This window comes from Mycobacterium sp. (genome assembly GCF_044223235.1).
Lineage (GTDB): Bacteria > Actinomycetota > Actinomycetes > Mycobacteriales > Mycobacteriaceae > Mycobacterium.
The window spans coordinates 1-112,093 of record NZ_JBGAME010000007.1 but is presented as its reverse complement, the minus strand read 5'-3'; the positions used below and the strand labels follow the sequence as shown (position 1 = coordinate 112,093).

General features: G+C 68.6%; 116 protein-coding genes, 1 tRNA gene and 1 pseudogene (1 of these 118 cut by a window edge). 75 read left to right on the top strand and 43 right to left on the bottom strand.

Annotation, left to right across the window (positions count from 1 at the left end):
* A protein-coding gene (locus tag ADBZ6K_RS12620) for an SDR family oxidoreductase (RefSeq protein WP_526347240.1) crosses the window boundary here: on the top strand, window positions 1-275 show its final stretch. Its footprint begins 823 nt before the window's first position; 275 of the gene's 1,098 nt are visible here — the last part of the coding sequence; its start codon lies beyond the left edge, outside the window; its stop codon occupies window positions 273-275.
* A gap of 38 nt (window positions 276-313) precedes the next feature.
* Window positions 314-1,375: a lysophospholipid acyltransferase family protein gene (locus tag ADBZ6K_RS12615; protein WP_526347061.1), complete on the top strand. Its 1,062-nt coding sequence runs from the start codon at window positions 314-316 to the stop codon at window positions 1,373-1,375.
* Window positions 1,376-1,492: 117 nt separating this feature from the next.
* Here the strand turns inward: ADBZ6K_RS12615 and ADBZ6K_RS12610 are convergent, their stop codons facing one another.
* Window positions 1,493-2,023, bottom strand: coding sequence for an FAS1-like dehydratase domain-containing protein (locus ADBZ6K_RS12610; RefSeq protein WP_526347059.1), 531 nt, complete (start codon window positions 2,021-2,023; stop codon window positions 1,493-1,495).
* A 42-nt stretch (window positions 2,024-2,065) separates the two neighbouring features.
* Entirely contained in the window at window positions 2,066-2,974 is a 909-nt protein-coding gene (locus ADBZ6K_RS12605; protein WP_526347057.1) for an HAD family hydrolase, read from the bottom strand.
* Window positions 2,975-3,012: 38 nt separating this feature from the next.
* On the opposite strand from ADBZ6K_RS12605, the gene ADBZ6K_RS12600 reads away from it, so the two are divergent.
* The 12 genes from ADBZ6K_RS12600 to ADBZ6K_RS12545 all read left to right on the top strand — a co-directional run bounded on the left by ADBZ6K_RS12600 (window position 3,013) and on the right by ADBZ6K_RS12545 (window position 13,100).
* Window positions 3,013-3,309: a glutaredoxin family protein gene (locus ADBZ6K_RS12600; RefSeq protein WP_526347055.1), complete on the top strand. Its 297-nt coding sequence runs from the start codon at window positions 3,013-3,015 to the stop codon at window positions 3,307-3,309.
* Between the two features lie 73 nt (window positions 3,310-3,382).
* Complete coding sequence (locus ADBZ6K_RS12595) at window positions 3,383-4,726, top strand: glutamyl-tRNA reductase (RefSeq protein WP_526347053.1); 1,344 nt, start codon at window positions 3,383-3,385, stop codon at window positions 4,724-4,726.
* A 107-nt stretch (window positions 4,727-4,833) separates the two neighbouring features.
* On the top strand, window positions 4,834-5,763 hold the full coding sequence (gene hemC, locus ADBZ6K_RS12590; protein ID WP_526347051.1) for a hydroxymethylbilane synthase: 930 nt from the start codon (window positions 4,834-4,836) through the stop codon (window positions 5,761-5,763).
* A gap of 61 nt (window positions 5,764-5,824) precedes the next feature.
* Window positions 5,825-7,474, top strand: coding sequence for a bifunctional uroporphyrinogen-III C-methyltransferase/uroporphyrinogen-III synthase (locus ADBZ6K_RS12585; protein ID WP_526347049.1), 1,650 nt, complete (start codon window positions 5,825-5,827; stop codon window positions 7,472-7,474).
* Window positions 7,475-7,487: 13 nt separating this feature from the next.
* The gene (hemB, locus tag ADBZ6K_RS12580; protein WP_526347047.1) at window positions 7,488-8,468 is read left to right on the top strand and encodes a porphobilinogen synthase; all 981 of its coding nucleotides are present in this window, start codon (window positions 7,488-7,490) and stop codon (window positions 8,466-8,468) included.
* 41 nt (window positions 8,469-8,509) lie between these two features.
* Entirely contained in the window at window positions 8,510-8,905 is a 396-nt protein-coding gene (locus tag ADBZ6K_RS12575; RefSeq protein WP_526347045.1) for a hypothetical protein, read from the top strand.
* Window positions 8,906-8,925: 20 nt separating this feature from the next.
* Window positions 8,926-9,384 carry a hypothetical protein gene (locus ADBZ6K_RS12570; RefSeq protein WP_526347043.1) on the top strand — a complete coding sequence of 153 codons (459 nt, stop codon included), beginning with the start codon at window positions 8,926-8,928 and terminating at the stop codon, window positions 9,382-9,384.
* Between the two features lie 58 nt (window positions 9,385-9,442).
* Window positions 9,443-9,916, top strand: coding sequence for a transport-regulating membrane protein Mce1N (gene mce1N, locus ADBZ6K_RS12565; RefSeq protein WP_526347041.1), 474 nt, complete (start codon window positions 9,443-9,445; stop codon window positions 9,914-9,916).
* Window positions 9,913-10,155, top strand: coding sequence for a hypothetical protein (locus ADBZ6K_RS12560; protein WP_526347039.1), 243 nt, complete (start codon window positions 9,913-9,915; stop codon window positions 10,153-10,155). Before mce1N ends, ADBZ6K_RS12560 begins: the two co-directional genes overlap by 4 nt.
* A gap of 102 nt (window positions 10,156-10,257) precedes the next feature.
* On the top strand, window positions 10,258-11,685 hold the full coding sequence (locus ADBZ6K_RS12555) for an ethanolamine ammonia-lyase subunit EutB (protein WP_526347238.1): 1,428 nt from the start codon (window positions 10,258-10,260) through the stop codon (window positions 11,683-11,685).
* Window positions 11,682-12,446, top strand: coding sequence for an ethanolamine ammonia-lyase subunit EutC (gene eutC, locus ADBZ6K_RS12550; RefSeq protein WP_526347037.1), 765 nt, complete (start codon window positions 11,682-11,684; stop codon window positions 12,444-12,446). Before ADBZ6K_RS12555 ends, eutC begins: the two co-directional genes overlap by 4 nt.
* A 171-nt stretch (window positions 12,447-12,617) precedes the next feature.
* Window positions 12,618-13,100, top strand: a complete 483-nt coding sequence (locus tag ADBZ6K_RS12545; RefSeq protein ID WP_526347035.1) for a pyridoxamine 5'-phosphate oxidase family protein — start codon at window positions 12,618-12,620, stop codon at window positions 13,098-13,100.
* On the opposite strand, the gene ADBZ6K_RS12540 is transcribed toward ADBZ6K_RS12545, so the two are convergent.
* The 9 genes from ADBZ6K_RS12540 to ADBZ6K_RS12500 all read right to left on the bottom strand — a co-directional run bounded on the left by ADBZ6K_RS12540 (window position 13,084) and on the right by ADBZ6K_RS12500 (window position 22,189).
* Window positions 13,084-14,841 carry a fatty-acid--AMP ligase gene (locus ADBZ6K_RS12540; RefSeq protein ID WP_526347033.1) on the bottom strand — a complete coding sequence of 586 codons (1,758 nt, stop codon included), beginning with the start codon at window positions 14,839-14,841 and terminating at the stop codon, window positions 13,084-13,086. The genes ADBZ6K_RS12545 and ADBZ6K_RS12540 overlap by 17 nt on opposite strands.
* Before the next feature lie 21 nt (window positions 14,842-14,862).
* On the bottom strand, window positions 14,863-15,705 hold the full coding sequence (locus ADBZ6K_RS12535) for an alpha/beta fold hydrolase (RefSeq protein ID WP_526347031.1): 843 nt from the start codon (window positions 15,703-15,705) through the stop codon (window positions 14,863-14,865).
* Entirely contained in the window at window positions 15,702-16,787 is a 1,086-nt protein-coding gene (locus ADBZ6K_RS12530) for a fatty acid desaturase (protein WP_526347029.1), read from the bottom strand. The genes ADBZ6K_RS12535 and ADBZ6K_RS12530 overlap by 4 nt, the downstream gene beginning before the upstream one ends.
* 10 nt (window positions 16,788-16,797) lie before the next feature.
* Complete coding sequence (locus ADBZ6K_RS12525) at window positions 16,798-17,085, bottom strand: acyl carrier protein (protein WP_526347027.1); 288 nt, start codon at window positions 17,083-17,085, stop codon at window positions 16,798-16,800.
* 2 nt (window positions 17,086-17,087) lie between these two features.
* Window positions 17,088-18,104 carry an acyl-CoA desaturase gene (locus ADBZ6K_RS12520; RefSeq protein ID WP_526347025.1) on the bottom strand — a complete coding sequence of 339 codons (1,017 nt, stop codon included), beginning with the start codon at window positions 18,102-18,104 and terminating at the stop codon, window positions 17,088-17,090.
* Complete coding sequence (locus tag ADBZ6K_RS12515; RefSeq protein ID WP_526347023.1) at window positions 18,101-19,036, bottom strand: acyl-CoA desaturase; 936 nt, start codon at window positions 19,034-19,036, stop codon at window positions 18,101-18,103. Before ADBZ6K_RS12515 ends, ADBZ6K_RS12520 begins: the two co-directional genes overlap by 4 nt.
* Entirely contained in the window at window positions 19,033-20,706 is a 1,674-nt protein-coding gene (locus tag ADBZ6K_RS12510) for a fatty acyl-AMP ligase (RefSeq protein WP_526347021.1), read from the bottom strand. The genes ADBZ6K_RS12515 and ADBZ6K_RS12510 overlap by 4 nt, the downstream gene beginning before the upstream one ends.
* 13 nt (window positions 20,707-20,719) lie before the next feature.
* Window positions 20,720-21,499 carry an acyl-CoA thioesterase gene (locus ADBZ6K_RS12505; RefSeq protein ID WP_526347020.1) on the bottom strand — a complete coding sequence of 260 codons (780 nt, stop codon included), beginning with the start codon at window positions 21,497-21,499 and terminating at the stop codon, window positions 20,720-20,722.
* Between the two features lie 306 nt (window positions 21,500-21,805).
* Window positions 21,806-22,189: a nitroreductase family deazaflavin-dependent oxidoreductase gene (locus ADBZ6K_RS12500; protein ID WP_526347018.1), complete on the bottom strand. Its 384-nt coding sequence runs from the start codon at window positions 22,187-22,189 to the stop codon at window positions 21,806-21,808.
* Between the two features lie 128 nt (window positions 22,190-22,317).
* On the opposite strand from ADBZ6K_RS12500, the gene hemL reads away from it, so the two are divergent.
* From hemL to ADBZ6K_RS12460, 8 genes are all read left to right on the top strand, one after another.
* A complete protein-coding gene (gene hemL / locus ADBZ6K_RS12495) occupies window positions 22,318-23,649 on the top strand; it encodes a glutamate-1-semialdehyde 2,1-aminomutase (protein WP_526347016.1) in 1,332 nt (443 codons plus the stop codon).
* Complete coding sequence (locus tag ADBZ6K_RS12490) at window positions 23,646-24,266, top strand: histidine phosphatase family protein (RefSeq protein WP_526347014.1); 621 nt, start codon at window positions 23,646-23,648, stop codon at window positions 24,264-24,266. Before hemL ends, ADBZ6K_RS12490 begins: the two co-directional genes overlap by 4 nt.
* Entirely contained in the window at window positions 24,263-24,871 is a 609-nt protein-coding gene (locus tag ADBZ6K_RS12485) for a TlpA disulfide reductase family protein (protein ID WP_526347012.1), read from the top strand. The genes ADBZ6K_RS12490 and ADBZ6K_RS12485 overlap by 4 nt, the downstream gene beginning before the upstream one ends.
* Window positions 24,868-24,999, top strand: a complete 132-nt coding sequence (locus ADBZ6K_RS12480; RefSeq protein WP_526347010.1) for a hypothetical protein — start codon at window positions 24,868-24,870, stop codon at window positions 24,997-24,999. The genes ADBZ6K_RS12485 and ADBZ6K_RS12480 overlap by 4 nt, the downstream gene beginning before the upstream one ends.
* Window positions 24,996-25,811 carry a cytochrome c biogenesis CcdA family protein gene (locus ADBZ6K_RS12475; RefSeq protein WP_526347008.1) on the top strand — a complete coding sequence of 272 codons (816 nt, stop codon included), beginning with the start codon at window positions 24,996-24,998 and terminating at the stop codon, window positions 25,809-25,811. The genes ADBZ6K_RS12480 and ADBZ6K_RS12475 overlap by 4 nt, the downstream gene beginning before the upstream one ends.
* A gap of 143 nt (window positions 25,812-25,954) precedes the next feature.
* Window positions 25,955-27,487 carry a cytochrome c biogenesis protein ResB gene (gene resB / locus ADBZ6K_RS12470; RefSeq protein WP_526347236.1) on the top strand — a complete coding sequence of 511 codons (1,533 nt, stop codon included), beginning with the start codon at window positions 25,955-25,957 and terminating at the stop codon, window positions 27,485-27,487.
* Between the two features lie 112 nt (window positions 27,488-27,599).
* Window positions 27,600-28,652, top strand: coding sequence for a c-type cytochrome biogenesis protein CcsB (ccsB, locus tag ADBZ6K_RS12465; RefSeq protein WP_526347006.1), 1,053 nt, complete (start codon window positions 27,600-27,602; stop codon window positions 28,650-28,652).
* Window positions 28,653-28,768: 116 nt separating this feature from the next.
* Window positions 28,769-29,944 carry a MinD/ParA family ATP-binding protein gene (locus tag ADBZ6K_RS12460; protein ID WP_526347004.1) on the top strand — a complete coding sequence of 392 codons (1,176 nt, stop codon included), beginning with the start codon at window positions 28,769-28,771 and terminating at the stop codon, window positions 29,942-29,944.
* 12 nt (window positions 29,945-29,956) lie between these two features.
* On the opposite strand, the gene ADBZ6K_RS12455 is transcribed toward ADBZ6K_RS12460, so the two are convergent.
* Entirely contained in the window at window positions 29,957-30,121 is a 165-nt protein-coding gene (locus tag ADBZ6K_RS12455; RefSeq protein WP_526347002.1) for a hypothetical protein, read from the bottom strand.
* A gap of 48 nt (window positions 30,122-30,169) precedes the next feature.
* Here ADBZ6K_RS12455 and ADBZ6K_RS12450 point away from each other — a divergent pair, with 48 nt between their 5' ends.
* From ADBZ6K_RS12450 to ADBZ6K_RS12440, 3 genes are all read left to right on the top strand, one after another.
* On the top strand, window positions 30,170-30,526 hold the full coding sequence (locus tag ADBZ6K_RS12450; RefSeq protein ID WP_526347000.1) for a DUF4229 domain-containing protein: 357 nt from the start codon (window positions 30,170-30,172) through the stop codon (window positions 30,524-30,526).
* Window positions 30,523-31,569 carry an aminotransferase class V-fold PLP-dependent enzyme gene (locus ADBZ6K_RS12445; RefSeq protein WP_526346998.1) on the top strand — a complete coding sequence of 349 codons (1,047 nt, stop codon included), beginning with the start codon at window positions 30,523-30,525 and terminating at the stop codon, window positions 31,567-31,569. The genes ADBZ6K_RS12450 and ADBZ6K_RS12445 overlap by 4 nt, the downstream gene beginning before the upstream one ends.
* Window positions 31,570-31,713: 144 nt before the next feature.
* Window positions 31,714-31,965, top strand: a complete 252-nt coding sequence (locus ADBZ6K_RS12440; protein ID WP_526346996.1) for a hypothetical protein — start codon at window positions 31,714-31,716, stop codon at window positions 31,963-31,965.
* A 54-nt stretch (window positions 31,966-32,019) separates the two neighbouring features.
* Here the strand turns inward: ADBZ6K_RS12440 and ADBZ6K_RS12435 are convergent, their stop codons facing one another.
* A complete protein-coding gene (locus ADBZ6K_RS12435) occupies window positions 32,020-34,230 on the bottom strand; it encodes a GAF domain-containing sensor histidine kinase (RefSeq protein ID WP_526346994.1) in 2,211 nt (736 codons plus the stop codon).
* Between the two features lie 255 nt (window positions 34,231-34,485).
* Between ADBZ6K_RS12435 and ADBZ6K_RS12430 the strand changes: the two genes are divergently transcribed.
* Window positions 34,486-34,887 carry a LytR/AlgR family response regulator transcription factor gene (locus tag ADBZ6K_RS12430; RefSeq protein ID WP_526346992.1) on the top strand — a complete coding sequence of 134 codons (402 nt, stop codon included), beginning with the start codon at window positions 34,486-34,488 and terminating at the stop codon, window positions 34,885-34,887.
* On the opposite strand, the gene ADBZ6K_RS12425 is transcribed toward ADBZ6K_RS12430, so the two are convergent.
* Complete coding sequence (locus ADBZ6K_RS12425) at window positions 34,865-35,518, bottom strand: response regulator transcription factor (RefSeq protein ID WP_526346990.1); 654 nt, start codon at window positions 35,516-35,518, stop codon at window positions 34,865-34,867. The genes ADBZ6K_RS12430 and ADBZ6K_RS12425 overlap by 23 nt on opposite strands.
* A gap of 170 nt (window positions 35,519-35,688) precedes the next feature.
* Window positions 35,689-36,558: a 1,4-dihydroxy-2-naphthoate polyprenyltransferase gene (locus ADBZ6K_RS12420; RefSeq protein WP_526346988.1), complete on the bottom strand. Its 870-nt coding sequence runs from the start codon at window positions 36,556-36,558 to the stop codon at window positions 35,689-35,691.
* Between the two features lie 167 nt (window positions 36,559-36,725).
* Between ADBZ6K_RS12420 and ADBZ6K_RS12415 the strand changes: the two genes are divergently transcribed.
* Both ADBZ6K_RS12415 and ADBZ6K_RS12410 read left to right on the top strand, forming a co-directional pair.
* Window positions 36,726-37,502: an S-methyl-5'-thioadenosine phosphorylase gene (locus ADBZ6K_RS12415; protein WP_526346986.1), complete on the top strand. Its 777-nt coding sequence runs from the start codon at window positions 36,726-36,728 to the stop codon at window positions 37,500-37,502.
* Window positions 37,499-38,530 (top strand): NAD-dependent epimerase/dehydratase family protein, encoded by a 1,032-nt coding sequence (locus ADBZ6K_RS12410; protein ID WP_526346984.1) that lies wholly within the window; start codon window positions 37,499-37,501, stop codon window positions 38,528-38,530. Before ADBZ6K_RS12415 ends, ADBZ6K_RS12410 begins: the two co-directional genes overlap by 4 nt.
* A 6-nt stretch (window positions 38,531-38,536) precedes the next feature.
* On the opposite strand, the gene ADBZ6K_RS12405 is transcribed toward ADBZ6K_RS12410, so the two are convergent.
* Together ADBZ6K_RS12405 and ADBZ6K_RS12400 are read right to left on the bottom strand one after the other, a co-directional pair.
* Entirely contained in the window at window positions 38,537-39,559 is a 1,023-nt protein-coding gene (locus ADBZ6K_RS12405) for a sensor histidine kinase (RefSeq protein ID WP_526346982.1), read from the bottom strand.
* Window positions 39,546-40,244, bottom strand: coding sequence for a response regulator transcription factor (locus ADBZ6K_RS12400; protein ID WP_526346980.1), 699 nt, complete (start codon window positions 40,242-40,244; stop codon window positions 39,546-39,548). Before ADBZ6K_RS12400 ends, ADBZ6K_RS12405 begins: the two co-directional genes overlap by 14 nt.
* Window positions 40,245-40,348: 104 nt before the next feature.
* On the opposite strand from ADBZ6K_RS12400, the gene ADBZ6K_RS12395 reads away from it, so the two are divergent.
* From ADBZ6K_RS12395 to ADBZ6K_RS12375, 5 genes are read left to right on the top strand one after another with little or no spacing between them, the layout of a single operon-like run.
* Window positions 40,349-41,005, top strand: a complete 657-nt coding sequence (locus ADBZ6K_RS12395; RefSeq protein WP_526346978.1) for a glycosyltransferase family 2 protein — start codon at window positions 40,349-40,351, stop codon at window positions 41,003-41,005.
* Window positions 41,002-41,673 carry a TIGR04282 family arsenosugar biosynthesis glycosyltransferase gene (locus ADBZ6K_RS12390; RefSeq protein WP_526346976.1) on the top strand — a complete coding sequence of 224 codons (672 nt, stop codon included), beginning with the start codon at window positions 41,002-41,004 and terminating at the stop codon, window positions 41,671-41,673. The genes ADBZ6K_RS12395 and ADBZ6K_RS12390 overlap by 4 nt, the downstream gene beginning before the upstream one ends.
* Window position 41,674: 1 nt before the next feature.
* Complete coding sequence (locus tag ADBZ6K_RS12385; RefSeq protein ID WP_526346974.1) at window positions 41,675-42,304, top strand: class I SAM-dependent methyltransferase; 630 nt, start codon at window positions 41,675-41,677, stop codon at window positions 42,302-42,304.
* Entirely contained in the window at window positions 42,301-43,407 is a 1,107-nt protein-coding gene (locus ADBZ6K_RS12380; RefSeq protein ID WP_526346972.1) for a molybdopterin-dependent oxidoreductase, read from the top strand. The genes ADBZ6K_RS12385 and ADBZ6K_RS12380 overlap by 4 nt, the downstream gene beginning before the upstream one ends.
* Window positions 43,404-43,871: a hypothetical protein gene (locus tag ADBZ6K_RS12375; RefSeq protein ID WP_526346970.1), complete on the top strand. Its 468-nt coding sequence runs from the start codon at window positions 43,404-43,406 to the stop codon at window positions 43,869-43,871. The genes ADBZ6K_RS12380 and ADBZ6K_RS12375 overlap by 4 nt, the downstream gene beginning before the upstream one ends.
* On the opposite strand, the gene ADBZ6K_RS12370 is transcribed toward ADBZ6K_RS12375, so the two are convergent.
* The 4 genes from ADBZ6K_RS12370 to ADBZ6K_RS12355 form a co-directional block, all read right to left on the bottom strand.
* Window positions 43,797-45,152 carry a hypothetical protein gene (locus ADBZ6K_RS12370; RefSeq protein ID WP_526346968.1) on the bottom strand — a complete coding sequence of 452 codons (1,356 nt, stop codon included), beginning with the start codon at window positions 45,150-45,152 and terminating at the stop codon, window positions 43,797-43,799. The two genes, ADBZ6K_RS12375 and ADBZ6K_RS12370, sit on opposite strands and share 75 nt — an antisense overlap.
* Before the next feature lie 173 nt (window positions 45,153-45,325).
* Window positions 45,326-45,940 (bottom strand): pyridoxamine 5'-phosphate oxidase family protein, encoded by a 615-nt coding sequence (locus ADBZ6K_RS12365; RefSeq protein WP_526346966.1) that lies wholly within the window; start codon window positions 45,938-45,940, stop codon window positions 45,326-45,328.
* Window positions 45,941-45,947: 7 nt separating this feature from the next.
* On the bottom strand, window positions 45,948-47,078 hold the full coding sequence (menE, locus tag ADBZ6K_RS12360) for an o-succinylbenzoate--CoA ligase (RefSeq protein WP_526346964.1): 1,131 nt from the start codon (window positions 47,076-47,078) through the stop codon (window positions 45,948-45,950).
* A gap of 20 nt (window positions 47,079-47,098) precedes the next feature.
* Entirely contained in the window at window positions 47,099-47,431 is a 333-nt protein-coding gene (locus ADBZ6K_RS12355; RefSeq protein ID WP_526346962.1) for a DUF3349 domain-containing protein, read from the bottom strand.
* A gap of 237 nt (window positions 47,432-47,668) precedes the next feature.
* On the opposite strand from ADBZ6K_RS12355, the gene ADBZ6K_RS12350 reads away from it, so the two are divergent.
* Window positions 47,669-48,919: an inorganic phosphate transporter gene (locus ADBZ6K_RS12350; protein WP_526346960.1), complete on the top strand. Its 1,251-nt coding sequence runs from the start codon at window positions 47,669-47,671 to the stop codon at window positions 48,917-48,919.
* Between the two features lie 42 nt (window positions 48,920-48,961).
* Window positions 48,962-49,246, top strand: a complete 285-nt coding sequence (locus ADBZ6K_RS12345; protein ID WP_526346958.1) for a hypothetical protein — start codon at window positions 48,962-48,964, stop codon at window positions 49,244-49,246.
* Window positions 49,247-49,250: 4 nt separating this feature from the next.
* Here ADBZ6K_RS12345 and ADBZ6K_RS12340 read toward each other — a convergent pair whose 3' ends face one another.
* On the bottom strand, window positions 49,251-49,637 hold the full coding sequence (locus ADBZ6K_RS12340; protein WP_526346956.1) for a VOC family protein: 387 nt from the start codon (window positions 49,635-49,637) through the stop codon (window positions 49,251-49,253).
* A gap of 100 nt (window positions 49,638-49,737) precedes the next feature.
* On the opposite strand from ADBZ6K_RS12340, the gene ADBZ6K_RS12335 reads away from it, so the two are divergent.
* Complete coding sequence (locus ADBZ6K_RS12335) at window positions 49,738-50,235, top strand: pyridoxamine 5'-phosphate oxidase family protein (RefSeq protein WP_526346954.1); 498 nt, start codon at window positions 49,738-49,740, stop codon at window positions 50,233-50,235.
* A 31-nt stretch (window positions 50,236-50,266) separates the two neighbouring features.
* On the opposite strand, the gene ADBZ6K_RS12330 is transcribed toward ADBZ6K_RS12335, so the two are convergent.
* From ADBZ6K_RS12330 to ADBZ6K_RS12315, 4 genes are all read right to left on the bottom strand, one after another.
* A complete protein-coding gene (locus tag ADBZ6K_RS12330) occupies window positions 50,267-50,473 on the bottom strand; it encodes a hypothetical protein (RefSeq protein ID WP_526346952.1) in 207 nt (68 codons plus the stop codon).
* 211 nt (window positions 50,474-50,684) lie between these two features.
* Entirely contained in the window at window positions 50,685-51,590 is a 906-nt protein-coding gene (locus tag ADBZ6K_RS12325) for a 1,4-dihydroxy-2-naphthoyl-CoA synthase (protein ID WP_526346950.1), read from the bottom strand.
* Window positions 51,591-51,594: 4 nt separating this feature from the next.
* The gene (locus ADBZ6K_RS12320) at window positions 51,595-52,038 is read right to left on the bottom strand and encodes a nitroreductase family deazaflavin-dependent oxidoreductase (protein ID WP_526346948.1); all 444 of its coding nucleotides are present in this window, start codon (window positions 52,036-52,038) and stop codon (window positions 51,595-51,597) included.
* 25 nt (window positions 52,039-52,063) lie between these two features.
* Window positions 52,064-52,747, bottom strand: a complete 684-nt coding sequence (locus ADBZ6K_RS12315; protein WP_526346946.1) for an HAD family hydrolase — start codon at window positions 52,745-52,747, stop codon at window positions 52,064-52,066.
* A 52-nt stretch (window positions 52,748-52,799) separates the two neighbouring features.
* Between ADBZ6K_RS12315 and ADBZ6K_RS12310 the strand changes: the two genes are divergently transcribed.
* From ADBZ6K_RS12310 to ADBZ6K_RS12295, 4 genes are read left to right on the top strand one after another with little or no spacing between them, the layout of a single operon-like run.
* Complete coding sequence (locus ADBZ6K_RS12310) at window positions 52,800-53,537, top strand: glycosyltransferase family 2 protein (protein WP_526346944.1); 738 nt, start codon at window positions 52,800-52,802, stop codon at window positions 53,535-53,537.
* Window positions 53,534-54,481, top strand: coding sequence for an acyl-CoA dehydrogenase family protein (locus ADBZ6K_RS12305; RefSeq protein ID WP_526346942.1), 948 nt, complete (start codon window positions 53,534-53,536; stop codon window positions 54,479-54,481). The genes ADBZ6K_RS12310 and ADBZ6K_RS12305 overlap by 4 nt, the downstream gene beginning before the upstream one ends.
* Window positions 54,478-55,218 (top strand): PIG-L deacetylase family protein, encoded by a 741-nt coding sequence (locus ADBZ6K_RS12300; protein ID WP_526346940.1) that lies wholly within the window; start codon window positions 54,478-54,480, stop codon window positions 55,216-55,218. Before ADBZ6K_RS12305 ends, ADBZ6K_RS12300 begins: the two co-directional genes overlap by 4 nt.
* Entirely contained in the window at window positions 55,215-55,838 is a 624-nt protein-coding gene (locus ADBZ6K_RS12295; RefSeq protein WP_526346938.1) for an SAM-dependent methyltransferase, read from the top strand. Before ADBZ6K_RS12300 ends, ADBZ6K_RS12295 begins: the two co-directional genes overlap by 4 nt.
* Before the next feature lie 4 nt (window positions 55,839-55,842).
* Here ADBZ6K_RS12295 and ADBZ6K_RS12290 read toward each other — a convergent pair whose 3' ends face one another.
* Both ADBZ6K_RS12290 and ADBZ6K_RS12285 read right to left on the bottom strand, forming a co-directional pair.
* Complete coding sequence (locus ADBZ6K_RS12290; RefSeq protein ID WP_526346936.1) at window positions 55,843-57,108, bottom strand: RNA polymerase sigma factor; 1,266 nt, start codon at window positions 57,106-57,108, stop codon at window positions 55,843-55,845.
* Window positions 57,109-57,164: 56 nt separating this feature from the next.
* The gene (locus tag ADBZ6K_RS12285) at window positions 57,165-57,596 is read right to left on the bottom strand and encodes a YciI family protein (RefSeq protein WP_526346934.1); all 432 of its coding nucleotides are present in this window, start codon (window positions 57,594-57,596) and stop codon (window positions 57,165-57,167) included.
* 233 nt (window positions 57,597-57,829) lie between these two features.
* On the opposite strand from ADBZ6K_RS12285, the gene ADBZ6K_RS12280 reads away from it, so the two are divergent.
* On the top strand, window positions 57,830-59,398 hold the full coding sequence (locus ADBZ6K_RS12280) for a long-chain-fatty-acid--CoA ligase (RefSeq protein WP_526346932.1): 1,569 nt from the start codon (window positions 57,830-57,832) through the stop codon (window positions 59,396-59,398).
* On the opposite strand, the gene ADBZ6K_RS12275 is transcribed toward ADBZ6K_RS12280, so the two are convergent.
* The 3 genes from ADBZ6K_RS12275 to ADBZ6K_RS12265 all read right to left on the bottom strand — a co-directional run bounded on the left by ADBZ6K_RS12275 (window position 59,343) and on the right by ADBZ6K_RS12265 (window position 61,780).
* A complete protein-coding gene (locus ADBZ6K_RS12275) occupies window positions 59,343-59,918 on the bottom strand; it encodes a UCP032817 domain-containing protein (RefSeq protein WP_526347234.1) in 576 nt (191 codons plus the stop codon). The two genes, ADBZ6K_RS12280 and ADBZ6K_RS12275, sit on opposite strands and share 56 nt — an antisense overlap.
* The gene (locus ADBZ6K_RS12270) at window positions 59,908-60,627 is read right to left on the bottom strand and encodes a GPP34 family phosphoprotein (protein WP_526346930.1); all 720 of its coding nucleotides are present in this window, start codon (window positions 60,625-60,627) and stop codon (window positions 59,908-59,910) included. The genes ADBZ6K_RS12275 and ADBZ6K_RS12270 overlap by 11 nt, the downstream gene beginning before the upstream one ends.
* A 97-nt stretch (window positions 60,628-60,724) precedes the next feature.
* On the bottom strand, window positions 60,725-61,780 hold the full coding sequence (locus ADBZ6K_RS12265) for an acyl-CoA thioesterase (protein WP_526346928.1): 1,056 nt from the start codon (window positions 61,778-61,780) through the stop codon (window positions 60,725-60,727).
* A 246-nt stretch (window positions 61,781-62,026) separates the two neighbouring features.
* Between ADBZ6K_RS12265 and ADBZ6K_RS12260 the strand changes: the two genes are divergently transcribed.
* From ADBZ6K_RS12260 to ADBZ6K_RS12235, 6 genes and pseudogenes are all read left to right on the top strand, one after another.
* A complete protein-coding gene (locus tag ADBZ6K_RS12260; protein WP_526346926.1) occupies window positions 62,027-63,001 on the top strand; it encodes an o-succinylbenzoate synthase in 975 nt (324 codons plus the stop codon).
* Window positions 63,002-63,100: 99 nt separating this feature from the next.
* Window positions 63,101-64,069, top strand: a complete 969-nt coding sequence (locus tag ADBZ6K_RS12255; protein WP_526346924.1) for a GlxA family transcriptional regulator — start codon at window positions 63,101-63,103, stop codon at window positions 64,067-64,069.
* Between the two features lie 23 nt (window positions 64,070-64,092).
* A pseudogene (locus ADBZ6K_RS12250) lies at window positions 64,093-64,746 on the top strand (DJ-1/PfpI family protein); the annotation flags it as partial.
* 77 nt (window positions 64,747-64,823) lie between these two features.
* A complete protein-coding gene (locus ADBZ6K_RS12245) occupies window positions 64,824-65,612 on the top strand; it encodes an alpha/beta fold hydrolase (protein ID WP_526346922.1) in 789 nt (262 codons plus the stop codon).
* Window positions 65,609-67,261 (top strand): 2-succinyl-5-enolpyruvyl-6-hydroxy-3-cyclohexene-1-carboxylic-acid synthase, encoded by a 1,653-nt coding sequence (gene menD / locus ADBZ6K_RS12240; protein WP_526346920.1) that lies wholly within the window; start codon window positions 65,609-65,611, stop codon window positions 67,259-67,261. Before ADBZ6K_RS12245 ends, menD begins: the two co-directional genes overlap by 4 nt.
* Before the next feature lie 47 nt (window positions 67,262-67,308).
* On the top strand, window positions 67,309-67,872 hold the full coding sequence (locus ADBZ6K_RS12235) for a DUF3592 domain-containing protein (RefSeq protein ID WP_526347232.1): 564 nt from the start codon (window positions 67,309-67,311) through the stop codon (window positions 67,870-67,872).
* A 4-nt stretch (window positions 67,873-67,876) separates the two neighbouring features.
* Here ADBZ6K_RS12235 and ADBZ6K_RS12230 read toward each other — a convergent pair whose 3' ends face one another.
* Window positions 67,877-68,551, bottom strand: a complete 675-nt coding sequence (locus tag ADBZ6K_RS12230; protein WP_526346918.1) for a DsbA family protein — start codon at window positions 68,549-68,551, stop codon at window positions 67,877-67,879.
* A 154-nt stretch (window positions 68,552-68,705) separates the two neighbouring features.
* Between ADBZ6K_RS12230 and ADBZ6K_RS12225 the strand changes: the two genes are divergently transcribed.
* The 3 genes from ADBZ6K_RS12225 to ADBZ6K_RS12215 are packed head-to-tail and all read left to right on the top strand — an operon-like array spanning window position 68,706 to window position 72,311.
* Entirely contained in the window at window positions 68,706-70,094 is a 1,389-nt protein-coding gene (locus ADBZ6K_RS12225) for a M14 family metallopeptidase (protein ID WP_526346916.1), read from the top strand.
* Window positions 70,094-71,437, top strand: a complete 1,344-nt coding sequence (locus ADBZ6K_RS12220; RefSeq protein WP_526346914.1) for a clostripain-related cysteine peptidase — start codon at window positions 70,094-70,096, stop codon at window positions 71,435-71,437. The genes ADBZ6K_RS12225 and ADBZ6K_RS12220 overlap by 1 nt, the downstream gene beginning before the upstream one ends.
* Before the next feature lie 16 nt (window positions 71,438-71,453).
* On the top strand, window positions 71,454-72,311 hold the full coding sequence (locus ADBZ6K_RS12215) for a DNA/RNA non-specific endonuclease (protein ID WP_526346912.1): 858 nt from the start codon (window positions 71,454-71,456) through the stop codon (window positions 72,309-72,311).
* A gap of 7 nt (window positions 72,312-72,318) precedes the next feature.
* On the opposite strand, the gene mymT is transcribed toward ADBZ6K_RS12215, so the two are convergent.
* On the bottom strand, window positions 72,319-72,468 hold the full coding sequence (mymT, locus tag ADBZ6K_RS12210; protein WP_526346910.1) for a copper-binding metallothionein MymT: 150 nt from the start codon (window positions 72,466-72,468) through the stop codon (window positions 72,319-72,321).
* Window positions 72,469-72,693: 225 nt separating this feature from the next.
* On the opposite strand from mymT, the gene ADBZ6K_RS12205 reads away from it, so the two are divergent.
* A complete protein-coding gene (locus tag ADBZ6K_RS12205) occupies window positions 72,694-73,821 on the top strand; it encodes a glycosyltransferase family 4 protein (protein ID WP_526346907.1) in 1,128 nt (375 codons plus the stop codon).
* 18 nt (window positions 73,822-73,839) lie between these two features.
* Here the strand turns inward: ADBZ6K_RS12205 and ADBZ6K_RS12200 are convergent, their stop codons facing one another.
* Window positions 73,840-74,664: an SDR family oxidoreductase gene (locus ADBZ6K_RS12200; protein ID WP_526346905.1), complete on the bottom strand. Its 825-nt coding sequence runs from the start codon at window positions 74,662-74,664 to the stop codon at window positions 73,840-73,842.
* A gap of 69 nt (window positions 74,665-74,733) precedes the next feature.
* Here ADBZ6K_RS12200 and ADBZ6K_RS12195 point away from each other — a divergent pair, with 69 nt between their 5' ends.
* Window positions 74,734-75,420 carry a demethylmenaquinone methyltransferase gene (locus ADBZ6K_RS12195; RefSeq protein ID WP_526346903.1) on the top strand — a complete coding sequence of 229 codons (687 nt, stop codon included), beginning with the start codon at window positions 74,734-74,736 and terminating at the stop codon, window positions 75,418-75,420.
* Window positions 75,421-75,452: 32 nt separating this feature from the next.
* Here ADBZ6K_RS12195 and menJ read toward each other — a convergent pair whose 3' ends face one another.
* A complete protein-coding gene (menJ, locus tag ADBZ6K_RS12190) occupies window positions 75,453-76,709 on the bottom strand; it encodes a menaquinone reductase MenJ (RefSeq protein WP_526346901.1) in 1,257 nt (418 codons plus the stop codon).
* Between the two features lie 75 nt (window positions 76,710-76,784).
* Here menJ and grcC1 point away from each other — a divergent pair, with 75 nt between their 5' ends.
* Entirely contained in the window at window positions 76,785-77,792 is a 1,008-nt protein-coding gene (gene grcC1 / locus ADBZ6K_RS12185; RefSeq protein WP_526346899.1) for a nonaprenyl/(2E,6E)-farnesyl/geranylgeranyl diphosphat synthase, read from the top strand.
* A gap of 72 nt (window positions 77,793-77,864) precedes the next feature.
* Complete coding sequence (gene htpX, locus ADBZ6K_RS12180) at window positions 77,865-78,743, top strand: zinc metalloprotease HtpX (RefSeq protein ID WP_526346897.1); 879 nt, start codon at window positions 77,865-77,867, stop codon at window positions 78,741-78,743.
* Here the strand turns inward: htpX and ADBZ6K_RS12175 are convergent.
* Window positions 78,740-80,002 carry a hypothetical protein gene (locus ADBZ6K_RS12175; protein WP_526346895.1) on the bottom strand — a complete coding sequence of 421 codons (1,263 nt, stop codon included), beginning with the start codon at window positions 80,000-80,002 and terminating at the stop codon, window positions 78,740-78,742. The two genes, htpX and ADBZ6K_RS12175, sit on opposite strands and share 4 nt — an antisense overlap.
* A 176-nt stretch (window positions 80,003-80,178) precedes the next feature.
* Between ADBZ6K_RS12175 and ADBZ6K_RS12170 the strand changes: the two genes are divergently transcribed.
* Complete coding sequence (locus ADBZ6K_RS12170; protein ID WP_526346893.1) at window positions 80,179-80,724, top strand: hypothetical protein; 546 nt, start codon at window positions 80,179-80,181, stop codon at window positions 80,722-80,724.
* Between the two features lie 7 nt (window positions 80,725-80,731).
* On the opposite strand, the gene ADBZ6K_RS12165 is transcribed toward ADBZ6K_RS12170, so the two are convergent.
* Window positions 80,732-81,757: an NAD(P)H-dependent glycerol-3-phosphate dehydrogenase gene (locus ADBZ6K_RS12165; protein ID WP_526346891.1), complete on the bottom strand. Its 1,026-nt coding sequence runs from the start codon at window positions 81,755-81,757 to the stop codon at window positions 80,732-80,734.
* 109 nt (window positions 81,758-81,866) lie between these two features.
* Window positions 81,867-82,358 (bottom strand): YajQ family cyclic di-GMP-binding protein, encoded by a 492-nt coding sequence (locus ADBZ6K_RS12160; RefSeq protein ID WP_526346889.1) that lies wholly within the window; start codon window positions 82,356-82,358, stop codon window positions 81,867-81,869.
* 113 nt (window positions 82,359-82,471) lie between these two features.
* Here ADBZ6K_RS12160 and ADBZ6K_RS12155 point away from each other — a divergent pair.
* From ADBZ6K_RS12155 to ADBZ6K_RS12140, 4 genes are all read left to right on the top strand, one after another.
* Window positions 82,472-82,554: transfer RNA gene (locus tag ADBZ6K_RS12155), tRNA-Tyr, on the top strand.
* A 416-nt stretch (window positions 82,555-82,970) separates the two neighbouring features.
* Window positions 82,971-84,542: a S8 family serine peptidase gene (locus ADBZ6K_RS12150; RefSeq protein WP_526346887.1), complete on the top strand. Its 1,572-nt coding sequence runs from the start codon at window positions 82,971-82,973 to the stop codon at window positions 84,540-84,542.
* Window positions 84,543-84,569: 27 nt separating this feature from the next.
* Window positions 84,570-84,884, top strand: a complete 315-nt coding sequence (locus ADBZ6K_RS12145; RefSeq protein WP_526346885.1) for a hypothetical protein — start codon at window positions 84,570-84,572, stop codon at window positions 84,882-84,884.
* Between the two features lie 4 nt (window positions 84,885-84,888).
* Window positions 84,889-85,992 (top strand): M14 family metallopeptidase, encoded by a 1,104-nt coding sequence (locus ADBZ6K_RS12140; protein ID WP_526346883.1) that lies wholly within the window; start codon window positions 84,889-84,891, stop codon window positions 85,990-85,992.
* A gap of 107 nt (window positions 85,993-86,099) precedes the next feature.
* Here the strand turns inward: ADBZ6K_RS12140 and ADBZ6K_RS12135 are convergent, their stop codons facing one another.
* Window positions 86,100-86,258, bottom strand: coding sequence for a hypothetical protein (locus ADBZ6K_RS12135; protein ID WP_526346881.1), 159 nt, complete (start codon window positions 86,256-86,258; stop codon window positions 86,100-86,102).
* Window positions 86,259-86,412: 154 nt separating this feature from the next.
* On the opposite strand from ADBZ6K_RS12135, the gene ADBZ6K_RS12130 reads away from it, so the two are divergent.
* From ADBZ6K_RS12130 to ADBZ6K_RS12100, 7 genes are all read left to right on the top strand, one after another.
* Complete coding sequence (locus ADBZ6K_RS12130; protein WP_526346879.1) at window positions 86,413-87,552, top strand: BTAD domain-containing putative transcriptional regulator; 1,140 nt, start codon at window positions 86,413-86,415, stop codon at window positions 87,550-87,552.
* 162 nt (window positions 87,553-87,714) lie between these two features.
* Window positions 87,715-89,526 (top strand): serine/threonine-protein kinase, encoded by a 1,812-nt coding sequence (locus ADBZ6K_RS12125; RefSeq protein ID WP_526346877.1) that lies wholly within the window; start codon window positions 87,715-87,717, stop codon window positions 89,524-89,526.
* Between the two features lie 127 nt (window positions 89,527-89,653).
* Window positions 89,654-89,992: a DUF732 domain-containing protein gene (locus tag ADBZ6K_RS12120; protein WP_526346874.1), complete on the top strand. Its 339-nt coding sequence runs from the start codon at window positions 89,654-89,656 to the stop codon at window positions 89,990-89,992.
* 178 nt (window positions 89,993-90,170) lie between these two features.
* Window positions 90,171-90,977, top strand: a complete 807-nt coding sequence (locus ADBZ6K_RS12115) for a hypothetical protein (RefSeq protein WP_526346872.1) — start codon at window positions 90,171-90,173, stop codon at window positions 90,975-90,977.
* Between the two features lie 411 nt (window positions 90,978-91,388).
* On the top strand, window positions 91,389-93,230 hold the full coding sequence (locus ADBZ6K_RS12110) for a DUF4407 domain-containing protein (RefSeq protein WP_526346870.1): 1,842 nt from the start codon (window positions 91,389-91,391) through the stop codon (window positions 93,228-93,230).
* A 440-nt stretch (window positions 93,231-93,670) separates the two neighbouring features.
* Window positions 93,671-96,400, top strand: a complete 2,730-nt coding sequence (locus ADBZ6K_RS12105) for a S15 peptidase family protein (RefSeq protein WP_526346868.1) — start codon at window positions 93,671-93,673, stop codon at window positions 96,398-96,400.
* 54 nt (window positions 96,401-96,454) lie between these two features.
* The gene (locus ADBZ6K_RS12100; protein ID WP_526346866.1) at window positions 96,455-98,002 is read left to right on the top strand and encodes a GAF domain-containing sensor histidine kinase; all 1,548 of its coding nucleotides are present in this window, start codon (window positions 96,455-96,457) and stop codon (window positions 98,000-98,002) included.
* 11 nt (window positions 98,003-98,013) lie between these two features.
* Here the strand turns inward: ADBZ6K_RS12100 and ADBZ6K_RS12095 are convergent, their stop codons facing one another.
* Window positions 98,014-98,523, bottom strand: a complete 510-nt coding sequence (locus ADBZ6K_RS12095; RefSeq protein WP_526347229.1) for a MarR family winged helix-turn-helix transcriptional regulator — start codon at window positions 98,521-98,523, stop codon at window positions 98,014-98,016.
* A 281-nt stretch (window positions 98,524-98,804) separates the two neighbouring features.
* On the opposite strand from ADBZ6K_RS12095, the gene ADBZ6K_RS12090 reads away from it, so the two are divergent.
* Both ADBZ6K_RS12090 and ADBZ6K_RS12085 read left to right on the top strand, forming a co-directional pair.
* On the top strand, window positions 98,805-100,436 hold the full coding sequence (locus tag ADBZ6K_RS12090) for a gamma-glutamyltransferase family protein (protein ID WP_526346864.1): 1,632 nt from the start codon (window positions 98,805-98,807) through the stop codon (window positions 100,434-100,436).
* Window positions 100,437-100,512: 76 nt separating this feature from the next.
* Window positions 100,513-101,757, top strand: a complete 1,245-nt coding sequence (locus ADBZ6K_RS12085; RefSeq protein ID WP_526346862.1) for a DUF7159 family protein — start codon at window positions 100,513-100,515, stop codon at window positions 101,755-101,757.
* Between the two features lie 10 nt (window positions 101,758-101,767).
* On the opposite strand, the gene ADBZ6K_RS12080 is transcribed toward ADBZ6K_RS12085, so the two are convergent.
* The gene (locus ADBZ6K_RS12080) at window positions 101,768-103,702 is read right to left on the bottom strand and encodes a potassium transporter Kup (protein ID WP_526346860.1); all 1,935 of its coding nucleotides are present in this window, start codon (window positions 103,700-103,702) and stop codon (window positions 101,768-101,770) included.
* 192 nt (window positions 103,703-103,894) lie between these two features.
* On the opposite strand from ADBZ6K_RS12080, the gene ADBZ6K_RS12075 reads away from it, so the two are divergent.
* The 6 genes from ADBZ6K_RS12075 to usfY all read left to right on the top strand — a co-directional run bounded on the left by ADBZ6K_RS12075 (window position 103,895) and on the right by usfY (window position 109,904).
* Window positions 103,895-104,971 (top strand): ATP-NAD kinase family protein, encoded by a 1,077-nt coding sequence (locus ADBZ6K_RS12075; RefSeq protein ID WP_526346858.1) that lies wholly within the window; start codon window positions 103,895-103,897, stop codon window positions 104,969-104,971.
* Window positions 104,968-105,984, top strand: a complete 1,017-nt coding sequence (locus tag ADBZ6K_RS12070) for a thiamine pyrophosphate-dependent dehydrogenase E1 component subunit alpha (protein ID WP_526346856.1) — start codon at window positions 104,968-104,970, stop codon at window positions 105,982-105,984. The genes ADBZ6K_RS12075 and ADBZ6K_RS12070 overlap by 4 nt, the downstream gene beginning before the upstream one ends.
* 22 nt (window positions 105,985-106,006) lie before the next feature.
* Window positions 106,007-107,023: an alpha-ketoacid dehydrogenase subunit beta gene (locus ADBZ6K_RS12065; protein ID WP_526346854.1), complete on the top strand. Its 1,017-nt coding sequence runs from the start codon at window positions 106,007-106,009 to the stop codon at window positions 107,021-107,023.
* 20 nt (window positions 107,024-107,043) lie between these two features.
* A complete protein-coding gene (locus tag ADBZ6K_RS12060) occupies window positions 107,044-108,174 on the top strand; it encodes an acetoin dehydrogenase dihydrolipoyllysine-residue acetyltransferase subunit (protein WP_526346852.1) in 1,131 nt (376 codons plus the stop codon).
* On the top strand, window positions 108,171-109,529 hold the full coding sequence (gene lpdA / locus ADBZ6K_RS12055) for a dihydrolipoyl dehydrogenase (RefSeq protein WP_526346850.1): 1,359 nt from the start codon (window positions 108,171-108,173) through the stop codon (window positions 109,527-109,529). Before ADBZ6K_RS12060 ends, lpdA begins: the two co-directional genes overlap by 4 nt.
* Before the next feature lie 66 nt (window positions 109,530-109,595).
* Window positions 109,596-109,904 (top strand): protein UsfY, encoded by a 309-nt coding sequence (gene usfY / locus ADBZ6K_RS12050; protein ID WP_526346848.1) that lies wholly within the window; start codon window positions 109,596-109,598, stop codon window positions 109,902-109,904.
* A gap of 42 nt (window positions 109,905-109,946) precedes the next feature.
* Here usfY and ADBZ6K_RS12045 read toward each other — a convergent pair whose 3' ends face one another.
* Together ADBZ6K_RS12045 and ADBZ6K_RS12040 are read right to left on the bottom strand one after the other, a co-directional pair.
* Window positions 109,947-110,300, bottom strand: a complete 354-nt coding sequence (locus ADBZ6K_RS12045) for a GNAT family N-acetyltransferase (protein ID WP_526346846.1) — start codon at window positions 110,298-110,300, stop codon at window positions 109,947-109,949.
* Window positions 110,297-111,283, bottom strand: a complete 987-nt coding sequence (locus ADBZ6K_RS12040; RefSeq protein ID WP_526347227.1) for a pirin family protein — start codon at window positions 111,281-111,283, stop codon at window positions 110,297-110,299. The genes ADBZ6K_RS12045 and ADBZ6K_RS12040 overlap by 4 nt, the downstream gene beginning before the upstream one ends.
* An 81-nt stretch (window positions 111,284-111,364) precedes the next feature.
* Between ADBZ6K_RS12040 and ADBZ6K_RS12035 the strand changes: the two genes are divergently transcribed.
* Complete coding sequence (locus tag ADBZ6K_RS12035; RefSeq protein WP_526346844.1) at window positions 111,365-111,820, top strand: carboxymuconolactone decarboxylase family protein; 456 nt, start codon at window positions 111,365-111,367, stop codon at window positions 111,818-111,820.
* Window positions 111,821-112,093: the final 273 nt, after the last annotated feature.

Below are 112,093 nucleotides of genomic sequence, written 5' to 3'. Positions count from 1 at the left end.
TGCCGATGCCGCGATCAGCACTGTGGGCGGTGAATTCGGTGGTGCGGGCCGGTTACACCGAGGTCGATCGCGAACAGTTGAACTACATCAGTTATGGCCGCGTCATGGATACGACACGAATGCGAAACGACCTCGGCTATACGCCGAAGTGGACGACTGTCGAGGCTTTCGACGATTACGTTCGGGGTCGAGGTTTGACTCCGATTATCGACCCGCGGTGGGTACGCTCAATGGAGAGTCGCGCCGTGGCGGCGGCGCAACGTTGGGGCCGGTAGCGGCCGATCTCATACTCGGGCGGGGAGTAGGTGTCGATTTGTCGGGTGAACCGAAGGCGAAAGTTATTCCACTGCACGCGAATTCGGGCCGGACGTCGTCTACCCGGCGTGTGGGTCAGCGTGCCGAAAGCGCGCGGCGACATCCGTCGCTTCTGATCGATCAGGGCGCCCGCGCGTCGGCCGACCAGATTGCCGCGGTGGTCCGCGAGATCGATCACCGGCGCTCCGTGGCCGACACGCCCGTCGACGACACGCCGACCGAACTCGCCAAAAACATCGCGGCTGTCGGCGAATTCCTGGGTAAACGAATGGCGGGCGACTATGCCGTCGACGAGTTCGGATTCGATCCGCATCTGAACAATGCGGTCTTTTTGCCTTTGCTGAGAGTGCTTTTCAACTCATGGTTCAGGGTTGAGGTCAGCGGGATCGAGAACCTGCCCGAAACCGGTGCGGCATTGGTGGTGGCCAACCACGCCGGCGTCCTGCCCTTCGACGGGCTGATGACGGCGGTGGCGGTGCACGACAAGCATCCCGTACACCGCGACCTTCGGCTGTTGGCCGCGGACATGGTCTTCGACACGCCTGTGTTGGGGCAGGCGGCCCGCAAGGCCGGCCACACGATGGCATGCACGGCCGACGCCCACCGGCTGCTGGCCGCGGGCGAGTTGACCGCGGTGTTCCCTGAGGGCTACAAGGGCCTCGGCAAGCACTTCAGAGATCGGTACAAGTTGCAGCGGTTCGGCCGCGGCGGGTTCGTGTCGGCGGCGCTGCGGACCAAGGCGCCGATCGTGCCGTGCTCGATTGTCGGGTCCGAGGAGATTTACCCGATGATCGCCGACATGAAGCTGCTGGCGCGGCTGTTCGGTCTGCCGTACTTCCCGGTCACGCCGTTCTTCCCGTTCGCGGGTCCTGCCGGGTTGGTGCCGCTGCCGTCGAAGTGGCACATCAAGTTCGGTGAGCCGATACCGACCGCCGATTACGACGACGGCGCCGCCGACGACCCGATGGTGACCTTCGAGCTCACCGACCACGTGCGCGAAACCATCCAGCAGACGCTGTATCAACTGCTGGCGGGTCGCCGCAATATGTTCTTCGGCTAGACCGTTCTCGCGTCATCACCGCGCGAGCGTGCACATTTGTACGCGCGCGCGGCGTGTCGCGTACAGACACGCATGCTCGTGTGGGGGCAAGGGCGCAAGGGTGTGCGCCGAGCGCCGTTACTTGTTCTGGCCGGCGACGAACTTCGCCAGCGCGGCGTCGCGCGCGGCGGCGATCTGTGAGCTCACCTCGTCGGCCTCGTCGGGATGGGCCGCCTCGCCGAGCATCGTCACGATGCTGGTCATCACCGGCTCGCCTGCGGCGTCGGTGACCTCGGCGCGGATCTCGCTGATCACGGTGCCATGCGATTCGATGACCGAATCCAGGTAGGAGTCGAAGAAGAGCTTGTCCCCGGCCACGATCGGGCGGTGGTAGATCAGCTTCTGGTCGCGGTGCAGCACCCGCGCCAGGTTGATCGGGACGTCGAACTGGTTGAACAGCTCCAGCTGCACCTTCCGGCCCGCGACGGCCAGGAACGTCAGCGAGGCCACCAGCGCGTCATGGCCGTATTCGCCCGCGGCGTCTTCGCTGTAGTGCGCCGGATGCTCGTCCTTGACGGCGCGGGCGAACTCGCGGATCTTCTCCCGGTCGACCTCGAAGTAATCGGGATACCGGTAGTGCGTACCGATGATGTCTGCGGCGATGCTCATGGGTGGTGCTTCCGCTCGCTTGATGGATAGAGCGCGAGCCTATCAGCGCGATTCCCGCCGCGACGCCAGCGCGGCCAGGGCGCCGCCGAGCGCCCCGAGCGCCAGGGCCGACGGTACGCCGATCCGTGCCGCCTTGCGGGCGGTGCGGAAATCCCGGATCTCCCAGCCGCGCTTCCTGGCCAGGTCACGCAGGGCGGCATCCGGGTTGATCGCCACCGCGGTACCGACCAGCGACAGCATGGGCACGTCGTTGAAGCTGTCGGAGTACGCGGTGCACCGTCGCAGGTTCAGGCCTTCCCTGATGGCCAGCGACCGCACGGCGTGCGCCTTGCCCGTGCCGTGCAGAATGTCGCCGACGAGCCTGCCGGTGAATACACCGTCGACGGACTCCGCGACGGTGCCGAGTGCACCCGTGAGTCCCAGCCGCTTGGCGATCGTCGCGGCCAGCTCGTAGGGGGTGGCGGTGACCAGCCACACCTGCTGGCCCGCGTCGAGGTGCATCTGTGCCAGCGCGCGGGTGCCCGGCCAGATCTTGTCGGCGATGATCTCGTCGTAGATCTGCTCGCCGAGGCCGGCCAGCTCGGCGGTGGGCCGGCCCTCGATGAACGCCAGCGCCTTGCGGCGGCCCGCGGCGACGTCGTCGCTGTTCTCCCGTCCTGTGAGCTGGAACTTGGCCTGCGCGTAGGCGAAGCGGCCCAGGTCTCCGTACGTGAAGTACTTTCGGGCGGCCAGACCCCTGGCGAAGTGCACCAGCGAGGATCCGTGGACCAGCGTGTTGTCGACGTCGAAGAACGCCGCGGCGGTCAGGTCGGGCGGGGGGAGCGGCGGCGTGACGGGGCCTTCGGACGCATCCAAGGCCAGGTGCGTCACCGCGGCCTCGGCGCTCGCTTCGCCGGCGAGGGCCTGCGCCGGGCTGTCCAGGCCTGCCTCGATCCCCGGGTAGTCGGACACGAATCAACAGTAGGGCACCGGGTGCGGATACTGGCGGTGTGGATCAGCAGCGGCATGAACCAGGCGATCGGTCCAGGGTGGTGTTGCTGACGCGCGCAGGATGCGGCCTGTGCGAGGCGGCGGCGCGGCAGCTGTCGGCGCTGGCGGCGGAATTCGGATTCGACTATTCCGTCGCCGACGTGGACGCCGCCGCGGCCACGGGCGACACCGCGTTGCGCGCCGAGTACGGCGATCGGCTCCCCGTGGTGTTGCTCGACGGCGCCGAGCACAGCTACTGGGAGGTCGACGAACCCCGGCTGCGCGCGGACCTCGCGCGAGATCAGTCACGCGACTAGTCACGGGGCATTCACCACAAATTTGGTGGGTTTGCAGCCGAGCGATTACCTTGTTTGACGTGGTGGTGCAGCCGTGAGTGTCTTGCTGTTCGGGGTTTCGCACCGCAGCGCGCCGGTGTCGGTCCTTGAGCAGTTGAGCACCGACGAATCCGATCAGGCCAAGATCATCGACCAGGTGCTGCAATCTTCCCTGGTGACCGAGGCGATGGTGCTGTCCACCTGCAACCGCGTCGAGGTCTACGCCGTCGTCGAGGCCTTCCACGGCGGGCTCTCCGTCATCGGTCAGGTGCTTTCCGAGCATTCCGGCATGTCGCTTCACGACCTCACCAAGTACGCGTACGTGCGCTACGCGGAGGCCGCCGTCGAGCATCTGTTCGCCGTCGCATCCGGGCTGGACTCGGCGGTCATCGGCGAGCAGCAGGTGCTGGGCCAGGTGCGCCGGGCCTACGCGTCGGCCGAGTCCAACCACACCGTCGGGCGGACCTTGCACGAGTTGGCGCAGCGGGCGCTGTCGGTGGGCAAGCGTGTGCACTCCGAGACCGGTATCGACGCCGCGGGCGCGTCCGTCGTGTCGGTGGCGCTGAAGATGGCCGAAACGAAACTCGGATCGCTGTCGGGCCGCAGGGCCGTGGTGGTGGGCGCCGGTTCGATGGGTGCGCTGTCGGCCAAACACCTGCTTCGCGCCGGGGTGCAGAAGGTGGTCGTGGTCAACAGGTCCCTGCCGCGGGCGCGCCGGCTGGCGCACAGCCTGCGTGAGCAGGGGGTGGAGGCCGACGCCCGGTCCCTGGACCGGATGTCCGCCGAGCTGGTCGACGCCGACGTGGTCGTGTGCTGTACCGGTGCCGTGCGACCGGTGGTTTCCCTGGCCGATGCGCATCGTGGCCTGACCGGCCGCCCTGAGCAGCGTGAGCTGGTGATCTGCGACCTGGGCATGCCCCGCGACGTCGACCCGGCCATCGCCGGACTGCCCGGGGTCTACGTCGTCGACATGGACCGCATCCAGCGTGAGCCGTCGGCCCGCGCCGCCGCATCCGATGCGGAAGCGGCCCGCGCGATCGTCGCCGCAGAAGTCGCCAATTACCTCGCCGGCCAGCGCGTGGCCGAGGTGACCCCGACCGTGACGGCGCTGCGGCAGCGAGCGGCCGACGTGGTCGAGGCGGAGATGCTTCGGCTCGACCACCGGCTGCCCGGGCTCGACGCCGCGTACCGCGACGAGGTCGCCAAGACGGTGCGCCGCGTCGTCGACAAGCTGCTGCACGCTCCGACCGTTCGGGTCAAGCAGCTGGCGAGCGCGCCGGGGGGCAGCAGCTACGCCGAGGCGCTGCGCGAGTTGTTCGAGCTGGATCCGCAGGCGGTGGACGCGGTGGCCGCCAGCGAGCTTCCTTTGCTTGCAACCGATCTCGACAAGACCGAGTAGAGCTTGGCGGTTGTCATTTCTCCCCGGTCGCTTCGCTCCTGCCCGCCGGTCATTTCTCCCGTCCGTCCCGTGGCGTCACATAGCCGTCGTCGTGCGGAGCGGCTTTCGTGATCCGGATCGGCACCCGGGGCAGCCTGCTGGCGACCACGCAGGCCGCGACGATCAGGGACGCGCTCGTGGCCCGCGGACACAGCGCCGAACTGGTCATCATCTCGACCGAGGGCGACCGTTCGAGCGAACCGATCGCCAACATCGGCGTCGGGGTGTTCACCGCCGCGTTGCGTGAGGCGATCCACGACGGCCAGGTCGATGTCGCCGTGCATTCTTACAAGGACCTGCCCACCGCGGTGGATCCGCGATTCGTCATCGCCGCCGTTCCCGCGAGGATGGATGCGCGCGACGCCCTGGTGGCCAGGGACGGGCTTGTGCTCGGGGAGTTGCCGGCCGGCTCGGTCATCGGCACGTCCAGCCCGCGGCGGGCCGCACAGCTTAGAGCATTGGGTCTCGGTTTGGAAATCCGCCCCCTAAGGGGGAACCTAGACACCAGGTTGAACAGGGTAAGCAGCGGAAATCTCGACGCCGTCGTGGTCGCCCGGGCGGGACTGGCCCGAATCGGACGCCTCGATGCCGTCACCGAGACGCTGGAGCCGGTGCAGATGTTGCCGGCGCCGGCTCAGGGGGCGCTGGCAGTCGAGTGCCGCAGCGGGGACAGAGCGCTGGGGGAACTGTTGGCGGAGTTGGACGATGCCGACACCCGCGCCGCGGTCACCGCGGAGCGAGTCCTGCTCGCCGAACTGGAGGCGGGATGCTCCGCACCGGTCGGTGCGATCGCCGAGGTGGTCGAGTCGATCGATGAGGAAGGTCGTGTCTTCGAAGAGCTGTCGTTGCGCGGTTGCGTGGCGGCACTGGACGGATCCGACGTGATCCGCGCGTCCGGGATCGGGACTCCGGGGCGGGCCAGGGAGCTGGGGCTCTCGGTGGCTGCGGAGTTGTTCGAGCTCGGTGCGCGCGAACTCATAGCGGAGCAAGCGGGATGAGTGCGGTCAGCCGTGCGAAGAACGCGACTAGGCACTGAGCGGGTGGAGCGGAGTGACTGAGATGACGACCCGAGGGCGTAAGGCAAAGCCCGGCCGCATCACGTTCGTGGGGTCGGGTCCGGGGGATCCCGGCCTGTTGACGACGCGGGCGCAGGCGGTGCTCGCCAACGCGGCGCTGGTCTTCACCGACCCCGACGTCCCCGACGCGGTGGTGGCACTGGTCGGGTCGGCGCTGCCGCCGCCGTCCGGACCGCTGCCCGAGGTTCCCACCCCGCCTGCCGCCGCAGACGGTGACACGCCGGCGGAGGCGACCGGGCCGGCGCCGACCATTCCCGGCGGGCCGGATGTGCGGCCCGCGCTGGGTGATCCCGCCGAGGTCGCCAAGATCCTGGCCGCCGAGGCGCGCACAGGTGCCGACGTGGTGCGCCTGGTCGCGGGGGATCCGCTGTCGGTGGACTCCGTGATCACCGAGGTGACCGCGCTGGCCAAGACGCACCTGGACTTCGAGATCGTGCCGGGCCTGCCCGACACCACCGCGGTGCCCAGCTACGCCGGGCTGCCGCTGGGGTCGTCGCACACGGTCGCCGACGTCCGCGGGGACGTCGACTGGGCGGCGCTGGCCGCGGCGCCCGGCCCGCTGATCCTGCACGCCACCGCGTCACATCTGGCCGAGGCGGCCCGCACGCTGATCGAATACGGCTTGGCCGACACCACGGCCTGTGTGGTCACCGCACACGGCACGACCTGCCAGCAGAAGTCGGTGGAGTCGACGCTGGCCGGGCTCGCGGACAAGAACGGGGCAGGCGCCGAGTTGGCGGGCCCGCTGGTGGTGACGATCGGCAAGACGGTCGCCAACCGCGCCAAGCTCAACTGGTGGGAGAGCCGCGCCCTGTACGGCTGGACCGTGCTGGTGCCGCGCACGAAGGACCAGGCAGGCGAGATGAGCGAGAAGCTGGTGAGTCACGGCGCCCTGCCCATCGAGGTGCCGACCATCGCCGTCGAGCCGCCGCGCAGCCCCGCGCAGATGGAACGCGCCGTGAAGGGGCTGGTCGACGGCCGGTTCCAATGGGTGGTGTTCACCTCGACCAATGCAGTGCGCGCGGTGTGGGACAAGTTCAACGAGTTTGGCCTGGATGCGCGCGCGTTCTCCGGCGTCAAGATCGCCTGTGTGGGACAGGCCACCGCCGACCGGGTGCGCGCGTTCGGCATCAACCCCGAACTGGTGCCGTCGGGTGAGCAGTCGTCGCTGGGCCTGCTGGACGAGTTCCCGCCCTACGACGACATCTTCGATCCGGTCAACCGGGTGCTGCTGCCGCGCGCCGACATCGCCACCGAGACGCTGGCCGAAGGCCTGCGCGAGCGGGGCTGGGAGATCGAGGACGTCACCGCCTACCGCACGGTGCGCGCCGCCCCGCCGCCCGCTCACACCCGCGAGATGATCAAGACCGGCGGGTTCGACGCCGTGTGCTTCACGTCGAGTTCGACGGTGCGCAACCTGGTCGGTATCGCGGGCAAGCCGCACGCCCGCACGATCGTCGCCTGCATCGGGCCCAAGACCGCCGAGACCGCGGCCGAGTTCGGGTTGCGCGTCGACGTGCAGCCGGAGGTCGCCGCCGTCGGCCCGCTCGTCGAGGCGCTGGCCGAGCACGCGGCGCGGCTGCGGGCCGAGGGCGCGTTGCCGCCCCCGCGCAAGAAGAGCCGGCGGCGCTGACCCGGCTTCGTCCATGGCCTACCCACGACAGCGTCCGCGCCGGCTGCGTTCGACGCCTGCCATGCGCCGGCTCGTCGCGCAGACCTCCCTGGAGCCGCGGCACCTGGTGTTGCCGATGTTCGTCGCCGACGGTTTAACGGAGTCGCGACCCATTCCTTCGATGCCCGGCGTCGTCCAGCACACCAGGGACTCGCTGCGTGCCGCCGCCGCCGACGCGGTAGCCGCCGGAGTGGGCGGGCTGATGCTGTTCGGAGTTCCCCGCGACGAGGACAAGGATCCCACCGGATCGGCCGGGGTGGCCGAGGACGGCATCCTCAACGTGGCGCTGCGCGACCTGGCCAAGGACCTCGGCGACGACACGGTGCTGATGGCCGACACCTGTCTGGATGAGTTCACCGACCACGGTCACTGCGGTGTGCTGGACCGCTTCGGCGGGGTCGACAATGACGCCACCAACACGCGTTACGTGGAACTGGCTGTGGCGCAGGCGGACTCGGGTGCGCACGTGGTGGGCCCCAGCGGCATGATGGACGGTCAGGTGGCGGCCATCCGCGACGGCCTCGACGCGGCCGGCCATGCCGATGTGGTGATCCTGGCGTATGCCGCCAAGTTCGCCTCGGGCTTCTACGGCCCGTTCCGTGAGGCGGTGGCCTCGAGCCTGCGCGGGGATCGCCGCACCTACCAACAGGATCCGGGCAACTCTCGGGAGGCGTTGCACGAGGTGACCCTCGATATCGACGAGGGCGCCGACATGGTGATGGTCAAGCCGGCGATGGCTTATCTGGACGTGGTCAGGGCAGCGGCGGAGATCTCCCCGGTTCCGGTGGCCGCGTATCAGGTGTCCGGCGAGTACTCGATGATCAGTGCCGCCGCCGCCAACGGCTGGATCGACGGTCCGACGGTGGCGCTGGAGACGTTGACCGCCATCCGCCGGGCGGGCGCCGACATCGTGCTGACCTACTGGGCCGCCGACGTGGCCGGTTGGCTGGCGTGACACCGGATTCGGGGCGCCGGCAGCAGTCGGCAGCGGAGCCAGTGACCCGGCCGCCCGACGTCGACACCGGTTTCTGGCTGTGGGTGGTCGCGCTACCGCTGATGGTCGTCGCGTATTGCGTCGATCTGGTGGCCGCGCCGGGCGAGCACCGGCCCGCGGTCGTCTACGCGGTCTCGGCCGTGTTCGTGGTGGTGCTGGCGGCGGTGGTGGTGACGTTCATGATCCTGATGCGCCACGGCTACCGATGGGCCCGCACCCTGCTGACGGGAGGGGGTTTCGCGTCGGTGGTGTACACCGTCACGAGCCTGCTCACGGTCGCCCGGCCGACCGTCGCGGCGATCGTGTACGCGGCCGCCACGATCGTCGGGTCGGTACTGATCCTGGGCGGCATGTTCCTGCTGCATCGCCGGGACGCCCACGTCTTCTTCACGCGTTGAGCGGCTAGGCTGGCCCGACCATGACAGCACCGCCGCCGGGCACCCCGGCCCGTCCCCGCCTGGTGACCGTGGCGTTCTGGTTGTTGCTTGCCGGCGCGGTGCTGCTCATCGTCGGTGGCTTGATCGCCGCAACCGTGAGCTTCGACGTGGTGCGCCGCGCCTTAGATCCGTCGATGACCGACGAGCAGGTTCACAGCTTCCTGCTCATCTACCGCGCCACGGGGGTCGGGGCGATCCTGACCGGTGGCGGGCTGGCGTTCCTGGCGGGCCGGGCCCGCCGCGGTGACGTGCGCTACCGCCGGGCGGTCATCGCACTGGCCCTTGTCGCCCTGGTGATCCTCGGGGTGATCGCGGTCGTGGCCGGGGTCGGCCAGCCCATCGTGCTGGTCGGGCTGCTGCCGATCCTGGTGGCGGTGGTGCTGCTGACCCGTCCCGCGGCCGGCGCCTGGTACCGGGACGGCGAAGCCGATGGTCGGTGACCGGGTTGACGAGCGGGTCGGTGACCGGGCGGCTGATGAGCGGGAAGCGCGGGCGGCAATGAGCGGGAGCCCCCGTTCTCACGTGCTGTTCTCCGAACCGGGGGCGAGTTGGTGCTGGCTGTTGGCCGGGCCTGCGTCGGCGGTGGCCATGATGGCGATCCAGCTGTCGGTGGGGTATGGACTGCAGCCGCTGGTGCCGTCGATCTTCCTGGTACTGGTGTCAGGATTCCTTGCGCTTCAGGTCAAAGCGGCGCGGCTGCACACATCGGTCGAGTTGACCGCGGAATCTCTGCGTCAGGGCACCGAAACCATCAGGGTCAGCGACATCGTGCGGATCTATCCGCCTGCGACCGGTTCCGAAGCGCCCAGTTGGCAGTCGGCGCGAGCGCTGGGTGAACTCACCGGGGTTCCGCGCGGCCGAACCGGGGTGGGGCTGCGGCTGACCGGTGACCGCACCGCGCAGGCGTGGGCGCGCCGCCACCGCGATCTGCGCGCGGCGCTGACGGAGTTGGTCGACGGGAGAGCCCTGTGACGCACGGAAGGCGGCGCGCCGTCATCGAACTGCTGATCGCGGCCGCTGCGGCCGCGGCATGTGTCGCGAGCTGGATCACGGCGCGTGCGACGGTGATCGTCGCCCCGGTGTTGCCGGGCCAGCCGGAGACCACGTCGGTGGCCTATTCGCCGGCCATGCTTGCGGTGGCATTCGTCTTCGCCTCGGTGGCAGGCGTGCTGGCGGTGCTCGGCGCGGCGCGGTTGCGGCGCAGCGGCTGAACCCACGGGCCCGCCGCCACTGCGGCGTAACACCGCCGACACCGCCGCCGCCAGGCCGCGTTACATCCACTGCCTACTCTCGGCGGCGTGCCGGGTCCCCGAATGAAGCAGTACACCAGCCACGTCCGGGGAATCACCCACAGCTTCAACGGACTGGTCGACCTGATGGCCAAGGCGACACCGCGCCGGTCCGGCGACGAACTCGCCGGCTGCGCGGCCACCTCCGACGCCGAACGCGCCGCCGCCCAGTGGGCGCTGGCCGACGTCGGACTGGAGGTCTTCCTCGAGGAGATGGTGGTCGGCTACGAGGAGGACGAGGTCAGCCGCCTCATCGTCGACAACCATGACCGGATGGCGTTCCGGCGCATCTCGCATCTGACCGTCGGCGGTCTGCGCGACTGGCTGCTCGACGTCGCCGCGGGACCCGACGCGGATGCCGCCGCCGCCACGATCGCCGCGGTGTCATCCGCAATCACCCCGGAGATGGCCGCTGCCGTCAGCAAGATCATGCGCAACCAGGACCTCATCGCGGTCGCGCATGCGATGCGGGTGCACGCCGCGTTCCGCACCACTCTCGGCGCACCGGGCACGCTGGCCACCCGGCTGCAGCCCAACCACCCGACCGACGATCCGCGCGGCATCGCCGCCGCCACCCTCGACGGCCTGCTGCTGGGCTGCGGTGACGCCGTCATCGGCATCAACCCGGCCACCGATTCCCCGGAAGCCACCGCGGATCTGCTGCATCTGCTCGACGACATCCGCACCCGCTACGCGATCCCCACCCAGTCGTGCGTGCTGTCGCACGTCACCACCACGATCGGGCTGATCGAGCGCGGCGCACCCGTCGACCTGGTGTTCCAGTCGGTCGCGGGCACCCAGGGCGCCAACGCCGCGTTCGGCGTCGACATCGCGCTGCTGCGGGAAGGCTTGGCCGCCGGGCGCTCGCTGGGACGGGGGACGGTCGGCGACAACGTCATGTACCTGGAGACCGGTCAGGGTTCGGCGCTGAGTTCCGGCGCCCACCTCGGTGTCGGAGGCCTGCCGGTGGACCAGCAGACCCTGGAGACCCGCGCCTACGCGGTGGCCCGGGACCTGCAGCCGCTCCTGGTCAACACCGTCGTCGGGTTCATCGGCCCGGAGTACCTCTACGACGGCAAGCAGATCATCCGCGCCGGGCTGGAGGACCACTTCTGCGGCAAGCTGCTCGGCCTGCCGATGGGAGTGGACGTCTGCTACACCAACCACGCCGAGGCCGACCAGGACGATATGGACACGCTGGTGACCTTGCTCGGCGCGGCCGGCGTCGCCTTCGTCATCGCGGTGCCCGGCGCCGACGACGTGATGCTGGGCTATCAGAGTCTGTCGTTCCACGATGCGCTGTATGCACGCCAGGTGCTCGGGCTGCGGCCCGCTCCCGAGTTCGAGGCGTGGCTGCGCGGGCTGGGCATGAGCGACGCCCGCGGCCGGGTGCTGCCCGTCGACGTGGATCAGTCCCCGCTGCGGGCGCTGACGGGCAAGGTGGGCGCGTGACCAGCCCTGCCGCACAGGAGTTCTGGGATCGGCTCCGGGCGACCACGCAGTCCAGGATCGGGTTGGGCCGCGCGGGTAACGCGCTGCCGACGTCGCGGGTGCTGGAGTTCAGCGTCGCCCACGCCGCCGCCCGTGACGCCGTTCACATCCCGCTCGACGTCCCGGCCTTTGCGCGGGAAGTGGCCGCCGTCGGCATCGGCGAGCCCGCGGTGGTGGCCAGCAGGGCCGGCGGCCGCGGCGAGTATCTGCGCCGCCCGGACCTGGGCCGCCTCCCCCTGGATCTGGACCGGGCACCCACCGGGTCGTTCGACGTCGGCGTGGTGCTGGCCGACGGGCTCTCCCCGCGTGCCCTGGTCGACCACGGTGTCGGCCTGTTGACGGCGCTGGTCGCCACGCTGGGGGAGCGCTACACGATCGCGCCGCCCGTCATCGCCACCCAGGCCCGGGTCGCCCTCGGCGATCACATCGGCGAACGGATGGGTGTGCGGACGCTGCTGGTGGTGATCGGCGAGCGCCCTGGACTGTCGGTCGCCGACAGCCTGGGCATCTATCTCACCCACCTTCCACGGGTTGGGAGAAGCGATGCCGACCGGAACTGCATCTCCAACATCCACCCACCCGAAGGGCTCGGCTACGCCGATGCCGCCCGGGTGGTCGCCGGCCTGGTGGCGGGGGCGCGCACACTGGGGCGCTCCGGGGTGGATCTGAAGGACACCTCACGGGCGGAGCTGCCGGAAGCGACCACGCTGACACTGGAGTGACGGTCGGCCGGGCGCTGATACTCGACTGACGCCCCGAGATCAACGTTTCGCAGGCGTCCACTCGCACTTTGCCTGCGAAACGTCGATCTCGGGGCGGCGCGGCCGCCGATCACCGCGGGATTCGCCGCAGGTTCACACTCGGCGAAGGTGTGGCGCGGCAGGATGGGCGTTATGGCCTCCCTGGAGCAGATCGCACCCGCATTCATCGGCATGGCGCACAGCATCGTGTGGGCGTCGGCCGCCACGGTTGATCGCGATGGCAGGCCCCGCAGCCGGATCCTGCACCCCCTCTGGCAATGGGACGGGGTCGATCTGCTCGGTTGGGTGGCCACCGCGCCCACCCCGCTCAAGCGGGCCCACCTCGCCGCCCACCCGTACCTGTCGGTGAGCTACTGGACCACCAACCACGACACGTGCAGTGCCGAATGCCTCGTCGAGTGGTACCTCGACGACGAGACCCGCACCGAGGTGTGGAACAACTTCGTCTCCGCGCCGGCGCCGGTCGGCTACGACCCGGCCATCATCCCGATATGGCGCGACGGCCCGACCTCGCCGCAGTTCGCAGTATTGCGGCTCACCCCCTACCGGCTGCGGGTGATGCCGGGGACGGTGATGACCGCACAGCAGGGCGAGGTGCTCACCTGGCGGGCGTGATCTCGCCACCGTCCAGGCGGGTGAATCCGCCCGCGAGATACCGCTGGGAGCACGCCGAGCGCCGGATCTTCCCGCCCGCCGTGATCGGGATCGAGAACGGGGCCACCAGAACCAGATCGGCGACGCGTAGCCCGTGTGCCTTGGCGATCGCCGTCATCACATCGCGTTTGAGGACACGCAGGGTGGTTGCGGCGTCGTGGCCGGCGGGGGGCTCGAGCTCGATGACGGCGACCAGCCGTTCGGTGTCGTCGGCGGGTACCGAGATCGCCGCGGAGCGGCAACCGGTGGCCGCCCTGATGGTGGCCTCGATGTCGTCGGGATGGTGGTTGCGGCCGTCCACGATGACCAGATCTTTGATCCGGCCCATGATGAACAACTCGCCGTCGACGATCACGCCGAGGTCGCCGGTACACAGCCACGGCATCGCGGGTGTGCCGGCGCTGGGATCGGCCAGGTTGGCGCCGAACGTCTGCGAGGTCTGGTCGGGTCTGTGCCAGTAGCCTGCGGAGACGTTGTCGCCGTGCACCCAGATCTCACCGACGGTCCCCGGTGCGCATTCGCTGGCGGTGTCGGGGTCGACGATCCGCACCATCGGCATCCGGGGCGAGCCGTAGCTGACCGATGCGATCCCCTGCCCGTCGCCGCGCAGGACCGCCCGGCCCTCGGCGAGCCGATCGGTGTCGAAATGGACGATCCGCGGGGGAGCGCCCGGTCCCCGGGTCGCCACGTACACGGTGGCCTCGGCCAGCCCGTAGGACGGCAGGATCGCCGATTCCGGCAGGTTGAACCGGGCGAACCGGTCGGTGAACGCCCGGATGGTGTTGGCGTGTATCCGTTCACCGCCGCATACGATGCCGAGCAGGTTGCCGAGATCCAGGCCGGCCATGTCGTCATCGGTCGTCATCCGCCGCGTCAGCTCGAATGCGAAGTTCGGTGCGGGCGAGAAGGATCGGGAGTTGGTCGCCAGTAACTGCAGCCAGCGGGCCGGTCGCTGCAGAAACGCCACCGGGCTGGTCAGCACTGTCCCGATGCCGGACAGGATCGGCGCGCACAGTCCCAGGAACAACCCCATGTTGTGGTACAGCGGAACCCACGACACCACCGTGGTGTCGGATGGGACCTGCCTGCCGAACGGCGCGAAGTAGTCGTTGAGCACGTGGCCGAAATTCGTCACCAGGTTCTGATGGGACACCACCACACCGGCCGGCTGGCGGGTCGAACCGGAGGTGTATTGCAGATACGCTGCGCCCGTATGTCTTTCGGGGCCTTCGAAGCTCCTCGGCGTGTCGGGGTCGAGCATATCGACCTCGACCACGGTGGGCGCCGGCACCCGCGGTCCGGCGGGTAGATAGTCGGCGACGGCGCTGGCGAACGCCGTCGTGGTGAGGATCGCCGTCGGCGCCGTGTCCCGCAGCACGGCGGTGACACCCTCGTCTCCGCCGCCGGCGTGCGGCACCCACAGGGGGACGGCCAGCATGCCTGCCTGCAGTGCGCCGAGGAACGCGGCGACGTAGTCGAGCCCCTGGGGGGCCAGGATCAGCACGCGGTCGCCTGGCGCCGCGCACAGGCTGAGCTCATAGGCGACGTTCGTCGCCCGCCGGTACAGCTGAGACCAGGTCAGGGTATCGGTGAAGCCGGCCCAATCGGCCTCGTAGTCGATGAACGTGAACGCCGTGGCTGAGGGGTTTCGGTCGGCTTGCGCCCGCAGGGCGGCGGGCACCGAGGACTCGAGCACCTGCATTCGGGTCAACCTTCCTGTCGATTATCCGGATCTGGCGGTCAGGCATGCGCTGAGCGCCGAACGCATCGCGTCGCTGGCGACGATGCCGTGGTGGCCGGTGTCCGTTTCCTCGACACCGGTGTTCACCGCGGCGGCGATGAGGTACGAATCGTCGATCGGGACTATGTCGTCGGCTGGGTCGTGCAGGACCTGCAGCCGCACCGATGCAGGCATGTTCAGCGTTCGGATATCCCAGTGCGACACCGGAATTCCGTCACGGTTCGCGAGTTCGCGGTATATCCCATCCACCACCCCGCGCGATAGGCGGCGGTGTGCTGCCCACCGTTCGAGTACGCCCGTCAGCGAGCATGCCGGCGCCAGCAGGACCATGTTGCCCACGTGCGCCTGGGGTGTCTCCGCGACGGCCGACACCGCCGCCAGCGCGCTGAGCGAATGCGCGACGACGGTGTGGATGGACGGAAATCGTTGCAGGACTTCGCCTGTCGCGCGGGCGTAGTCGGTGATGGTGGCCTGCGAGCCCGGCGAGATCCCGTGGCCGGGAGCGTCGAAGCACACCGTGGTTTCACCGTGGGCAAGGGCGTGCTGCACGACGGCGGACATGGCTGTGCTGTCGGCCCCCCAGCCGTGCAACGCGAGCACCGACGCCTCGCCGTCACCCCACACATAGGCCGCCGCGACGCGCGGCACGCCCCTCAGCGGCACGCGGCTGGCGCCCAGGGGGCACAGGTCGTCGGGGAAGCTGCCGAGTTCGCGGGTGTTGACGAACATCGCCGTGTGCACATATCCGCATGCGCGGGGCAGGATCCGGTGCACCCTGGCCAGTCCGGCGGCCAGCCGGCCGGTCCGGGCACCATCGAGGGTCACGACATCTGCGTTTCAGACGAGTCGGCGCGGCGCATCGGCCGTGTCGAGTACAGACCCGAGATCGGGTCGTAGAAACGGCATTTGCGCAGAATTGTCCACAGTGTGCCGATGTTGGCCCGCTCCACCCGAACCATGTCCGGGTATTGTCTGCGCAGCGCCATCTGGGCCTTCCGCAGGTTGTAGTAGGGGATGGTCGGTGCCACATGGTGTGCGGTGTGCAGCGAGATGTTATGCGTGAGGAATAACAACCATCGGGGGTACTCGTAGTCGGTGGTCACCAGCAGCCTGCTCGCGTTGCGGGTCCAGTGTTGTTGCGGCAGATACGGAATGTCCTCGGAGCTGTGATGCATGAGCGTGGTGATGCTGAACCACGCGTGGGTGGCCAGCCACGGGGCCGCGAAGCAGAGCAGCAGCCCGTGCCAGCCCGTGAAGTAGGCCAGTGCCGCGAGATAGGCACCACCGGCCAGCACGACGAACCCGATCGATCGGCGGACCTCGCGACGCGTTTCGCGCTTCGGGAAGTACGACGGCCGGAAGGCGGACTGTGCCCAATAGTTGACGGAACCGGCCCACACCGCCCACGTCCGCATGCTCACGTAGAGGAATCGGTGTCGAAGGCGCATCCGGCGATAGACCGCTTCGGGGATGGGCCGCCAGTCGGTATCCAGTTCGAGGCTGTTGGTGTGCGCATGGTGCCAGTTGTGCACGTGGCGCCACGCGTGGAACGGGTACACGAGTGGCAGCAGCGACAGGTGCCCGATCGCGATGTTGAGCCGGCGGTTGCGCGAGAACGACCCATGGCCGCAGTCGTGGCCGACGCAGTGCAGGCCCCATCCGCCCAGACCCGCCGCGAGCACCAGCGGTCCGATCAGATACCAGTGGTCGGCGACGGCGATCCCGGCGACCGCCGCGCCGTACAGCGCCGCGCTCATCGCGAACCCCGCCAGCCCGCGTGCGACGGAGGGCTGCATGTACTCCCTCGGTATCGCGGCCGCCAGTTTCTCACCCTCGATGGCGTGGCTCTTCTCGAGGAAGTCGAGGAAACGCGGATCGGGTTCGACCGGGATGGTCTTGGAGGTCATATCCGCCGCGTCAACTGCTCAGGCGGAGTTCACGGCTGAGGTAGGTGGCGAGGTCGTCGATGGTCTCGTGTTCGAACAGGATCGCCGGTGACAGCCGCCGCTCGACCACCTTCTCCAGCGCGCCGGACACCTGCACCGCAGTCCGTGAATCCAGGCCGTAGGCGTCGAACGGTTTGGAGGTGTCGACCGCCGACTCGGCGCAGTTGACCCGGCGGGCCAACTCGGTGACCAGCCAGCCGCGCAGTGATTCACTGGTCAGCGGTCCTTCGATGGCGGGGGTTTTGGAGCGTCGGAACATGATCACCCTTCGGGGTCGGGGTTCGGATGGGGCCGTGCCGTGCTGGTTGTCTGGTAGCGCCGCATCCGGCCGGCGATGGTGTCGTGATCGGGCATCCGCAGATCCCACACGATTCCCGCCCTGGCCAGCAGCGCCAGCACCCAGCCGCTGACATCGGGTTCCCACCAACGCATTCCGTGCCGGTAGGCCCCAGGGAAGGCGTGGTGATTGTTCTGCAGGCCCTCGCCGAAGGTGAAGAATGCGACGGGCCAGTTGTTGGCGCTGTTGTCCCTGGTGGCAAACGGCCGCGAACCGAACATGTGGCTGATCGAGCCGACGCACCAGGCGGCCTGGTTGGCCACGAACACCCGGGCCAATCCGCCGAAGATGAATCCGGAGAACGCATCTGCGGCCGTGCCGCCGAACACGAAGCCCGCAGCCGAGGGAAGCAGCAGGCTCAGCAGTGCCCAGAGCGGGTAGCTGCGGCTGTAGGTGTAGAGGCAGCGGTCGCGCAGCACGTCCCGGGCGAAGACGTTCGCCCGGGACTCCTGATCGCTGAACATCCACGGAATGTGGGCGTACCAGAGGCCTTTCGCCCGCCCCGCAAATCCCGCCCCGCTCAGGTTGGGTGAGTGGGGGTCGCCCAGTTCGTCGGCGAACCGATGGTGGCGGCGGTGGGTGCTCACCCAGAAGGTCAGCGGACCCTCCAGCGCCATCGAACCGGTGATCATCAACACGCCCTCGAAGACCCGGGACGTCTTGAACGACTTGTGCGCGGCGTAGCGGTGGAAGCCGATCGTGGTGCCGAACATCTGGATGACGTAGAACACGGCGAACAGGGTGTAGTCCAGGGCGGTGGCGCTGCCGGTGAACATCAGATAGAGCGCGATCGCGAACCCGACGCCGGGCACCCCGATCGTGACGAGGGCGACGATCCGTTTGGCGCGGGCGTTCTTGGGGTTGAGCTGCACGATCATCCGCGCCAGCGACTCTTCCTTGATCCTGGAAGTGGTTGGCGAGTAGCCGGTTTCGGTGTTCATGCGTCGGTCCTGGGGGCCTGGCGGGCGGACGGCGAATGGGGGTAGTGCACGTTGGTGGCCAGCCCGACCCAGTCGAGCACGCGGATGAACTCGCCTGCGACGTCGAGTTGCCACCAGTGCCTGCGGGTCTGGGCGAGTGCGGGCCTGGCGTGGTGGTTGTTGTGCCAGGACCCACCCATCGTCGGCGGCGCCAACACGCCGATATTGCGGCTGTCATCGCGAACCGGGAACTCGCGGTTGCCGATGGTGTGCCCGAGCGAGTTCACCGCCCAGGTGACGTGATCGAGCACGAATATCCGGGCGAAGCCACCCCACAGGATGCCGCCGATCAGCCCGTGCACGGATTGCGTTGCGGCAGCGCCGATCACACCGGGCGACAGGATGCCCAGCGCCACCAGCCAGAAGTAATGGGTGTTGATCTTCATCACCCGGCGGTCGGCCAACCAGTCGCGGGTGTGTCGGCTCCAGTCGATCTTCCTGACGTTGAACAGCCAGCCGACGTGGCCGTGCCACAGCCCCTTCAGCCGGCCCCGCAGGCCGGGTCCCTGTGGTTGGGGCGAGTGCGGATCACGGTCGGTGTCGGCGAAGGCGTGGTGGATCCGGTGGTTGGCCACCCAGAACACCACCGGACCCTGGGCCGCCATCGATCCGGCGACGCCGAGAAACACCTTGACGGGTTCGGACGCATCGAACGACCGGTGCGTGAAGTAACGATGCAGGCCTGCCTCCACCCCCAACGCGGTGATCAGGTACATGGCGGCGAACAGCGCGACGTCGGCGACGGTCAGGCCGTCGTAGACGGCGTACGCGACGGCACCGGCGGTGCCGATCGTCGGCAGCCCGATGGTGACGTAGGCCAGCCGGGATGCCAGGACGTCCCGCTCGGGCGGCGGGGGGTCAGGCCGGTGGGAGACAGAGAAATCCGTGCTCAAGCCGGGCACCTCCGCACCGCCGCGGCGTCGGGGGCAAACGACGGCAACCTGTTCGCCAGGTACATCCGCCTGGCCTCCTGCCTGCGGACCTTTCCGCTGGTCGTGGTCGGGATGCTGCGCCGCGGGCAGATCCGGATGCGCGGCGCCACACCGAATTCCGCGGTGATGGCGGTGCGCAGTGCATTCTCCGCGTCGGCGCGGCGCTCCGCGGGCAGCGCGGTGGCCGCCGCCTCGGCGAGCACGCACAGCTCCTCGGTCCCGTCGCCGGGCACGGAGAATGCGGCGGCGATGCGCATTTCCGGTTCGGCCCGCAACGCGGCCGCCTCGACATCCTGTGGGTATATGTTCCTACCGCTGACGATGATCAGGTCCTTGATCCTGCCGGTGACGAACAGCTCACCGTCGCAGAGGAATCCGAGGTCACCCGTGCGCAGATACCGGCCGTGCTCCCCGGCGAGTTCTGTGCCGAAGACCTCGTCGCTCAGGCGCGGGTCGCCGTAGTAGCCGTCGGCCACATTCGATCCCGACACCCAGATCTCGCCGACCGCACCGTCGCCCACGGCGGCGCGGGTGACCGGATCGACTATGCGCACCGTGTGTTCGCTGTCGACGTGCCCGCAGCTCACGACGGACCGATTCGGTGCGTATGGCCGCACCCGGTAGCCGGCGCCCGCGCGCTTGCCCGCGATGAACAGGGTCGCCTCGGCAAGGCCGTAACAGGGGATCAGCGCGGATATGTCGAACCCGAACGGTGCGGTTGCCGCCGCGAACCGTTGCAGCGTGTCGGCGTGGATCGGCTCCGCCCCGCAGTAGAGCTGGCGCAGCGTCGACAGGTCCAGTGCAATGTCGTTCGCTGTGTCCTCGCCGAGTGCGGCCGCGCACAAGTCCAGGGAGAAGTTCGGGCCCACCGTGATCGTCACCCGGTAGTCGGTGATCGCCTCGAGCCAGCGGCGGGGACGCTGCACGAAATGCAGCGGGGACATCAGCACCAGCGGCCAACCGTGGTACATCGACAGGACGATCGTTCCCAGCAACCCCATGTCGTGATACGGCGGCAGCCAGGACAGGCCGATGCGGTTGCGCTGCTCGCCCATGTTGCGCCCGAGCGCTTCGCAGTTGCTGACCAGATTGCGGTGCGTCAGGCAGACGCCCTTCGGCGACCCGGTCGATCCCGACGTGTACTGAATCAGCGCGTGATCGGCGGGCGAGATCGGCGCGCTCGGGGCGTCGCAGGCGGTGGCCGCAATCCGGTCGGTGCGGATCACCGCGGCGTCCGCACCGCGGGCCAGATCGGCCACCCGGTCGGCGTACATCGCGTCGGTGACGATCGTCGCAGGCGCGCAGTCGCCCGCGATGGCCGCGAACCGGTCGAGTTCCTTGACGCGCAGGGGCGGGAAACACGGCACGGGGACGGCGCCCAGTCGCAGTGTGCCAAACAGGGCCGCGATGTAGTCGAGGCCGGGGTTGATGGCCAGCAGCACCCGGTCGCCCGTGGCGACCCCGCGAGTGTGCAGGTCCGCCGCGTACGCGCAGGCGTGTGCCGCGGTGTCGGCGAACGTCCAGCGTGTCTCGCTACCCGCCGTGCCGTCGGCCAGGAACACGTATGCCAGATCCGTGGAGCAGGATCTGGCAGACAGGATGTCAACGATGTTCTCGACGTGATCAGGCACGACGTCCTTCCCGCTACCGCACGACTCTGAGCTGGGTACAGCTCGCCAGGTGCTCTCCTCCTTCCGCCCACAGGTCGATCGACTCCCGCACGTATCCGTACGCGTCGGCAGATGTCGTGGTCGCCCGCACCAGCGCCCAGTCGAACGCGGTCTGTGCGGCGGCGACCGATATCTGCACCGACATCTCAACGGTCGGAACGGCTTTGAGCTCGGTGAGTAATGCCGTGTAGGACGGGGCGAGGGAGTCGACAAGGATGGTGATCCGCTCGTCGGGCTCGGCGACGTCGTCCTTGAGCCGGATCCAGCCGCACAGCACCGGATCGGCCGATCCGCTGTACGGCAATTCCCTGGTGGCCGCCCGGATCTCCATGCGCTGTGAGATCGGGATGAACTCGGCGGGGATGTGCACGACCTCGGCGTCGGCCAGACCCGCAATGCCGGTGGGCATGGCTGGTGCGAGCACCGGGGTGTCGCGTGGCGCCAGAACCCCGAAGATCGCGGTGGCGGCGACGCCGGTGCCTGCTTGCGAGGATGCGCTCGCGGACGTGATCGTCAGCGTGCTGCCGTTCCTGACGATGTCCGCGTCGACGATTATGGGCCCGGCCAGCGGACGTACGAACCGGGCGGTGACGGCGGCGAGGCGCCGGTCGGCGGGTACCAGCTGCCGCATCCGGCGCACCAGCGCGGCGACGGCGAGGCCGCCGTGCAATCCGTTGAAACCGTTGAACATCTTGAGATCGGCAGCCTGTATTCGTTCGCTGGAATGCAGGAATTCCGCGATCGAAGCCGTCACGAATGCCACCCCTATTGGCTCGGGGACAAGTGAATCCATACGTCACGTATTCACGTGACGTATAACAATCAGCCTGCGTTTAGCGGGCAATGATAGTCAGCCTCACAGGAACCGTCAATACACCTTCAAATACTTCCAAAGAGGTTCTTACGCAAGAGATTTAGTCGCCAGGACGGCCGTGCGCCGATGCTTGCCGCAGCGGGCGGTGATACGCGACGGACAGTAGCGGATAATTAATTCTTCGCGCACGACAATTTATTGTCGGGGCTCATCCGATCCCCGGCAAACAAAAGCATTCTGCGACAATTAGTCGATTCGCGTAAGCAAAACGGCCTCGTCGAACGGAAGCCGGGCGAATAGCGGTCGCCAGCGCGGGGTGACGAACTCGGCGGCCTGCGCCCGCGACATCACCCGCGGATCGGTCACGCCGAATGTCCTTCCGTTCCGCTGTATCCGGGCGCGGTCGGCCGCCACGATGTTCTTCAGCCAATCTCGGTTGCGGCCGTAGGTCAGCAGGATGGCCACGCCGTCGGCGGTGGGGAACACGGTCAGCGGCGTTCGGTACCGCTTGCCGGACTTGCGGCCGACGTGTTCGAGAATGCCGAAGGACGGGGCCCAGCCCGCCCAGAGCCGCTGAATCGGGTTGGTGACGTGGCGGTTGAATCGCGCCAATCGTTGCGGGAGTTGCATACCATCCATGATCCTCACATCCGGGATTCGGCACTCCGGGGCCGTCGATCCGTCCGGGCCGGCCGGGATGCCCGTGCGCACTACACCCTGTAGTTGACGGCTTGCCCACTGCTGGGACACTGGTGGCCATGCGTGCCGATCACGTCTCCGCTCCAACCGCCGGCACGGCGGCGTCGGCGCGGCTCTACGACGATGCCTGCGCCGTCATCCCCGGCGGGGTGAACTCGCCGGTGCGAGCCTTCACGTCGGTCGGCGGAACCCCCAGGTTCATCACCTCGGCGCAGGGTTACTGGCTCACCGACGCCGACGGCAATCGCTTCATCGACCTCGTGTGCTCGTGGGGCCCGATGATCCTCGGCCACGCACATCCGGCGGTCGTCGAGGCCGTGCGGCGGGCGGCGGGCAACGGGCTGTCGTTCGGGGCGCCGACACCGTCGGAGACCGAACTGGCCTCCGAGATCATCGGCCGCGTCGCCCCCGTCGAGCGGCTGCGCCTGGTCAACTCCGGCACCGAGTCCACGATGAGTGCCATCCGCCTGGCCCGCGGCTTCACCGGGCGCGCCAAGATCGTCAAGTTCTCCGGCTGCTATCACGGCCACAGCGACGCCCTCCTGGCCGACGCCGGCTCGGGTGTCGCGACGCTCGGCCTGCCGTCCTCACCAGGGGTCACGGGTGCGGCGACGGCCGACACCGTGGTGCTGCCGTACAACAATGTCGAAGCCGTCGAGGAGGTCTTCGGCCGATTCGGCGACGGGATCGCCGCCGTCATCTCCGAGTCCAGCCCCGGCAACATGGGGACGGTGCCACCGCTGCCCGGGTTCAACGCCGCCCTGCGCCGGATCACCGCGCAGCACGGGGCGCTGCTGATCCTCGACGAGGTGATGACGGGATTCCGGGTGAGCCGGTCGGGGTGGTACGGCGTCGACGGGGTTGATGCCGACCTGTTCACGTTCGGCAAGGTGATGAGCGGTGGCCTGCCCGCCGCGGCCTTCGGCGGGCGCGCGGAGGTGATGGAGCGGCTGGCCCCCCTCGGCCCGGTGTATCAGGCGGGCACGCTGTCGGGCAATCCGGTCGCGATGGCCGCCGGCCTGGCCACCCTGCGCGCCGCCGACGACGCGGTCTATGCGCGACTGGACGCCAACGCCGACCGGCTGTCCGCGCTGCTGACCGGGGCCCTCGCCGAAGCCGGTGTGGCACACCGCGTTCAGCGCGCGGGCAACATGCTGAGCGTGTTCTTCTGCGCCGGCCCGGTGACCGACTTCGCCGCGGCACGGGCCAGTGAGACCTGGCGGTTCGCGCCGTTCTTCCACGCCCTGCTGGACGCCGGCGTGTATCCGCCGTGCAGCGCCTTCGAAACCTGGTTCGTCTCGGCCGCGCTGGACGACGAGGCGTTCGACCGCATCGAAGCCGCACTGCCCGCCGCAGCGCGTGCCGCCGCCGAAGCGACCCGACCGGGATGACCGGCCCATCGCGCCCCGTGACCACGGTGCACGTCATGCGTCACGGCGAGGTCTACAACCCGGGCGGCATCCTCTACGGGAGGCTGCCCGGCTACCGGCTGTCGGATCGGGGCCAGGCTCAGGCACGTGCCGTCGCGGACGCACTGGCGGAGAAGGACATCGTGCTGGTGGTCGCGTCCCCGCTGCAGCGGGCTCAGGAGACGGCCGCGCCGATCGCCGCGCGGCACGGTCTTGAGATCGATACCGACCCCGATCTGGTCGAATCCGCCAACTTCTTCGAGGGTCGCCGGATCTCACCCGGCGACGGGGCCTGGCGCGACCCGCGGGTGTGGTGGCAACTGCGCAACCCGTTCACACCGTCGTGGGGCGAGCCCTACAAGGACATCGCCGCGCGGATGATCACCGCGGTCGACAAGGCCCGCGCACGGGCGGCCGGCCACGAGGCGCTGTGCGTCAGTCATCAGCTGCCGGTGTGGACGTTGCGGCTGGCCTTGACCGGCCGCAGGCTCTGGCACGACCCCCGCGCGCGGGAGTGCTCGGTGGCGTCGGTGACCTCGTTCGTCTACGACGGCGACACCCTCGTCGACGTCTCGTACAGCGAACCGGCGGGCCGGTGAAGCGGCTCACCCTCCCCCTGGTCGCGGCGGTCCTGCTGGCGAGTGGCTGCGCCACCGGTGACGACGCGGTCGCCCAGGGCGGGACATTCGAGTTCGTCGCGCCGGGTGGCAAGACCGATATCACCTACGACCCACCCGAGAGCCGGGGTCGCCCCGGCCCCATCTCCGGGCCCGATCTGCTCGACCCGGCGAAGACCATCTCGCTGGACGACTTCGCGGGTGACGTCGTGGTGATCAACGTGTGGGGCCAGTGGTGCGGACCGTGCCGCTCGGAGATCGGTCAGCTTCAAGAGGTGTACGACGCGACCCGCGATCAAGGTGTGGCGTTCCTCGGGATCGACGTCCGCGACAACAACCGCGACGCCGCCGTGGACTTCGTCACCGACCGCAATGTCACGTTCCCGTCGATCTACGACCCGCCGATGCGCACCATGATCGCCTTTGGCGGCAAATACCCGACGACGGTGATCCCGTCGACGGTTGTGCTCGACCGTCAGCATCGGGTGGCGGCCGTGTTCCTGCGCGAACTGCTCGCGGAGGATCTGCAGCCGGTGGTCGAGCGCCTGGCCGCCGAGCCGGACACCGGGCAGGCGGGCAGCGCATGACCGACGAGCGCTTGCGCGAGGAGCAGACCGGCACCGACGAGCGCTTGCGCGAGGAGCAGACCGGCACCGACGAGCGCTTGCGCGTCGGCGCACACCCCGCCCGAACGGCTGGGGGCGCGCGGGCGTGACCGGATTCGCCGAGATTGCCGCCGCCGGCCCGGTGCTGGTGGCGCTCGGTGTGTGCGTGCTGGCCGGGTTGGTGTCGTTCGCGTCACCGTGTGTGGTGCCGTTGGTGCCCGGCTACCTGTCGTATCTGGCCGCGGTCGTCGGGGTGGATTCCGCCGAGGCGCCTGTGCAGGGGCGGCCGGGCGTGCGTACGGCCGCCGTCGGCTCGTCGCGTAGACATGCTTCGCCGCGGCTACGGGTGGCGGGCGCGGCGGCGCTGTTCGTGGCCGGATTCACCACGGTGTTCGTCCTGGGCACCGTCGCGGTGCTCGGCATGACGACCGCCTTGATCACCAATCAGCTTCTGTTGCAGCGCATCGGCGGTGTGCTGACCATCGTGATGGGTCTGGTCTTCGTCGGTTTCATCCCGGCGCTGCAGCGCCAGGCCAGGTTCACCCCTCGGCAGGTCTCGACGCTTGCGGGCGCACCGCTGCTGGGGGCGGTCTTCGCGCTCGGGTGGACGCCGTGTCTGGGCCCGACGCTGACCGGCGTGATCACCGTGGCGTCGGCCACCGACGGGGCAAACGTCGCCAGGGGCGTGCTGCTGGTGATCGCTTACTGCCTCGGCCTGGGCATCCCCTTCGTGCTGTTGGCCTTCGGATCCGCCCGCGCGGTGCAGGGGATGGGCTGGCTTCGCAGGCATACCCGGGCCATTCAGATCTTCGGCGGGGTGTTGTTGATCCTCGTCGGCGCCGCGCTGGTCACGGGGGTGTGGAACGACTTCGTGTCCTGGGTGCGCGATGCCTTCGTCAGCGACGTGAGGCTGCCCATCTGATGGTCACCTCCCCTACTTCCCCCACCTCCTCCCCGCGAGCAGACGCAAAAGTCCCCGAAAACCGGCGATGTGGGGACGTTTTGCGTTTGCTCGGCGGGACGGGTGGGGCCTACATCCGCAACACCTGGCGCACGCTGACGTCGATGGGCACCGCGCTGGTGCTGCTGTTCCTGCTGGCGCTGGCCGCCATCCCGGGGGCGTTGCTGCCGCAGCGCAGCCTCAACGAGGGGAAGGTCGCCGAGTACATCGCCGAACATCCGACCATCGGCCCCTGGCTGGATCGGGCGGAGGCCTTCGACGTGTTCTCCAGCTTCTGGTTCACCGCAATATATGTGCTGCTGTTCATCTCGCTGGTGGGCTGCCTGACGCCGCGGATGATCGAGCATGTCCGCAGCATGCGGGCGGTGCCGGTGCCCGCGCCGCGCAATCTGGGGCGGCTGCCCAAACATCTCAGCGCCGACGTTGGCGGCGAACCTGCGGCGGTGGCGGAGGTCGCCAAAGGACAGTTCCGCGGCTGGCGGAAGGTGACCCGCACCGACGAGTCCGGCGACGTCGTCGAGATCTCCGCCGAGAAGGGCTACCTGCGCGAATTCGGCAACATCGTCTTCCACTTCTCCCTGCTCGGCCTGCTGGTCGCGGTGGCCGCGGGCAAGATGTTCGGCTACGAGGGCAACGTCATCGTCATCGCCGACGGCGGGCCGGGGTTCTGTTCGGCGTCCCCGGCGGCGTTCGACTCCTTCCGCGCGGGTAACACCGTCGACGGCACGTCGCTGACCCCCATCTGTCTGCGGGCCAACGATTTCGAGGCCACCTATCTGGCTTCCGGGCAGGCGACGTCGTTCGCCGCCGACATCGAGTACCAGTCCGGCGCCGACCTGAGCACCGGCACCTGGCAGCCGTACCGGCTTGAGGTCAACCACCCGCTGCGAGTCGGCGGGGACCGCATCTACCTGCAGGGTCACGGGTATGCGCCGACGTTCACCGTCACCTTCCCGGACGGCCAGACGCGAACCACCACCGTGCAGTGGCGTCCCGACGATCCGATGACGCTGTTGTCGTCGGGCGTGATCCGCGTCGACCCCCCGGCAGGGACGTACCCCGACGCCGACGAGCGCCGCAAACACCAGATCGCGGTGCAGGGCCTCTTCGCACCCACCGAGCTGTTGGACGGCACGCTGCTGTCGTCGAGTTTCCCCGCGATGAACGACCCCGCCGTGGCGGTGGACATCTACCGCGGCGACACCGGACTGGACACCGGGCGGCCGCAGTCGCTGTTCTCGCTGGACCCCCGGCTGATCGAGCAGGGCCGGCTGACCAGGCAGGCGCGCGTCAACCTGCGGGCCGGGGAGGAGACTCGCCTCGACGACGGCACCGTGGTCAGGTTCGACGGCGCGGTCCCGTTCGTCAACGTGCAGGTGTCCCACGACCCGGCCCAGGTGTGGGTGCTGGTGTTCGCGATGTCGATGATGGGCGGCCTGCTCGTCTCGCTGGTGGTGCGCCGCCGGCGGGTCTGGGTTCGGATCGCGCAGGCCGGGCCGGGTACCGTAAGCGTCGAGCTCGGTGGCCTGGCCCGCACCGACAACTCCGGATGGGGTGACGAGTTCGAACGGATGGCCCAACGCCTGCTGGACGGATTCGACGCGGCGCCCGAGCAGTCGCGGGAGAAGGTCACGTGAAGGATCGCGGATGAGTGGCAAGCGAGGAGCGAAGCGGATCGCGTATGAGTGGCAAGCGAGGAGCGAAGCGGATCGCGTATGAGTGGCAAGCGAGGAGCGAAGCGGATCGCGCATGAGTACTGACATCGACCTGGGGTTGGCCCGGTATTCCGACTGGGCTTTCACGTCGTCGGTCGTCGTGCTGGTCGCCGCGCTGCTGCTGTTGGCGATCGAGCTGGCCTACAGCCGGGGCCGCCGGGTCGAGGACCGCGAGCTGGTCGCCGAAACTGCGGGAGGCGCACGAACTGCCGGAGCCGCACGGTCCACCGGGCGGTTCAGCGGTGTGTCCTCCGACAGCGCGACCCCCGGCGTGGTGACCGAGACACCGACGCGCCCACTGGATGAGCGCATCGGCCAGGCCGGGCTGTCACTCGTCTACCTCGGCACGGCGTTGTTGCTGGCGTGCATCGTGCTGCGCGGGCTGGCTACCTCGCGGGTGCCGTGGGGCAACATGTACGAGTTCATCAACCTGACCTGCTTCTCGGGTCTGGTGGCCGCGATCGTGGTGCTGCGACGGCCGCAGTTCCGCACGCTGTGGGTGTTCGTACTCGTCCCCGTGCTCATCCTGCTCACGGTGTCGGGCCGGTGGCTCTACAGCCACGCCGCCCCGGTGATGCCCGCGCTGCAGTCCTACTGGCTGCCGATCCACGTCTCGGTGGTCAGCCTCGGTTCGGGGGTGTTCCTCGTCGCCGGCGTGGCCAGCATCCTGTTCCTGCTGAAGATGTCTCCGCTGGGCGCGCCCCGCACGCGAGGAGGACTCGAAACCTCCGGACGCGACGGTGCCGTCGCGCGCATCGTGCGGCGGTTGCCGGACGCGCAGACGCTGGACCGGATCGCGTACCGCACCACGATCTTCGCATTCCCGGTGTTCGGATTCGGCGTGATATTCGGGGCCATCTGGGCCGAGGAGGCGTGGGGCAGGTACTGGGGCTGGGATCCCAAGGAGACGGTGTCGTTCATTGCGTGGGTGATCTACGCGGCGTACCTGCACGCGCGATCGACCGCGGGCTGGCGCGACAAGAAGGCGGCCTGGATCAACGTCGCCGGGTTCATCGCGATGGTGTTCAACCTGTTCTTCATCAACCTGGTCACCGTCGGACTGCATTCGTACGCCGGCGTCGGGTAATCCGGGCAACCTCGGTCAGACCACGCGCCGCTCACACAGCGGGTCCGCGCCGCGCGCTAAGGTCGGCCGGAGGGCAGTTACGGAGAACAACGTCGGGGTCTACGGAGAATCAGGTCGTGTCCGAGTTTCGCGAACATCACCCGCGCCATCAGCGGAACGAACCCGGGCCGGCGAGTCCGTCCGGCTTCCGTGCGCAGCATCGGTTCAGTGACCCCGCCGCGGCCGAACCCCCGGCAGTCGACCGCCCGCAACCGGAATGGACCGCGCCGACGCCCCCGAACGGCGTGCCGGTCAGCAATCATGAGCCGCAGCACGCCGCCCCGGTGACGGAGCCCGTCGCCCTTCCGCCGCCCTACCTGGACCTGTCGACCGTGGCCCTGCTCGGTGAGCCGCAGCACGCGCCGTCCCGTGGCTGGCGCAAATGGCTGTACCTGGCGTCGTTCAAGCTGATCAACGTCGGCGAGAGTGCGGAGGTCAGCCGCCACAACGACCTACTGACACAGGTCAGGCGACCGCTGCACGGCTGCTATCGCATCGCGCTGCTGTCGTTGAAGGGTGGCGTGGGCAAGACGACGATCACGGCCACGCTCGGGGCGACTTTCGCCTCCACCCGGGGTGACCGGGTCGTCGCCGTCGACGCCAACCCCGATCGCGGGACGTTGAGCCAGAAGGTGCCATTGGAGACGCCGGCGACGGTTCGTCATCTGCTCCGCGACGCGGAGGGCATCGAGCGCTACAGCGATGTGCGGGCCTACACCTCACAAGGGCCGAGCAGGCTGGAGGTGCTCGCCTCCGAAAGTGACCCCGCGGTGTCGGAGGCCTTCAGCGCCGCCGATTACACGCGCACCCTCGAGGTGCTGGAGCGGTTCTACAGCCTGGTGCTCACCGACTGCGGCACAGGTCTGATGCACTCCGCGATGGCGGCGGTGCTGGCCAAGGCCGACGTCCTGATCGTCGTCAGTTCGGGGTCGGTCGACGGCGCGCGCAGCGCCTCGGCGACGCTGGACTGGCTGGACGCCCACGGACATCAGGAGATGGTGCGGAACTCTATCGCGGTCATCAACGCGGTGCGGCCCAGGTCAGGCAAAGTCGATCTGCAGAAGGTGGTGGACCACTTCTCCCGCCGCTGCCGGGCGGTGCGGTCGGTGCCCTTCGATCCGCATCTGGAGGAGGGCGCCGAGATCAGCCTGGACCGTCTCAAGCCGGAGACCAGGGATGCCCTTATCGACCTCGCTGCGGTCGTGGCTGACGGTTTTGCGAGCGCGCAGCAGCCCCGCGGCCCGCATCACTAGGGCCGACCGTCATCAGGTCCGCGGGTTGTTGTCGCCGTGGCCGAGCCGACGCAGGAAGTCCGGGTCGTCGTCCGGACCTTTCACGCGCGGCTGCGGGCGGGCGGTATCTGTTCGCACCAACCGCCAGCCGACGTACACCAACCCGACCATGACGAGCGTCAGGAGCAAATACGCCACTGCAAACCTCCTTGATCCGAATATACGCGTCGTCGGTAGGCTCGGGTCGTGACAAATAGCAGGCCCGCCCCCCGCCTGGTGGCCGACGTCCTGGCATATGTGGGGGCGCGGCTGCTGCTGGTTGCCGTCCTGACCGCGGCAATTTATGGCATAGGCAACCTGCTGGGCGTGAGCGTTCCCCTCGCGGTGGTAATGCTCTTCGCGATCGTGATCGCCCTGCCGTTGGGGATCTGGCTGTTCGCGCCGCTGCGGCGGCGCGCCACCTCGAGCATCGCGGCATTCGACGAGCGCCGCCGCGCCGACCGCGAGCAACTGCGGGCCCGGCTCCGGGGCGAGCCGGAGCCATCCTCCGGACAGAGGGGCGAGCCGGCCGACGAGGGCGATACCGGAGCGGCCCAGCGATGACTCCGTTCCGGACGAGAGAGGCGTTCGGGGCCGAATTCGCCGGAGCTGACGGGTTTCTCAACACTCCGACCTACGGCCTTCCGCCGGAGTTCGTGATCCGGGCACTGCACGACTGCATCTCCGAGTGGCAGGCGGGCACGATGGATCCGGTCACGTTCGACGAACCGGTGCGCGTCGCCAGGGAGGGCTACGCCGCGTTGGCAGGCGTGCCTGCCGACTCGGTCGCCATGGGTAGCAGCGTCTCGGCTGTCCTCGCGCTGGTCGCCGCCGCCATTCCCGACGGCAGCCGCGTCGCGACGCTCGCGGGCGAATTCACCAGCACCACTTTCCCGTTCGCCGCGCAGGCCGCCCGCGGGGTCACGGTGACGGAGTTCACGGCCGACGAGTTGATCGCCGCCGCCCCGGAGTTCGATGTCGTGACAGTGAGCCTGGTGCAGTCGGCCAACGGGGCGGTGCTCGACATCGACACCATGCGCGCGAACCTGAGCGGGACCGACACTCTCAGCGTCATCGACGTCACCCAGGCGATCGGTGTCCGGCGCCTCGACCTCGGGTGGGCGGACGTCACGGCTGCCGCTGGCTACAAATGGCTGCTGGCGCCGCGTGGTACCGCATGGATGTCGTTGAGCGACAGGGTGAGCCGCATCATGACACCGCACGCGGCGAACTGGTATGCCGGTGAGCGGCCGTGGCAGTCGATCTATGGGCTGCCGCTGCGGCTGGCCGGGGCCGCCCGGCGGTTCGACACCTCGCCCACCTGGTTCAGCGTGCTGGGTGCCGGTCTGACGCTGCCGTGGCTCGCTACGCTGGACTTGGGCGTCGTCGAGGCGCACACGCGCGGGCTGGCCAATCGGGTGTGCTCTGAACTGGGGCTGGCGCAGCAGGATTCGGCCATCGTGTCGATCCCGATCGACGGTGCGGCCGACCGGCTGGCCCGGGCCGGTGTCCGCGCGTCCGTGAGGGCCGGAGCGGTTCGTGTCGGCTTCCACCTCTACAGCACCGACGGCGACGTCGACCGCCTCCTGGGCGCGCTCCTGTCGTGACACAGGCGGTGGGGGACAGCGGGTAATCTCCGATGGCTGTTAGCGGGGGCCGCCAGATGGGTGTCAGCGCTGAGGACACCGCCACTCCCCGGAGCGATGCTGGAGTTGTCCCGAATATGAAGGGCGACAAGGGAGTAACGCAACATGACGAGCAAGGTCTTTGCGTCGGCAATGCTGGTAGCGGCAGCTGGAACGCTGGCGATCGCCGCCGCACCCGCGGCGGGTGCGGCACCCACCGGGACGGTGTGTGCCGCGACCGCAGCGACGTCGACGGTGTGCCAGTCCGACGGTAATGCGCAGGTCAGTGCCATACCGCCGACCGTCGACTACGGCATGCAGGATCCGTTCATCGGACCATATGTCCTGCTGTTCCACCACACCGGCGGCCATCGCTAGGTCCCGATGCGGTCGACCTCGCCGGCCACTCCCGACAGCGAATGGCCGGCGGGATCAACTGCATTGGGGCTCTGCGCAGTCGAGTGGAATCGTGACCAGAAGGGTCGTCCCGCCCCCGAGGGGGCTGGAAATGTCGAGCTGACCGTAGATGGCCGCCACCCGGTCCTTGAGTCCGATGAGTCCGGACCCGCCCGCGGCGGTCGCCCCGCCGACCCCGTCGTCGCTGATCGACATGCGCAGACCACCACCGTCGACGGTCGCAGTCACGTGCACCGTCGATGCGCGGGAGTGTTTGGCCGCGTTGGTGAGCGCCTCGGCGACGACGTAGTAGGCCGCGACCTCCACCGACTCCGCCAGTCGGGCGTCGACGTCGACTTCGAGTTCCACGGGCAAGGGTGAACGGCGCGCCAGTGTCCTGATCGCGGGACCCAGACCGCCCCTGGAAAGGATCGCGGGGTGGATGCCACGTGAGATCTCTTGCAGATCGGTGGACACGGCGACCAGACCGGTGACCACATTGCCGATGCGGTCGCGCAGGTCCTGTTCGGATGCTGGAATCGAGGCCTCGATCGAGCGCAGCGCCAGCCCGAGCGAAACCAGCCGTTGCTGAGCACCATCGTGCAGATCGCGTTCGAACCGCCTCCGCGCCTGATCGGCGGCGGCCACGATGCGTGCCCGCGACGCGGTGAGTTCGGCGCGGGTTTCGGCGTTGGCGATCGCCGTGGCAACGAGGTCGGCAAAGTCGGCGATGTGTGCCTCGGTGTCGGGCGGCAGCGGCTCGGTGGCCGTTGATCCGATGACCAGTGCCCCGCGAACCCGATCGTCGACCACGATCGGCGCCCCGATGCCCGAGCGCACCCCGAGCCTGCGGACGCGGCCGGTTGGTGCGTCGGCGCCCTCGAAGCTGTCGATGCGCACGGGGCGGGCGGTGTCGCGCACACGAGGCAGGATGTTCGATTCGGCCAGCGCCAACCGCTCACCGACCACGAACCGGGACCCGCCCGCCTGGTCGCGGGCGGCAAGGATCACGATCGCGTCGTCCCGGTCGAACCGGATCAGCGAGACGTGGTCGACGCCGAGACCGCGCGAGAGTTCGACGATCGCGGCCGGGTACACCTCGGTCGGATCGGCACCCCGCGCCACCAGTGTGGCGACGCGGCGCAGCGCCGTCTGCTGTGCGGCCAGGGCGCTGACCTCGGCGTGGCTCGCCTCGACCATCATCTGCGCTTCGCGGAGCCGGTCCTGTTCGCGGCGCCGCTCGGTCACGTCGCGCGCGGCACCGTAGAAGATGCCGTCGTCGGCCACCACGCTCCACTCCAGCCAACGGTCCGCGCCGTCGCTGCGGATGCAGCGGTTCTCGAACTGGGCCGAGCCGCCCGCCGCCAACAGCGTTTCGAGCAGCTGCCCGGTGCGGCTGCGGTCCTCGGGATGGATCAGGCCGAGGAACGGCCGCGACAGCAGCTCGCCGCTGGTGTAGCCCACGGTCCGTTCGAATGCGGGATTCACCCGGCGCAAATACTCGGGCCCACCGATGTAGAGCAGGTCGGAGGTGAGGTCGAAGAACCGTTCCAATTCCTTGCGGCTTGCCTCCAGCGCGGCGTTGATCGCGCCGCGTTCACGGGCGGCGGCGAGCAGCGCCTCCAGCGAGGGCAGGAACCGGTTGACCCGCTGGCGGGCGGGAGGGTCCAGATCCGCGGGCACCAGCAGGGTGCCCAACACAGCGGGACCTTCGCGGAGAGTGATCGCCGACTGCCGATCGGCGGGGGCGACGCTGCCGGTCTCCAGCATCGCGAACTTCAACCCGAGCACCTCGGCGGTCCGCCTCCCCGCCGCCTCCAACGCCGGCTGCAGGTTTCCTGCCCGCAGCATGAGCCGGGCGAGTTCGGCCGCCAGATCGGCCTCCTGTCTGCGCTGACGGGACTCCGTGGCGCGCAATCGCGCCTGGCCCCCGAGGACATTCGCCAGCAGGGCGACAGGCAGGAATACTGCGATGGCGGTGGCGTCTTCGACGCGCATGTCCCACGGCGATCCGCCGGTGGCCATGTGGAAGTAGACGTAGGCGACCGCGCTGGCGAACGAGGTCGCCACGGCGAGGCCGAAGTTCCATCCCGCGGAGACCACCAGCACCCCGAGCAGGAACAGCGCCCCAAAGGCGTTCTCGGGAGCGAATTCGCGCAGCTTATAGACCACAATCGTCTCGGCGACGATGAACGTCACGGCGACCGCGATGCCTTCGGCCAGCGGCGGCGCCTTCGGCCGCAACACGACGCGCAGCAATCGGGCCGGGAGTGAAGGACGGCTAGACCGTGCTTCCCGTGCCTGCGTTTCGCTTGTGCGCTCGGTCATCGGTCATATAAAACGCTGACAGGAGTCGGGTTTATTGCCAGCCAGGGGGCCTCAGTGATACCGGTGACGATCGGCGACCACCCCGGTTGCCCGCGGCACACGATTCCGGTTAACGGTAATGCGTAGGCGATTCCGGGTCTGTCACCCTGAGGATGTGTTGCTGGAGGGTGTGCCGTGCGCTGTCTGATCGTCGACGACAGCGCCGACTTCCGTGCCGTGCTGAGCAATATGCTCGAACGCGGGGGCATTTCGGTTGTCGCTGCCGCGTCGAACACGGCCGACGCGATGACGTGCTGCCGCGACCTTCATCCCGACGTCGCACTGGTAGATGTCGAACTCGGCGAGGAGAACGGCTTCGACCTCGCCGAGGCACTCTGCGGACCCGGCATGGCCGAGCCGCCCGTCGTCATCCTCGTCTCGACTTACTCGGAGCAGGATTTCGCCGAGTTGATCGCGGTCAGCCCGGCGGCCGGCTTCGTGCCGAAGTTCGCCCTGTCGGCCGACGCCGTCCTGGACCTGGTTGTCAGGGCCACGTCGCCGGCGGCCCGACCGATCAGCGAGCCTCGAGGTAGGTGATCACCGCGCGTACGCGCCGATGATCGTCCCCGGTCTCCTGCAGATTGAGCTTGGTCAGGATGCTGCGGACATGCTTCTCGACGGTGCCTTCCGTGACCCAGAGCCTGCGGGCGATGCCCGCGTTGGAACGGCCCTCTGCCATCAGCATCAACACCTCCTGCTCACGGCCGCTCAGCACCGCCAGCGGGTCATCGCGCCGCCGCGCGGACACCAGTTCCTGCACGAGGGCGGGGTCGATGACCGACGCCCCCCTGGCGATCCGCTCCAGCGTGTCGACGAAGTCGGCCACGTCGGTCACCCGGGCCTTGAGCAGGTAGCCGATCGCGTGGCCGCTGGCCAACAGCTCGGTGGCGTGTTCGACGTCCACGTGCGCCGAGAGCACCATGATGCCGGTGCCGGGTGACTCGGCGCGGATGACTCGCGCCGCGTCGAGGCCCTCGGTGGTGTTGGTCGGCGGCATGCGGATGTCGACGACGGCGAGGTCCGGCTTGTGATCGCGCACCAGCGCCAGCAATTGGGTGGCGTCGCCGGCCTGTCCGACGACGTCATACCCCGATCGGTCGAGCAGGCTCGCGAGTCCCTCCCGCAGCAGCACGTCGTCGTCGGCGACGACCACTCGCAGCGAAACCATCACCATCCCTTCCCTCGCACATGAATAGCCGGTGGGACCGACACAGGTCAATTGAAGCTATCCGGTAGGTGCAGATTCCGCCGGGGGAGGCTGACTGCGTCGGGCATGCGCTCCGGGCGGCGACACGCCGGCGATTCACGCCCCGAGCAGACAATCGATGGTGCGGATGGTCAACCCGCGGCGAGCGCCACAGCAACTGCCACCGCCCACACCAGCATGGTCAGTCCGGTATCGCGCAGCACCGGGATCAGGTCCCGGCCACCGCGGCCCGCGCGCACCGGCGCGGCCGCTCGTGCGGCCAGCGGGGCCGCCGCCAGACCAGCCAGGCACCACGGTGTCGCCAACGCCAGGACGATGGTCGTCGTCAATCCGACACCCAGTAGCCCCAGATACAGGATCCGGGTGCGCGCGTCGCCGAGTCGGACCGCCAAGGTGATCTTGCCCGACTGGGCGTCGGTGGGGATATCCCGCAGATTGTTGGCGACCAGCACCGCCGATGAGAGCGATCCCATCGCGACCGCCGCGGCCAGGCCCACCCAGTCGACCCGCAGCGCCTGGGTGTACTGGGTGCCGAGCACCGCGACGAGGCCGAAGAAGACGAAGACCGCGACTTCGCCCAGGCCCAAATACCCGTACGGCTTAGAGCCCCCGGTGTACAGCCACGCCGCCGCGACGCAGACGGCGCCTAGTGGGATCAGCCACAGCGCCGTCGTCAGCGCCAACGCCAGTCCCGCCGTCGCAGCGACCGCCAGACTGGCGATGGCCGCGGTCAGCACCGCACGGGGCGAGGCGAGGCGGGAGCCCACCAGCCGCAGCGGTCCCGAGCGGACGTCGTCGGTGCCGCGGATGCCGTCGGAGTAGTCGTTGGCGAAGTTGACCCCGATGATCATGGCCACCGCGACCAGCAACGCCAGCAGCCCCTTCCACCACACCACGCCGTCGAGCCAGGCCGCGGCACCGGTGCCGGCGATCACCGGCGAAACTGCGTTGGGCAGGGTGCGTGGGCGGGCGCCCTCCACCCATTGGGCGACTGTTGCCATCAGCGTCATCGTCGCATGGCAGACAATGGGACGTGCCAGCGGACGTGAGGAGCAGATAAGTGCCAGCGGACGTGAGGAGCAGATAAGTGCCAGCGGACGTGAGGAGCAGATAAGTGCCAGCGGACGTGAGGAGCAGATAAGTGTCAGCGGACGTGAGGAGCAGATAGGTGCTGGGAGTCATCGGCGGCAGCGGCTTCTACTCGTTCTTCGGATCCGATGCCCGCAGCGTCACCCTGGACACGCCGTACGGGGCGCCCAGCGCAGCGATCACCGTCGGCACGGTGGGACCGCACGAGGTCGCCTTCCTGCCCCGCCACGGGGTCAGCCACCAGTATCCGCCGCACACCGTCCCGTATCGGGCGAACATGTGGGCGCTGCGTGCCATCGGCGTGCGGCGGGTGTTCGGTCCGTGCGCGGTCGGCAGTCTCAGCCCCGATTTGGGACCGGGGGCGATGGTGGTGCCCGATCAGCTCGTCGACCGCACCAGCGGGCGCCCGGACACCTACTTCAGCACCGGCGCCATCCACGTCGGGTTCGCCGACCCATACTGCCCGTCGCTGCGCGCGGCGGCCACGGATCTGCCCGGGGTCGTCGACGGTGGCACGATGGTGGTCATCCAAGGTCCGCGATTCTCCACCCGCGCCGAAAGTCGATGGTTCGCCGGGCAGGGATTCACGCTGGTCAACATGACCGGTTACCCCGAGGCCGTGCTGGCGCGAGAGCTTGAAATATGTTATGCAGCAATCGCTTTGGTCACCGACCTGGACGCGGGCGTGGAGGCCGGCGCAGGTGTGAGGGCGGTTGACGTCTTCGCCGAGTTCGAGCGCAACCTGGTCCCGTTCAAGAAGCTGGTCCGCGAGGCGCTCGAGGTCGTCCCCGCCGAGCGGACGTGCGAACACTGCCTACCGCACCAGGGCGTCAAGCTACCGTTCGATCTGCCGTGAAGGTGCTGCTGACCGGTGCGGCCGGCTTCATCGGGGCACGGGTGGGCGCCGCGCTGCGCGCCGACGGTCACGAGGTCGTCGCGGTGGACGCGATGTTGCCGGCCGCGCACGGCAGGGATGCCCAACCGCCGCCGGAGTGTCAGCTGGTCGACATCCGCGACTCGGAGGCGCTCGCTCCGCTGCTGCGCGGCGTCGACGTCGTGTGTCACCAGGCGGCGGTCGTCGGGGCCGGTGTCAACGCCGCCGACGCTCCCTCCTACGGCAGCCATAACGACTACGCCACCACGGTGTTGCTCGCCGAGATGTTCGCCGCGGGCTGTCAGCGGCTGGTGCTGGCCTCGTCGATGGTGGTCTACGGGCAGGGCGGTTACGCGTGCGGAACGCACGGTTCGGTGGACCCGCTCCCGCGTACCCGGGCCGATCTGGACGCCGGAGTGTTCGAGCACCGCTGCCCCATCGGGGGTGAGGAACTGGCCTGGCGCACCGTCGGTGAGGACGCACCGCTGCGGCCACGCAGCCTCTATGCGGCGAGCAAGACCGCGCAGGAGCACTACGCACAGGCGTGGGCCGAAGCGGTCGGCGGCGGGGTGGCGGCGCTGCGTTACCACAACGTCTACGGACCGCAGATGCCGCGCGACACCCCGTACTCGGGGGTGGCGGCCATCTTCCGGTCTCAGTTGGAATCCGGCAATGTCCCAAGGGTTTTCGAGGACGGTCGGCAGATGCGTGACTTTGTCCACGTCGACGACATCGCTGCCGCCAACGCGTTGGCCGTCACGGCCTGCGACAACGGATTCGCGGCGTTCAACGTCTGCTCCGGCGCCCCCATCTCGATCCTGGAGGTGGCGACCCAGCTCTGCGACGCGCGCGGTGATGCGCGGCCGGTGGTCACCGGCCAGTACCGCAGCGGCGACGTCCGCCACATCGTCGCCGACCCGGGAAGAGCCGCTGAGGTGCTGGGCTTCCGGGCTGCCGTCGATCCGCGGGAGGGGTTGCGCGCGTTCGCGTTCGAGCCGCTGCGCGGCTGACTCGTGTCACTCCGCCAGCGGCAGCCGCACCTCGAACCTCGCACCTGCATCGAGGTTGCGTGCCGAAAGCGTGCCGTGGTGGGCCTGTACCAGGCCGGCGGCGATGGCGAGGCCCAGGCCGGAACCGCTGGGCAGCGAGGAATCCACGCGCGCGACACGGTCTTTGGATCCGCGGTAGGCGATGTCGAACACCCGGGGCAGGTCTGCTTCGTCGATGCCGACGCCGGTGTCGTCGACCCGGGCCCAGGCGCCATGTTCGTCGCACCCGAGTGCCAGCTCGACCTTGCCGCCTTCTGGGGTGTGGGCGATGGCGTTGGCCACCAGGTTCGACAACACCCGCACCAGAGCACGGTCGCTGCCGACTACCCGGACCGGTTCCTCCGGCAGCGCGGCCGTCAGCTCAACGCCTGCGCGTTCCGCGGCGATCCGGTGGGCCGCCAGCACATCGTCGACGACCTCGTCCAGCGCCACCCGGTCGAACGCGGGCTGGATCGCTCCGGCGTTGATCTTGGACATCTCGAAAAGGTCGTCGACCATCTCGGCCAGCCGAACGGACTCCTGCTCAATGTATTTGGCGTGCATCCGCACCTCGCCATCGGCGAGCACACCGTCGGCGATCGCCTCCGACACCGCCCGGATGCCGGCCAGCGGCGTGCGCAGGTCGTGGCTGACAAAGGCGATCAGCCGGCGCCGGGATTGCTCGGCGGCTTGCTCGGATGCGCGGATCTCCTGTTCCCACACCGTGCGGCGGGCCTGATAGCGCGCCAGCATCACCGCGGCGGGCACCGTCACCACCGACACGATGACCAGGACCACCGCCGTCCGCTCGAAGGTCTCGGTGACCATGAACCCGCTGGCGCCCAGCACCCCGGTGAACGTCGCCAGAGTGGGAATCAGCACCAGCACCACCATGCTGAGTGCCAGCGACCATGACCGGGCCACCCGGATGATGATCCCGCCCGCCAGCACCACGGGTATGGAGCAGGCCAGTGCCCAGCCGACGATCTCCCAGAAGTCACTTGCGGGCATCGGATCTCCGGTCCGGATCACTCCACATGTACCCCCGGCCCCACACCGTCTGAAGCCGGTGCTGGTCACCCAGTTTGGACCGCAGGCGTTTCACATGCACCGTCACCGTGGACAGGTCGCCGAAATCCCAGTTCCACACCGCACTGAGGAGTTCCTCGCGGGTGAACACGGTGTCGGGGTGGGTGATGAGGAACAGCAGCAGATCCCACTCCCGGTTGGTCAGGCCGATCGAATGTCCGTGCACCGACACCGATCTCGCGGCCGTGGACACAGTCAGTTCGCCGAACGCGAAGTCGATGGGCTGGATGCCGGTGGGCGCCGGAGTGCGGCGCAGCACCGACCGGACCCGCAGCGTCAGTTCGCGCGGGCTGAACGGCTTCGTCACGTAGTCGTCGGCACCGGCCTCCAGCCCGGCGATGCGGTCGTCTTCCTCACCGAGGGCGGTCAGCAGGATCACGGGCACGGTGAGTTCGCCACGCTGTCGCAGCGTGCGGCACAGTGTCAGGCCGTCCGGCCCGGGCATCATCACGTCGAGTACCGCGACGTCGATGTGGGTGCTGCCCAGCAGGCGAAGCGCGTCGGTGCCGTTGTCGGCCACCACCACCTCCAGGCCGGCGCGCTCCAGATAGCGGCGCACCACCTCGCGGACGACGGTGTCGTCGTCAGCGATCAGGACCCGAGCCACACCGTCAGAGATTAGCCGGATGCCGGCGCCACCTGCAGGGACGTCATCGTTTCGTCACTCTTGAGTGTGGTCGCGGCCGGCGCGCTGGCCTACCGTCTGAGGGTATGCCCGACTGTGCGGTCACCGTGGTGCTGCCGTGTCTCAACGAGGCCGAGTCGCTGCCGGGCGTGCTGGCCGCGATGCCGACCGGATTCCGGCCACTGGTGGTCGACAACAACAGCACCGACGCCACCGCCGAGGTCGCCCGCCGCCATGGTGCCGACGTGGTGCGCGAGAAGCGGCCGGGTTACGGCGCCGCGGTCCACGCGGGAGTGCTCGCCGCGACGACGCCGGTGGTTGCCGTCATCGACGCCGACGGTTCGCTGAACCCTGCCGACCTGCCCGCATTGGTCGCCGAGCTCGACCGCGGAGCCGACATGGCGATCGGGCGGCGCCGCCCCGCGAGCGGACTACGGTGGCCCTGGCACGCCCGGCTGGGCACGGCGGTGGTGTGTTGGCGGCTGCGGACCCGTCACGGTTTGCCCGTTCATGACATCGCCCCCATGCGGGTGGCTCGTCGCGACGCCCTGCTGGCGCTCGGGGTGGCTGATCGCCGGTCGGGTTATCCGCTGGAGTTGCTCGTGCGGGCCGCGGCTGCGCGTTGGCGCGTGGTCGAACATGACGTCGCCTACGGACCGCGCACCGGCGGGACCTCGAAGGTGAGCGGATCGCTGCACGGCAGTCTGATCGCCGCCATCGATTTCTGGCGCGTGATCTCGTGACCGACGGGTGTCTCGGGGTCACCGTGCTGGTGGTAGCCAAGGCCCCGGTGCCGGGCTTGGCCAAGACCAGGTTGGCCGCCGCCGTCGGTGAGCGGGCTGCCGCGGAGATCGCCGCTGCCGCACTGTTGGACACTCTCGACGCGGTGGCCGCGGCGCCGGTCGCTGACCGCGTCGTGGCGCTGACCGGGGATCTGCGGAAGGCCGTCCGCGGTCCGGAGATCGACCGTCGGCTGGCGGATTTCACCGTCGTCATGCAACGGGGCGCCGACTTCGCCGAGCGGTTGGTCAACGCGCACTCCGACGCCGCCGCGGTGGGGTTGCCCGTCGTGCAGATCGGGATGGATACCCCGCAGGTCGGCGCCGACCTGATCGCCGAGTGCGCCCGCGGGCTGCTGGCCGCCGACGCCGTCCTCGGCATGGCCCGCGACGGCGGCTGGTGGGTGTTGGGCGTTACCGACCCCGCCATGGCCCGGTGCCTGCGGACGGTCGCGATGTCGAGGGCCGACACCGGGGCTGTAACGCTGGCCGCACTTCGCGACACGGGGATTGACGTGAAGCTCCTGACCGAACTCACCGACGTCGACACCGTCATAGACATCGAGCCCGTCCGCCGCGACTGTCGGCCCGGTGGCTGGTTCGTGCAGGCCACCCGTGCCGCGGGGGTGTGACGTGCTGGGCAACCTCTACGACCGGGCGCTGGACGGGGAACGGTGCTGGGTTCGCCACGACGACGGGCGCCTGCACCGGCTGCCCGTGGGCTGCTGGCTCGGAGGGCGGCACGCCGACGTGACCTTCGATCGGGCCGTGGTACGGCTGTGCAGCGGCCCGACCATCGACTTGGGTTGCGGTCCCGGACGGTTGGTGGCCCGCTTGATCGAAGGCGGGACTCCGGCTCTGGGGATCGACCTGTCGGCGACCGCCATCGACATCGCACGGCGCAACGGCGCGCCCGCATTGCGCCGCGATGTCTTCGATCCTCTGCCGGGCACCGGGCGGTGGCAGACGGTGCTGCTGGCCGATGGCAACGTCGGACTGGGCGGTGACCCGTGGCGGATCCTGCGCCGGGCCGCCGAGCTGCTTTCCGCCTGCGGCCGCTGCCTGGTCGAATTCGACGGCGCGGCAACCGGAGTCACCATGGCGTGGGTGCGATTGGAGTCCGCTCGGACGATCGGCCCGTGGTTTCGGTGGGCGACGGTGGGGGCGAACTGTGCGGATCGACTCGCCGACGACGTCGGCTTGAGGGTCGCGGCGGTCCACCCGATCGGCTCCCGCGTGGTGGCCAGCCTGGTGCCTCGATGACCAGGACGGTGTTGCGCGGAACGGCGGTAACCGCCCGCGTCGGGCTGGCGCTGGGCATCGCCGTGGCGGTGTGCTTCATCACGGGCCTGATCAGCCATTTCATCCAGCATCCGCAGCCGTGGTTCTGGTGGCCCACCCGCCCGGTGTGGCTATACCGGCTGACGCAGGGCCTGCACGTGATCTCGGGCATCGCGGCGATCCCGCTGATCGTGGTCAAGTTGTGGTCGGTGTGGCCGAAGCTGTTCGAACGCCCGCTCATCGGCGGCCCGGTCCGCCAGCTGGAACGACTGTCCATTCTGGTGCTCGTCTCCTCGATGCTCTTCCAGCTGTCCACCGGGCTGCTGAACATCGCGCAGTGGTACGTGTTCAAGTTCTTCTTCACCACCAGCCACTACGCCATGGCCTACGTCGCGGCGGGTGCGTTGGTGGTACATATCGGGGTCAAGCTGCCCGTCATCCGGCGTGCGCTGGGCGAACCGCTCGACGACATTCCGTCCGGCGAACTGACCGGCCCGACCCGGCGCACGGTGCTGTTGGGCACCGGACTCGCGGTGGCGCTGGCGACGGTCGTCACGGCAGGCCAGACGGTCCCTTGGCTGCGCAGAGTTTCGGTGTTGGCGCCGCGCTCCGGCCAAGGGCCGCAGGGGGTTCCGGTCAACCGCTCGGCGGTGGCGGCCGGCGTGATACGTGCCGCACAGTCGCCCGGCTACCGGCTGACGGTGGTGAACGGTGATGTGACGCGGCAGTTCACGCTCGCCGAACTGGTTGCGATGCCGCAGGCCACCCACCGCCTGCCGATCGCATGCGTCGAGGGCTGGAGTGTGCAGGCCGAATGGACCGGTGTCGTGCTGGCCGATCTGATCGCTACCGTCGGCGGGGCGCCCGACGCCGATACGCGGATGGTTTCACTGGAGCCGCCCGGACCCTACTCGCGCACCGTGCTGCCCGCCCGGCATGCGCGCGACTCGCAAACCCTGATCGCATTGCGACTCAACGGCGAACCGCTGCACATCGACCACGGCTATCCGTGTCGGCTCATCGCGCCGACGAGACCCGGTGTGCTGCAGACGAAGTGGCTGTCCCGCATCGAGGTCCTGCCGTGACGGCGGCGCGGACGGCACTGCTGTTGGCCGGGATGGCCGTCGCCGGATACGGTGCGGTGCTGCTCTGGGAGCACCCGCCGGTGGTGATTCTGCGGATCGCGGTGTGGGCGCTGGCCGGAGTGGTGCTGCACGATCTGGTGTTCGCGCCGCTGTGCGTGGCGTTGGGTTTCGCGGGCAGACGGCTGCTGCCGCGGCGGTGGTGGGCGCCGGTCGCGCTGGCGGCGTTCGGCAGCGTCGTCCTGGTCCTGCTGGCCGTCCCGGTGTACGGCAGGCCGGGCGCGCGGCCCGACAATCCGACCGTGCTGGACCGCAACTATCCTCTGGGGCTGTGGATCTCGGTTGCCGCGCTGTGGGTGTGCGCGCTTGCCTACGTCGCGCTGGCGCGGTGGTCACCAGTTCGTCAGGATCGCATGGTTCAGCACCAGCGCACCGGCGACGTTGACGGCCAACCACCAACGGGCTGATTTCGGCGTCAGCAGCGCGGTGGCGGCCACCAGCCACATGGTGAACGGCAGCCAGATGCGTTCGGTTTCGGCCTTGCTGAGCATGCTCACGTCGGCGAACGTTATCGCCAGCAGCGCGGCGAGCACGACCAGGTGCAGGCCCGAGCGGCGTCGGATGGCGCCGAGGTCGAACACCCGTGCCAGGCCCGCGACGCTGCCCAACCCGACTGCGCACACCACCGAGGCCAGGTTCGCCCACGCCCAGTACTGGAACGGGCGGTCATTGGCGATGCCCTGCCAATAGCGTTCCTGTACAAGGAGATAGCCGTCGAACCACCAGAATCCGGTGGCAAGGAACACCGCGACGACGGCCAGGACGGCGGGCAGGGCGGCCGCCAGCGCCCGTAGCGCCGCGCGCGGGTCGGCCGCCGACAGCAGAACGGCCAGCGCGGGCAGTGCCATCAGTGCCAGCCCGTAGTTGAGGAACAAGCCCCAGCCCAGCAGCAGACCGGCGGCAGCGGCGGCCAGGGCGGGCCGTCGCACGGTACGGCGGGTGGCCAGCGCCAGCAGGGCGATGCCCCAGGCGGCCACACCAGCGAAGTAGCCGTCCGCGGATACCGCGACCCAGATGGCGGTGGGGGCGACCGCTAGGAACGGGGCGCCCGCCCTGGCCGTCGGCTCGTCGGCCAGCGCCCGGATCGCGATGGTGATGGCGGCCGCTGCGCTGGAACCGGCCAGCAGGCACAGCAGTCCTGCCCATGCGCCGCCGCCCAGCCCGATGCGGTCCAGCCATACGAAGGTCAGCAGCGCCCCCGGTGGATGTCCGGATACGTGGGTGATCCACGAATCGGGTTGGTAGTCGAGGATTCTGGCCGCGAAGGTGCGCAGCGCCCCGGGGATGTCGGTCACGGTGGGCACTTGACGCAGGTATTCGTGGCGCGCGGTCAGGCGGCCGGCGAACCCGCGTTGCCAGCCGTCGACCATCGCAAGGGAGAACGCCCAGGCACACGAGGTCGCCCAGGTGGCCAGCGTCAGTGCCCGCCAGCCGAGCCGCTGCGCCACCGACCGACCCCACAGCACCGCTGCGATACCGATCGTGATGGCGGGGACGGTGCCCCAGCCGACATGGGCGTCCCACCATCCGAAGATCGGTGCGGTGTCGGCGAAGCTGTGGATCCGGTCGGCGCTGCTGTTGATCAAGGGTGTGACGACGCCGAGATGCAGGTGCGGCACGACGAACGCCGCGACGACCAGCACGACGGCCACGCCTACGGCCACCGCTTCCCTGCGATCGGATTTCACGCGTCCACCCTATGGCCGTCCCATGGCCGTTCCCGCCCTCTACCCCCGTGCCCCACTTTTGCTACCCCCGTGAGCGTGCGGGTTTGTACGCGACACGCCGAGCCAAACCGTACAAATGCGCACGCTCGCGGGGGTGGGGGCACCGTGCAGACCAACCGGATCTGACTCTCAGGTCAGTAGAGGATCTCGCGCATGTTCTCTTCGCCGTAGTACTCCTCGAGCTGGGCCTGCGTCCATTCGGTCCGCATGGCTGCGGCGAGCTGTGCCACACTCGGCACCGCGGTGGGGGTCCAGGTCTCGGGCTGCCACGTGTCGGAACGCAGAAAAGCCTTGGCGCAGTGGAAGAATACCTCCTCGACATCGATCTCCAGCGCCAGGATGGGACGCTTGCCCTTGATCGTCATCGCGTCGAAGTAGTCGGCGTCGGCCAGTAATCGCGCCGTGCCGTTGATGCGTAGGGTGTCGCCCCGGCCGGGGATGACGAACAGCGTGCCGACGTACGGTCGCTGCAGCACGTTGAGGTAGCCGTCCACGCGCTTGTTTCCAGGCCGCTCGGGGATGGCGATCGTGGTGTCGTCGATGACGTGCACGAAACCGGGTGGGTCACCCTTGGGCGAGACATCCACCCGGCCCCGGGCGTCGGTCGTCGCGACGAATCCCAGCGGTGAGTGGGCGAGCCAATCCTGCTGCACCGGGCTGAGCCGGTCGCGGACCTTGTTGGCGACGTCGGGGTGCGGTTCTCCGACGATCTCGCGGAGTTCGTCGACCGAATTCACTTCGCGGCGCATCAGCCCATCATCCCTGAGCGGAGAAGCGTGCGGCCAGTTCCTTTCGATCCAGCTTGCCGATTCCGCGACGGGGGAGCTCGGCCACGATGTGGACCTCGCGCGGGGCGGCGGTGGGGTCGAGCGTATGGGCGACGTGGTCGCGCAGGTCGGCCGGTGACGGCGGCGGACGGCCCGGGGCGACCACCACCGCGGCGGCGACCCGTTGCCCCAGTCGTTCGTCGGCCACCCCGAACACCGCGCAGTCGTCGACCGCCGCATGTGTGGCCAGCGCCGCTTCCACGAGCGCGGGGAACACCGTCAACCCACCCGTGCTGATCGCGTCGTCGACGCGGCCCAGCACCCGCAGCGCGCCCGAACCGTCGAGCACGCCGAGATCATCGGTGACATACCAACCGGGTTCGGCGAACGGGTCGGGATCGACCGGATTGCGGTAACCGTTCGCCACCGTGACGCCGCCCAGCGCTATCCGCCCGCCGGGATCCACCCGCACCCGCACGCCATCCAGGGCGATGCCGTCGTACACGCAGCCACCTGCCGTCTCACTCATGCCGTACGTGCGTACCACCGAAATGCCTGCGGCACGGGCATTTTCGGCCATCTCCCGCGGCATCGGACCGCCGCCGATGAGCACCGCGTCCAATTCGGCCAATGCCGCCGCGGCGGCCGGGTCGGCCATCGCCTTGCCCAGCTGCACCGCGACCAGCGACGCGTAGCGCCGGCCGGTGCCCAGCGCCGCCACCGCCGCGGGCAGTGCGGCGAGGTCCAGGCTGGGTGACACGGCAACCGGATCCGACCCGGCGACCACGCTGCGAACCAGCACTTGCAGTCCCGCGATGTGGTGGGCGGGCAGCGCCAGCAGCCAGCGGCCGGGTCCGCCCAGCCGTTGATGGGTGGCATCGGCGCTGGCCCGCAGTGCGGCCGTGCTGAGCAGAGCGCCTTTCGGCCTACCGGTGGTCCCGGACGTCGAGACGACGACCGCCACGTCGTCGTCGATGTCGTCGTCGGCGCGCAAAGCCTTCGTCAGCAGGTCGGTCAGGCGCGCGTCGTCGGCGGGCACCGGCAGAAGCGCCGGGCCGCGGCCGGCGAGCGCCCGCTCCAGCACCGGCAGTAGTGACAGTGCCGGTGGACCGTCCGGCATGGCGACGGCATGCAGGACGGCTATTCCGTGTCCTCCGGGGTCACCGTGCTGTCGCCCGCATCCTCGCTGTCGCGCGGATCGTCCAGCGGCCAGCCCTTCGCGGCGAGCCGCACCCGCACCCGCTCGATGTCGTCTGGGGAGGGCAGCTCGTCGGTGATCTGGGTGATGAGCACTCCGATGTCGACGTGGTCGAACTCACCACGACTTATCAGCTCGGTGGCCACCAGCTTCACTTCCTCGTTGGTCAGACGAGGGGTGAGCAACGCCAGCAGCGGTACTCGGTCGGGTCCGGGTACCCCGTCGGGATAGCCCGCGGTGATCCAGGCCACGATCCTGGCGACGAACTTGGTCACTTTGGGTCATCCTCCGGGTGGTATCACTGCTTGCGCTTCCGGTTTGCGGGATGCGTCCGATCGTAGTACCGCGCGGCAAATGTCGTCGGCCCGCGGCATACCCGCCCAACGGGGTGCAGACGCATGATGAACTCCGCATGAACTCCGCGCCCCGTCTCCTGGATTGCCTGGTCGGCGGCCGCATCTGGGACTTCTATCACTAGTCAAAAAGCGCGGAGTGGTCCCACAATTAGCGCCATGAGCGCGGAGATGATCATCCTGGTGCTGCTGATCGTGACGGCACTGGCCTTCGACTTCACCAATGGGTTCCACGACACCGGCAACGCCATGGCGACATCGATCGCCACCGGCGCACTGAAACCCAAGACCGCGGTACTGCTGGCCGGCATCCTCAACCTCGTCGGCGCGTTCCTATCGGTCGAGGTGGCGGTCACCGTCACCACGTCAGTGCTCAAGATCCAGGACTCCAAGACCGGCGCGCTGATGCCCTCCATCGACGCGTCGACCGGCCTGACGATCATCTTCGCCGGCCTCATCGGCGGCATTCTGTGGAACCTGCTCACCTGGTTGTTCGGCATCCCGTCCAGTTCGTCGCACGCGCTGTTCGGTGGGCTCATCGGCGCCGGGCTCGCCGCCGTCGGGCTGGCGGGCGTCAACTGGACCGGCGTCACCCAGAAGGTGCTGATCCCCGCGGTCGCCGCGCCGGTGATCGCCTGCATCGTCGCGGCCTGTGGGACCTGGCTGGTCTACCGGATCACCCGAAACGTGCTGAAAAAGCGTCGCGAGCAGGGCTTCCGCTGGGGCCAGATCGCGACCGCCTCGCTGGTTGCCCTGTCCCACGGAACCAACGACGCCCAGAAGACGATGGGCGTCATCGCGCTCGCGCTCATCACCACCGGCCACCTGACCGGCGATGTGAAGGAGCAGGGTCTGCCGTTCTGGATCATCTTCAGCTGCGCGGTGGCGATCGGCCTCGGCACCTATCTCGGTGGCTGGCGGGTCATCCGCACCCTCGGCAAGGGCCTCGTCGAGATCGAGTCCCCCCAGGGTCTGGCCGCCGAGGCGTCGTCGGCCGCGATCATCCTCAGCTCCAGCGCCGCGGGAATGGCCTTGTCCACCACGCACGTTGCGACGGGCTCGATCCTCGGCAGTGGCGTGGGCAAGCCCGGTGCGGAGGTCCGATGGGCGGTGGCCGGCCGCATGGTGGTGGCCTGGCTGATCACGTTGCCGTCCGCCGGTCTGGTCGGGGCGCTGGCGTTCTGGCTCGCGCACGGGGTGGAGCGCCTCACCGGTTCGGCGCTGGCAGGCGACGGCCTGATCTTCCTGATCCTGGTGGCCCTGTCCTTCTACATGTGGTGGCGCGCCCAGCAGCAGAAGGTCGACTCCAGCAACGTCAACGCCGACTGGGACTCCTCGACGAACTCCGTTGTGCCTGCCGAGATCCGCGATGCCGGCACCAGGGACACCAGTTCCACGACCGCGGTCTGAAACCCGATCCACTGTCGACAGCGTCAGACGAAGGACATCTAGATGACATACCTGGACAGCATCCTGAAGGTGCTCGTGGTGGGGCTGCTCCTCGGCGCCGGCCTACCGGCGGTCTTCGCCGGCGGGATGGTGGCCTACTCCAAGGGCGTCGGCGGCCAGGACGTCGACGGCACGGTCCACGCAGGCAATCCGGCGCTGAAGTACCTCGGAATCCTGCTGTTCGTCTTCGTCGGCTGGGTGATCCTGACGGCGGTCTTGTGGATCACCCGGACGACGATCGTGCACCACACGGGAATCGATCTGTTCCCGATGCTGCCCAAGAAGTGAGCCGTCAGCCGCGGGTGTCGCGGCGTAGCGGGTGATCGGGGGGCACCTGCACGAAGATGAGGGTGACCCCGTCGGGATCGCTGACATGCATCTCGTGCAGACCCCACGGTTCCTGGCGGGCTGAGCGGGTGATCGTCACTCCCCGGCCCGCGAATTCGGCCTCGGCGGTGTAGACGTCCCGCACCTGAAGCCACAGTGCGCCGGGAAATGGTGGTGCCCCCGCGGGCGGGCCGCCGTGACCGGCAATCTCGATCAATGACTGGCCAGCGTGAAAGACGGTGCCGCCCGGGTACTCACGTGCGATGGCCAGGCCGAGCGCATCCCGGTAGAACGTCACCGACCGCCGGTAGTCCACCGGCCGGAAGAGCACCCGGCTGGCCAGGATCTCCATGAGGCCTGTCTATCACCGTCCGTGGCCGTCTGGACCCGTATTCGTCGGCGACGCGATCGGCCTGCGATGAGATGTCGCCGGGCCGGCGGTCATCACCGGTATGACGACGATCAACGGCACTCTCGACAGACGCTTCAGCGAGGCGGACGAACCGACGAGCTGGTCGCAGGTCCGCGCGGCGCTGACCGCCGCGGAACTGTACTGGCTGACCACCGTTCGCGTGGACGGGCGTCCGCACGTCACCCCACTGGTCGGCCTCTGGGATGTCGACGGGTTCGTGTTCTGCACCGGCGCCGAGGAGCAGAAGGCCCGCAACATCGGGCACGGTGCGGCGGTGGCCGTCACGACCGGGGTCAACACGTGGAAGAGCGGTCTGGACGTGGTGCTCGAAGGGATGGCCGTGCGCATCCGCGGCCGTACGGCGTTGCGGTGCTATGCCGACGCGTACCGCGAAAAGTACAGCAACGAATGGGATTTCGCCGTCGATGACGCGGTGTTCGACCCCGACGGTGTCAGGGCGTTGGTGTTCAGGGTGACACCGGTGAAGGTGATCGGGTTCGCGAAGTCACCGCACGGGCAGACGACGTTCCGCTTCTGATCGCTCGCGATCTACCGGCGCAGCGGTCCGGTCAGGTCCGCTCCACATCGCCGGGCCGCACGTCCATCTGGAAGCGTTTGACGCCCCAGCCGTCGGCAATCGCGAAGTGCACGCGCTTGGGTCTTCCGAACAACGTGGTTGCGACTACGGTTCCCCGGCTTCCCGCGGGCACCAGAGGGGTGTTCATCCCTTCGATCTGCCTGCGGGCCGTGACGGTGTCGCCCTTGGAGTAGCCCATGGTCCCATTCCCCTCGGTTCTCTCCGGTCGGGTCGGGCGACGGAGCCGTCACGTCATCCGACCGGCTCCGTCAATGGTGGCTGGTGATGGCGTGCACCCGCAATCGATTTTCTCGGCCAACCCGTGCCGTCAGACGGCCGGATTCGCCAGGGTGCCGATCCCATCGATCTCGATCTCCGTCAGGTCGCGGGTTTGAGGCGCGTGTGAAGCCTTAGAAATAGCGGGGGAACGGGTCCCAGTCGGGGTCGCGCTTCTCCAGGAACGCATCGCGCCCCTCGACGGCCTCGTCGGTCATGTACGCCAAACGTGTTGCCTCACCGGCGAATACCTGCTGGCCGACCAGACCGTCGTCGATCAGGTTGAACGCGAACTTCAGCATCCGGATCGCCTGGGGTGACTTGCCGTTGATCTCGGCCGCCCATTGCAGGCCCTCGGCCTCCAGATCGGCGTGGTCGACGACGGCGTTGACCGCTCCCATCGCGAACATCTCCTCTGCGGTGTAGGCGCGGCCGAGGAAGAAGATCTCGCGGGCGAACTTCTGCCCGACCTGCCGGGCCAGATACGCGCTGCCGAAGCCGGCGTCGAAGCTGCCGACGTCGGCGTCGGTCTGCTTGAAACGGGCGTGCTCCCGCGATGCCAGTGTCAGGTCGCACGTCACGTGCAGGCTGTGCCCGCCGCCCGCGGCCCAGCCGTTGACCAGGCAGATCACCGCCTTCGGCATGAACCGGATCAACCGCTGCACCTCGAGGATGTGCAGCCGTCCGGCCCGGGCGGCGTCGACGGTGTCCGCGGTGTCCCCGCTCGCGTACTGATAGCCGGTCCGGCCGCGGATGCGCTGGTCGCCACCCGAGCAGAACGCCCAGCCGCCGTCCTTGGGTGATGGTCCGTTTCCGGTGAGCAGCACCACCCCGACGTCGGGTGACATGCGGGCGTGGTCCAGGACGCGGTACAGCTCGTCGACGGTGTGCGGACGGAACGCGTTGCGCACCTCCGGCCGGTCGAATGCGACCCGCACCGTCGGCTTCGGCGCGCCGTCGACGACATGGCGGTGATAGGTGATGTCGGTGAGGTCGGCGAAGCCGGGGACCGGCCGCCACACGCTGGGATCAAACGTCACGGGCTCACACGGTAATCGGGTCGAACCGGAACACTGCACAGCGCCCGGCCAGCGCCTCGAACTCCTCGGGTGTGCCCTGGGCGACCAGACCCGCGTTCTTCATGAACTCCACCCCGGTGGGTACCAGCGTCGGGAACTGGCGTAGCAGCGGGCGGGCGTCCTCCGGGGACATCTCGACCATGTGCACCTGCTCCGTGCGCCGTCCGTTCCGCAACGAGGCGTCGGGGTTGGCCTGTGCGTTGCGCACCCAGTCCGCGCCGGGGAATCCCCCGACGACGTAGCGGCGGCCGTCGACGATCATCGGCGTGATCGGAGTGGACCGCGGTTTGCCGGACTTGCGGCCGGTCACGGTCAGCACCATCGGCCCGTTGACGCCGAGTCTCGTGACGGCCATCAACACCTTGTTCATCGGTTTGAGCCACCACGGGGGACGGATGCGTTCGGTCATCACTCCGAGAGTAGCCATCCTGGGCTTACCCGAGGTCGAGCGCCGTCAGCAGGGCGTCGGGGCGCTGCGCCGTCGGCAGCGGGTCGACGAGCAGGAATCCGCAGCCCACCGCGACCGCCCCGCCGTCGGCCTCCTCGCTGTCCCCGACCATGACGGCCCGGGCGGGCTCCACACCGAGCCGCTTCAGCGCGGTCTCGAAGATCGCCGGGTCGGGCTTGACGGCGCCCACCTCGAAGGACAGCACGAACTCGTCGACAACGTCGATGGCCCCGATCGCGTCGAACGCCGGCCGCAGATCGAAGGCGATGTTGGACACGATCGCGGTCTTGACGCCCCGCTCGTGCAGGGTTCGCAGCACCGTCGCGGTGTCGGGATAGGGGGTCCAGGACGCCGGGTCGATCACCCGGCCGTACAGCGATTCGGCGTGGTGGCGGGCCAGGCCAGACTTCCGCAGGACGTGCAGATAGGCCTCGCGGTGCAGGTGCGGGGCCAGGTCGCGGTTGACCCACGCCTGGTAGGCCTCCGGCGTCATCTCGACTGAACGGCCGGTCGGCGCGGTCAGCCGCCGCATCAACTCGGCTTGCACGTGGCCGTCGACTTCCGTGTTGTCCTCGTCGTCCAGCTCCATGCCGTGGAACCAGCTCTCGTCCTCCTCGAGCCGGAACAAAGTGCCCGAGTAGTCGAATAGCACCGCGTCGACGTCATTCATGGCTGCCATGGTGCCAGGTGTGAAGCGGCCGCGGACGGGCTACTACTCCCCAGTGACAGACGCCGACAAGGCAATCGTGAAGACCATCGTGGTGGTTCCAGCCCACAACGAGGTCGATCACCTGCCGCGCTGTCTGCGGGCGCTGGCCACGGCCGCGGCCTGCATGCCGGTGCCCGTGCTGGTCGTGGTGGTCCTCGACGCATGCGACGACGCCAGCGAGCGGTTGGCGGGGCAGTTCGGCCCCAACGTGCAGTTCGTCGCCGTGCAGGAGGGCAACGTCGGGGCGGCACGGGCGGCCGGGTTCCGTCATGCCCGCTCGCTGTGCCCGGACATCGATCAGGCCATCGACCAGGGCAGGGTCTGGTATGCCACCACAGACGCCGACAGCGTGGTGCCCGCCGATTGGCTGGTCACGATGACAGCCACCGACCAGGACATGGTGCTGGGGGTGGTGCGGCTGCCGGTGTGGCGCCGCGTCACCGCCGAAGCGGTGCGACGCTACCGGCGCGGATTCCATTCCAACGGCCGCGGTCACGACCATGTGCACGGCGCGAACATGGGGTTCCGGGCCGACGCGTACTGGCACGTCGGCGGATTCCGCGCGCTGGCCACCGGTGAGGACAGGGAACTCGTCGAGCGGTTCGAGGCGGCGGGGATGCGCATCCGGCGCGACACCCGGCTGTCGGTGACGACGTCGGATCGTCGCGACGGACGCGCGCCCGGGGGTTTCGCGGCAGATCTGCGCGGGATAGTGGGCGGCGCGCGGCGAGAGTCCGGTGAGCGGATATGACCGCGCGGCTGGTCAGGCACTGGATCGCGACGGGTGCGTTGGATCTGCCGCTGCCCGGCGCCGGGCGGACGGCCGAACGCTGGCGGCGGCTGGCCGAACTCACCGCCGTCGACGTGGTGGCGGGCCGACTGGCAGAGGCGCACACCGACGCGGTCGCGATCCTGGCCGAGCTGAACGGGCCCGACGCCAAACCCGACGAGCTGTGGGGGGTTTGGGCGGCCGAGGGCAAGGATGCCGTGCTGGGTGCCCGCCGCAACGGCGACGGCATCGCGCTCGCAGGGACGAAGGTGTGGTGCTCGGGCGCCGGGTTGTGCACGCACGCCCTGGTGACGGCCCGGCTGGAGTTCGGCCCGCATGCCGGAGAGCGGGGGCTGTTCGCGGTGTCGCTCGACGACCCCGGCGTGTGCGCGTTGCCGAGCGGCTGGCGCAATGCCGGTATGGCCGGTTCAGACACCCGCTCGGTGCAGTTCAGCGGCGCGCCCGCGGTCGCGGTCGGCCAACCTGGCGCGTATCTGACCCGGCCGGGATTCTGGCACGGCGCCATCGGTGTCGCCGCATGCTGGCTGGGCGGGGCGCGGGCGGTGGCGGCTCCGCTGTATGCGCGCGCAGCCGACGCGCACGCCCTCGCGCACCTCGGCGCCGTCGACGCGGCGATCACGGCCGCCGACGCGGTCCTGCAGTGGGCGGCCGAGCAGGTCGACGCCGACCCGCACGACCGGGCCGGCGGTGCGCAACGCACCGCGATGCGGGTGCGGGCGGTCGCGGAGACCGCCGTCGACGAGGCCATCACCCGCACCGGCCGGGCGCTCGGGCCCGCGCCGTTGTGCGAGGTCGCCGATCACGCCCGGCATGTCGCGGATCTGGCGATCTACGTCCGTCAAAGCCATGCCGAACGTGACCTCGAGCAGCTGGGACGGCTGGTGTTCGCGGGGACGCCCCGGTGAGCAACGCGGCACAATTCGCCGCGGCGCCGCTGACCGAGCGCGGCACGCCGACGGCAGTCTGGACCCGCGCCGTGGCGGCGCTGCCTGCCGTGGATCTGGGCCCATGCCGCGAAACCGTCATCGTGGCAGCGCATCCCGACGACGAGACACTCGGGCTCGGGGCGACCGCGGCCACGCTCGGCGCGCTCGGGGTGCCGATCCAGGTGGTCGCCGCCACCGACGGCGGGGCCGCACTCCCCGGTCGGTGGGCGTCCTGCCGTGAACGTCTCGAGGATCTGCGCCGCCGCGAACTTCTTTGCGCGCTGGAAACTCTGGGGCTGTCCGCGCCGATCCGCCTCGGCTTGCCCGACGGTGCGCTCGGGGAATGCGAAGCGACGCTGGCCGATGCGCTCTCCGAGATCCTGGCGGACAAGCCGGCAGGCACCTGGTGTGCGGCGACCTGGCGCGGCGACGGGCATCCCGACCATGAGGCCGTCGGCCGGGCTGCGGCCACTGCAAGCGCCCGTGAGGGTGCCGTCCTGGTCGAGTACCCGGTTTGGATGTGGCACTGGGGCCGCCCCGATGACGCCGCGGTGCCCTGGCACACGGCCGCCGCGGTCCCCGTGTCGCTGGACGCCGCCGATCGCAAACGAAAAGCGGTGCAGTGCTTTCGAAGTCAGATCGAGATGCCGGATCCGGTGCTGCCGCCCGCAGTGCTGGAACGGCTGCTCGCAGTGGGGGAGGTGTTGTTCCGGTGACCGCGCGACTGCCCGACAGCTATTTCGACCGGATGTACGCCGAGTCGGCGGACCCGTGGCAGCTGCAGACCCGGTGGTACGAGCGCCGCAAGTTCGCGATCTGCATGGCGATGCTGCCCTATCCGCGCTACCGCCACGCGTTCGAACCCGGCTGTTCGGTCGGCGTGCTGACCGAAGCGCTCATGGGCCGTTGTGATCACGTGACATCGGCGGACGTCGCCGCCGCAGCGCTGGAGGCGACGCACCGCCGGCTCATGGCGACTGGCTGCCGCGACCGCGTGGCCCTACTCCACCAGTCGCTCGACGATCCTTGGCCGGCACTGCATTTCGATCTGGTGGTGCTCTCCGAGGTCGGCTACTATCTGCCGCCGGATGTGTTGCGCGCCGTGCTGGACCGAGAACTGCCGCGGGTTGCGCCCGGTGCGACGGTGCTCGCGGCGCATTGGCGGCACCCGGTCGCCGACTATCCGATGACCGGGGACCACGCCAACGACATCATCGGCGCCACCGCCGGTCTGCATCAGATCGGCAGCTACCGCGACCAGGACGTGGCGATCGAAGTGTTCGACACCGCGTCTCCCGCGTCCGTGGCGGCCCGCACCGGTGTGCCGGGGATCTGACGGTTCACGCCCGGCGGCGAGCTCGAGAGGCCTTGTTCGCCAGCACTTCCCGCTCCCGCTCGTTGTCGGTCATGGCGGCGGCCAGGTCGAATTGCGCAGCGGCTTCATCGCGGCGATCCAGCCGCGCCAGCAGTTCGCCACGCACACTGGGCAACAGGTGGGACGCGTCGAGACCGCCGATGCCGTCGACCAGCAGAAGGGCCTCGGCGGGGCCGGCCTGCGGATCGGCCATCGCGACCGCGACGGCCCGGTTGAGTTCCACCACCGGCGAGCGGGCCACCTGCAGAAGCCCGTCGTAGAGCGTCACGATCCTGGCCCAGTCGGTGTCGGCGGCGGTCGGCGCGGTGGCGTGACATTCGGCCAGGGCGGCCTGCAGGGCGTACGGTCCCCAGCCACTGCCGCGCCGCGCGATCGCGGCGGCCGCACGCTCCAACGCCTGTACACCGCGCCGGATCTGGGCGCGATCCCACTTGGCGCGGTTCTGGTCCTCCAGCAGGATCGGCGTGCCGTCGGCATCGGTGCGTGCCGCGAACCGTGACGACTGGAACTCCATCAACGAGACCAGCCCGTGCACCTCCGGTTCGTCAGGCGTCAGCGCCGCCAGCACGCGGCCCAGCCGAAGCGCCTCGCGGCACAGTTCGTCACGGATCCAGCGCCGGCCGAACGACGCCGAGTAACCCTCGTTGTAGATCAGGTAGATGACGGACAGCACCGCGGAGAGCCGCTGCGGGAACTCCTCGCGCGGCGGCACCTCGAACGGTGGGTTGACCGAGGCCAGCGTCTTCTTGGCGCGCACGATGCGTTGCGCGATAGTCGCTTTCGGGGCGAGAAACGCCCGCGCGACTTCCTCTGTCGTCAGGCCGCCGACCACCCGAAGCGTCAGGGCGATCTGCGCCTCTCGGGGCAGCGCCGGGTGGGCCGCGATGAAGATCAGCCGCAGCACGTCGTCGTCGATGTGGTCGGGATCCCACGCCGGCTCCGCGGGCAGGGTCTGGAGGTCGCGCGCCATGGCGGCGACCCTGGCGTCGAGAGCGTCCCGTCTGCGCCAGTGGTCGATCGCCTTGCGCTTGGCGACGGTCGTGAGCCACGCTCCCGGATTTCGGGGCACGCCAGTGTCCTGCCACTGGGTGATGGCGTCGACGAGTGCGTCGGCGGCCAGATCCTCGGCCAGGCCGACGTCGCCGACCGCGCGGGTCAGGGTTGCGACGATCCTGGCGGCCTCCATCCGCCACACGGCGTCGACGGTCTGCCGAAGATCCGTGCCATCCATCGCCCCCAATTCTGCCTGCACTCGCGGGGGTCACCGGAGGCACACGAAGGACGCTTCTACTTCTTGGCGTAGCGGGGATCGTTCTCCTGACGCCAGGCCAGCTCCTTCTGGATCCACTCGTTGTCCTGATCGAACTCCTCGACCTCGGAAACGCGGCGCACCTCGAGCTTGACCCCAGGGCCCAGCGGACATCTCCGCGCCCACTGCTTGGCCTCGTCTTTCGATGACACGTCGAGGATCCAGAACCCGTTGAAGAGCTCCTTGGCCTCCGTGTACGGGCCGTCGGTGACGACGGGCGGATCGGCGCTGAAATCGACGACGAAGCCCTCCTCCGGGCCGGTGAGTCCCTCGCCGGCCAGCATCACGCCGGCCTTGATGAGTTCCTCGTTGTAGCGGCCCATCGCCGCGAGGATCTCGTTGAAGTCGAGGTTCTCCATCGCCTTCTCGGCCTCAGGGGTGGACCGCATGATCAGCATGTACCGGGTCATCGTGGAATCTCCTTCGCGTCGTGGCCTGTGATCGGTGATACCGGTGATACCGGTGATGAGGACGGGCCGTTCATCGTGCCCTCATCGATACGTCGAACGGGTACCCACGAAATCGACACCGGCGGACGACGAATCTCATCGAGTTTTCATCGAACTTCTCAGGCCTGAGAAGTTCGGTGTCCGGGTTCGCCAAACCCGACTGACGGACTCCGACGGCGTGGCACGCTCGTGACATGTCTGAGCTGCCCGAACCCCGATTCCTCGATGACCGGCTGTCGCACTGGGCGCAGGCGAAACCCGACGAAACGGCGTTCACCTATCTCGATCGGACGTGGACGTGGGCCCAGTGGAACGATCGCGTCCGCAGGCTGGCGGGCGCCCTGTCCACACTCGGCGTGCGGCGCGGCGACGTCGTCGCGTACCTCGACAAGAACCATCCCGCCGGGGTGGAGTTGACGATGGCCGCCGCCTCGCTGGGCGCCGCCAATGCGATGGTCAACTTCCGCCTCTCCGGCGACGAACTCGACTTCGTCCTCAACGACAGCGGGGCGAAGGTCGTCGTGGTCGGAGCCGAGCTGGCGCCGACGATCGACAGGATCCGCGACCGGCTCACCGGTGTGCAGCGGGTGTTCGCGCTGACGCCGACCGGTGGTGACGGTGACGAGTACGAGGCGTTGATCGCAGGCGCGACGGCGGTGGGCCGCGCCTCCGACGTCGAGCCCGACGACGTGTGCATGGTGATGTACTCATCGGGGACGACGGGCAGGCCGAAGGGCGTTGCTCTCACGCAGGCGAACGTCATCGCACACACGGTGAACGCATTCGCCGACTGGGCGGTCGAGCCCGACGACGTGAACATGGTGTCGATGCCGCTGTTTCACGTCGGCGGGTCGGCGTATGTGCAGTTCGGCGTCCACAGCGGGGTGCCGAGCGTGATGACCCGCGATCCCGACGCCATGTCGCTGGCCGGCGCGATCCTCAAGGGCGCCAACCGGACCTTCCTTGTGCCCGCGGTGCTGGCGAAGGTGCTGGAGGCCGGCCCGGACGCGGTCAAGCTCTTCGGGGCGCTCAAGACATATGGCTACGGTGCCTCGCCGATGCCGCTGCCGTTGCTGCACCAGGCGCTGGAGGCGTGGCCGGACACCGATTTCATCCAGGTGTACGGACTGACCGAGGTGTGCGGTGCGGTGACGGCCCTCTCAGCCGCAGATCACCGCGACGGCGGCCGCGCCGATCGGCTGGTGAGCGCGGGCAAGCCGCTGGGCGGTGTCGAGGTGCGGGTGGTCGACCCGGACACGCTCAACGATGTCCCGGCCGGCGATCAGGGTGAATTATGGTTCCGAACACCGCAATTGATGAAGGGCTACCTGAATCGCCCGGAGGCGACCGCCGACGCCGTGACGGCCGACGGGTGGTTCCGCACCGGTGACATCGGGCGCGTGGACGCGGACGGATACGTTTTCGTCGAGGACCGCCTGAAGGACATGATCATCTCCGGCGGCGAAAACATCTACTCGATCGAGGTCGAACGGGTGCTCGCCGACCACCCTGCAGTGGTGGAGGCGGCCGTCATCGGCGTCCCCGACGAGAAGTGGGGAGAGGCCGTGAAAGCGGTTGTCGTGCTGGATGATTTCGCGACGGCCGAGCAGCTCATCGGGTGGTGCCGCGAGCGCCTGGCGCACTACAAGTGCCCCCGCACAGTCGACATCGTCGACGAGATGCCGCGCAACCCGACCGGCAAGATCCTCAAGAAGGACCTGAGGAAGCCCTACTGGGAAGGCCGGGCCCGGGCAACGGTGTGATCGTCGGCCGCACGGCGAGGTGCGGTCGCGGGGCTGCCGTCTGGACAGTCGCGGCCCAGGCGAGGTCGACTCCCCACGGCTCGTCCACACCGACACGTTCGTCGAGATCCCACAGGACGCACTCTTCACCGGGCTTTGCCACCCTCGACCATGCGAGCACCGTGCGGCGCAGCTGATCGTCCATCGAATCCGTTGCCCCCGGAATGCCAATGGCCTCGCCACCCCTGGGGTGGTGATGCAGATACGTGCCGTAAGCCTCCGTGCAGAACGCCGAATACCGCACGGTGCACAGGATCAGGCCATGCCAGGCCTCGTCCACAGCGCGCGAGGGCATCCCGATGACGCGCCCGTCGCCCATCCCAGGCGCGCAGCAGCGGAACCACTGTCGCAGACCTTCGTCGATGAGATGGCGCGGCCGCCACGGACATGTCCTGAACACGGCGGGAGGAAGTTCGAGCGCGGCCAGCGCAGCCTCCACCCGATCGATGCGCCGACGGCCGCGCCGCAGTCTAGCCACCACAACCCCCGCAGCCACCGCCGCAGCCACCGCCGCACCCGCTGCTGCCGGCTGTGACGTACGTGCCGCTGCTGCGGCCTCGCGCCTCGTCGTACGCGGACATCACCGCCTTGCTCAGCCCTACGATGGGCGCCGCGGCGAACTCGGTCAGGTCCCGCACTTCCCTGGCGCGCGTGACGCTTTGGTGAGGGCTCGGCAGCGTTGGCATCTCGGCGAGTACGCCGAGCAGTCCCAGGGCAAGGTGCCGTGGGTCGACAGGCCGGCCCGCGGTGGCGCCGCCGAGTGCGACGATCGCGCGGTCCGCCAGACTGATGACGACGTCCTCGTCATCAGGTCGGATCCGGGCGCTGGGGATGACGCCCAATGTCCAGGATCGCCGTGACCGAAGCCAGCCGCCTTCGATGAGTTGATCGCGTACGAGTGCAGGGGCCCGTTCTTTGTGTGCGGCGACCAGCCACGCCCAGGTCTTCGGTCGTTTCACGTCGACAGTGTTGAATACGCTGCACAGCAACGGATCACCGGGCGGCGATGCCATCGCCCGGTATGCGATACCCTCGTCGTCCCGCAGGTGACCGGTGAGGAAGAGGTCGGTCAGCATGGCGGCGCGCAGCCCGAATCCGAGGAGCCAGCGCCTGTCCAGATCGAATCGATGCCGGGTGCGGTCGTAGGCCAGCAGGTAGAGCTGGCCGTGCAGTGTCTGTGGTGTCTCCATCGGTCCACCTTTCAACGTCGTTGGTGTCGTTGGTGTCGTTGGTGTCGTTGGTGTCGTTGGTGTCGTTGGTGTTGTTGGTGTCGTTGGCGAACAATCGTTAGGCCGTTGCAGCAGAGGAAATGTCGCGATTGCTCCGAGATTGCCGACGGCGACTGTCGCGGTGGCCGAGTGTCGGCGCAGCCGCGGTGAGGGGTTCGGTGAACGGCCGCAGTGCGTCCAGCTGGCGAGCCCGCTCCTTGAGGTGGCGGTCCGCCTCGGAGGAGGGCTGCCATATCGGCACGGCTTCGGCGGCGCCGCCGGCGTCGAGTGACACCATGACGGCGACCCCGTGGGCCACCAGGCGCCGGCCGCCGCCCGCGTCGATGGTGACGCGGATGCCGGTGTGGACGCTGCGAGGCTCGGTATGGATGACCCGCGCCGTGATCTCGACCGCATCGCCGACGGCGATGGACCGATGAAAGCGAATTCCGGCGAGGTAGGACGTGATTGCCTGCGCGCGGGTCCAATCGGCCGCGCACACCCGCGCCGCCTCGTCCATCCACCGCATCACTCGGCCCGCGTGAACCCGACTGTTTACGTCGGCGTCGGCGGGGCCGACGAGGACGTGACGCGTGGCGCACGGCACGGAAGTCCCGGGGACGGTCGCTGTGTAGCAGTCATCGAAATCCATGGCGGCCTCGACCAGGGTGCGCATCCGGGTCCGGACCCGCGCTTGCCAATGGCGCTGCAGTTCGAGCATGGTGAGCGGAGTCCACGAGGGAGCCTCGACGGGATTGCCGCTTTCGTCGACGACGACGAAAACCATTGGGCACTGAGTGGTTTGCAGCGCCGCGCCGCCGGTTCGCAGGACGACCAGAACGTGGATGCTGGATCGGCCGGTGTGGACGACGGCGGCGTCCAGTTCGACGAAGTCGCCGACGCCGATGGGTCGGGTGAGGTGAAAGCCGCCGACCGAGGCGGCGACGCAGCGGTGTCCGCTCCATCGCGTTGCGGTGTCACAAGCGGCTGTGTCGATCCACTCCAGCAGCGTGCCGCCCTTTACGAACCCAAGCGGGCCGACATCCGTGGCGCCGACATGGAAGTGGCGGATTGTCCTGTTACTGTGAGCCTTTGGTGGATGGATCAGCTCGCTGTGCAGGACCGCGGTGGTCACGCTGTCCATGCTGCGTGATCCGATACCGGTCCCCAGTGGCGTTGACGGCATTTCTGCGACCCCCTTCGCATCCGACGTCAACCCATGATGTGACCGAAGCCACAGCGCGGGAAAGGGAGAACGGCACCGGCGCGGTGTTTCCTTTCATGATTCACAGATAAGGGTCATGATTCACAGATAAGGGTCGTGATTCACAGATGCGGGCACGTGCAGCCGGGTGCGGCGTTGCCACGGCACGGGTGCAGTATGGGACGAGTGAGGCCCGCACTCGATGACCTGCTCGACCGGCTGCACGTCGTCGCCCTGCCGATGCGGGTTCGCTTCCGCGGCATCGATGTTCGCGAGGTCGCATTGATCGAAGGGCCCGCCGGTTGGGGTGAGTTTGGTCCGTTCCTGGAGTACGGGCCTGCCGAGGCCGCGGTCTGGTTGGCGTCGGCGATCGAGGCGGCATACGCCGAGCCGCCGACACCGCACCGAGACCGGATCCCGATCAACGCCACCGTGCCCGCCGTGTCCGCCGCGCAGGTGCCCGAGGTGCTGGCCCGCTTTCCCGGTGCCCGCACCGCCAAGGTCAAGGTCGCCGAACCGGGGCAGACGCTGGACGACGACGTGGCGCGGGTCAACGCGGCGCGAGCGGTGGTGCCGACGGTGCGGGTCGACGCCAACGGAGGATGGACCGTGGCGCAGGCTGTCGCCGCGGCCCGGGCGCTGACCGCCGACGGGGCGCTGGAGTACCTCGAGCAGCCGTGCTCCACGGTGGCCGAACTCGCGGAGTTGAGGCGCCTGATCGATGTGCCCGTGGCCGCCGACGAGAGCATCCGTAAGGCCGACGATCCGCTGCGGGTGGTTGGCGCGAACGCCGCCGACGTCGCGGTGCTCAAGGTCGCCCCCCTCGGCGGGGTGGCGCGGACGCTGGAGATCGCCGCGCGGATCGGCCTTCCGGTGGTCGTGTCCAGCGCGCTGGATTCGGCGGTCGGGATCGCGCGCGGACTGCTGGCCGCGGGGTGCCTGCCCGACCTGCGTCACGCCTGCGGTTTGGGCACCGGCAGCCTGTTCGTCGAGGACGTCGCCGAACCGATCGCACCGGTGCACGGATGTCTGCCCGTCAGGTCGGTGACGCCCGATCCGGAACGGCTGGCGGCGCTGGAGGTATCCCGCCAACGCCGGCAGTGGTGGATCCATCGCACCACCGAGTGTGCGGCGGTGCTCTCCGCACAATGAAGACCGGCCGGAGCCCTGCCGGCTGGAGCCCTGCCGACGTCCTGATCTGTGGGCTCCATGGCGTAGACGCCATCACGACGGCCGCCGACACTGGAGTTCATGACGCGATCGGTGGTCATCCTCGGCTTCTCCGGGGTTCAGGCCCTCGACGTGGTCGGCCCCTTCGAGGTGTTCAGTGCCGCCACGCTGAGGTTGGCGGCGCAGGACCGCTACGACGACGGCTACACCGTCGGCATCGTCTCCGCCGGCGGCGCGCCGGTCACGACCGGCACCGGCCTGTCGTTCGTCGCTCGGCCGCTGACCGACACCGGCGAGCCCATCGACACGCTGGTGCTGCCCGGCGGCTGGGGAGTCGATGCGCTGCGTGCCGATGCCGACGTCATCGCGTGGATCCGCGCCGCGGCGGCCCGCGCCGACCGCGTCGTCAGCGTGTGCACCGGGGCGTTCCTGGCCGCGCAGGCCGGGCTGCTCGACGGTTGCACCGCCACCACGCACTGGGCGTTCGCGAAGACGCTGGCCGAGGAGTTCCCCTCGGTCCGGGTCGACGCCGATCCGATCTTCGTGCGCAGCTCCGAGCGGGTGTGGACGGCCGCCGGGGTCACCTCGGGCATCGACCTCGCGCTCTCGCTCGTCGAGGATGACCACGGAACCGGGCTGGCCCAGAGCGTGGCCCGATGGTTGGTGCTCTATCTGCGCAGGCCCGGTGGCCAGACCCAGTTCGCCGCGCCGGTGTGGGTGCCGCGCGCCAAGCGGGCGACCATCCGCGACGTGCAGGAGATCATCGAATCCCGCCCGGGAGCCGCCCACAGCGTCGCCGAACTCGCGCGGCGCGCCGCGTTGAGCCCACGCCACTTCACCCGGGTGTTCACCGACGAGGTCGGGGAGGCGCCCGGCGCCTACGTGGAACGGGTCCGCACCGAAGCCGCGCGCAGGCAGCTCGAGCAGACCGACGACACCGTCACCGCCATCGCCGCGCGGTGCGGCTTCGGCACGGCGGAAACGATGCGGCGCAACTTCGTTCGACGGCTGGGTGTTTCACCCGACCACTACCGCCGAACCTTCGCCTGACAACACGACAAGAGGAGACAGCCATGCCCCAGATCGCCATCGTCACCTACCCCGGCTACACCGCCCTTGACTTCATCGGCCCCTACGAGGTGCTGCGCAACCTGGCCGGCGCCGAGGTGCGGTTCGTCTGGCGTGAGGCGGGCCCCGTCACCGCCGATTCGGGCGTGCTGTCGATCGAAGCCACCCATTCATTGGAGGACACCCCTGCACCCGACATCATCGTGGTGCCCGGCGGGGGAGGCACGTTCGCGCACCTTGGCGACGAGGTCCTGCTGGACTGGCTGAGACGGGCGCACCGGACGGCCGAGTGGACCACCTCGGTGTGCTCCGGATCGCTGATCCTGGCGGCGGCGGGGCTGCTCACCGGTCGCCGCGCCACCTCGCACTGGGCCGCGTTGCCGTTCCTGGCGCAGTTCGGGGCGGTTCCGGTGGACGACGAGCGTGTCGTCGACTCGGGGGCGGAACCGAACCGGGTGGTCACCTGCGCCGGTGTCTCCGCGGGCATCGACCTGGCGATGTGGCTGGCCGGCCAGATCGCCGGCGACGACCGGGCCAGGGCGATTCAGCTGTTCCTCGAGTACGACCCGCAGCCGCCCTATGACTCCGGTCACATTTCCAAGGCATCCGAGGCCACCAAGGCAGGCGCGATCGAACTGTTGTCGGCGGATCCGGTGCGCTGACGAGGGCCAACCGCGGGGTGTGGGCGGGTCGGCGTGCCCGGGCACGCCGAAATGGCTCGATGTAGCGTCGTCGTGTGCATCTGGCCTACGACGAGCGCGGCACCGGGGAGCCGGTGCTGTTCATCGCCGGTCGCGGCGGGGCGGGCCGGACCTGGCATCTGAACCAGGTGCCGGAGTTCGTGCGCGCCGGCTACCGCGCGATCACCTTCGACAACCGAGGAATCGGCGCCACCGAGAACGCCGACGGCTTCGGGACGAAGCAGATGGTCGCCGACACCGCCGCCCTGATCGACAAACTCGGGATCGCGCCCGTGCGCATCGTCGCGGTGTCGATGGGGTCCTTCATCGCCCAGGAACTGATGCTGGCCCACCCCGAATTGGTCAGTCGCACCGTACTGATGGCGACCAGGGGCAGGCACGACGAGGCCCGGGCGTTCTTTCGCACCGCCGAACGCCAACTCTACGACTCGGGGATTCGGCTGCCCGCCAGCTACGACGCGAAAGTGCGGCTTATCGAGAGCTTCTCGCCACGGACGCTGAACGACGAACGCGCCGTGCGGGACTGGATCGCGATGTTCTCCATGTGGCCGACGAAGCCGACGCCGGGGCTGCGCTGCCAGCTGGACGTCGAGCCCGAGGGCAACCGGCTGCCCGCATACCGTGCCATCACCACCCCCACCCTGGTCATCGGATTCGCCGACGACATCGTGTTGCCCGCGCACCTGGGCCGCGAGGTCGCCGCCGCCCTGCCGAACGGTCGTTACCTGGAGATTCCCGACGCAGGCCACCTGGGCTTCATCGAGCAGCCGCAGGCCGTCAACGCCGCGGTGCTGGATTTCTTCGCCGATAGGCTGCAGGGGTGAACCCTTCGACGGCGCAGGCCCGCGTCGTCGTCGACGAACTGATTCGCGGCGGCGTTCGCGACGTGGTGCTGTGCCCGGGTTCGCGCAACGCGCCGCTGGCGTTCGCCCTCGACGACGCCGACCGCGCGGGCCGCATCAGGCTGCACGTGCGCATCGACGAGCGCACCGCCGGATACCTCGCGATCGGGCTGGCGGTCGCCGGGGGAGCCCCGGTGCCGATCGCGATGACGTCGGGCACCGCAGTGGCCAACCTGGGGCCGGCGGTGGTGGAGGCGAACTACGCGCGGGTCCCGTTGATCGTGCTGTCGGCCAACCGCCCCTACGAGCTGCTGGGCACCGGCGCCAACCAGACGTTCGAGCAGCTGGGTTATTTCGGCACCCAGGTGCGGGCGGTCATCAGCCTCGGCCTCGCCCCCGAGCTTCGCTCTGCCGCGCCCGGTGAGCTGGCCACCCTCAACGCCCAATGGCGTTCGGCGACATGCCGAGTATTGGTGGCCGCCAAGGGATCCCGCACCGCCAACGCAGGCCCCGTGCAGTTCGACATACCGCTGCGCGAACCCCTGGTGCCCGACCCGCAGCACGACCCCGCGGCATCGTATGCCCCGGAGGGGCGCCCGGGGGGCAGACCGTGGACCTACACGCCGGCGGTGACGTTCGACCAGCCCGTGGACATCGACCTGACCCCCGACACCGTCGTCATCGCCGGCCACGGCGCGGGTGTCCACCCGAACCTGGCCGCGCTGCCGACCGTCGCCGAGCCGACCGCTCCGCCCGCCGACAACCCGCTGCACCCGTTGGGGTTGCGGCTGCTGCGCCCCCAGCAGGTGATCATGTTGGGCCGGCCGACGCTGCACCGCCCGGTGTCGGCGCTGCTGGCCGATCCGTCGGTCCCGGTGTATGCGCTGACCACCGGCCCGCGCTGGCCCGACGTGTCGGGCAACTCGCTGGCCACCGGCACCCGCGCCGTCCTGACCGGGGCGCCGAGCCCGGCGTGGTTGCGCCGGTGTGCCGAGGCCAACAGCCACGCGATCGACGCCGTGCGCGGCCAACTCGATGCGCATCCGCTGACGACCGGGTTGCACGTAGCTGCCGCCGTGGCCGGCGCGCTGCGCCCCGGTGATCAGCTGGTGCTCGGTGCCTCCAACCCGGTTCGTGACGCCGCGCTGGTCGGCCTCGACAGCCACGGTGTCACGGTGCGCTCCAATCGCGGGGTGGCAGGCATCGACGGAACGGTGTCGACGGCCATCGGTGCGGCGCTAGCGCACGATCCGACGGGCGGGCGCACCGTCGCCCTGATCGGTGATCTGACGTTTGTGCACGACAGCTCCGGACTGCTGATCGGCCCCACGGAGCCCGCGCCGCGCAGCCTGACGATCGTCGTGTCCAACGACAACGGCGGCGGCATCTTCGAACTGCTCGAGCAGGGCGACCCGCGGTTCTCCGACGTGTCGTCGCGGATCTTCGGAACCCCGCACGACGTCGACGTCGGCGGGCTGTGCCGCGCGTATCACGTCGACAGCCGCCAGGTCGAGGTCGACCAGCTCCCCGCGGCGCTGGCCGAACCGTTCGACGGGATGCGGGTCCTGGAGGTGAAGGCCGACCGGTCGTCGTTGCGTGCGCTGCACGCGTCGATCAAGGCCGCGCTGTGAGCGTTGGGGTGCACTCGCGCACCGGGACCGTCCGGTCGCGGGCGCACATCCTCGTCGATGCGGCGCGGTCCTGGTTGAAAGCCTTGTGGAACAACCTGATCCCGCATCTGTACGGCGAGCCGGACGAGACCCGCACGGAGCGGATCCTGCGGCGGATCCGCATCGGCGTGGTCATTGCCGCGTGCATGGTGACGCTGCAGTCGGTGCTGCTGGTGGTCGGGGCGTGGCGCGACGACAGACAGATCGAACGCAACATGGGCGTGGCCGCCGCCGAGGTGCTCAGTGCGGGCCCGCGCCGGTCGACGATCGAGTTCGTCACGCCCGACCGGGTGACGTATCGGCCCGAACTGGGGGTGCTCTACCCGTCTGAACTGGATACCGGAATGCGGATCTACGTCGAGTACGACAAGAACGACCCCGACCTGGTGCGGGTGCAGGACCGCAATGCGGCGCTGGCGATCATTCCCGCCGGCTCGATCGCGGTGGTGGGTTGGCTGATCGCGGGCGGCGCGCTGATCCTGCTGGGGACGGTGCAGAAGCGCCTCGCCTCCAGGCAAATCGAGACTGCCGCCAGGCCGATCGAGACCACCTCCAGGCCTGTTGAGGAGTGACCCGCTACGCCGCGGACATCAACTTGGACAGCCAGTTGTCGTTGTAGATGTCGATCTTGTCGTTGTTATCGAGGTCGTAGACCGTCGGCGTGCCCGGATTCACCGGGTCGACATCGAGTAGATAACCGAAGTTCGTATCCGACATCTCCTGGACGTCCAGCGCCTTGTCGCCGGATTCGATCCTGTCGACCGTCGCATCGGCGATGCCGCTTTTGGTTGCCATGTCGGCGATTTCGGCGTCGGTCGGCCCGTCGTCGACCCCGTGGTGTGCCCACAGGTCTTCGACGAACGTCTGGAAGACCGCGGCTGACGTATCCGGTCCGGCCGCCAGGAAGAGGGCGTTGCTCACCCGTGCCGAATGGTCATTGGTGGCCGTGTCCAGGAAGACCACCGGGCGATAGGTCAGGGCCAGCAGGCCCAGGCTGAGGTAGCTGCCGATCGCTTTACCGAAATCGGCCTGCAGATCGGCACAGTGGCTGCACTGCGGTTCGGTGAACAGCTCGATGTGCACCGGTGCCGCCGGATCGCCGACGATGATGCCGAACCCGTCGTCGGTGACCGCGGTACCGGGTGTGCGCGGATCGGGCAGCGCGGAGCCCCGGACCTGACGCGTGCACCCGGCGGTGAGTGTCAGGAGCGCGACCATCAGCGCCGCCACCAGCACCCGAGCCACCCGCATACCAACACCCTACGTCCGCACCGTGCGGTGCTCGTCGCCGATCGCGCGGCACCTGCGGGGGCGGGTGCCGTGATTCGAGTATGCCGATACTCGTGTCCGATTCCGTCCACGCGCGCACGATGTGAGCTGCGGTGACACGCGGGAGGGTGGGTCCATGCAGCGAGTCAACATCATCGGGGCGGGTAAACGTGCCATGGCCGACCTCGCAGGCATCGAGGGTGTGCAGATCGTGCGGCAGACACTTCGTGAACTCGGCGACGGCCGCTACCGGGTGCAAGCCTTCGGCGAGCCTGCCGTCTTCGACCGCCTGACGCGGGCCGGTTTTGAGGTCGACCATGTCGAAGACGTGCCGACCGCGCCGCCGCCCGCGCAGGTTCCCCGCTCCGCGCGGCCCGGTGAGCCCCCGCCGTCCGGACAGGCCCCTGGCGGTTACCTGTCGGTGGCCGAGGTCGAGGCACGCATCGACGAGCTCGCCGCCAAGCACCGCGCCGCCGCCGCAGTCATCGAGCTTCCGCACCGAACCTGGGAAGGCCGGGTGTGCAAGGCCATTCGGATCGGCCGCCGCGACGCCGAGGTGCCGGGGATCCTGTTGATCGGCGGTGTGCACGCCAGGGAGTGGGGCAGCCCGGACATCCTGATCTCATTCGCCGACCGGCTGCTGACCGCGTGGCAGGCCGGAAAGGGCATCGCGATCGGCAACCGGCGGTTCCGCGCGCCCGGCATTCAGCGGCTCGTCGACTCGGCGGCGATCTACATTTTCCCGCAGGTCAATCCGGACGGCAGGAACCACAGCTTCGCCGTCGACCCGAACTGGCGCAAGAACCGCCGACCCGCGCCTGCCGACCGCGACGGCGACGAGAGTTGCATCGGCGTCGACGTGAACCGCAACTTCGACTTCCTGTGGGACTTCACCACCGCGTTCGCCCCGTCCGCGCCGATCTCGTGTTCGACGCGGCCCTGTGATCCCGAGGTCTACGTCGGACCCGGTGCGGAATCCGAACCCGAGACCCGCAACGTCGTCTGGCTGCTCGACCGGCACCCCGAGATCGGTTACTTCGTCGACGTCCACAGCTACGGCGAGCTGATCATGTACAGCTGGGGTGACGACGAGAACCAGGCAGGCGACGCGTCGATGTCGTTCGCCAACAAGGCTTTCGACGGTACGCGCGGTGTCTTCGACGACGCCTATCGGGAGTATCTGCTCGAGGGCGACCACGCGTTGATGCTCCGCCTTGGCGCCGCGATGCAACAGGGCATCGCCGCGGCACGCGGGCGTTGCTACGCGGTGCAGCAGTCGGCCAACCTGTATCCGACGGCGGGGACGTCCGACGATTACACCTACAGCAGGCACATCACCGATCCGGCGCTGCCCAAAGTGCTTGCGTTCACCGTGGAATGGGGATCTGAGGACAACCCGACCCCGTTCCATCCGCCATACCCGGAAATGAAGAAGGTCATCGCCGAGATGACGAGCGGCTTGCTCGCGTTCTGCGGCGAGGCGGTGCAGATCAGCACCGCACGGTCACTACAGGAGGTGTCATGATGGCACGCGCCAGGAGGTCGGCGATCGCCGAGTGGAACATCTTGGTGTTCCTCAACGCCAAGAACAATCTGGAACCCTTCTCGTTCAAGAACTTCGACCAGATGGCCAAGGTGGGCAGCACCGGTGCGGTCAACATCCTTGTCGAATTCGGCCGTCCCCAGCGGCATTACAGCACCAAGTATGGCGCGTGGTCCAAGACGCTGCGGTTCCGCGTCGAGAAGGGGATGAAACCCACCGAGGCCGTCGCCCTGGCCGATCTCGGCGCGACCAACATGGGCGACGGTGCGGCACTTGGCGATTTCGTCACCTGGGCCAGGGACGCCTACCCGGCCAAACGCACCATGCTGGCGATCTGGGATCACGGGCAGGGCTGGCGACGCAAGCAGATCCTGCGGATGCCCCTGGACCGGCGTGACCTCACCCGCATCGCCCGCAGCCGGGAGGCGGCCCGCGGCCGGCTGGACGGCCAACTGGGCAGCCTGGAGCCGATCCCCGACGACACCCGGTTGCACGGGGCCGTCCGCTACGTGTCACACGACGAGGACACCGGCGACAAGCTCTACAACCGCGAAATCCAGGACACCCTGCTGGGTTTGGTGGCCGACGGCAAGATCGACGTGATCGGCTTCGACGCCTGCCTGATGTCGATGCTGGAAACCGCGTATGCGCTGCGCGACAGCGGTTCGGTGATGGTCGGCAGTGAGGAGCTCGAACCCGGCGACGGTTGGAGCTACGACAATTTCCTACAGCCTCTGGTCGCCGATCCGGCCGGCACCGATGCCGCGGGCCTCGGATCGCTGATGGTGTCGGGCTATCGCAAGTACTACGGCGATCGCGACGCCACCACGCTGTCGGCGATCGACCTGTCCAAGACAACCGCGTTGGCCGATGCGGTCTCGAAGTTCGCCGATGCCGCCGCCAAGAGCCTCAAGCACGGGCCGGGCGGGAGTGAAGGGCAGACGCAGCTGCCGGTACTGACCAAGGCGCGCAACGCGTGCGAGAACTACGCGCCGGGTTATGGGTTGAACTCGATCGACCTCGGCCGGTTCCTCGATCAGGTGGCCAACGCCCGCGGTGTCGACAGCGCGCTGGCCAAGACGGCGACCGCAGCCAGGACGACACTCACCGACATGGTGATCGACAACTACGCGTCGATCTCGCGGCAGGGTGCATTCGGCTCGGAGGGGCTGGCGATCTACTTCCCGAAGACACAGCTGGAGTTCGACAACGACGCCGACCACGGCGCCTACAAACCAGGAAACACCTTCTACCCGGTCGAATTCGTGGACAAGGAGAAGTGGTCGAACTTCTTGTTGGCGTACCTGGGTCTGACGGCCCGCTGAGATAAGGAGACAGGCGATGACAACAGAAACTGCTGGCGCCGTGCTGGCCGGGCGCGCCGGCTACGACGCAGACTTCGTCGGGCAGCGCGTCGAGGTGCCGGTGTGTACGGAAATCGATGATTGTGTGGCCGTCGATGGTTCACCCGTCGTGAAATACACCCGATTCTCGTTGGCACTCAGCAGGAGTCGTCAGCTGTGTCGCTGGGTGGCCTGGAACATCGACGGAGCGGCCCTGCCGAGACCCGATGACCCGAACCCGATCGGGCGGGACGACCTCGAGTTCGCCCTCGATCCTCGCATCGACGCCAAGCTGCAGACCGGCAACAACGTGTACAAGCGCAACCGACTCGATCGCGGCCACATCGCCCGCCGGGCGGACCTGTTGTGGGGTGAGCGTGCCGAGGCGGTCAAGGCGAACGCCGACTCCTTCTTCCTCACCAACATCACACCGCAAATGGACAACTTCAATCAGTCCGCCCTCAAGGGGGTGTGGGGACGGCTGGAGAACGCGCTGCTCGGCAGCGTCGACGGCGACGACTCGCGCGTCAGCGTGATGGCCGGTCCCGTCCTGGCCGAAACCGATCCGCCGTATCGGACGGTCCACGTGCCCATCGAATTCTGGAAGCTGCTGATCTACCGGATCGGCGACGAACTGCGGACCCGCGGGTTCATCGTCACGCAGTCACTCGACGGCTTGCAGCGGCGCGATCCGTTCGCCGAGTTCGTGGTCATGGAGAAGACGGTGGAGGATATCGCCACCAAGGCCAAGGTGGTGTTCGACGCGAGCCTGAGTGAGGCGCAGTTCCGCGGCCGCACCACGCCCCGCGATCTTCGCCCGGACGTGATCTCCGACACCGCCCAGATCGAGTGGTGAGCGTCGGTCACGCCTCGACGGGAACCATCTCCGCGCCGCAGCTACACCGGTAGGCGTCGCCCGCTTCGGCGCAATGGCATTCCTCCTCCACCCGGACTCGGCATCCGCAGTTCTCGTGACTGCAGGTCAGGACCGTCCCCTGCGGGTAGTTCGTCATCGATCCACCTCGTTCCCATGGGTACCGCGGCGGGACACCGGTGAGCGCCGGGACGGCTGCTCACCCGGCATGGCCGTCACTGCTATCACAGCACCGGCCGGCGGGGCGGGGACGGTAATCGGCGAGTTCGCGCCGGGGCCGTTGCAGTCGAGGGTGTTCGTGACCTTCGCGTGTCGTATTCCTGTCCGCAACCTGGTGGACAGCCGCCGATGTGAGCATCGTGGCGTGCGTGTCGCGATCGTCGCCGAGTCGTTTCTCCCGAACGTCAACGGTGTCACCAACTCGGTTCTGCGGGTGATGGAGCATCTGCGGCGCGCCGGGCACGAGGTGCTGGTCATCGCCCCGGACATGCCGCGCGGCGAGCCACGTGCGGGCCGGGTTCACGACGGGGTGCGCGTGCACCGCGTCCCGTCGCGGATGTTCCCGAAGGTCACGTCGTTGCCGCTGGGTGTCCCGCGGCCCCGGATGGTCGGGGTGTTGCGCGGATTCGCCCCCGACGTGGTGCACCTGGCGTCGCCCGCCCTGCTCGGGTACGGCGGGCTGCACGCCGCCCGGCACCTCGGCGTGCCGACCGTGGCGGTGTTCCAGACCGACGTCGCTGGTTTCGCGCAGAGCTACGGTGTCGGCATCGCGTCGCGTGCGGCGTGGGCGTGGACCCGTCACCTGCACAGCCGCGCCGACCGCACACTGGCACCGTCGACCTCGGCGATGGAAAACCTTGCCGCGCACGGAATTCCGCGGGTCCATCACTGGGCGCGCGGTGTTGACATCACCGGCTTCGCGCCGTCGGCCGGTGACCCCGAACTGCGCGCGCGGTGGTCACCGGGAGGCAAACCGATCGTCGGGTTCGTCGGCAGGCTGGCGCCGGAGAAGCACGTGGAGCGCCTGGCGGTGTTGGCCGGCCGCGCCGATCTGCAGCTGGTCATCGTGGGGGATGGGGTCGATCGTGCGAAGCTGCGGGCGGCGCTGCCGTCGGCGGTCTTCACCGGTGCGCTCTACGGCGCCGAACTCGCCGCCGCCTACGCGAGCATGGATGTCTTCGTGCATCCCGGGGAACACGAGACGTTCTGCCAGACGGTGCAGGAGGCGATGGCGTCGGGTCTGCCCGTGATCGCGCCGGATGCAGGCGGACCGCGGGACCTGGTCGTTCCCTACCGCACCGGGCTGCTGCTGCCGGTCGACGAATTCGAAGCCCGGCTCGGCACGTCGGTCGACCACCTGATCGGTGAGCGGCGGCGCTACTCACCCGCCGCGCGCCGCAGCGTCCTCGGCCGCACCTGGCCCGCGATCTGCAATGAGCTGCTCGGCCACTACGAGGCCGTGCTCGGCCAGCGCCTCTCCCGCGCCGCCTGACGGGGGGACGGGGTGAAGTCAGCCCTCTGCCTCGATGGACACCGGTTGCCACTCCTCCCAGGTCTTCAGCCGGCTCTCATAATCGGCCCTGGCCAGCGACAGCGGCCTGCCGCCGAAGAACACCCGCAACGGCGGCTGGGGTGCATCCACGATCTTGAGCAGGGCGGCGGCAGAGGCCGCGGGGTCACCCATCTTGGCGATCCGCTCGTTACGGATGCGGTCGGATTCCGCATGCACCTGCGCGTAGTCGGCGATCGGGTCGGAGTGTTTGGCCGATGAGCCGCCCCAGTCGGTCGAGAACGCACCAGGCTCGACCAGCGTCACGTGGATTCCGAAGTCCGCGACCTCCAGCGCCAGCGACTGCGACAACCCTTCCAGCGCCCATTTGGAGGCGTGGTAGATGCCGACGTTGTGGAACGCGGTGACGCCGCCGATCGACGACACCTGAATGATGTGGCCGCTGCGTTGTGCCCGCAGGTACGGCAGGGCGGCCTGGGTTATCCACAACGCCCCGAACAGGTTGGTCTCGATCTGGTCGCGCGCCTCCTGCTCGGTCAACTCCTCGACGAACCCGATCTGGCCATAACCCGCGTTGTTCACCACCACGTCGAGGCGCCCGAAGTGGTCGTGGGCCTTCTTGACCGCGGCGAAGTCCGCGTTGCGGTCGGTGACGTCGAGCTCGATCGGCAGTACCGCATCACCGTAGGCGTCCACGAGGCCGTCGAGCGTCGACGTGTCGCGTGCCGTCGCGGCGACCTTGTCACCGCGCTCCAGCGCACCTATCGCCCAGGCCCGCCCGAAGCCGCGCGATGTCCCCGTGATGAACCAGACCCGTGTGCTCATACCGCAATCTACGTCTCACCGGCCGCCGCTATTCCGCGGCCCGGCGCCGCCACAGGTAGCGTCGGGCCGGTGAGCCGGGCGTCGCTGGACAAGAACCCCCGCGAGGTGGCGTCGATGTTCGACGCCGTCGCGCGCCGCTACGACCTCACCAACACAGTGCTGTCGGGGGGCAGGGACCGCTACTGGCGGCGGGCCACCCGTTCGGCGCTGCGCATCGGCCCCGACGACAAGGTGCTCGACCTCGCGGCGGGTACTGCCGTCTCGACGGTGGAGTTGGCCGCATCGGGCGCGTGGTGTGTCGCGGCCGACTTCTCGGTGGGCATGCTCGCCGTCGGCGCAACCCGCGAGGTTCCGAAGGTCGCGGGTGATGCGACCCGTCTGCCGTTTGCAAACGGCGTGTTCGACGCGGTGACCATCAGCTTCGGGCTGCGCAACGTGGTCGACCACAGCGAGGGGCTGCGCGAGATGGCGCGGGTCACCCGTTCCGGCGGGCGGCTGGTGGTGTGTGAGTTCTCGACGCCGACGAACCGGCTGTTCGCCACCGCCTACAAGGAGTACCTGATGCAGGCGCTGCCCCGCATCGCCAGGGCCGTGTCGTCGAATCCCGACGCCTACGTGTATCTCGCGGAGTCGATCCGGGCCTGGCCGGACCAGGCCGAGTTGGCGCGCCGGATCGCCGCCGCGGGCTGGTCGGACGTGCGCTGGCGCAACCTGACCGGGGGGATCGTCGCGCTGCACGCCGCCACCAAGGCGTAATCCACCAAATCCCCCCAAAACTCGCCGGGGAATCAGGCAAAGGGTGGGCGCTCGTCCAGGCGCCGCGACACCAGGCCCCCCGACCGCCACAGCCGCCCCACCAGGTCGGTGTCCTCGTCGGTGACGAGGTTGCCCATCACCCGGACGGCGACGCTCATCAGCGTCGTCGACCGCATCGCGATCGGGCCGGTCAACGGCAGGAACCGGGGCAGTGTCAGTAGCAGCGCGAGCCTGCGCGCCACCGAGAACCCGCGCCCGTAATGCGCTTGCAGCACGGCCGGCCACGCCAGCGACAGATCGGCCTCATCCAGCAGTCCGGCCGCCAGCCTGCCCGTCTCCAGGCCGTAGTCGATGCCCTCGCCGTTGAGCGGGTTGACGCACGCCGCCGCATCGCCGATCAGCATCCAGTTGGGGCCGGCGACGCCCGACACCGCGCCGCCCATCGGCAGCAGCGCCGACAACCCCGCCCGCGGTTCGCCGTCGAATCCCCATTCCTCCCGCCGAAGCGACGTGTAGTGCGACATCAGCGGCCGCAGCGCGGCGTCGGCGGGTCGTCGGTCCGTCGCAAGCGCCCCGACGCCGATGTTGACCTCGCCGTTGCCCAGCGGAAAGATCCACCCGTAGCCCGGTAGCACCTCGCCCTGCGGGGACCGCAGTTCCAAATGCGACGTGATCCAGGGCTCGTTGCTGCGCGGTGAGGCGAGGTATCCGCGCACCGCGACGCCGTACACCGTTTCCTTATGCCAGACCCTGCCGAGGGCGCGGCCCAGCGTCGAGCGTGCGCCGTCGGCGACGATGAGGTGCCCACACCCGATCTCCGCCCCCGAACCGAGGACGACCGTGTCCACCCGGCCGCGCGAATCATGGCGAACATCAACGGCTTTGGCGCCTAGCAGCATCTTGGCGCCATCGTCGGCGGCCACCGAGCGGATGCGGTCGTCGAGTTCGGTCCGCGGGACCGCGCTTCCGGTGGACGGGAAAGACCTCCCTGGCCACTCGACCTGCACGTCCGCGCCGAACCCCGACATGCGCAGCCCGCGGTGCCGGATTCGCCCGTCGAGCCAGCCGCCGAGGCCGAGTCGCTCCAACTCGGCGACGGCGCGCGGCGTCAGGCCGTCGCCGCACGCCTTGTCGCGGGGAAACTGGGCCGCATCGACCACCAGGACGTCGCGGCCCGCTCGGGCCGCCCACGCGGCGGCCGCCGACCCGGCGGGCCCGGCGCCGACCACGACGACATCGGCCCGCAGCCGATCTCCCGCTTCCGCGCCGGAGGGTGCTGTCGACGCCACTGCTCGTCGGTCCCGATTCCCAGGTCGCTGCGCTCCCGCCCACCGGTCGTCCATGGTTCCCAGTATGTTGGCAGGGTGAGGACACCAGCGACTGTGGTTGCGGGCGTGGACTTCGGCGACGCAACATTTGCCGCCGATGTCCGGGACGGGGTTGCCCGCATCGAAGATCTGATGTCCACTGAGCTGGGCAAAGCCGACGAACTGATGTCGGAGGCCGTACACCACCTGTTCCTTGCCGGTGGCAAACGCTTCCGCCCCCTGTTCACGGTGCTGTCGGCCAGGCTCGGGCCAGAACCCGACGCCTGGCAGGTCACCGTTGCAGGTGCGGTGATCGAGATGGTGCACCTGGCGACGCTCTATCACGACGACGTCATGGACGAGGCCCAGGTCCGCCGGGGGGCCCCGAGCGCCAACGCCCGGTGGAGCAACAACATTGCCATCCTGGCGGGCGACTACCTGTTCGCGACGGCGTCTCGGTTGGTGTCGCGGCTGGGGCCGGAGGCCGTTCGCATCATCGCCGAGACGTTCGCGCTGCTGGTCACCGGCCAGATGCGGGAGACGCGGGGCAGCGAAGAGGGCGTCGACGCGATCGAGCACTACCTCAAGGTGGTGTACGAGAAGACGGCGTGCCTGATCTCGGCGTCCGGCCGATTCGGGGCGACCTTCTCCGGCGCCGACGAGGAGCAGGTCGAGCGGCTGGGCCGGCTCGGCGGCATCGTCGGGACGGCGTTCCAGATCTCCGACGACATCATCGACATCGACAGCGACCCCGACGAGTCCGGCAAGGTGCCCGGCACCGACCTGCGCGAAGGCGTCCACACACTGCCCGTGTTGTACGCACTGCGGGAGTCCGGGCCCGAGGCCGACCGGCTGCGCAGCCTGCTGGTCGGGCCCGTCGAGAACGACGACGACGTGGCAGAGGCGCTGCGGCTGCTGCGGGGTTCATCGGGAATGGCAAAGGCCAAGGCGACGGTCGCCCGGTACGCCGAGCGGGCTCGCGCCGAGTTGGTCTACCTGCCCGACGGTCCCGGGCGGCAGGCGATGGCAGCGCTGGTCGATTACACCGTCAACCGGCATGGTTGACGGTTTCCGGTTTCGGAACCGATCCAGCCCGGTGAAGCGTTAGATCAGCGGAGACTTTCGAGGAGGAAGCTGATGACGTGGCATCCGCATGCCAACAGGTTCAAGACGTTTTTGTTGCTGGTGGGTATGTCGGCGCTGATCGTGTTCGTTGGCGCGCTGTTCGGCAGGAACGTGATGTTCCTGGCCGTGCTGTTCGCCGTAGGCATGAACGCCTACGTGTACTTCAACAGCGACAAGCTGGCGCTGAAGGCGATGCACGCCCAGCCGGTCAACGAGCTGCAGGCGCCCGCCATGCATCGCATCGTGCGCGAGCTGGCCAACGCGGCGCACCAGCCGATGCCGCGGCTGTACATCTCCGATACGGCCAACCCCAACGCTTTCGCGACCGGTCGTAATCCGCGCAATGCCGCGGTGTGCTGTACGACGGGAATCCTGCAGATCCTCGATGAGCGTGAGTTGCGGGCGGTGCTCGGCCACGAACTGTCCCACGTGTACAACCGCGACATCCTCATCTCGTGTGTGGCAGGCGCGATGGCGTCGGTGATCACGGCGCTTGCCAACCTCGCGATGTTCGCGGGCATGTTCGGCGGTAACCGCGAAGGCGGGGCGAACCCCCTTGCGCTGCTGCTGGTTTCGCTGCTGGGCCCGATCGCGGCGACCGTCATCCGGCTGGCCGTCTCCCGGTCACGGGAGTATCAGGCCGACCAGTCCGGCGCCGAGCTGACGGGTGACCCGCTGGCGCTGGCATCGGCGCTTCGCAAGATCTCCGGCGGGGTGGAGGCGGCCCCGTTGCCGCCGCAGCCGCAGCTGGCCGACCAGGCGCATCTGATGATCGCCAGCCCGTTCCGCGCGGGCGAGAAGATGGGCAAGCTGTTCGCCACCCATCCGCCGATCGCCGACCGCATCCGCCGGCTGGAGGATATGGCCGGGATGGGTCCCGGCCGTTACTAATCCGCAGGCGCCGGGGCCGCAGGCCCGTCAGCGATCGGTGGCGGCTCGGACGAGAGCGCAGCCTCGGCCCGCGGACGTGCGGCCACCAACAGCAGGGCAAGGGGTATCGAGAAGAAGCTCAGCGTCCACTGTTCGAGGCCGTTGACCAGCGCGACGACGTCGATGTCGATGGCGAAGGCCGCGGCCATCAGCACGTAGTAGAACAGCGTCGTGGTGCCCAGGCGGATCATCGCGCGCCGTTGCTCGTCCTGGTCCGGGAAGAATCGCGCGTCCTGCCAGACCGAGGCCGCCCCGACACCCAGGATGGCGAGCAGGATCGGAAGGATCTGCAGCGGTTCGCGCAGCAGCGCCACGATCATCGGGCCTTCGATCAACAAGAAAGTGACCACCGTCGCGACCACGATCTCTAGTCGGTCGATCGCCCGCTGAAGTCCCAGGGCGTACAAGCCCGCCGCGATCGCCAGCAGCACCGTCAGCACGGCGTCGAAGTTCATCAGTTGCACGGGCGGGGCAACAGAATCCCACACCGTGATGACGACCATCCAGGCGACCACGGTGAGCAGGTAGGTCAGCCAACCCGACTGTCGCCGCCTGATCGCGGAGACGATGAGCCACACCGCCGCGAATATCAGCGCCGGCAGGAAGATCAACTTCGCCAGTACCACTGCAGGGTCTGTCACGTCGTTGCCCATCGCGGGTGAGGCGGCCAGCGACGTGAGGGGCGTGAGGCCGAACGTGATGATCGCGGCAAGTGTCAGCGCACTCAGGTAGCCGGCGACCCGCGCCTTCGGATTGCGCAACCGTCCCGCGAGCGCGCCGAGCGCGACCAGCGCAATCACACCCAGGAAGACCCGTGGGCGCACGGGTCCGAAGGCCCCTCCGATGCCGAACACCAATGCGGTGCCCACCGCGATGCCGACCGCGCAGCCCACCAACAGACCCGAATAGCGGGTCACGACAGGGTGATTCGATACGGAAATGTTGATGTATCCGTTGATGGCCAACAGTCCGACGACGATGGCGGCGGCAGCAGCGGCAGCCAGCCAACCGGACAGCGACCACGTCAGCGCAGGAACGTCGGTGGAGTCGTCGGTACGCAGCCGCCACAACCACCAGACCACCGCGATCGTGATCAGTTTTGCGCCAAGGACGGTGGGGACGAGGGCACGTCGGCGCTGCCCGGGCGACCCCCGCGGCTCGCCAACCAGCGATCGGGCTTCCCGTGCCCGGGCGAGCGCCGGTGCCGACCTCGGCGCCACCTGGGAGCGAGTCCGAACCGATGTTGCTGACAGGGGGCCGGTGGGGGTCGTCGAAGCCGTGCCGGGCTGGAGCGATCAGCGGGCATTTCCCCTTCGTAGTGTTTGCGGGACACAACGATGCTGGCGAGCATAAATCTCGCGGTAACGCTGCACCTCACATTCGCGACCTTTACTGTGTGGTCGTGGTGAGCAGAATTCTGATCGGGATCGCATCCGCGGTGGGAGCGGCCACCATCGGCATGCCCGGCGTGGCTGCCGCCCAACCGGACCCTCCGCCCGCACCTCCGGCCCCGAACGTCAATGCCTACACGCCGGTCAAGCCGTCGGAGTACGCCGTCATGGACGGAAATTGGTACGCGTTCAGCACGCCGGACGGAGCTACCTGCGTGCTGCAACGGAATGGCACGTACGGCTGCAGCGGGCCGCTGCCCGGCGCGCCCGGCGGAGCCAACCTCGTCAGCGGCGGCCCCGGTGGACCGCCGGGCTTCGCCAGCGCCGATGGTTCGGTATTCGCGGTCGTCGGGGCAGAGGCCAAGCCGCTGCCCGCCAACACGCGGCTGAGCTACCGGACGATCAGCTGCGGTACCGACGGAACGATGACGGCGTGCATCGACAGCAGCAACCAGGCCGGCTTCGTCATCAGCCCGGCGGGCACGTACATCGTCAACCAGGTCAACCCGCTGGTGATCCGGCCCGACGGCACCAACCCGTTCGCCAACTGATCGAGGGTCAGAACCCTTCGCCGTGCACCTCGTGGCCCGGCGTCTCGGCGACCAGCCCGTGGTAGGCGTCCTCGACGGTCGCGCCGTGGTTGATGACGGCGTCGACCTCGCGCGCGATCGGCATGCTGATGCCGTACCGGTCGGCGAACTCCATGATCACGCTGGAGGCCTTGACACCTTCGGCGACCTGATTCATCGACGCGATGATCTCGTCGATGGGTTTCCCCGCGCCGAGCTGCTCACCCACGTGGCGGTTGCGGCTGCGCTGGCTGGTGCAGGTGACGATCAGGTCACCCATCCCGGCCAGGCCCGCGAAGGTATCCCGGTGACCGCCGACGGCCTCACCCATCTTGGACATCTCCCGCACGGCACGGGCCATCACCATCGCCCGGGTGTTCTCCCCGATGCCCAGCGAGTAGCCCATCCCGACGGCGATCGCGTATACGTTCTTCAACGCGCCCGCGATCTCGACACCCACCACATCGTCGGTGGTGTAGGTCCGGAAACGCTTGGTGCGGAACAACTCTGCGAGCCGGGCGGCTAGGTGCTGATCGGGCATCGCGAGTACGGCCGCCGCCGCGTAGCCCTCAGCGACCTCGCGGGCGATGTTCGGGCCCGCCAGGATTCCGGCCGGATGGCCGGGCAGCACCTCATCGACGATCTCACTCATTCGCTTGTTGGTGCCCTGCTCGAGACCCTTGACCAACGAGACCACCGGCACCCACGGTCGCAGCTCCGCGGCGAGTTCGTTGAGCACGCCCCGGAATCCGTGCGATGGCACACCCATCACGACGACGTCGGCGCAGTTGGCGGCCTCGACGAAGTCGGTGGTGGCGCGCAGGGTGTTCGCGAGCTCGACCTCGTTGCCGAGGTAGCGGGTGTTGCGGTGGTGTTCGTTGATGTCGTTGGCGGTCTCCTCGGAGCGCACCCACTGCAGCGTCGGGCCGCGCCGCGCACAGATCGATGCCACGGTGGTGCCCCAGGAGCCTCCGCCGAGGACGACGACTTTGGGTTCGCGCTTCGCAGGTGCCATGCCGATCAGGGTATGGGCGTCACCCGGGCATTCACCGGGAGTTGACGAACCTCATCGCGATTCAGCTGTTCATCATCGGCGGCGGCGCCGGAGCGCATGCCGTCCGGCGTCACCGGTAGTTGACGAACTGCAGCGCCACGTCGAGGTCGGCACCCTTCAGCAAGGCGATGACCGACTGCAGGTCGTCGCGCTTCTTGGAGCTGACACGGATCTCGTCGCCCTGGATCTGAGCCTTGACGCCCTTGGGGCCCTCGTCGCGGATGAGCTTGGTGATTTTCTTGGCCTGCTCGCTGCTGATGCCCTGCTTGATGGACCCGCTGACCTTGTAGGTCTTACCGCTGGCCTGCGGGTCACCGGCGTCGAAGGCCTTCATCGAGATGTCGCGGCGGATGAGCTTTTCCTTGAAGACGTCGACGGCCGCCTTGGCGCGCTCCTCTGTGGAGCTGACGATCTCGACGACCTCCTCGCCCTTCCAGGCGATGCTGGTGTCGGTGCCGCGGAAGTCGAAACGGGTGGCCAGTTCCTTGGCCGCCTGGTTGAGCGCGTTGTCGACTTCCTGGTGATCGACCTTGCTGACGACGTCGAACGATGAATCCGCCATTGGACTCGTCCCCTTCCCGGGTCTGGTGCGTTTTCGTGTTGGGACCATCCTCGTTGTACCCTGCTAGTCGCACCAAACCCGGGGCCCCGGCCACGGCGAGGTGTGACAACCCCGGCAGGTTGCCCGAGCGGCCAATGGGAGCGGACTGTAAATCCGTCGGCTAACGCCTACGCAGGTTCGAATCCTGCACCTGCCACGCTGGTCAGGCCCCCTTTCGAGGGGGCCTGACGTGTTTGTCGGGACGGAGTTGTCACGAGTTGCCAGTCTGCGCCGAGATCGACGCTTTGCAGCTCCGCTCCCGCGCGATGCATGAAAAAAGTGGATCTCGCGAGCGTCGCGCCGACGCGGGTGGACCAGGTCCGCCCATGGGGATCCTCCAACTGGGGATTATTAGGTGGTCTATCCAGAAAATTGAATGCTGCGCAACCTCCTTCGAAGGATGCTCCGCGAGGTGGTCGTGTGTGTCCTACGCGTACTGCGGTTACCTCCACTGGGAGAACTCGGGTAGGCGATTACTCATGTCTGCGAGCCCCGGCAGGCGGCACACTCAGCAGAACGGCTGAAGCGCACCCACCAGCACCCGCTGGTGGCCATCACTGAGGAGGGGAAGAAGTGGAACGCGAATACTACTCGCGAGGCGAACTCAGGACGGTCGACGTACTCGAGGACGTGGTCGCGGTTCGGGTCGCCGCAGGTGTCCGGGGCGTGACGCCCGACGCGTTCGGGACGCCATCCGCGACGGCGGAGAGAACGATCGATGATCCCACCCTTGCGGCCTTCCGCGACGCGAACTGGCTCTTTGTGACGCCCAGCCCCGACGTGTCACGGTCGGTGGAGGAGGGGGCGGCAGTGCACGACACCGACCAGGTCGGCCGGGTCGTTCGTCAGCCCGACGGCACCGTCGCGGTCGCGACCCAGCGTCTCAACGTCCAACTCAGCGAGGACCTGTCAGCAGCCGAGGCGCAGCGGGCGCTGGCCGACGCGGGTCTGACGGTGCGCAACGAACTCCGCTTCGCGCCCAACCTGTTCGAGGTGGATGCACAGGCGGGCGAGGACTCCCTGGCCGCCTCGGTGCGTCTGCACGACGATCCGCGGTTCGTCTTCGCCGAACCCGCCTTCATCGAACACATTCCGGCGCGCTTCACCCCGACCGATCCTCGCTTCGGCGAGCAGTGGCAGTGGGCGAACACCGGGCAGGGCGGTGGCGTCGCCGGCGCTGACGTCAGGGCCGAAGAGGCGTGGGAGCTCAGTCGCGGAGCCGGTGTACGAGTCGCGGTGATAGACAACGGATTCAACCCGTCCCATGAGGATCTCGCGGCGGGGATCGTCACCGACTCGGGGTTCTTCGAGGACGCGGGCGCCGATCCGCCCGTCTTCGTGCAGGGGACGGCCGGTATGCCGAACAGCGACCACGGCACGTTCTGCGCCGGGATGGTAGGCGCCCGCCACGACAACGGCGTCGGTGGATGCGGAGCTGCACCGGAATGCGAGCTGCTGCTCATCGCCTGCCTGGGCGACCAGGTCGGCACGCAGACGACGCTTGCCCGCGCGGTGGCCTACGCCGCGGATCCGTCGACGGAGGTGGCGGGTGCCAGCGCCACCGCCGGCGCCGACATCCTGGTGTCCAGCCTCGGGCCGAACGTCGCCGTGTGGCAACTGACCCAGACCCTGGAGTTGGCGCTGCAGTTCGCGGCGGTGAACGGCCGCGGTGGACGCGGGCTCGCCATCTTCTGGGCGGCCAGCAACGGCCGCAACGTCGATGTGCTCAAGGATGAGGTGGTGTCGCATCGCGACGTCATCGCCGTCGTCCGGTCGGATCGCAACGACCGTGAGGACAACGCCGCCCGCGGTCCCGAGGTGGAGCTCATCGCACCCGGTGTCGATGTGTTCAGCACCAAAGGCAACGGTGGCTACGGCACCAGCACCGGTACCAGCTTCGCCGCGCCGTGTGCGGCGGGATGCGCCGCGTTGGCGCTGTCGGTCGATACCGCGTTGACCCGCGACGAGCTGCGCCGCATCATGCGCGAATCGGCCGACAAGATCGGGGGCGTGGGTTACGACGCGGACGGGCACAACGACGATTACGGGTTCGGCCGGGTCAACGCCCACGAGGCGGTGCTGCAGGCAAAGAGCGTGCGCGACAATCGGTTTGACCCGGTCGGCACGTCGGTGCTCAGTGATTGACGACGAAGCGACGGGTGGTGCAACGAGATGACGGAGCCGGTGTTCCACGTGGAGATCACCGCGGCCACGACGGACGAATTGAAGGCGCTCACCGACGAGATCCAGCCCGATTTGGGATGTCGTCCGATCGTGCGGCGCAGGGGTGACGAACTGGTGGTGAACGCATATCTGTCGGAGTCGCAGATCGACGCGGCCCGCGGGTCGCGAGCCGCGGGCGGGGCAGCTGTGCGGGTCCTCGAGAACGCGACCGAGGCGGGTTTGCAACGCCAAGGCGAAGTCGCCGAGGGCAATCGCTACGCCGTACGGGGCGCCATCCCGCGCGGGCTGGGTGAGAAGGAGTGACGCGGTGACTTACCTCAATGTCGACGAGATCGATTCTGCGCTACAGAATCTCGCATCCGCATACCCGACGGCGGCGACGTTGGTCGATGTGCCGAACCGCACCCATGAGGGCCGCGAGGGTGTCGTACTGCGTATCGGCTCGGCCCCGGCCGATGCGCCCGGCGTGCTGCTGCTCGGCGGCATGCATGCCCGGGAATGGGTTCCGCCCGACGCGCTCGTCTCGCTTGCGGCCGACCTGCTCGAGGCATACGACCGGGGTACCGGATTGCGTTACGGCGGCCTGAGTTTCGGTGTCGGCGACATCCGCAGGCTGGTGGAGACCTTGAACCTGTACATCTACGCCTGCGTGAATCCGGACGGGCGTCGGTTCAGCCAGACTTCGGAACCGATGTGGCGCAAGAACCGTCGCCGCAACGACGGCGGCTGCATCGGTGTAGACCTCAACCGGAACTTCGACTTCCTGTGGGACCATTCGGCGAAGTTCGCACCCGATTCGGGCGTGCGGACCTCCGCCGACCCGTGCGACCACGACGTGTACCGGGGTCCGTCACCGGCATCCGAGCCGGAGACCCGCAACGTGGTGTCCCTGCTGGACGGCGACCCCCTGATCCGTTGGCTCGTCGATGTGCACAGTGCGGTCCCGGTGATACTGCACAGCTGGGGCAGTGACCAGAACCAGACGACGGAGTGCGCCCAGAATTTCGGCAACGATGCGTTCGACGGGGTGCGTGGCCGACGTAACGACGCGGTCTACCGGGAGTACATCCCGCAGCCTGACCTCGACAACGTGGTCGCGCTGAGCACCGTGCTGGATGATGCGATCGCGGGGGTGCGGGGCGGCAGGTACGGCGCCGAGCAGGCCTACGGGCTGTACCCGACCTCGGGTGCCAGTGACGACTACGCGTTCAGTCGCCATTTCGCCGATCACGCGAGGGCGAAGGTATACGGCTTTTGCATCGAATGCGGCAGCAGCTTCCAGCCGACGTGGTCGGAGGCCGAGCAGGTGATCCGTGAGGTGTCCGCGGGATTGATCGCGTTCTGCCTTGCCGCACAGCAGCATACGCCTACCATCGGCCCGGAAAAGCTGGTGGAGAACACCATTCGATAGGACAGTGGCAGGCCGGGCTGCCGATCGACACCCACACCCTGCGACGGCGAAGTCGTCGCGGGGTGTGGTCGTCCCGGTGGCGACGCCCGGACCGTGGTGCGCGTTGACTAGCAGTAGTAGTAGAAGTAGCTGCCGTCGGAGTACTGCTCCCAGCACACGGCGGCGTTCGCGGTGCCGGCGCTGCCGAATGCGGCCAACCCGAGTGCCGAGGCGAGCACTGCGGTGCCGGTTGCCATGCGGACGAAGTTGCGGACGTGACTGAACATGTGGTGCTCCTTGTGAGGGGGTTTGCTGTTGCTGACAGTCAGAGAATGACGCCGCGCTCTTGGCAGGTTCTTGGCGAAACCTTGACGCCCCCGCGGCCTGAGTGCCACGCCGAAATCTTGCGCCTTCGCGCTCTGTGGGGGTCAAATAGGCCCGATGGCGGAGAATGCGCTCGACGTCGGTGTGCTCGGGCCGTTGCAGGTGACGGTCGACGGAACACCGCTGGTACTGGGCACGCCCAAGCAACGGGCCGTGCTGGCCGTGCTGGTGATCAACCGCAACAAGCCGGTCGCCACGCAGGCCCTGGTCGATGCGGTGTGGGAGCAGTCGCCGCCGCCCGGGGCGCAGGCAAGCCTGCATTCCTACATCTCCAACCTGCGCAAGATCCTCGACAATGCGGGCACCGACTCGCGAGCACATGTGGCGAGGGTGCCGCCGGGATATCGGTTCACCGTCGGCGAAACCGCCGTGGACATCTCGCGTTTCGTCGCCGAGAAGGCGGCGGGGGTGCAGGCGGCGGCGGCCGGCCGATTCGAGCAGGCCAGTCGCCACCTGTCGGCCTCGCTCGCCGAATGGCGCGCGCCTGCGCTCGACGATCTGCGCAGGGATTTCCAGTTCGCCGATGCGTACGCCGCCGCGCTCGCCGAGGACAAACTGGTTGTGCACACCGCCTACGCGGAATGCGAAATCGCTTGTGGGCGTGGCTATGCCGTCACTGGCGAGCTGGAGGTCCTGACCGCCGAACACCCGTACCACGAGCCGCTATGGGCTCAGCTGGTCACCGCCTACTATCTGGCCGAGCGACAGTCCGACGCACTCGAGGCATACCGGAGACTGAAGACCACACTCGCCGACGATCTCGGGATCGATCCGGGACCCACCGTCCGAGCGCTCTACGAGCGGATCCTGCGTCAGGAGCCGTTGAACGTGAAGCATGCGGCCCGGACCGCCGCCATCAGCACCATTACCCGCATCGAGCAGCGGACGGCGGTCAGCGCCAACTCCGCCGTTGCGCAGTTGCGTGGTGACGACGGGCAAAGCCACCCGTTGCGGGCGGCCGCGACGCGCATCGGACGGCTCAACGAGAACGACATCGTCCTCGACGATTCCAACGTCAGCCGACACCACGCCGCGATCATCGACACCGGCACTAACTTCGTCATCTTCGACACCCGTTCGGCTAACGGAGTGTACGTCCAACACCAGCGGATACACGGTCCCGTTGCGCTCAACGACGGCGACCGAATCCGCATCTGCGATCATGAATTCACGTTCGAGATCCGATCGCGCGCCTAGCGGCTCCGCGGTTCGGACCCAGCGACCACGGGAATTGACGTCGGCGCCATCCTGATGTGAAACGCGGGTCGCCATGCCCCGTCGCCGTCGAACATTCCCCCTGTGAGCAGGCCGTAAAGGCATTAGGGTGTGTTAGCTGAGCGAGCACCGGAGGTGTGGCGGATGGGTGATACCGAGCGGGAATCGCGGGTCGGTTCCCGAATCGGCCGCTATCACCTGAAGCGGTTGATCGGCAAGGGCGGCATGGGTGAGGTCTACGAGGCCGAGGACACCGTGAAGGACCGCATCGTCGCGCTGAAGCTATTGCCCGAGGCGATGTCCGACGACCCGGTGTTCCGCGCGCGGCTGCATCGGGAGGCCCATTCCGCCGGTCGGCTGCAGGAGCCGCATGTGGTGCCGATCCATGACTACGGCGAGGTCGACGGGCTGCTGTTCGTCGAGATGCGGATGATCAACGGCACCGACCTTCGCAAGGTGTTGAAGCGGTCCGGCCCGATGCCGCCGGCCAGAGCGGTGGCGATCGTTCGTCAGATCGCCTCCGCGCTCGACGCCGCGCACGAGGTCGGCGTGGTCCATCGCGACGTCAAGCCCGAGAACATCCTGATCACCGGCGACGACTTCGCCTATCTGGTGGACTTCGGCATCGCCAACGCGGCCAACGATGAGAAGCTGACCGAACTCGGGACCGCGGTGGGGACCTACGCCTACATGGCACCGGAGCGGTTCACCACCGACGAGGTGACCTACCGGGTCGACGTCTACGCGCTGGCCTGTGTACTGCACGAGTGTCTGGTGGGGGCGCAGCCCTATCCAGGTGACAGTGTCAGCGTGGTCATCACCGCCCACCTGATGCAGCCGCCGCCGCGGCCCAGCGACCTTCGGCCGGGCATCCCCCGCGCATTCGACGAGGTGATCGCGCGGGGTATGGCCAAGAAGCCCGACGAGCGCTATGCCGCTGCCGGTGGTCTGGCTCAGGCGGCCAACGATGCGCTGACGGCCCGAGACCAGAATCAGGCGGCGACCATCCTGCAGCGCAGCGAGGCCGCGACATTTCCTGGCAAGACCGGCCCCGGGCTGGCTGCCGGTGGTCGGCCGGCCTATCCCACCCCGCCCGCCCCGGCACCCGTCACGCATCCAACCCCGCCGTCTCCACCGCCAGCGGCGCATCCGACCCCGCCGCCCATGCCTGTCGCATACCCGACCCCGCCGGCTCAGGTGGGCCATCCCACCCCGCCACCCATGCCCATTGCGACGCCGACCCGGCCATCGGGACCACGACCCATGGCGGGCTTCTACACACCGCCGCCCGGACAGGCCGAAGACTCGGCGCAGGCCGCCGCTGCGTCGGCCCCGTCGCCCAAAGCCGGTGCGCGTAAACGTAATCTGTGGGTTCCTGTCGCCGCCGCGGGCGGGGCATTCGCCGTCGTGCTCGGCGGAGTCGGCGTCTTCTGGGCGGTCAACAACGAATCGTCGACATCCGGGTCTGGGCCGGGACCCGTCACGTCCACCGTCGAAACGACGTCGATCACGTCGCCAGCCCAGGACGCTGCCGAGGCATCTAACGACAAGCTCCTCGGACTGCTGCCCCGTGGTTACGGACGGACCGCATGCAAGCCGGCCCGTACTGTCGCAAGCGGCGCGCTGGCCACCGTGGAGTGCGGACCCGGCGAAATCGCCGGCGGTCCGACGGCGGCGCTCTACTCGCTGTTTCCGGACCGGGGCGCCCTGAACGACGGATTCCAACGGTCGATCGGGGCATATCAGCAACTGCTGCGTTGCCCAGGCTTCACGAACGACTCGCCCACCCGGTGGCGCTCAAACCTGCCCGAAGACGATGCGGCGGGCCGGATCGCCTGTGGTACCTACAACGACAAGCCCGATGTGGTGTGGACGGTCGAGTCCAACCTGCTGCTCGCCGACGTAGTCGGCGACAACCTCGACGACCTGCACAAATGGTGGATGGAATACGCTTGAGAAGGGCCGTGGTACGGGCGGCTGCCAGCGCCAAGAATCTTTGAAGAATCCTTCAAGACGCGCATCGGATTCTGATGTCACCGACAGGAAAGTCGGATCCCACCCCGACATCACGAAGGAATCCACAATGTTTGCTCACTTCGCCACCAAGATCGCTGCCACCGCTTTCACCGGCGCCGCCCTCGGCCTCGCCGCACTGGCCACCTCCGGCTCCGCCGGCGCGTTCTACTCGGCCGACGACGCCTTCCTGGCCGACATCGAGAACGCCGGAATCGCCTTCGACGATCCGGACGCCGCGGTTTCCGGTGCCCATGCCGTGTGCGACGCCCTGGACGAGGGCTACGCGCCGGAAGACATCGCCGTCGAGATCCTGTCCGTCAACGACATCACCGTCAAGCAGGCCGCCCAGATCGTCGTGGCCTCGGTGGGCGCGTACTGCCCCGACAACTACGAGCTGCTCGCCTGAGATCACCTCCGCAGTGCGGAGGTGGGATCGACCACCCGCGTCGCGAGCGCGGGTGGTCGGAGGCGAAAGAGTCTGGGACACAGGACCCGTGCCGCGTCTCAGTGTTGCACTCACCCGGGGGCCGAGGACCAGTGGTGCGCTACTGGGCTCGTCAGGCCGAACTCGGGCCACGATTCTCGTGGCGGAGACCGACACCGGTATCCGGTGGCCAGCGTTCTCCGAGACCGCGAGCTGGCCTGTCTGCAGGAGTGTTGGGCACGCGCCCGGGTGGACGCGGGCGGGCCTCCACCACGCGCGTGCGGAGCGATTCAGCGAGGCGGCCTCGGCCTACCAGCAGGCCGCCGTTTCGGCACGGCGTCGCGGCGCGCTCGCGGAGGCCCACGGCTACCTGACCCGGGTCCTCACACAGCTCGACCGCATCTCGATCTCGGGAGACCGCGATCGCGACCGTCAGGAGATGGCGCTGCGTCTGGATCGGGGTGTCCTCTCGGCGGCCGTGCACGGCCAACAAGACAGCAGGTCCGTCGCAGACTTCGAGCGCTGCTGTCAACTGGGTGGCACCGACCTGCGCGACGATCGACGGCGCACGCCGGTACGTTGGCCGCGCTGCTCGACACCTGCCGTTTCGTTGGGATTCAACGCGTACACCACCTTCTTCGACGCGGTCCTCGGGCGGCTGTTGATCGCGGCGGGACGGCTCGGCGAAGCCCGCGACCGCCTCAACACCGGGCTGCAGTCGTCGGCAGACATCGGCATGTCCTTCTACGACGCCGAACTGCTGCGGCTGCGCGCCCACACCCGCTCCGAATCCGAAGCCCGTCGTGCCGACGTCGTCGCGGCCCTCGATCTTGCCCGTCGCCAAGGTGCGGCATTGTTCGAATTGCGCGCCGCACTAACAGATTTCGATCTTCGGGGCGCACCCGCGCGATCCTGGCCGGCGACGTCGAGTAGCGCCGCGAACGTCGTCGGGGTGAAACGACTGTAATCTCGGGATCTGTTGGGGCACAACGAGTATCGATGTTTACAGGCGAGCAGCTGCCCGGTCCCGCATCGGCGAGGTCGGAGGAGGGTGGTCCGGCAAGTCGATAATCGCGACTCGCCAGATGACCATCAGCGCGGTGACAGGTGTCGCCCATGGGTGCATTTGACGGCGGCCGCATCGATTGCCGTCCGCCGAAATGTGGCCGGCATCTCATCGACCCGCTCGCAGTGGCGCCCATCGCCATGCGGAGCGGACGCCGCGCGGCTGTGAAAGAATCGCGGTATTCGGACCGGCGTGATGGCGATCCGCAGGGGGTTTGAAACTGGTTGGCCGACAACACCAACCCGCGTGCGGCGGGGCGCGGCCAGCGCCCTCGATCACACCGGCAGAAGCCTGAAGGGGTCTGGAGTTCCCATGTGCGCCCATAGAAACCCGGAGCCGTTTACCGCCGGGTCACCGATCGAAGCGGGGTTGATCTGGCTCGGCGGCGCGAATCCGCGCGAGCTCGGCGAACCGCACGAGCGCTCCACCCACGCCATCGCCGGAACCGTGGTGCTGCTCACCGCGGTCGTCGGTTGGCTGATCGCTGCCGTGGCGATCACGGAGTCGACCGATTGGCCCGTCGCCGCGATCGTGCCGGCGACCGTCGTGGTCGGCCTCCTCGTCGGCGCGGTCAGTCGCGCGATCTCCAGCGGCCCGCTGCGCAGCCGGGCAGGGCTGAGTGGGCGGGCGGCGGTGGCGGTCGTCGTCGGCGGGCTGCTTGGTGAACTGGCCGCCGTCGTCGTCTTCTCCGGTCCCATAGACCGCCAACTCGACGTGCGGGCGGCTCGAAGCGCCGATACGGCGCCCGCCTTCGTGCAGGCCTCGGCCTACCTGGACAGGACCCGAGCGGAGCGGAGCGCGCTCGACGACGCGGTGGAGCGGGCCCGTGCGAACCGGGAGGAGGCGCTGGTGGTGGCGCGCTGCGAGTACAACCCTTCACCCGCCTGCCCGTCGACGCGCATCACCGGCGTGCCCGGTGCCGGACCCGAAAGCCGGACGGCCAACGAGTACCTGGCGGACACGCAAGGCGAACTCGACGCCGCGCTGGATGCGCGGGCCGTCCGCGCACCCGCCCTGGATGCCCAGATCGCCGACGAGGAGTCGGCCGTGGCTCGGGCGCGTGATGCCGCCATAGCCGATGCCGATCGCGGACTCGGCGCGCGCTGGGTGGCGATGAATGACCACACGCTGCACGATCCGGGTGCGCTGGCACTGCGGCTGCTGCTGATCGGGGTGTTCGCCCTGCTGAGCCTGTTGCCGCTGATCCTCAAACTGTGGCGCGGCGAGACGACTCAGGACCGCGGTGTCGCGGCGCGCGCCGAGCGTGAGCGCGCGCGCCTGGACGCGGACACCGCGATCGCGGTGAAACGTGCCGAGCTGCGCGCCGCCGCCGACGCCATCTGGGCTGAGCAGCAGTTGGCCAGTGCGCGCCTGGGGGTGGCGGCACAGACCGAGATCGACCGTGAGCGGCAGCGCAGGCGGGTCATGGAGGCGCTCGAGCCTGCGATGGGGACCGAGCCGATGCCCGTGTTCGAGCCGATGACGCGCGCAACGCAGCGCCATCGGCTCGAGGTGATGGACCACGATCTTTACCTGCCGATCGCCGCCGAGGCCGAAGCCGCGAGCTGGACGACGATGCCGATACCCGGCATCGGTGAGAATGCGGGCGTGACGACCAGCGGGGAGGATACGGCTGTGACAGAGCGGGAGAACCTGCCCGTGCAGGCGCCATCAGGCGGTGCGGTCGAACCTCGCAGCCAGGGCGGTTTGCCGTCCATCCCGATCATTCCGGACGTCGCCAAGACGGCTGTCCGCTGGATCCGCCCGTTTGTGCCACCGATCGTCGCCACTGCCATCGACACGACGACCAAGCCGCTGCGGGTGGCACGGCAGGTCATCGAGGACACCGAGGAAATCCACTTCAGTTTCAAGCGAACGCGCAAGATGGTGATTCACACCGAGGACAACGGTGAGCTGCCTGCCGGGCCTGCCCCTGCGGCGACGGGCACCGCGGATGGTCCTCGGTGGGTCGAATCGTCGGGTCCGTGGCGCGCCGAGACCGATGCGGCCCTGGACGAGGCAGTGCGGGACCAGCGCCCGTCCTTAACATCCGGGGCGTCCGGTGCCGAGCACGACCGTGAGCTCTCCGAACCGCGCGGGCCCCGCGAAGTGCGGGGACCGCAGGGGCCGCGCCAGCTGCCGCCCGGCGGGTAGGGCGGCGTCGACGCGTCCGGTTCGCATTCGCTGCGGACTCGGCGATCGTCGGAGTATGGCAGTGATGGCAAACAGGAAACTCCCAGCGTGGCGGGCGTTCGCCGCCCGGAGGGCATTCGCGACCAGCAGCTGTCCTGCCGCATGTCCATTGCCAGTGCCGCGCTGGTGGTTCGGTCCGTGATGACGACGAACGATGGTCTATACCAACACTTTTGACCACGATTTGCTGCAGGCCGCAGCGTGCCGTCCGCGCGTCGGAGGGTCTAGTGGGAACCTCAGCCATCGGCCGATGGCACAACGAAACGACGCCGAAGCTTAAGAATTTCTAATGTAACAAATAGCCAACGCTTAGGTTGCGCCGGGGATAGAGTCTGCGGGTTGCTGGTCGGCCCCTGGAGGACGTTATGGGCGCTTCGCGGTATGTCGGTCGGATAGGCGGTTTGGCGGTCGCATTAGGTATCGGCATAGCCATCGCGTCCGGGCAGGGGGTGGCATCGGCCGAACCCACGTCCGACGGCGAGACCTCATCGACCGTCAAATCGTCGGGGCACGAGTCGCAGCCGGGTGGCGGCAGCGTGACGGGCGCGGGTGCCTCGACGGGTTCGGGATCCGGCGAATCCGAGCGCGCCACCACCAGGAAGAACCCGGAGAACACGAAAAACACGGAGAAGCGGACGCCGCCTCGACTGTTCTCAACCGCCAATCCTCCGAAGAAGACCGTCAAGTCGGGGACTGCCGACGGGGACGATCAGACCGCGGACCAGACCGACGGAGACGAACAGTCCACGACGCGGGTCCGGGACCGGGAGGACACGAAGAAGCCCGACAGCAAGAAGTCCAGCACCGAGAAGTCCGACGCTCGTCCGGCCGGGTCGTCCATCACAGAGCGGCTGACCTCGATCCTGTCCGGGGCGACCACGGCCACAGACCCGGCCCCGAACAACACGGTGGCCAGCGAGGTGAAACAGCTTGCCAAGGACTGGCTGTCGAGTCCGCGGGTCGCGGCGGGACGCGCCGAGGCCGCGACGCAGGCGCCCGCGCCCGCGCCCGCGCCGGAGCCGGCCACACCCCCCCGCGCACTGACCACCCTGACCACGCTGGTCACGAGCCTTGCCGGCCAGGTCGTCGACCCCTTCGCCGGCAACTCGCCGACCACACCCGCCGACTCGCCGGTCGACTGGATTGTGACGGCGGCCGCGCGCCGCGAACTGTTGACCAACCCGATCACCGTCGACCCGGACATCAGATTCCGCGACGGCGTCATCCAGGGCCCGTTGGATGCGGAAACCACGTCGACAAACCCGCTGGCCTACTACGTCGTCGCGCAACCTAACCTCGGCGGCAAGGCGTACGTCGACACCGCGGGCAACGTCACCTACCTGCCTGATCTCGATGCTCTCGACGAGGGGAAGCCCGAGACGTTCACGGTCCTGGTCAGCGAGACCACCCCGTTCGTCGCGGCCGTGACAGGCATCCCGTTGCTCGGGGATTTCATCGAACCCGTCATCGTCCGGCTGTACCAGGTGCCGATCCTGTCGACCGTCCTGCAGCCGATCATCGGCGCGTCGGTGAGCCAGGACATCTCCATCAATGCCAGCCAGCAAGCCGCAGGGCGGCCGGTCGCGTTCACCACGTTCGTGACCTCTTTCGACGGCACCCAGATCAGCGTCAACTTCTTCCCGGCCCCGGCCGACACCCTGGTCGATGGTCAGGCGCCCACGATCCTCAACGGTCCGGGCATCGCCACCGCGGGGAACATCGACCCCAACTCCGAGATGATCGTCACCAACATCGTCCCCGGGCTCAAACCCCTGCGGGACGCCGGCTACAACGTGGTGACCTGGGACCCGCGTGGCGAGTTCGCGTCCGGCGGTGTGCTGCAACTGGATTCGCCGGCATTCGAAGGCGAGGACGTCAAGTACATCATCGACTGGGTGGCCACCCAGGAAGGTGTCGAACTCGATGGGGTCGGCGATCCGCGGGTAGGCATGGTCGGCGGCTCCTACGGTGGCGGCATCCAGTGGGTGACCGCGGGCATCGACCCGCGCGTCGACGCGATGGTTCCGGCGATCTCGTGGAACTCTCTGGAAGATTCGCTCTACACCAACGACGCCTTCAAGACCGCATGGTCGTCGCTGCTGCTCCTCGGGCTGGTGGAGACGGGCTCGCGAATCAATACGCAGATCTACTCGGGCATCCTGACCGGCGCCGTGCTGGGCGTCCTCACCGAGAGCCAGCAGGCCCTGTTGAGCAGCAGCGGGCCTTATTTCCTGCTCGACAACGTCGACATCCCGGTGCTGGTGCTGCAGGGAACGGCCGACATGCTGTTCCCGCTGCAGCAATCCATCGACAATCTGGACGGCCTGCAGAACGTCGACCCCGCGGACCTGCAGATGATCTGGTTCTGCGGCGGCCATGGCTACTGCCTGACCAACAGCGACGAGGTCGCCGCCTTCCAGATCGACCTCCTCAGGGACCGCACCATCGCGTGGCTCGACTTGTACCTCAAGGATGAGGAGCCGCCGGAAGACCTGCCGACGCCGACGTTCACCTGGATCGACCAGAACGGCAACTTCTGGTACTCCGACGACCTACCGTCCAACACGGACTTTTACGGCACCCCGGTCGACTACCCGCTCGCCCCGGTTCGGAACGGATTCCTGCCGATCATCCCGCTGCTCGGCGGATCGGGACCCAACACGCTTGCGCCCACTCTGCTCGCCCCCACCCTCGGCTCCGAGGCCAGCAACGCGGTCGACGTCCCGATCGAGAATCCCGACGCCGAGACCCACATCGTCGGCGCGCCGGTGCTCTCGATGACCTACTCCGGCATCGGGACCAGCCGCCACGTCTACGCCCAGATCGTCGACGAGGACACCGGCCTCGTGGTCGGCAACATCGTGACGCCCGTCCCGGTCACGCTGGACGGCCGGACCCACACCGTGGAAATCCCGATGGAGGCGATCACCTACACGACAACCCCCGACACGCCGACCCAGGATGGTTCTCGCCTGAAGCTGCAAATTGTCAGCTCGGCCACCCCCTACTTCAACCTCACCCAGTACGGCTACATCGACGTCCAGAGCGTGGGCATCAGCCTGCCCACCGCGGGCGAAGCGGTCGTGCTGCCCAAGGAGAACGAGGACGAGGACCTGGCGATCGCGGTGTGACGGGCGCACGGCGCGGGCATGTTAAACGTGCCGCCGCGCATTACCATCAGCCCGGTGCCACCGGCGACCTCACGATGGGAATGGCTGCACGGGCGATTGCTGTCGCTGGTGCTGCGCCCGACGGCTCGGCCGCTGTGGTTGGGGGTGCTGGTCGCGGCCGGGTTCATCGCCTTCGAGACGATCGCGGTGCTGTTACTCAAAAGGGTCGCGCCGGACAACGCATTCGGTGCGGTGTTCCTGCTCGGTGTCCTGGTGGTGTCGGCCGGCTGGGGGCTCGGACTGGCCGTCGCCACGTCGCTGGCCAGTGCGCTGGTCTACGTCTACTTTCATCTCGAAGGCGCCGACAGCTTGTTTCCCGCGCTGGTGGTATTCCTGCCGATCGCGCTGCTGGCCAACGTCCTGGCCAGCCAGGCCCGGCTGCGGGCCGCCGAATCCGAGCAACGCCGCGCCGAGGCCAGTGCGCTGGCCAACCAGCAGGCGGCGCTGCGGCGGGTCGCAACGCTGGTGGCGCGCGGAGCGGAACCGCACGAGGTCTATCCGGTGGCCGTGGCCGAGTTGGCCCGCGGCCTCGACGTGGAACACGTGACGCTGCTGGGCTACGGACCGGGTCCGGACGGCGATGAATGTGTGGTGGTGCTGGCCGCCCGCGACAGCCGCTCGACGGCCACAATGACTGTGGGGGAACGGTTTCGGCTTGACGGCGACAGCCTCGGTGCCCGGGTTCTCGGCACCGGGCGGCCCGCGCGCATCGACGACTACACGCACTTGACCGGTTCCATCGCGGACCGGTTGCGCGCGCTCGGGGTGGGATCTGGGGTGGGCGCCCCGGTCATCGTTGGCGGCCGGGTTCGTGGCGCGCTGCTGGCCGGGTCGAGGCACACCGTGCCGCTGCCGCCGAACACCGAAGCGCATGTGAGCGATTTCGCCGACCTGATCGCGATCGCGATCCACAACGCCGAGAACCGCGCGGAGCTCAAGGCCTCGCGTGCGCGTATCGTCGCGGCCTCCGATCAGGCGCGTCGAGGCTTCGAGCGCGATCTGCACGACGGCGCGCAGCAGCGGATCGTATCCCTGGCGCTGGAGGTGCGGGCGTTCGAAGCGACCGTTCCCGACCCGGACGGGCCGACGGGGGAGATGCTGTCCCGTGTGGTGACCGGCCTGACCGGATTGCACACCGACCTTCAGGAACTATCCCGAGGCATGCACCCGGCCATCCTGTCCAAGGGTGGCCTCGGACCGGCGATCAAGACGCTGGCGCGTCGGTCCTCCGTGCCCGTCACGGTCGACGTCGACGTGGACGTCCGGCTGCCCGAATCGGTCGAGGTCGCCGCGTACTACGTGGTCGCGGAGGCGCTCGCCAACGTCGCCAAACACGCGGATGCATCCGAGGTGACAGTGACGGCGACCAACGACGGCGAGTACCTGCGGGTCACCGTCAGCGACGACGGTGTCGGTGGCGCCGCTGCGGGCGGGGGATCCGGCCTGATCGGACTCAAGGACCGCGTCGAAGCCGTCTCGGGCCGATTGGACATTTCCAGCCCACCGGGCGACGGCACCTCGCTGACCGTGACGATGCCCGTGGCCGGCGTGCCTGACATCTAGACGGCCGGCCGTCAGCACACGCTGTGGATCGACGGCGATCCGCCTTCCCGTTTATCCGGTTTGGCCGACCTCGCCTGCGGGGTGAGCGCGGCGTTGATCCGTCGGCAGTTCTCGGCCATGGCTGCGGTCTGGGCCCGCGACAGTGGCCCGAGATAGTGCATGCGTACGGCGCCGGCGTAGCTCGCCATGGCGTCGCTCAGAACCGCCCGTCCGTCGCCGGTGATGGTCGCCAGCACGTAGCGCCCGTCCTTCTCACTGGTAAGTCGACTCACCAGCATCCGTGCGGCCAACCTGTCCACCTGGCGGCTGACGCGGCTGGGCGTGGACAACAGCGCGTCGGCCAACGTGCCCATCCGGACGTGTCCGGTTTCGGCCGTGGCCAGTGCATGTAAGAGCCGGACGTCGTCGAGCGTCACCGTGTGAGCGGCGGTCAACTCGCGATTCAGCTTCGCCGACAACCGCAACGTGGCTTCCAGGAAGTTCTGCCAGGATCGCATCTCGGCGATGTCCAGACCCGGCATGTCACTCGGGGTCCGTCCACTGGGCGTCACGTCCACCACCCCCGCTCCAGCGCCGTGAACCTCGGTGATGGCTTCGCTTCCCCCCGGATCCTCCTCGAATCGATGCAGCACAAAGTCCCCCTTCCCCCATTTCACGCCCGCTGGTGCCGGACGCTGACGTCAGTCTTGCGGGAAGCGTCGTATGAGGAATCGGGGGTTTCCCTAAACATTGCCTTCGCACCGAGTTCGGTCTGCCGGTCACGTGGTCCGCACCGCCGCATGCCGGGCATACAGTCGGTCAAGTGTCCGTTCCCTTCTCCTGGCAGCTGCCCTACGCGTGGCCACGCACTCCGGTGCTCGCCGGAAACGTGGTCGCCACGTCGCAGCCACTTGCCGCGCAGGCCGGATTGCAGATGATGGCCGAGGGCGGCAACGCCGTCGACGCGGCCATCGCCACCGCCATCACCCTGACGATCGTCGAGCCGGTGTCCAACGGCATCGGCTCGGACGCGTTCGCCATCGTCTGGGACGGGCGGCAGCTGCGCGGGCTGAACGCCTCGGGCCGCGCACCCGCGGCGTGGACGCCGGAGTATTTCGGCGGTTCAGACATCCCGACGGTCGGCTGGAACTCCGTCACCGTGCCCGGAGCGGTGTCGGCATGGGTGCAGTTGCATGCCGAGTTCGGTCGGCTCCCGTTCGAAAGGTTGTTCCAGCCGGCGATCCGCTACGGCCGCGATGGTTTTCCGGTGTCCCCGGCGATCTCCGCGCAATGGGCCGCGCAGGTTCCGCTGTTCGCGTCCCAGCCCGGTTTCGCCGACGCGTTCATGCCGGACGGGCGGGCGCCGCAGCCAGGCGAGCTGTTCACGTTCCCCGAGCACGCCGCGACGCTGGAGAAGATCGCCGCGACCGGAGGCGAGGCGTTCTACCGCGGCGAGCTGGCCGCGGCGTTGCAGGAGCACTCCGCGGCCAGCGGCGGCGTGCTGTCCGCTGCAGATCTGGCTGGTCACCGGGCCGACTGGGTGGACACGATCGCCGGGGACTACCGCGGCTACACCGTCCACGAGATTCCGCCCAACGGGCAGGGCATCATCGCGCTGATGGCGCTGGGCATCCTGGACACCTTCGATATGGCGTCGCTGCCGGTGGACTCCGCGGAGAGCATGCACCTTCAGATCGAAGCCGTGAAACTTGCGTTCGCCGACGCCCAGGCCCACGTCGCCGACTCCGACTCGATGACGACCCGCGCAGAGCATCTGCTGGACCCCGCGTATCTCGCCGAACGCGCCGCGCTCATCGACCCGAAACGCGCCACGCCTGCCGCGGCAGGCGCCCCTAAGGGTGGCACGGTGTACCTCACCGCGGCGGATGCCGGCGGAATGATGGTGTCGATGATCCAGTCCAACTACATGGGCTTCGGCTCGGGCGTGGTGGTTCCGGGCACCGGGATCTCCCTGCAGAACCGCGGCGCGGGGTTCGTCCGCACGCCCGGCCATCCCAATCGGGTGGGTCCGGGCAAGCGGCCCTATCACACCATCATCCCGGGCTTCCTGACCAAGGACGGCGTTCCGGTGATGAGCTTCGGCGTGATGGGCGGGATGATGCAGCCGCAGGGCCATGTGCAGGTCATCGTGCGAATCGCCGACTACGGGCAGAACCCGCAGGCGGCCTGTGACGGGCCCCGGTTCCGCTGGCTCGAGGGGCTGCAGGTCTGCGTCGAGAACGGGTTTCCGCCTGCCACCCTCGACGGGTTGCGCGACCGGGGACATCGGCTGGCGATGGTCGACGATTACAACCAGTTCGGCAGCTGTCAGGCGATCTGGCGGCTCGGCGCGGGCACCGGCAATGGCGCCGGCAATAGCCCCGGTGATAGGGCTGGCGCCGGCTATGTGGTGGCCAGCGATCCCCGCCGCGACGGACAGGCCGTCGGGTTCTGAGCCCGGATCCCGCGCCGCGCGTCGCGGCGCCCGACGGTAACCTCAGACCGCAGTGACAGGCAGATCAGAGGTATCAATGCACGCCGATGCAGACATTGTGCTGGCCCTTTCGATGACGTCGACAGCGATCCGCTGGGTGTTCGTCGAGGGCCCGACCGGCGACGGCGCACCCGTCGACCGCGGAAAACTGGACGTGGACTCACTCGCGGCTTTCGACCCCGACGAGTTGCTCGAAACGCTGCTCGGCGACGATTCCCGGCGTCCCAGCGCGATCGGCATCAGCGCGACCGCCGACGCCGAGCCGGCCTCGATCATGCTGCTGGACGCCATGGCAGCACGGGGTGTCGACGGCACCGTCGTGGTGGCGCCGGTCGCGGCGGCCCGGGCGCTGGCAACGGGCATCGCCGACGTCGCCGGGTACGACGACGTGACGGTCTGCATCGTCGAACCCGACGTGACCTTCGTCGCGGCGGTGGACACCCATCAGGTCACGGTCGACGCCATCGACCGGTCTCCCGGCGAGGATGACGCCGGGTTGACGGCTCAGGTGCGCGCCATCCTGGCCGACGAGCGCAGACAGCCCGCCGCTGTCTTCGTCATCGGTTCGGGGGAACCCCAGGTCCTTGAGGGCGTGGTGTCCGGGCTGGCGCTGGACGCCGCGGTGCCGGTTTTCTCCGCGGCGGAAGCGGAGCTGGCGATGGCACGTGGCGTGGCACTGGCGATGACCGGTGTTTCGCCGCAGAGTGCCGGACCATCTCGCACGGTGCGGGTCGGCGCGCTGACGTCGGTGCTCGTCGCGGCCGTGCTGACGTTTGTCGTGTCGGTGTCCGTGGCTGTCGGACTGAGGTTCGCACCGGGATCGGATCACGACGGGACGGTGGCCGCCGAACCCGCTCGCGCAGCCGGCATTCCGCCGGTTGCGCAGGTCGTCCCCGCACCGGCCGCACCGCCCCCGGCATTGCCTGCCGCGCCGCCGGCCGCGGTCGAAGCGCCGGAGGCAGCCCCGCCCGCGCCAGTCGTACCGGAGGAGATCCCCGCCGCTTCGGAGGAGATCCCGGCCGCGCCGCAGGAGGTTCCTGTGGTCCCGGCAGGGCCCGCGGAGGTGGTGCCGCCCGTCGCCGCGACGATCGCCGTCGCCCCACCGCCGGCGACCGTTGCTCCCGTGCCCGTTGCCGAACCGATGGCCCCGCCTGCGCCGGTGTACATCCCGCCGCCACCGGTTCCTGCGCCGCCCCCGCCGCAGCCGCGGCTGCGGGACCGGATCATCGAACGCATCCCGATCCTCAACCGACTGCATGAACCGCAGTTCCCGTATCCGTGATTCCCGTGGGTCACACCTCGATGCGGGACCCGATGATGACGGTCCGGTCCAGCGGAAGGCCGAAGTAGGCCGCGGCGTCGGCGGTGATGTAGGACGTCGCGATGAACAGTCGCTTGCGCCACGCCGCCATCGTGGGTTTGTCGCCGGCGCACAGCTCCAGCTTCGACAGGAAGTACGAGGCGTCGCCCAGGGACAGCGACCCGTCGGTGAGTTCGGGGTCGACGAGGCGCAGGGCAGCGGGCACATTGGGACGTTCCATGTAGCCGAACCGGACGTCGACCTGGATGATGCCGTCGCTGGCGTGGCACAGGCTGTCGACCGAAACACGTTGGGAGTCAGAGACTCTGGGGATCGGATCGGTGTCAATCGATACGATCAGCACGTGCTCGTGGCGCACGTGATTGTGTTCGACGTTCGCGCGCAGCGACAGCGGCGCGCTGTCGCTGCCCCGATTGAGGTAGATCGCGGTGCCGGGGATGCGGGCCAGCGGGGGCTGTCGATGGCTGATCTCGGTGATGAACTCCCGCAGCGGGCCCTCGATCTGCGCCCGCTCCGCGGTGACGATGTGACGACCACGCTGCCAGGTGGTCATCACGGTGAATGCCGTGACGGCGATCAGCAGCGGCAGCCATGCGCCGTGCACCAACTTCGTCATATTCGCCGCAAAGAACAGCAGGTCGACGGTCAGCAGGGCGCCGCCACCGATGACCACCAGCCAGATCGGGCTGTGCCATCGAGTGTGGGCGAGGTAGAGGAACAGCAGCGTGGTGATCGTGATGGTCCCTGTCACCGCCATCCCGAATGCGTACGCCAGCGCCTCGGAGCTGCGGAAGGCGAACACCAGGGTCAGCACGGCCACCATCAGCATGCCGTTGATCCACGGCACGTAGATCTGGCCCACCTCCGACGCCGAAGTGTGCGCGATGCGCAACCTGGGCAGATAGCCGAGCTGCGCCGCCTGGGAGGCCACCGAGAACGCGCCGGTGATCACCGCCTGTGACGCGATGACCGTCGCGGCGGTCGCTAGCAGGATCATGGGAAGGCGTGCCCACTCCGGTGTCATGAGGAAAAACGGTGCGCTGATGGCCTTTTCGTCGCCGAGCAGCAACGCGCCCTGGCCGAAGTAGCTCAGCGTGCAGGCGGGCAGCACCAGCAGCAACCAGCCAAGCGTGATGGCTTTCCGCCCGAAGTGCCCCATGTCGGCGTAGAGCGCCTCGGCGCCCGTCACAGCGAGCACGACGGCCGCGAGCGCGAAGAAGGCGTAGTGGAAGTGGCCTGCCATGAATCCCAGCGCGTAGGTCGGGGACAGCGCCCGGAGAATCTCGGGGTGCGCGACGATGCCTGCGATCCCGCATGCGCCGATCGCGCAGAACCAGACGATCATCACGGGTCCGAACAATCGGCCGACCGCCGCAGTGCCTTTGCGCTGCACCGAGAACAGCGTCACGATGATCACCGCCGTGATCGGCACCACCCACTCCTCCAGGCCGGGGTCGATGATCTTCAAGCCTTCGACCGCCGAGAGCACCGAGATGGCCGGTGTGATCATGCTGTCGCCGAAGAACAGTGCGGCACCGAAGATCCCGAGGGCCGCCAGTGCTATCGCGGTGCGCTTGCCCCGGGTGCTTCGGCCCTGGATGAGCAACGTGATCAGGGCCATGATGCCGCCCTCACCATGGTTGTTGACCCGCATCACCAGCGTTACGTAGGTGAGCGTGACGATGACCATCACCGACCAGAAGATCAGCGAGACGATTCCGAACACGGTGTGCTCGGCGATCGGGACGGGGTGCGGATCCTTCGGGTTGAACACGGTCTGGATCGTGTAAATGGGACTGGTGCCGATGTCACCGAACACCACGCCGAGCGCGGTGATCACGATGGCCGGTCGCAGGCGCCCAGCGCCGGCGCGGTGCGCGGTGAGCTCGCGCTCATCAACTCCCATGTGCACAGGATCTACCGGATCGGCGCTGGTCCCGGGCTGAATGCCGCAACAATCCGGCGCTCGGCACGCTGCAGTCACGACAGCAGATACTCGGGCCTGCGGCGCCGCAACCCCCTGCAACCCTTGACCGCCCCTGTGACTGTCGTCACATACTGCTAACGCGGGCGAAACAGCCCACAGGCAGGAGTGGCAGTGTCCGAACATCCGGTGGTCCCCGGCAGCGCCGTCGGGATCATTCCGAACCCGATGTCCGGCCGCGACATTCGCCGCGTGGTCGCGCAGGCCTCGGTGTTCCCGAACACCGAGAAGACGTCGATGGTGCTGCGGATCATCCGCGCGGTCGGCGCCATCGGAGTGGAGCGGGTGCTGCTGTCCACCGACACGTTCGGCATCGCCGCAGGGGTCTTGCGCGAGATCCGCAGGATGCAGGCGGCGCCGGCGGAGGCGCGGGTGCGGCTCCCCGAAATCGACTTCCTGACCCTGCCGAACCCGACCGGTACCGCCTTGGACACCACCGGCTTCGCGCAGGTGATGGCCCAGCGGTGCGCGGCGGCGGTGGTGCTGCTCGGCGGTGACGGCACCATGCGCGCGGCGGCGCCGGGTCTGGGTGACACCCCGATGCTGGCGCTGAGCACCGGCACCAACAACGCCTTCCCGATCATGATGGAGGCCACCGTCGCCGGCATGGCGCTCGGGCTCATCGCCACCGGGCGGGTGCCTGCCCGGACGGCGCGGGCCAAGACGCTGCACGTGGACCTCATCCGCCCCGACGGCACCCACCGCCACGAGATCGCCCTGGTCGACGTGTGCGTGAACACAGTGCGCGACGTCGGCTCCCGCGCGATCTGGAAGACCGACACGCTGCGCGAGCTCTATTGCACATTCGCCGAACCGCATGCGATCGGGCTGTCGTCCATCCCGGGCCGGATCCTGCCGACGGGCCGCACCGCACCCAGCGGAGTCGCCGTGCAATTCGGCGGCCCGGCGGCCCGGACCGTGCTGGCTCCGATCGCGCCCGGACTGCTCGAGCCGGTCGGGCTGCTGCGTTGCGAGGCCATCGCGCCAGGCGTTGCCCGCCAGGTCCGACTCGACAGCGGCACCGTCGCACTCGACGGCGAACGGGAACTGGAGTTCGGTCCCGGCGACCGCGTCACGGTGACGCTCCAGATCGACGGCCCCCGGGTGATCGACGTCCCGGCCACGCTCGCCGACGAACACATAAGCAGTTCAGAGGAATTGATCAGTTCAATCGCAGAGGAGATCCGATGACACAAACACTGTCCTCACTTGGTGCCGACGCGCCCGACGCGTCCGTGCTCAACGAGACCCAGTTGCTCGACGTCTACCGCACGATGAGGTCGATCAGGGCGTTCGAGGACCGCGTCCACGACGAGTTCGCGACCGGTGACATCCCCGGCTTCGTCCACCTGTACGCCGGTGAGGAGGCATCGGCCACCGGGGTGTGCGCGCACCTCGACCCCGACCGCGACACGATCGCCTCGACTCACCGCGGGCACGGGCACTGCATCGCCAAGGGCGTGGACATCAAGCCGATGATGGCCGAGATCTTCGGCAAGAGCACCGGCTCGTGCCGCGGCAAGGGCGGCTCCATGCACATCGCCGACCTGTCCAAGGGCATGCTCGGCGCCAACGGCATCGTCGGTGGCGGTCCGCCGCTGATCTGCGGGACCGCGTTGGCCGCCAAGATCAAGGGCGACGGCGGGGTGGGCGTGGCGTTCTTCGGCGACGGTGCCTCCAACCAGGGCACCACGCTTGAGGCGATGAACCTGGCGTCGGTGTGGAACCTGCCCGCGATCTTCGTTGCGGAGAACAACGGTTACGCGGAGGCCACCAGCTCCACCTGGTCGGTGTCGGCCGACAACATCGCCGACCGTGCCGCGGGGTTCGGCATGCCCGGTGTCATCGTCGACGGCTTCGACTTCTTCGCCGTCTACGAGGCCGCGGGCGAGGCGATCAAGCGGGCCCGCCAGGGCGGCGGACCGACCCTGCTCGAGGTGAAGTTCACCCGCTACTACGGCCACTTCGAGGGCGACCAGCAGAAGTACCGCGGCCCCAACGAGGTCGCCACCGTCAAGGAGAACCAGGACTGCCTCAAGCGATTCCGCGCGCGCGTGGTGGAGACGGGCCGGCTCACCGACGCCCAGCTCGACCAGGTCGACGGCCAGGTCGCCGCTTTGATCGACGAGGCCGTCGACGAGGCGAAGGCCGCGCCGGTGCCGGCACCCGAAGACCTGCTGACCGACGTCTACGTCAAGTACTGACACTCGAAGGAGAACGAACACCATGGCTACCCGCAAGCTCAGCTACCGAGAAGCAATCAACGAAGCACTGGCCCAGGAGATGGAGCGCGACCCGTCCGTCATCGTGATGGGTGAGGACAACGCCGGCGGTGCCGGGGCGCCCGGCGAGGACGACGCGTGGGGCGGCGTGCTCGGCGTCACCAAGGGTCTCTACGACAAGTTCCCCGGCCGGGTGCTCGACACCCCGATCACCGAATCGGCGTTCGTCGGTGCGGCGGTCGGCGCTGCCACCCGGGGCCTGCGGCCCGTCGCGGAGCTCATGTTCATCGACTTCGCCGGGGTCTGCCTGGACCAGATCATGAACCAGGCGGCCAAGTTCCGCTACATGTTCGGCGGCAAGGCCGTCACGCCGGTCGTCATCCGCACCATGTATGGCGCCGGATTGCGTGCCGCCGCACAGCATTCGCAGGCGTTCTACCCCGTCTTCACCCACCTGCCCGGGCTCAAGGTGGTGCTGCCGTCCAGCCCGTATGAGGCCAAAGGCCTTCTCATCCAGTCCATCCGGGACAACGATCCGGTGATCTTCTGCGAACACAAGGCCATGTACGACGTCACCGGCGACGTACCGGAGGAGAGCTACACCATCCCGTTCGGCGAGGCGAACGTGGTGCGTGAGGGCGACGACGTGACCATCGTCGCGCTCGGGCGGATGGTGTCGTTCGCCCAGCAGGCCGCAGAGGAGCTCGAATCCTCCGGCGTGTCAGCCGAAGTCATCGATCCGCGGACCGTGAGCCCGCTCGACTTGGACACCATCCTGGAGTCGGTGGAGAACACCGGCCGGCTCGTGGTGGTCGACGAGGCCAGCCCGCGCTGCAATCTGGCCACCGACATCTCCGCACAGGTGGTGTCCGAGGCGTTCGGTGACCTGAAGGCGCCGATCAAGATGGTCAGCCCGCCGCATGTTCCGGTGCCCTTCGCCGAACCGCTGGAGGACCTCTACATCCCGTCCGTGCAGGACATCGTCAATGCGGCCAAGACCGTGACCGAGTGGAGCAAGTGATCTTCGTGACGAGTTCGGCTATGGATGAACGTATTCAGCGGGTGACCATGCCCAAGTGGGGCCTGTCCATGGAAGCGGGCAAGGTGACCGACTGGCTGGTCTCCGTCGGCGACGAGATCGAGAACGGCACCGAGCTGTGCGAGATCGACACCGACAAGATCGCCGGGGAGCTGGAGTCGACCTGGACCGGCGTGGTGCGCGCGCTGGTCGTCGAGGTCAACGAGAGCGTGCCCGTCGGCGGGACCATCGCGGTGGTCGCGCCCGCCGAGGTCCCTCAGGACGAGATCGACGCGGTGGTCGCCGAAGCCCGCGAGCAATTGGAATCCGGTGCCATCGAGGATGATTCGGGTCCGAAGGTGCAGACCGTCGAGGTCGGTGGACATCAGATTTCCTACGCGGTACTGGGGGAGGGCGACTCCGAACACGATCCCGTGGTGTTCGTGCACGGCTACGGCGGCGACAAGAACTCGTGGCTGTTCGTGCAGGAACCGATTTCGGCCGACCGGGTCACCTACGCCCTGGATCTGCCCGGGCACGGGGCGTCGTCGAAGGGTGTCGGCGAGGGCACCGTGCCGTCGCTGGCCAAGGTGCTGCTCGGCTTCCTCGACGCGGTCGGCGTGAGCCGCGCGCACCTGGTCGGGCACTCGATGGGTGGCGCGGTGATCACGGCGGCGGCCGCCGATCCGGTCGGGTCCGGCAAGGTGGCGTCGCTCACGCTGATCTCACCGGTCGGATACGGCCCGGAGATCAACGCCGAGTATCTGCGCGGCTTCGCCCAGGCCGAGTCGCGCCGTGAGCTCAAACCGCACCTGCTCAACCTGTTCGCCGACCCGGGGCTGGTCAATCGCCAGCTCATCGACGACCTGCTGAAATACAAGCGGCTCGACGGCGTCGATCAGGCGCTGCGCACCCTGGTGGCCGGTCTGGTCGAGGGTGACAAGTCTGGCGTCGACGTGACCGCGGACGCCGCCGGATTCGGTGGACCGGTCGTGGCGGTGTGGGGCCGTGAGGACAAGATCGTCCCCGCGTCCAACGCGGGCGGCCTGAGCGGTGCGGCGACGGTGCATCTGGTCGACGGGGCCGGGCACATGGCGCATATGGAGAAGCCACACGATGTCATCGCGGCGATCCGGGAAGCAACCGGAACGTGAGCGAACACCGCGCCGACGTGGTGATCCTCGGCGGCGGATCCGGCGGCTATGCCGCCGCGATCCGCTCCGCCGAGCTCGGCAAGTCGGTCATCCTGATCGAGGAGGACAAGGTCGGCGGCACCTGCCTGCACCGGGGCTGCATACCCACCAAGGCGCTGCTGCACGCCGGCGAGGTCGCCGACACCGTCCGCGCCGCAGCGAAACTGGGTGTCCTGGCCGACCTGAGCGGCGTGGACGTCACCGGCATCCACGCCTACAAGGACGGCGTGGTCGGCAGGCTCTACAAGGGCCTGCATGGTCTTCTCGACGCTCACGACGTCGAGATCGTCACCGGCCGTGGGCGTCTCGACGAATCGGGTGCCGTGGTCGTCGGCGACGATCGTTACGGCGGTGAGCACGTGGTGCTGGCCACCGGGTCACGACCGCGGGAGCTGCCGGGGATCGAGGTCGGCGGCAACATCCTGTCCAGCGACCGGGCGTTGACGCTGGATTTCCTCCCCGAGGACGCCGTCGTGATCGGCGGTGGGGTCATCGGCGTAGAGTTCGCCAGCATCTGGGCCTCCCTGGGCGCCAAAGTCACCGTTCTCGAGGCGCTGGACCGGCTGGTCGCCGGCGAGGACGAGTTCTGTTCCAAGCAGCTGGCCCGCGGTCTGCGCAAGCGGGGCATCACCGCCAAGACGGGCGTCAGCGTGACTGGCGTCAAGCAGGACGACGACGGCGTGATCGTCGAACTCGGCTCGGGGCCGCCGCTGGAGGCGGAGGTGCTGCTGGTGGCTGTCGGGCGCCAGCCCAACACCGAGGATCTGACCGTCGATCTGGACCGCGGTTTCGTCCGCACCGACGAGCGGCTGCGCACCAGCATGCCCAACGTCTACGCGGTGGGCGATATCGTGGCAGGACTTCAGTTGGCGCACAAGGGATTTGCACATGGAATCTTCGTCGCCGAGGACATTGCGGGCCTCGACCCGCCGCGCCTCGACGAGACCGCCATCCCCAGGGTCACCTACTCGCATCCCGAGGTGGCATCGGTCGGCCTGACCGAGGCGCGGGCACGCGAGCTGCATGGCGACGATGTGCGCACGCTGGTCTACGACCTGGCGGGCAACGGTAAGAGCCAGATCCTGGGCACCGCCGGTGCGGTCAAGCTGGTGCAGTCGCCCGACGGGCGGGTGGCGGGTGTGCACATGGTCGGCGACCGGGTCAGTGAGCTCGTCGGCGAGGCGCAGATGCTGTACGGCCTCGGTGCGCCGGTCGCCGAGGCGGCGCGGTTGGTGCATGCGCACCCGACGCAGGGCGAGGCGATCGGGGAGGCGCTGCTCGCTCTCGCGGGCAGCCCGCTGCACGTCCACACCTGAATCGCGAGTGATGTGTGTCACAACGGGCGTAGCCTGAAGGTATCTCTGCAACGGAGGGAGATACCGATGAAGGGTGCGTATCACGACCCGATAGATCACTCTCGCACCACCCAACCGCACGCCGGTGAATCCTTCACCGACACGCTGTGGCTGCCCGGCCTGCTTCTGATCGCCGTCGGCACCGTCCTTATTGCCGGGACCGTAGCGGCGACGGCATACGGCAACACCAACCTGTCACTGATTCTCGGGTTGGTTGCCGGCGCCCTCGTCACGGCGGGTGCGCTGGCGATCGCGTTCGAGCACCACCGGGTCAAGCGCGTTGAGCAGCGTTGGCTGGCCGAACATCCCGGTCAGCGCCCTGATCTGCGCGTTTAGCCGCCCACGGCGAAGGGCCTGCAAAGGGCGCTGCGCCGACGTTTAGACGTGCGGTGAGTTCGTCGTGTCCCTCAGCCATTGCAGGATCTCGCGCGTCGGCGGACTGACGACGTCGTTCAAGTCTTCGCGTTTGCGCACCACGGCGGCCACCATCGGGCACACCGGCACGATCCGTTCGCCATCGGCGCGGGTGGTGTCCAGCGCCTCGCCGATCAGCAGCGTGGCGAGGCCGCGCCCGCCGAACGCCTCGTCCACCTCGGTGTGGTAAAACACCCGCTTCCCGTCGTGTTCGGCGAATTCGGTGCGGCCCACCGTCTTTCCGTCGACATCGATGGTGAAGGCGTCGGATTCCTTGGTGACGGTGACCGGGGCGCCGGTCTTGTCGGTGAGTGTCACGGGGTCTCCCTCCTGCTGGGTGGTTGGCGTGGTTTGAGCCGGGTGGTCGGCAGCGCGGGAGCGGGCAGCCGCTGCGGGGTTCCGGTGTAGCCGACGACCTCCCCGAAGCGGTCGGATCGCGCCTGCCATTGCTCCCGGTATTCGACGATCTCGTCGTGACAGCGGCCGACGAAGTTCCACCACATCACGATCTCCTCGGTGAACGGAGTGCCGCCCAGCAGGACCGACCGCGCGTGCTCCTCCGTTGACGTGTTGCGCAGGTACACCGTTCGCTGACCGATGCCCTGGTAGGCCAGGTCACCGGAGGCGACCGGGGTGCCCGACACCTCCAGCGAGCCGGCGTCGAGAAGCAGGCCGTGCTCGAAGGCGGGGTCGACGTCCAACTCCACGGTGCCGCCGGGGGGCAGATCGACCTGGGCGCCGAGCAGCGGTGTGAAGGTGAACACCGGCGAGCGCTGTCCGGCCAGCTGGCCGAGGAACACCGTCACCGACGCCTCACCGCACGGTGCCGGTTCCGGTGCGTAATAGGCGAAGTCCGGCGAGGTGTGCCGGTCGGAATCGGGCAGGGCCACCCAGAGCTGGACCCCATGCAGGATGGTCGTCGCGGGCGTCGACACCTCCGAATGGCAGATGCCGCGGCCGGCCGTCATCAGGTTCAGCTCGCCGGGATGCACCATCGCGTGCACGCCGTTGCTGTCGCGGTGCTCGATCTCCCCGCTGAACAGCCAGCTGACCGTCTGCAGCCCGGTGTGCGGATGCGGGGCGACGTCCATCCCCGCGCGCACGCGCACGTTCTCGGGGCCGTAGTGGTCGGCGAAGCACCACGCGCCGATCAGCGACCGCTGTCGCACCGGCAGGGTCCTGCGGACCTTCATCGCTCGTGGGCCGCCGAGGGGTACGGCGCGGGGTTCGATGATCTCGATGCGTTCGGCGGGCCCGGCCACACAGTCGAATTCGACCGGCGCGGATTCCAGGTTGCTGATGGCTATAACCTCCCGCTGCGTAGCATCGATCGCGACAAACCGACAGTACCCGCGGGGGTGCGGGCCGAATCCGGGAGCACGATGGAGATTCAGCACGTCCACGTCGACAAGCAGTCTCCTGCGGTCTACAAGGCCATGATCGGAGTCGCGACCACGGTGACGGCCGCGGCGAGGGACATCGGCCTGTCCAGGGGCCTCGTCGAGCTGATCAACGTTCGGGTGTCGCAGATCAGCGGATGCGCGAACTGCCTGGATGTGCACGTCCGCAAGGCGGAGGCCGCCGGAGTGACGTCGCGTCAGCTGGCGACGCTGTCGGTGTGGCGGGACACCGATCTGTTCGACGAGCGTGAGCAGGCCGCGCTTCGGCTGGCCGAGATCACCGCAACGCTGCCCGATAACGACACGGCCGAGCGCGAATATGCGCGTGCCCGCGCGGTGCTCACCGACGACGAGGTGTCGGCAGTTGTGTGGGTCGCGATCGCGATCGGGGCGTTCAACCGGGTGTCGATCCTGAGCCGTCATCCCGTCAGGCCGTAGGCGCTTCGCGTCCTCTCTGCGTCGCCGTTGGCTCGCGTGCTCGCCGCGTCGATTTCTGCGCCACGGTCGTGCTCGCGCGGCGGGCGCAGCCCTCGCGCAGATTTCGGCGTATGGCGGGCGTGCGCGACCGGTCGGTTTCTGCCAGTCGGCGATCAATTCCTGCCACCGGAATTAATCCCCTGACCTGCTGGTTTAGACAGTCAGACCGGCACGAAGCACCACCGCTTGACCGCCGCTACGACATCACCGGGAGTGATCACCATGAAGAAGTTC

Bases quoted from the DNA above. Each gene is read 5' to 3' on its own strand.
- ADBZ6K_RS12610 (WP_526347059.1), bottom strand. From the start codon at position 2,023: ATGAGCATCGCCGCAGACATCATCGGTACGCACTACCGGTATCCCGAT.
- ADBZ6K_RS12585 (WP_526347049.1), top strand. From the start codon at position 5,825: ATGACGACCCGAGGGCGTAAGGCAAAGCCCGGCCGCATCACGTTCGTG.
- hemB (WP_526347047.1), top strand. From the start codon at position 7,488: ATGGCCTACCCACGACAGCGTCCGCGCCGGCTGCGTTCGACGCCTGCC.
- ADBZ6K_RS12570 (WP_526347043.1), top strand. From the start codon at position 8,926: ATGACAGCACCGCCGCCGGGCACCCCGGCCCGTCCCCGCCTGGTGACC.
- mce1N (WP_526347041.1), top strand. From the start codon at position 9,443: ATGAGCGGGAGCCCCCGTTCTCACGTGCTGTTCTCCGAACCGGGGGCG.
- ADBZ6K_RS12555 (WP_526347238.1), top strand. From the start codon at position 10,258: ATGAAGCAGTACACCAGCCACGTCCGGGGAATCACCCACAGCTTCAAC.
- ADBZ6K_RS12545 (WP_526347035.1), top strand. From the start codon at position 12,618: ATGGCCTCCCTGGAGCAGATCGCACCCGCATTCATCGGCATGGCGCAC.
- ADBZ6K_RS12540 (WP_526347033.1), bottom strand. From the start codon at position 14,841: ATGCAGGTGCTCGAGTCCTCGGTGCCCGCCGCCCTGCGGGCGCAAGCC.
- ADBZ6K_RS12530 (WP_526347029.1), bottom strand. From the start codon at position 16,787: ATGACCTCCAAGACCATCCCGGTCGAACCCGATCCGCGTTTCCTCGAC.
- ADBZ6K_RS12525 (WP_526347027.1), bottom strand. From the start codon at position 17,085: ATGTTCCGACGCTCCAAAACCCCCGCCATCGAAGGACCGCTGACCAGT.
- ADBZ6K_RS12520 (WP_526347025.1), bottom strand. From the start codon at position 18,104: ATGAACACCGAAACCGGCTACTCGCCAACCACTTCCAGGATCAAGGAA.
- ADBZ6K_RS12500 (WP_526347018.1), bottom strand. From the start codon at position 22,189: ATGCAACTCCCGCAACGATTGGCGCGATTCAACCGCCACGTCACCAAC.
- hemL (WP_526347016.1), top strand. From the start codon at position 22,318: ATGCGTGCCGATCACGTCTCCGCTCCAACCGCCGGCACGGCGGCGTCG.
- ADBZ6K_RS12490 (WP_526347014.1), top strand. From the start codon at position 23,646: ATGACCGGCCCATCGCGCCCCGTGACCACGGTGCACGTCATGCGTCAC.
- ADBZ6K_RS12480 (WP_526347010.1), top strand. From the start codon at position 24,868: ATGACCGACGAGCGCTTGCGCGAGGAGCAGACCGGCACCGACGAGCGC.
- resB (WP_526347236.1), top strand. From the start codon at position 25,955: ATGGGCACCGCGCTGGTGCTGCTGTTCCTGCTGGCGCTGGCCGCCATC.
- ccsB (WP_526347006.1), top strand. From the start codon at position 27,600: ATGAGTACTGACATCGACCTGGGGTTGGCCCGGTATTCCGACTGGGCT.
- ADBZ6K_RS12445 (WP_526346998.1), top strand. From the start codon at position 30,523: ATGACTCCGTTCCGGACGAGAGAGGCGTTCGGGGCCGAATTCGCCGGA.
- ADBZ6K_RS12440 (WP_526346996.1), top strand. From the start codon at position 31,714: ATGACGAGCAAGGTCTTTGCGTCGGCAATGCTGGTAGCGGCAGCTGGA.
- ADBZ6K_RS12425 (WP_526346990.1), bottom strand. From the start codon at position 35,518: ATGGTTTCGCTGCGAGTGGTCGTCGCCGACGACGACGTGCTGCTGCGG.
- ADBZ6K_RS12420 (WP_526346988.1), bottom strand. From the start codon at position 36,558: ATGGCAACAGTCGCCCAATGGGTGGAGGGCGCCCGCCCACGCACCCTG.
- ADBZ6K_RS12405 (WP_526346982.1), bottom strand. From the start codon at position 39,559: ATGCCCGCAAGTGACTTCTGGGAGATCGTCGGCTGGGCACTGGCCTGC.
- ADBZ6K_RS12395 (WP_526346978.1), top strand. From the start codon at position 40,349: ATGCCCGACTGTGCGGTCACCGTGGTGCTGCCGTGTCTCAACGAGGCC.
- ADBZ6K_RS12380 (WP_526346972.1), top strand. From the start codon at position 42,301: ATGACCAGGACGGTGTTGCGCGGAACGGCGGTAACCGCCCGCGTCGGG.
- ADBZ6K_RS12365 (WP_526346966.1), bottom strand. From the start codon at position 45,940: ATGCGCCGCGAAGTGAATTCGGTCGACGAACTCCGCGAGATCGTCGGA.
- menE (WP_526346964.1), bottom strand. From the start codon at position 47,078: ATGCCGGACGGTCCACCGGCACTGTCACTACTGCCGGTGCTGGAGCGG.
- ADBZ6K_RS12350 (WP_526346960.1), top strand. From the start codon at position 47,669: ATGAGCGCGGAGATGATCATCCTGGTGCTGCTGATCGTGACGGCACTG.
- ADBZ6K_RS12345 (WP_526346958.1), top strand. From the start codon at position 48,962: ATGACATACCTGGACAGCATCCTGAAGGTGCTCGTGGTGGGGCTGCTC.
- ADBZ6K_RS12340 (WP_526346956.1), bottom strand. From the start codon at position 49,637: ATGGAGATCCTGGCCAGCCGGGTGCTCTTCCGGCCGGTGGACTACCGG.
- ADBZ6K_RS12335 (WP_526346954.1), top strand. From the start codon at position 49,738: ATGACGACGATCAACGGCACTCTCGACAGACGCTTCAGCGAGGCGGAC.
- ADBZ6K_RS12330 (WP_526346952.1), bottom strand. From the start codon at position 50,473: ATGGGCTACTCCAAGGGCGACACCGTCACGGCCCGCAGGCAGATCGAA.
- ADBZ6K_RS12320 (WP_526346948.1), bottom strand. From the start codon at position 52,038: ATGACCGAACGCATCCGTCCCCCGTGGTGGCTCAAACCGATGAACAAG.
- ADBZ6K_RS12315 (WP_526346946.1), bottom strand. From the start codon at position 52,747: ATGAATGACGTCGACGCGGTGCTATTCGACTACTCGGGCACTTTGTTC.
- ADBZ6K_RS12305 (WP_526346942.1), top strand. From the start codon at position 53,534: ATGACCGCGCGGCTGGTCAGGCACTGGATCGCGACGGGTGCGTTGGAT.
- ADBZ6K_RS12290 (WP_526346936.1), bottom strand. From the start codon at position 57,108: ATGGATGGCACGGATCTTCGGCAGACCGTCGACGCCGTGTGGCGGATG.
- ADBZ6K_RS12285 (WP_526346934.1), bottom strand. From the start codon at position 57,596: ATGACCCGGTACATGCTGATCATGCGGTCCACCCCTGAGGCCGAGAAG.
- ADBZ6K_RS12280 (WP_526346932.1), top strand. From the start codon at position 57,830: ATGTCTGAGCTGCCCGAACCCCGATTCCTCGATGACCGGCTGTCGCAC.
- ADBZ6K_RS12270 (WP_526346930.1), bottom strand. From the start codon at position 60,627: ATGGAGACACCACAGACACTGCACGGCCAGCTCTACCTGCTGGCCTAC.
- ADBZ6K_RS12260 (WP_526346926.1), top strand. From the start codon at position 62,027: ATGGGACGAGTGAGGCCCGCACTCGATGACCTGCTCGACCGGCTGCAC.
- ADBZ6K_RS12255 (WP_526346924.1), top strand. From the start codon at position 63,101: ATGACGCGATCGGTGGTCATCCTCGGCTTCTCCGGGGTTCAGGCCCTC.
- ADBZ6K_RS12230 (WP_526346918.1), bottom strand. From the start codon at position 68,551: ATGCGGGTGGCTCGGGTGCTGGTGGCGGCGCTGATGGTCGCGCTCCTG.
- ADBZ6K_RS12225 (WP_526346916.1), top strand. From the start codon at position 68,706: ATGCAGCGAGTCAACATCATCGGGGCGGGTAAACGTGCCATGGCCGAC.
- ADBZ6K_RS12220 (WP_526346914.1), top strand. From the start codon at position 70,094: ATGGCACGCGCCAGGAGGTCGGCGATCGCCGAGTGGAACATCTTGGTG.
- ADBZ6K_RS12215 (WP_526346912.1), top strand. From the start codon at position 71,454: ATGACAACAGAAACTGCTGGCGCCGTGCTGGCCGGGCGCGCCGGCTAC.
- mymT (WP_526346910.1), bottom strand. From the start codon at position 72,468: ATGACGAACTACCCGCAGGGGACGGTCCTGACCTGCAGTCACGAGAAC.
- ADBZ6K_RS12200 (WP_526346905.1), bottom strand. From the start codon at position 74,664: ATGAGCACACGGGTCTGGTTCATCACGGGGACATCGCGCGGCTTCGGG.
- htpX (WP_526346897.1), top strand. From the start codon at position 77,865: ATGACGTGGCATCCGCATGCCAACAGGTTCAAGACGTTTTTGTTGCTG.
- ADBZ6K_RS12165 (WP_526346891.1), bottom strand. From the start codon at position 81,757: ATGGCACCTGCGAAGCGCGAACCCAAAGTCGTCGTCCTCGGCGGAGGC.
- ADBZ6K_RS12160 (WP_526346889.1), bottom strand. From the start codon at position 82,358: ATGGCGGATTCATCGTTCGACGTCGTCAGCAAGGTCGATCACCAGGAA.
- ADBZ6K_RS12145 (WP_526346885.1), top strand. From the start codon at position 84,570: ATGACGGAGCCGGTGTTCCACGTGGAGATCACCGCGGCCACGACGGAC.
- ADBZ6K_RS12135 (WP_526346881.1), bottom strand. From the start codon at position 86,258: ATGTTCAGTCACGTCCGCAACTTCGTCCGCATGGCAACCGGCACCGCA.
- ADBZ6K_RS12130 (WP_526346879.1), top strand. From the start codon at position 86,413: ATGGCGGAGAATGCGCTCGACGTCGGTGTGCTCGGGCCGTTGCAGGTG.
- ADBZ6K_RS12125 (WP_526346877.1), top strand. From the start codon at position 87,715: ATGGGTGATACCGAGCGGGAATCGCGGGTCGGTTCCCGAATCGGCCGC.
- ADBZ6K_RS12120 (WP_526346874.1), top strand. From the start codon at position 89,654: ATGTTTGCTCACTTCGCCACCAAGATCGCTGCCACCGCTTTCACCGGC.
- ADBZ6K_RS12110 (WP_526346870.1), top strand. From the start codon at position 91,389: ATGTGCGCCCATAGAAACCCGGAGCCGTTTACCGCCGGGTCACCGATC.
- ADBZ6K_RS12095 (WP_526347229.1), bottom strand. From the start codon at position 98,523: ATGCCGGGTCTGGACATCGCCGAGATGCGATCCTGGCAGAACTTCCTG.
- ADBZ6K_RS12085 (WP_526346862.1), top strand. From the start codon at position 100,513: ATGCACGCCGATGCAGACATTGTGCTGGCCCTTTCGATGACGTCGACA.
- ADBZ6K_RS12080 (WP_526346860.1), bottom strand. From the start codon at position 103,702: ATGGGAGTTGATGAGCGCGAGCTCACCGCGCACCGCGCCGGCGCTGGG.
- ADBZ6K_RS12070 (WP_526346856.1), top strand. From the start codon at position 104,968: ATGACACAAACACTGTCCTCACTTGGTGCCGACGCGCCCGACGCGTCC.
- ADBZ6K_RS12065 (WP_526346854.1), top strand. From the start codon at position 106,007: ATGGCTACCCGCAAGCTCAGCTACCGAGAAGCAATCAACGAAGCACTG.
- ADBZ6K_RS12060 (WP_526346852.1), top strand. From the start codon at position 107,044: ATGGATGAACGTATTCAGCGGGTGACCATGCCCAAGTGGGGCCTGTCC.
- usfY (WP_526346848.1), top strand. From the start codon at position 109,596: ATGAAGGGTGCGTATCACGACCCGATAGATCACTCTCGCACCACCCAA.
- ADBZ6K_RS12035 (WP_526346844.1), top strand. From the start codon at position 111,365: ATGGAGATTCAGCACGTCCACGTCGACAAGCAGTCTCCTGCGGTCTAC.